The sequence below is a fragment of the Peribacillus sp. NPDC056705 genome (assembly GCF_043656335.1).
In genome coordinates this window covers 1-115,343 of the sequence record NZ_JBHTYI010000008.1, presented here as the reverse complement: position 1 = coordinate 115,343, position 115,343 = coordinate 1, and the positions used below count along the sequence as shown (strand labels likewise).

Genomic DNA, 115,343 nt, shown 5'->3' with positions numbered 1-115,343 from the left:
GCCTGTGCCCCCATATTAATTACACCCATTGCGGAACCGATAACCTTTTTAGACATGATTTTATGCGGCAAAGCAAAAGCAACTGTAAAGGCAAAGCTTTTAAAGACCATACAAAGATTCAAATAAACCATTGCAGCTACTAAGGAGGTCGATGTAAACATCAAATATAGGAATATCCCAGACATAAGCATGCCAAATGCCGCATAATATTTTTCCAAATTATTAAAAAACCTGTCAAGAAGCCATCCACTGAACAACATGGCAACTCCCGTTGAGATACCCGGTAATGCTGCATAAAAACCCATGGACAACAGATCCATTCCTCTAGCTTCCATCAAATAAGATGGAATCCAGGAGGAAAGTCCCCAATTTACTATTCCGGCAGCAAACCACATGACAGTTATTTTCCACAATCCGGAATTCATAAGCAATTCCTTCATTGGAACACTAGTGTCTTTTAATGGAGCAGTGCTTTCTTTTGGTTTAAAATATACCCAGAAAGCTATCGTTAACAATATTCCTAGCAATCCGATTACATAAAACATGTTTCTCCAGCCCATAAATAAAATCATCGGCGCAGCCACCAGCGGGGCAAGTGCCATCCCAAAGTAATTGGATGACATCAAGTAAGCAGAAGCCTTTGGCCTTTCATCCCGGGGAAAATAATCCGCTAGCCCTTTTTGGGAAGCGGAAGGATATCCTCCTTGACCGAGGCCGAAAAGAAAACGTATGACGAGTAACGAAATAAGAGACCAGGCAAAACCGGTAAATACGGTAAAAACAGACCATACAATGATTGACCATATTAAGACTTTTCTCGAACCCAGTTTATCTGTTAGCCATCCTCCTGGTATTTGCATGATGGCATAGGATAAGAAGAAGCTACTCAAGATTGCCCCGACAGCAGCAGCATCCAAATTAAATTCTTCCTTAATAGATACAACAGCCACACTCATGACCATCCGATCCAAGTAATCAACCAGATAGCCAACAAACAGCAAAAATAATATAAAGTGCTTATTTTGGGACCCTCCAATGTAACGCTTCATCTTATTCCTCCCTTTTTCTACTAATCCTTCTTTTTTCTTTCCATATGCAAATTAATCCGTATTATCTATCGATCCTGAAATGTTGCCACTTTATTTATTTTTGAACTTTGGAACCTTCTAATCACCTTCCCATATCGTGCTCCTGTGTATTCCCCATGATAAACGGTTAATTTTCCATTTATATAAACCACATGTATGCCTTCAGGCTCTAATAGCGGCTCTTCAAATGTAGCTCGATCTTTAATTTTTTCGGGATCAAATATAACAATATCTGCCTGATATCCCTCTTTAATTAACCCCCTATCCTTTAATCTCATTAGCTGCGCAGGAGCACCTGTCATTCGACGAATCGCTTGTTCAAGCGTCAAAGCTCCTTCTTCCCTAACATATTTGCCTAATACTCTCGGAAATGTCCCGTGTAATCGTGGATGCGGCTTACCACCAAAAATCCCATCAGATCCCACCATTTGCAGCGGATGACACATACTCTGCAAAACATCTTCCTCAAAGCCCCAATGAATGACCATTGCTACATTCCCTTTTTCCTCAATAAGAATATCAAATGCGGCATTTTCAGGGGATTGCTGCCTGATTTCTGAAATTTCAATCATATCCTTACCTTCTAAGCATTTATTAGAACCCGTTTGAACGGAGGTAATCATGATATTTTTCCAGCCACAATTCAAAACCCAATTTTCATAATCTGTGTTTGTTTTAAATTCATCAGAGATTCTTTTTCTGATTTCTGGAATACTCAATCGTTTCAGCGTTTCTTCCGTTCCGCCTGCATGCATCCAAGGTGGAAGTATGGCATGAAAAACGGTTGAAGCTGCTGAATATGGATATTGATCAAAGGTAATTTCAATACCTTCCTGTCTAGCGGCATTCATCTTGTCCAGTGCTTTCTTAAATTTATCCCTGTTTCCTTGGCCAATTATCTTAAAATGAGAAATATGTAATCTTACACCGGATTGTCTGGAAACATCTATGACTTCATCTAAAGCTGATAAAGAGTGATTGCTTTCATTCCGGATATGGACAACGAAACAGCCATCATATTTCGCGGTACCCTTGCATATTTCAATCAATTCTTCCTTATTGGAGAAAACATTTGGGGGATATACCAATCCTGAGGACAAGCCTACTGCTCCCATACGCATTCCTTCCTCGACCAGCAAACGCATTTTTTCCAATTCTTGTTTAGTGGCCACCCTATCTTCAAACCCCATGACCAAGGAACGAACCGCGCCATGAGGTACCAGGTAAGCTGCGTTGCCCATCATTTTTGACTTTTCTAGAAATGAAAAATATTCATCAATGCTATTCCATGGCCACTCCCCAATATCGCCATTCAGTCCACTTAATTGTTTTTTCCATAACGGCTTTGTTTTTTCTGATACAGGAGCAACAGAAATACCATCCTGGCCAAATAATTCTGTAGTCACACCCTGAAGTGCCTTTATTTTATGAACTTCTGGAACAGTGCAAAGTAAATCGGAATGAACATGAGGGTCAATAAATCCTGGTGAAACTGCCAACCCATTAGCATCTATAGTTTGCCCAGCCTGTTCGCTGCTTAAATTCCCCATTAAAGTAATTCTTCCATCCTCGATTCCAATGTCCGTTTTCGTCCAAGGGTTCCCTGTTCCATCATAAACCCTTCCATTTTTTATAATCACGTCTAGCATTTGACCACATCCTCTATATATTAGTTAGACTAATTGATGATTTAAAATAGAATCAAATGGGTAAATCGGTCTGCTTATATTCTTGTAATCAAAGGTTGATAACTTCGCACTGCTTAACCCAGGCGAGTCGACCGTTATGATTTCTTTAGCAATAGGCATGAAGGCTGCGCGAAAATGGTGAGATGATTTCAAACCAACAATACTTGATTTCTCAACATCTATTCCATGAAGAAGGAAAATTTGTTCATCAAAGGTCTGGGAATTAACAGAGCATACAATGATATCCACATTACCAACCAATAATCTTGCGCTTCTCCCCAGGTTCACCTTGCTTCCATTCCACATCGGTGAGGACTGAATAAACTTGCCATCAGATAGGCTTTTTACATAAGCTGATATTTTTAGAGGGTCACCATGTAAACGATCTGTTTTACCGCCTAATTCGACATGAATTAGGGACCCCACACCTTCTTTATGGGCCACTTTTGCTACTTCTGGATCAAAAATAAACCCAAAGCAGCTATTTGGAATGTTTGCTTCTATCATTTCCTTCAATAAAAAGGTGCCATCACCTGGTGTACCAGCACCAGGGTTATCAGAAGCTTCATTAATGATGATGGGCATTTCATTTCGGGAGAATGCATATGAAATGGCTTTCTTTGGTGACGGCAATATTGGATAAAATTCATCTTTCTTTTCAAAAATTCTAGCAGCTATATCATTTGATATTTTTTGTGCTAAAGAGGGTTCATTATTCGTAATGGTAATTACCGAAACTCCTGCGTGAGGGATATCTGAATATGGAAAGCCATGGAATAAGGTACAATCAAGGACCTCGGGATGCTTTTCCCATTCCTCGCACCATTCATTGATTTCTTTAATTGGAGAAAAGTAGGAGGTTGTAGTAGGAATTAGTAATGGTAATTTAGATAGAGCCATTTCCGGGTTAACTTTCCCTTGAATCATGCGAGCGGTTATATCAATCGCTTCTATCCCCCTTTCATAGGAATCCGTATGAGGGTAATCTATATTGCCGAGCAGTACATCTGCTTTTTCAACCATGGTTTCCGTAATATTACCATGGAGGTCCAAAGCAGCTACTATTGGTATTTTTGAACCCAAAACGCTTCTTAATTCCGATAGGATCTCTCCTTCAATATCGTCAACTCCTTCTGCTACTCCTGCTCCATGAAGAAATAGACAAATCCCATCCAATTTTCCAGAATTCATGATACTTGATATTAGTAGATTTTTTGCTTTTTGAAACGTTTCCTGTGTTATCGTTCCTGAAGGATTGGCCATGGCTGCAAAGGTTGGCACAATTTCAATCCCCAGCTCTTCTCCCCGATCGATCATCCCACCCAAATAATCCAATACACCAGTATGCCTATCGAGAAGTTCCTCTCCCTGGGTCCATTCCCATACTTTAAATAAGTCGACTGTCGTTCTTACTCGAGAAAACGTATTTGTTTCATGTGCCAACTGACCGATTGCTATTCTCATAAAAGTTCTCCTTTCTTCACTATTAATAAATAAAACCTTATCTGACTGACTCCCTGGAAAATTGGAATTCATATAGCTGCCGGGGTCTCCCTCGGTTTATGGGCTGTTCCTCACCCACGATGACAGCTAGATTCGTATTTTCAAGGGTATTCAGGATTCTCCTTGCGCTCCTTATCGTCAAACCCAGTCCGTTAGCAAGATCATTTGCTGTGATGCATCTATTGCCAAAGCACTCACAAAAGGAAAGTAATTTGTTTATGGTTGCAATACTGAGCCCAGCTGTTTTTGCTAAATTCATTAGATGTGGGTCATCACTCCGCAAGGAATATTTCAATCTCCCATCTTTTCCGACAGGCCCAAAAACCGTTCCATCCATGTCGACCACAAAGCAACTCGGTTTATTAAGCCTGGCTTTCATAAGTGCTTTACGGGCACTCACTTCCGCTTCGTTTGCTGTATATCCAAATCCTATTCCGATGGTGGTCTCTACATCGATTTTCATGGCTATCTCATCTAATAGCGGAGCTTTTTTGTATTTGTGGGTAGTCCTTTCAATGGCTCCCCGAGTAGTTATAAATCGGACTTCATCTCGTTCTGACCAGTCAAAAATAGCCTGGGCCTCTTCACAAAAATCGATAAGAAGATTTTGAAGTGCTGCTTTTTTTCGCTGTTCTCCATATTCTGATATGGGCTTTTTTAAAGAAGAAAGCAAGTTATTAAAATGCAGGATTCCAATGGCAATTTGTGTATCGCTTTGAAGTAAGGCCTTCCCCTCCAAGAGAACATTATTCAAACTAGATCGAATGGCGGACATTGTAGGGATGACCCTGAATACTAGCACCCCTAGCCCTTTTAACGATTCGTATACAGATTTAACACATGTAACGGCCACCTGAGTTTGATTATTTTTCCATAATTCATAATGAAAATGAACCAATTCATCCGCTTTGTGATCAGCTTTCAGAAACATCTTTTCTGGATATATTTCTAAATCCTCAAAACACTCTTTTACTTCTCTATTTGGCAATGTGTCTATACTAATCCTTAACGGTTCCTTGATTGGATTAAAAGAAGTTTCAGTAATGATCTTAAAAAGTGTTCGATACAAAGATGTTCCTGTTGAGGGGATAAAAACCATTGGCTTTGTAATATTTTGATTCTTTACCATTTGATAAGGAATGGTGCCTAAAAAGAATAAAACATCCGCCTCGTCGACTCTTCTTCTAATCACATCTATTGTTTCCTGTTCATGTGTATAAGGTGCAGGTAACATGGTAATGTCAGAGTACGATTGGCCGATGGTAAACACTAGTTCTACTAAATCTATAGGACCTATTACTAATACTTTTGTATTCATTTGATCCTCCACTTTTATTTTTCAAATAATACTGAATAGTAAGTTTTTATTATTGTTTATAACTTTAACTATCTAAATAATAAAAGTAAATGTCTGTTAATGGACCGAAATACGTTTTTTTTAAGCGGTCAGTTATTTATTTGATTTTTCTCCACTCCTTTTGCAATAGGGAATACTATATCGTCGTGCCTTGTCCATTATTGATCTATTATCCATATCATACGTTACTGGGCAATATTTGATAAAAAATGTCTATTTGCCGCATATCATTGTTTATCAAGACCTACATTAAAAAAATATAGATAAATTAAAGGACATAACCTATTTGTTATATCAAATAGGTTATGTCCTTTATTCTTTAAAAATCGCGCTCGATTGTGAAGAATGTCTAAAGTAATTTATGAATTTGAATTTGTTGCCATACAATTTTATAATTGTATGAAAAAAGGGATGAGGATTGTGCCTATTAATTCGTTTGAAGAATATCCAATGACATGGAAGCCGACATTAAATCGAGAAGATAGACCGATTTATCAGGCATTAGGTAAGCTATTAGAATCTGACATTAAAGAGGGACGCTTAGTTCCAGGCACAAAACTTCCACCGCAAAGAGAGTTAGCAGACTATTTGGATGTGAATCTAAGTACAATCTCAAAATCATTTAAATTAGCTGAGTTAAAAGGACTGATTAGTGCAACCATTGGCAGTGGAACTTATGTTTCATATGATGCGATTTCGAACGCATACTTGCTTTCAGAAGAAAAGCCAAAACATTTAATTGAAATGGGCGCAATGCTACCAGATCGTGTATCATACGGACCTTTACATAACCTACTGCAATCCATGTTACAAGAATCCGATTGTGCGAGATGGTTTGGGTACAGTCGGCCAGGTGATTCGATTTGGCAAAAAGATGCAGGCGTCAAATTATTAAAACATGCCGGTGTTGAAACGACTAGAGAGCATGTCTTACTGGCTAATGGCGGACAAAATGCCATCACCGCAACACTTGCAGGTCTTTGTCAGCATGGAGACCGGATAGGTGTCGATCACCATACATATCCAGGGTTAAAGACAACTGCCGCGATGCTGGGCATCCAGCTTGTCCCGATTCGGTCAGAAACTGATGAAATGAGTCCGGAAGCACTTCTGTATGCATGCAAAAACGAAAACATTAAAGGCTTATATATTATTCCGGATTACCAGAATCCGATGACGTATACAATGAGCATCGGTACTCGAAAGGCGATTGCGGAGATTGCCATAAAGTATAATTTATTTATCATTGAAGATGGAATGTATCATTTAACCCAAGACAAAGTATTGCCGGCCGTAGCGACATATGCACCTGAGCATTCGATTTATATAGCGAGTTTATCGAAATCGATGGCACCTGGACTCCGCCTTGCTTATGTGGCAGTTCCTTTCAAATTCCTGGATTCTACTCGAAAAGCTCTTTATAACTTAAATATTTCCGTATCGCCACTACTTGCGGAGTTAACAGCACGAGCAATTGTATCGAGTCAGCTTGAAAACATTGTTGCACTTCATAAAGAGGAAACTAAAGCTCGCAATCAATTGGTCAATCATTATTTAGATAAGGAAGATTGTTTAGGCGGAGAAACAGGGATTTTTCGCTGGTTACATCTGCCGAACCATTATACAGGGGACCAATTTGAACAAATAGCTGCAGCACAAGGTGTACAAGTTTATAGTGGAGGGCGATTTGCGGTAGGTAATGTCGCACCGGCAAATGCCGTGCGTTTGGGGATTTGTGCGCCAGAAACGAAAGAGGAACTTGAAAAAGCGCTTATTATACTTAAAAAAATAATTGAAACGTGAAAGGAATATTGTTTGCCATACAATTATAATATTGTATGGTTTTTTATGTACGTGTTATGATAATTCAAATTTAGCGGCAGGATATCATGCCTCGATACAGTAAAGAAAACGAAACAGCTAATGATTGTTAAACAATATGATTAAAAGGAGCATTTAGAAATGCACAACAAATTTGCAAAGAGAGCTAGTTTGGTTAAATTTTCTGAAACTCGTGAAATCTTAAAGGTCACAGAACGGCCAGAAGTGATTTCTTTTGCAGGAGGTCTCCCGGCTCCGGAACTGTTTCCCATGGTGGAACTGAATGTGGCATGTGAAGCCGTTCTTAAAGAAGATGGCCCTGCTTCCCTTCAATACAGTACAACAGAAGGATATATCCCGCTTAGAAACGCGATCATTAAGCGGATGGATGCGATCGGTATTCAAGCCCATTTACAGCAAATCGTGATTACATCAGGGTCCCAGCAAGCTATTGACCTGACAGGAAAGCTCTTTCTTGACGAAGGGGATACCATCATTTGCGAAAGCCCTACATACCTGGCTGCGGTCAATGCCTTTAAAGTATACAATGCCAACTTTGTAGAAGTAGAGATGGATGAAGACGGCATGATGATGGACGCACTGGAGAAACGGCTTCAGGAGAATCCCCAGGCAAAATTCATTTATACCATTCCCGATTTTCAAAACCCGACAGGCCGAACGCTCAAGCTTGAAAGAAGAAAAAGGATGATCGAGCTCGCCAGCCAGTATGATGTTTTGATTTTGGAAGATAATCCGTACGGAGCTATCCGGTTTTCTGGAACTGCCCTTCCGCCAGTAAAATATTTTGATACAGAAGGCCGGGTCATTTATCTGAGCACCTTTTCGAAAATCTTCACACCGGGACTTCGGCTTGGCTGGATTTGTGCGAATGAAGTATTTATTGAAAAATACGTGGCATTTAAGCAGATAGCAGACTTACACTCTGACAGCTTTGCACAGCGGATCACGGCTAAATATATGGAACTTTATGATATAGAGGCTCATATTGAAAATATTAAAGCCGTATACAAAGAAAGATGCATAACGATGATTTCCTGCATCGATCAATTTTTCCCTGAAAACATCTCCTACAGCAAGCCGGAAGGCGGGTTATTTATTTGGGTGGAGCTTCCTGCTTCTGTTGATTCAAGTAAAATCTTTGTGGAGTGCTTGAAAAATAATGTGGCCATTGTTCCTGGTATTCCATTTTTTCCAAATGGTACACAAAAGAACACATTACGGCTAAATTACTCGAATACAACGAAAGAACAAATTAGGGAAGGTATAAAACGTATTGGTGAGGTCTTACATCATGAATTAAAGCAAGAACAACATCTTCTAAAGCAATGACAAGGCAACCTAGCTTCTGTCATTGCAGCTTTATATGAAGGAATGCTTAACTTGTCACTTTCAAAATCTATTAATAGAAAAAATGGGGGGAATTATGATGCCATTATCAAATACAAACTTAAACACTTGGAAGCCATTTTCAACATCACCGCCACCACCGGTTACTCCATTTGTTAAAACCGTACTGAATAAGCTTATATTAAAAACAGATTAAGAATCTGCGAAATATAAGCTGTTTCGCAGATTCGAAGGAGTAGACGATGAAATCTAACATTCAGTTTATATTATCAATGATAATCTTTGGTACGATCGGTTTAGTGCAAAGATACATTGATTTATCTTCGAGTGAAACAGCTTTACTAAGTAGTTCAATCGGATGTCTATTTTTAATGTTCGTATTTTTTATGTTAAAAAAATCCATTTCGTGGAAATCAGTGAAAACTAATGCTTCCACCCTATTTCTTTCTGGTATTGCATTAGGAGGGAATTGGATTTTTCTCTATCAATCATACGATTATACAACAATCACTAACGCAACATTAGGGTATTACTTTGCACCTGTGTTTGTCATGATTTTCTCACCAATTATCCTTAAGGAACAATTACCTATCAAAAAGATTGTTTGTATTGGTCTTGCGATATTAGGTATGTTATTGATTGTTGGAAATGGCATAAGTGCATCTGGAGAAGGTGATCTGCTTGGGATCTTTTTTGGATTAGTTGCAGCTGCATTTTACGCTGCATTAATGTTATTAAATAAATTCATTCAAAACATGGCCAAATTAGAGATTACCATGATCCAACTTGGAACAACTGCTTTGCTGCTATTACCATATGTGCTTATTACTGAGGGATTTAGTATCTTGGAAGTATCCAGATCATCCATTCCCTTTATAATACTATTAGGGATTGTTAACACTGGTATTGGATTTTGGTTATTTTTTTCAGGTATGCAAAAGTTAAAAGGACAAAGTATTGCTATGCTAAGCTATGTAGATCCATTTGTAGCGATACTGATTTCTGCTCTTATCTTGCAAGAGCAAATGACATTTGTTCAAATGCTTGGTGGTATATTGCTTTTAGGTTCAACATTTGTTAGCGAAAATAAATCAATAAAACTTTCAAAATCAACCCGAAAACAACGGTTTTAAGCTTCTTACCTCATTTTTTTTAAGTTGTAAGGTCATTTTTTCCAATTTATTTTAATGGGACTCACTTTTACAGCACTTACAGGTCTTTGGTACTTACTCTATAGCGTACTAATACGACAGCTAAAGAATGGTCTTAAAAAGAGAGAGTGTTAATAGTGCCATAGAAGGTATTTCGGGTACAGTATTAGTATTCGGTATAAGGTTATTCTTAGAAGAATACTTTGATGATTATTAATTTGAGAAATAATCAATCTAATATATGGTTGATTATTTCTCTTTGGCATTATGGTATCAGCATTCTAAACTCTCTAATAAGGATAGGATTTCATTATGAATCTCTTCTTATCTTGACCTACTATCATCAAATGTCTGAATTCGACACCCTTTTACACGTCTAATTTTTCTGGTTCATCTAACTCTCCAAAATATAGGCTTCTCAATCCTTCCATAGTCAAATCAATATATATTCCTTAAATTACATTAGACTACTTAAGAAAGAGGCTTCCAATTATCTAATTCATGAGATATTTGTTGCTTTTCTTTTCCAACTAACTGTTTATAAATTGCTTCATTATATGAAACAGACATTGAAATAACTGCAATCCTCCGGCTGCTTCAATGTTAAAGAGTATAAATGGCTATATATTGCGTAGGATATTTTGCTAATCATATCTATATCCATTGGAAATCAGATACCAATCTAGGAACCTAATACTTCAATTCTTACGGGAGAAATTGATGCTTTCCTTGCAAAAAAAAATGCCCGATTCCATATTCTTAGGATCGGACATTTTATAAAGCCATTAAAGTTAAAGTGAAACTGTGCTGCTCTTTTGACATCTCATACAGCGTAGACATCTTTTTCGTTTCCTTGGTTTTAGGTGAAATACTAGTAGCACGAACACAAAAACTTAATGGAATTTACCAGTTAATCTAAAACCAATTTCTGCAACTAGGGTTGATAGTAAAAATGTTCCTGTATATACAACTAGAGATATAACAACTATACGCCATCCCAATTTCTTAAAGTCTTTCAAATCTTTCCCGAAAGAAAGGCCAGCATAAGCCAAAATAGGTGTTGCCAAGGCCATAAAATTAACTTGTTCTGTTATTTTAATGATTGATGCGTTTCCTGGAAAAATCGGAGTTGTAACCAATAAGGCTAACATAGAAACCCAAACAACGATTGGTAGTTTAATAGGGGAGATTTTTGCGAAAAAGAACCCTAATATCGTTACAGCAACAATGATCATCATACCTGGTAATGCGTCAATTGGTGAAACATTGTATCCAATCCAATTTCCCATAATAGCTATTATGCCGATAATTATAAAAGTCAATATTTTATCTTTCATATAAAATCTCCCCTTTATGCCCTATGCTTCAATATTTTTGATTTGATCTTTTTTTGACTTTCGCCCTAAAATAGGCTCAAATTTTTTGTATAAATAGTTTGTAAAAGGAAGAGAAAAGAATACACATATATACGTTCCTAAAATTGTTGTAATTAAGTTAGCAGCACCAGCAAAAACTGCGATATCCTTTGCGGATTCCGGGAAAATAACAGCTAATGCCCCTGACATGGCAGCCATCATACTACCTGAGCCTACACCCGCACCCATGGCTAGTGAAATTGGATGAAACCAGCCAGTTTGAGCCAAAAAACTTGCTAACACTGACAGATATAAAGCCCCAAACAAAGTACCGCAAACATATACGCCCAGCGCTCCCCGTCCTTCTGGTGAATCCGAGCCATATTTCTCAGCGATAATGGCTAAGTTAGGTTCTCTATCGATTGAAAAAGTAGCACCGACTGCTTCTCTTTTCATTCCAAGTAATAAAGCAATCGGTAACCCTAATAGGATAGTACCTGCGAAATGTCCCACTTCTTGTAATCCTAAAGAAATCCCAGCATCAAATATCTTCGGCAATGAAGGCCCCATTAACATCCCCAATTTGGCTACAAAAAGCATGAATGAAATCCCTAAAATATTGGCCGCTACATTCATTTCCTTCATTTTTAAAATTTTGAAAGAAGGTAAACTAATAATGGCTCCGATAATTAATGCATACAACATTGGAAATAATGCAATGGCTCCAATCCCAATGTTAAACGTTTTGACGCCAATAAATTCTGTAACACAGACTAATATCAAAACAAATAAATGAATTTTCCAATTACGCAGAGAATTTTCTTGCACTATATTACACTCCTTTTCTACAAATTATGCTGATTCTAAAAGGAAAACCAACACTGTTTTTGCTTATCATTTTTTAATTTATTGAATTTTTTCAGTTGTATTCATAGCTAGTCCTACGATAAGGGAAATCCCTTGGATCATCGCTTTTTCATCTGGTAAAAATACGTCACTATGCAGCTTCATCGGATCCTCAGTGTTTTCTCCTACTCCCAAGAAGACAAATGTACCAGGGACTTTTTCTAAATAGAAGGCAAAATCTTCACTTGCCATACTTGGTTTAGACAACCACTGCACTGAGTTTTCTCCAAATAAATCAGTAGCAATGGCAGCAACATGTTCATTAAATTTTGGATCATTCATTGTAACAGGATACCCCACTGTAAAGTTATAGTTTATTTCAACTTCTAATTTAAGTGCGGAAGCCACTCCTTCGATAATTCGTTGAATGCTTGCAGCCACTTCCTTACGAGTGCTCGCATTAAGTGTTCGTACAGTTCCTTTAAAACTAGCTTTTTCAGGAATAATATTATAGCCATCCCCTGCTTCAATTGTTCCGATTGTAATAACAACGGAATCTACTGGATCTGTTTCTCTGCTAACAATTGTTTGTAGAGCTGTTACAACATGAGCAGCACCCACAATAGCATCTACTCCTTGATGCGGTGCTGCCCCGTGACCTTGTTTACCTTTTAATACAACATCAAAAGAATCCATACTTGCCATTATCGCACCATTTCTAAAACCATAAGTTCCAGTAGCTAATTCAGGCCAAACATGAAAAGCAAAAGCATGGTCGACGGGAGGGTTGCTCAATACCCCTTCTTCAACCATCATTATTCCCCCGCCCTTCATCTCTTCAGCAGGTTGAAAAATGAATTTTATTGTACCCGCGATATGATGCTTATTTTGAGATAAAATATTAGCGGCAGATAGTAACATTGCGGTATGCATATCATGTCCGCAAGCATGCATAACCCCAGGATTTTTAGATTTGTAGCTTACATCCGTCTTCTCCTGTATAGGTAAAGCATCAATATCAGCTCGCAAAGCAAGCACAGGTCCCTCTTTATCTCCACGAAGAATACCCACAACACCAGTCTTAGCCACTCCGGATGTCACTTCAATTCCAAGATCGTTTAAATAATTCGCAATTATTTCAGCCGTTTTATGCTCTTCAAATCCAAGTTCAGGATTTTCATGGATCATTCTTCTTAATCTCACAGCTTCTTCATATATTCCAGATGTTTGCTCTACTATTTCAGTTGACTTTATTGCATTTGACATTTTTTTGATCATCATCATTCATCCCCTAAAAAAATAAATACAAAATATTCTAGCTATAATATCAATATTTTAGTTTTAAAAACTTTCATTATAATAAAAAAATGATTTTTTTGAAAAAACCTTATAATTTGATAATTCTTAATAGATATTGTTATACTACCATTTCAAATATTTACTGTAAATATTGAAAATACAAAAAATTCATTATTCTCTTCAAGCGAATGTTCAAAAAGGAGAACAAAAGAGCCAAGATGTTCGGGGAACGATTGTCTCGAGGATCCGGAACGTATCATAAGCGAGGACCAGATTTGCACAAGATAAGGTAAGCTATGAAAGCGACTTATCGACGAAGAAAATAGTTAGCTATTTTTAGGACGGGTACGACTTTAGCGGAAGGTCATAAAAAAGCGACACTTCGTTATTGAAGTATCGCACCATTACATTGAATAATTCAAAAATTCGAAAATTGAAGCAGAGATTATGGCAGTTGTAAACGGTCAGATCAGAATGCAGCATCCTTAAATCAGGAATAGTTTTCATCTCGCTTCTCCTCCATTGGTATTACCTTTCTCCACTTATTTCCATTTAAAACTCTGAACTTAATGTCCAGAAGTCATTTTAATACCTACAGCCCCTGCAATAATACACATAATAAATAGGATTAATCTTAAACTTCTAGGTTCATTAAAGAAGATCATTCCAGCTAAAACACTTCCAACAGAGCCGATACTGGTCCATATTGCATAGGCAGTCCCAACTGGAATGGAAGTTAATGACAAAGAAAGAAAATAAAAGCTTAAACTCCCCAAAAAAAGACAAGCTACAGTGGGAAGCAATTTTTTAAACCCTTTTGCACGTTTCAGGCTTATAACACTGCCAATCTCGGCAAATCCGGCAATAAGAAGAAAAAACCAAGCCATTGAATCATCCCCTAACCTTGAATAAATCATTTCACTTCCTTTAATGTTTAGGTTGTGCTGGATTGATTTTTATTCCAATTATCCCCAATACCATTAAAGCCATAAAAAATACTTTCAGTGGATTAATGGTCTCTCCCAAAAAAATCATCCCAGTTACTACCGTTCCCACCGTTCCCAATCCAGTAAAAATGGAGTAACCAGTTCCTAAGGGAATGGAATGTAAAGCTTTTGAAAGTAAAAAGAAACTAAAGATTATAATAACTACCGTTACTATACTAGGTATAATTTTGGTGAATCCGTGTGAATATTTAAGACCGATCACCCAGACGATTTCCAAAAGTCCTGCCATTATGATATATATCCATGCCATTTTATGGCTCGCTCCTTCGGCATTGACACTTATTTTGGAACCACGAAGTTCTCCATATATCGATAAATCGCATAAGCTACCCCATTCTCATCATTTTTAAGGGTTGTCGTTGTACAAACAGCTTTTATGACATCTTTCGCATTTCCCATCGCTACGCTGTATTCAACTTTCTCGAACATGGATAAATCATTGTTGCTGTCCCCGATTGCCATAGCTTGATCTAAGGAGCCATTCATCAATATAGCCAATTTTTCAAGAGCCATTCCTTTTGAAGCTCTTTTACTAGTCATTTCAATGTTGTGATCAGCAGATGAAACAACCATCAGCTCATCAAACTGTTTGAATTTGCTCCATGCTTCCTCTAATTTTTTTTCATCAAAAGAACATGCCAATATGTTATAGAATTCTTCCTCCTGTTTTAAGATATCATGATAGTTTTCAACTAAAACATATCCAAACTGGTCAAATTGCCTTTCCGCTACTTCAACTAATTCTTTCATATCTGTATTCAAATCTGCGTTTTTCAAACTTTTAATCTCATTATGGAAATCTTCTCTTCCCTTTTTAAGAGTATAAATGGCTTTATCAGTAAACACTTCGTAATAATAATTCCGTTCATCTAACCATTGGAGAATAGATTCGACACGATCTTTAGTTATCGTAATAGAAGAAATGCGCTTTCCGCTTTTTGAATGAATGGTTGCTCCATTTGTTCCTATTACTAATGGGGAAATCCCGGCTTTTTCACAAATTGTTTGAACGTCAAAATAAGCCCGTCCTGTTGAAATGACTACTTCAAATCCTCTATCTTGGGCATATTGAATCGCCTTTATATTTTCTTCACTAATTTCATTCTGGTCGTTTAATAATGTTCCGTCTAAATCTATCGCAATGAAACTCATGCTATATAGCCCCTTTTCTCATTTTATCTATTAAATTCACTTTCTAGCTTTATACCTGCTATCAATAAAAATCCAATCAAAAAAGAGAGTACTCCCTCTTCCATCTCGATATATATTATGGGCTATGCTTGTATCCAATTGACTTCCTCTAATTTTGAATGATTTCTCCATTCCTCTGGAAATGGTTGCTCACAGACAATCACATCGACTTTTTCTAGAGGACAAACTTTACTAAATGTGTCAACACCAATTTTAGAGTAATCCGTTAGCAATATAACTTGCTTTGATACCTCGACCATCTTGCGTGAAACTAATGTTTCATGTAAATGATAATTACTAACCCCACTTTGAATGGAAACACCACCAGCTGAAATGAATGCTTTATCAATATTAAATTGATTTAACATTTGTTCAGTGAGACCGCCGCTTATAGATTGATGCTTTGGATCAATTTGTCCTCCTAGTAATAGAATTTGTCCTGTAAACTTATTATCATTGAGCAATTCGGTTAACACAGACGATACAGGAAGAGAATTGGTTAAAATCGTAATGTCTTTTTTATTTTCAATAAACTGCGCAAATTCAAGCATGGTTGTCCCTACATCAATGGCAATCACATCTCCATTAGAAACAAGTTCTACTGCTTTTTTCCCAACCTTGATTTTCGCTTCTTGATTCACTGTTGTACGTTGTGTAAATGGAGGCTCCTCAAATTCAAAAACTGTTTTAATCGCCCCACCGTAAACCCTCTTTAAAAGTCCTTTTTCCTCTAACATCATCAAATCGCGCCGAATCGTTTCCTCTGAAACATTAAATTGATCAACTAATTCCATTACTTTAACTTTTCCCATTTTGTTAAGTTCTTTTAAAATTTCATTCTTTCTTTCTTCTGGCAAAACAGACATATTTCTTCCCCCCGTGGTCATTAATAATTCATAAAATAACACATTCTTTCTTCGGTACAAGAATTTGAACGCGTGCTCCTTGCTCAAACATTTTCCCTCGGTGGTGAAGATAATCTACAAGGAACGCGGACTCCTCTGTTTCTACTTCATATCTTAATACATTCCCTGTCATAGAAACGTCTTTAATAAACCCTTTAATTCCCCAGTTCTCTTGTAAATCCAAGCTATCCTCACCAACAGAAACTAATTGTAAAACTTCAGGACGAATGGCGATTTCATTTCCTTTTAATTCTGTGCTGCGAACAAGTTTATGGAAAACTTCCATATTACAAACATTATAATTTCCGATAAATTTTGCAACAAATGTATTGACTGGAGAAGTATAAATTTCTGATGGAGAACCGGATTGTACAACTTTTCCTTTATTCATGACAAAAATTCGATCAGACATCGTCATTGCTTCTTCCTGATCATGAGTAACAAAAATTGTTGTAATATCTAATTCTTTCTGTATTCTCTTTAATTCTTTTTGCAAACTTTTTCTAATTTTAGCATCCAATGCGCTTAACGGCTCATCCAAAAGCAGTACTTTTGGCTCCATGACAAGCGCACGGGCAAGAGCAACCCTCTGCTGTTGCCCGCCAGATAACTGATGAGGATAAGACTCTTCTTTTCCTATTAAATCAACCATATCAATCATCTTTTTCACTCTTGATTTAACATTCTTTACCTTTTTCATTTTAAGGCCGTAAGCGATATTGTCAAAAACGGTCATATTCGGGAAAAGCGCATAAGACTGAAATACCATACCGACTTCACGCTGACGCGGTGATAAATTAGTAATATCTTTTCCATCAATTAAGATTCTACCTATATCAACACCCTCAAGCCCCGCAATGGAACGTAATAATGTACTTTTTCCGCATCCGCTTTGCCCAAGAAGTGTAGCAAATTCTCCTTTTTTTAATGTTAAAGAAATGTCATTTAGAACGACTTGATTTTCATACCCCTTAGTCACTTGATCGATGGTTACATAGCCCATTATTTTTCACCTTCAATAGCAGTATTTTTATTAGCGTATTGTTTTTTTAAAAATGAAAGAATTCGCTTCTTATTTGACATGACAGGATTTTTTTCGTTTCTAAACGTAAGTTTTAATACAGTCCCCGTTAAAAGTAAAATCACGGAATAATACGTAATAACAATTGCACTTGTTAAGTGACCACTGCTGTTCAGTTTTTCTGCAAGATAAATTTGCAGCGTTTCAAATCTGCCCCCGACAAGCAAATTGGCAAAAGCAAACTCACTAAATAATAGTGCGACTGATAATAAGGTAGACACTAAAATACCAGATATAATATTTGGAAACACCACTGTCCGAAACGCCTGGAATTTCGTAGCACCGAGCAATTCAGCTGCATCAACAAGCTGCACGGCATTAAGCGTACGAAGACTGTTACGAATACCTTGATACATAAATGGCAGAATCGTAATGAAGTAAGCACCAATTAAAATCCAAGGTGTTCCGGCAATTGGAATCGGTCCAGCAGAATATAACTTGATTAACCCTACAGCTCCTACAATGGGAGGAATTCCATAAGGAAGCATAGCTGCTGCTTGAAGCAATCCTTCCCATTTACTGAAATATACCGTGATGATAAAAATAGTCGGCAGCATAATAACAACACTAAGACCTACAGACATGACAATTAAAAACAGCGTACGTCGAAAAGCATCAAAAAATCGTTCATCTTGAAATAATTCAATATACCATTTCATTGTATAACTCTCAGGTAAAATGGTATGATCCCATTTACCGGCAATCGAGAATACAAATGTTCCTATAAGCGGAATTAATAAATATATAACTAGTAATCCAACAATCACCTTATGAAAAGTCAATGAAGGTTTCATCGTAAATCCCTCCTAATGCGGCGCATCATTCGTTCATTGAACCACATCGCCCCTATCATGGTCGCTGCTAGAAGAACTCCCAACGCACTACCTAGCTGCGGCTTTAATGCAACGTCACTAGCAACTAGAGAAGCAATTTGCAATGACAATAAGTTATAGTTGCTGCCTACTAATGCATAGGCTGTAGCGTAAGCTCCCATCGCATTAGCAAACAAAATACTGAATGTACCTACAATACTAGGTAAAAGAACTGGAACCCCTATACGAAGCCAAAATGATAAAGTTGATCCTCCTAATAATGAAGAGGCTTCTTTCCATTGTTGCTTAATTCCTTGATAAGACGGGTAAATGAGCATAACGGCAAGAGGAATTTGAAAATATATATAAACAAGAATGAGCCCTGTCCATGAATATAAATTAAAATCCGCAAACACATCCAAACCCATTTTAGAAAATAGCAATGTAAATAACCCATTGTTTCCAAGTAAAATAATAAATGAAAATGAAAGGGGAATCCCCTCAAAGTTCGACGTCATATTGGCAATCATCAGTAATCGATTTTGTATTTTTTGTGAGAACTTTGTAAACGAATAGGCTGCAATGACCGCTATAATCACAGAAGTTACAGCAGAAAATAAAGAAATGACTAGGCTATTTTGAATGGCTTGCAAGTAAAATCCACTTTTAAATATGGTGAGATATTGATCGATCGTAACTTGAATTCCATCGTCAGCATAAAAACTATTTTTAATCATTGCTACTAATGGTCCTAATTCAAATCCAATCACAAACAAAATAAATGGCAGTAAAAGAGCTAATAAGTAAATTTTTTGTTTTTTTATTTTTCGCAAGACTTCTCGCTCCTCTTTGTTCTCTAACAATTTGGGAATTGGTTCAACAGTACGTTCGTTAAACCAATTCCCGTCAACCTTCATTCTTCATTTATTTTGAAATATTGTATCTACCTTAAAGGGTATTTTTTCCTTTCAGACCTGGAAATTGATATGATATCATTTTATTGGACGGCTCTATATTTAAAAGTTCACAAACGAGCGGTGCAAAAGCCAATTGCGGAACCACTTCATTGTATACACCAGGCTCAACTTTTGGACTCATGATAAAGAGCGGTACATCACGCTCACCATCTGTTATGCCGCCATGATTGCCAGTTTCACTCATACCATGATCAGATGTAATTAAAATGTGGTAACCTTCTTTGATCCAAATTGGCAAAAGTTGTGCCAACAAGCTGCCCATTTTTAAGATTTGTTCACGATATTCTTTCGATTCGGAACCGAAAATTTCTCCTTTTACATCTACACCGAGCGGATGAATATATAAAAAGTGTGGGTCATACTTTCTGCGCAAAGCTTCAGCATCCATTAACACATGGCTGTCTGGATAGTCATCATCCCAATAAAATTTTCCATATTGAATTGGCTTAGACCCATCCTCTTGCTCACGGTCTTCAATAAAATGGAATGGCGCACGATTATAAAGTTCGCTTACCCAGTAATAAGATACTGTTCCGTTTCTTAAGCCGTTTTCTTTCGTAAGATGAAAGAGACTTTTCTCAGTAGATAAGCGAACGGCTTGATTGGAAGTAATTCCGTTCACTGATGCCGGTGTACCCGTTAGTAACACTTCATATAATGGACGGGAAAGACTTGGGAGTTCCGACTTTACTTTGTAAAGTGCTGCCTGATTTGTTTCAACTAGATGTTGAATAAATCCAAGAGCCTCACATGCTTTATCATATCTCATACCATCAACAATAATTGCTATTACTTTATTTGACATGTACTAACACCTCTTCTTGCCAAAGCTGTGGTAATTTCTTTGCCGTTTCTTCCCAAGCTTTGTAATCTTCAATTGGTTTTGCATTTTTGTACTGTTCTTCTGGAACCATTTTTTCAGCTACTTCTTTCGGTAGTTCTACATCGCGAATTGGACGGGCAAATCCTTTAGCTAAGTTAATTTGCCCTTCATCGCTTAAGATATATTCTCTAGTTGCCATCGCCGCATGCGGATGCTTTGCATTTTTGTTAATAATAGTTGCGTAGCCGCTTACGACTGAACCTTCACTTGGAATGGCGACATCAAATTGATCGCGGTTAATTTGGTCAGCGTAACCAAGAGCATTGAAATCCCAAACAAGGGCAACTTCCACTTCCCCTTTTTCGATGTTAGCCGGCTTGGCATCAGTTAGGCTAAGGCGCCCTTGCTTGGCAAGCTTAGCAAAATAGTCAATTCCTGGTTGGAGATTTGTTTCATCACCACCGTAAGCCTTAGCGGCAGCAAGAACGGCCATTTGGTTCTGCGTACCACGCTGAACATCTCCAACTGTTACTTTATAATCTCCCTTTAATATGTCATCCCATGATTTTGGCGGGTTATCTACTAGTTCTTTATTAGTTAAGAATGCAATCGTTCCTTGGTAGCCAACAACCCAATCTCCATCGTCATCTTTTGCCCAGTCAGGTACCTCGTCCCAATAGGAGGTTTTATATGGCATCGTCAATTCTTTTTTTTCCGCGATGGGCCCAAAGGAAACCCCTACATCGCCGATATCAGCTGTTGCATTCTCTCCTTCCGATTCCATTTTGGCAATCTCTTCGGCACTGGATAAATCTGTATCATTGTGTTCCAATGTGTATTTTTTCATCACTTCATTCCACGTTTCTCCCCAGTTAGCCCATGAATCAGGCATACCCACACTATTAATTGTCCCCTCTTCTTTTGCCTTTGTTTCAATTTCCTTCAGGGTTAACGAACTTGGATCCTTAACTACTGGAGCAGCCTCCTCTTTAGTTGATCCACAAGCAGCTAATCCTAGTACACTCACCCCTAACATCACAGCTTGAATAGACTTGTAACAATTCTTCTTGAATGTGCAATTCATAAAAAGCGCCTCCAATTAATGTGGAATTATTAATGTTCATTACTGTTTGTTACGGTTTAATCATAATCATTTAATATAAATCCCACATTAATCCAATGTTAAGAGTTTGTAAATCGGTTCTTTAGTTGTCCAATTCATCATCAGCTTTTATGTTCATACAATTGAAAAGGATAGCTTTTAATAGATTCGCGGGATTTGATAGGTTGACATTTTGCATCGTATCGACGGCAAGCTTTTTTGCTTGTCCTTTACTCAATGAGGTATGAGTCCTAACCGTTTCAACAAAGTGATTGCCAATCGTATAAAAGTTAAACACTTTATTTAATTAAGCAGCCTTGAGGCATGTACCAGGAAGTCTACCGGGCTCAACCTTTTAATTTCTTCAGTTGCCCAATCCCGCCATTTGCGAAAAAATGGTATATTATAGTTTATGACATCAATGGTTTAGGACAAGGAGTGATGTAGTATCCGTAAACGGTGGATCATTTCAGCAATTGCTGGATTATTGCTTATTTTATTAAGTGTAATTGCCTACAATTATTTCGAGATCGATAAAACGGAAAAAGGAAAAAATGCGGAAGCCAAGGAGTCCAAAATTCCTGAGGTGCAGGAATATGGCGGGATCCATCTAGAACAAGTCGGCGATAAGGTCCGCCAAAAAAATTGGGGAACCTTCACATTGCTTGAAACGAAGTCCATTAATGAGTCATTTGAATTGGCACCCATGGTCATCACAATCAAGGATATCCGCAGGATTCAATTGTCTTCACTCACAGATGAAGCAAAGGAGGAGCTCAAGTCCTATACGGGTTTGAGTTTTGATGAGGCCTATTCGATATATTATAAAGAGGATTTATCCATGGAGGAAATCGATCAAAAAGCTGCGCTGTCTAAAACGGATATTGATGAAGAGGTTTCCTATCTGGAGATAACATATTCCGTGGAAAATAAAGATTCGAAGGAACTTCAGTTCTTCAGCATGGAAAATGTGACTTTCAATGATGATCTTACATATGATGTGCCTTCTAAAACTTTCATCCATTCCGGGGATACTTTTATGGGGACAAAAAAAGTAAGCCGATCAGATTACCAACCAGGAGAAATAAGAAATGGCACAATTGGTCTTTTGGTTGATCCCGAGGAAAACTTCGAACGGCTCGATTCATTTACATTCACTACCGATGATATAGCCGATGGTGAATCTCATGAAATATTGGTGGAGGGGACTTCATTTGATATTCCCCTAAAAGGAAAGTAGTTTTATAGTTTATAAAGATAAGATGGAAAACCCTAAATAAGGGGAACCTCAAAAAAAGGTTTCACTTATTTAGGGTTTCATATGAGCTACCTAACTTTAAATGATTTGCTTATCTCTCCCTGACAGTAGGGCTCTGTGTCACTTCCTCCATTAAAATTCTGCGTAATATTTTCCCTACAGCTGATTTTGGCAGTTGTTCCCTGAAGTCAAAACTTCGCGGCACTTTGTATCTGGCCAATCGTTGCACGCAAAACTCCCTGATTTCCTGCTCCGGAACTGACTTTCCTTTCTTTAAGACAATGGCCGCCTTTACCGTTTCCCCACGGTATGAATCCGGAACCCCATATACACATGTCTCTTTTACGGCTGGATGCTGATAAATAATATCTTCAACTTCGATTGGATAAACATTATAACCGCTTGCAATGATCATATCTTTCTTCCTGCCTACGATATAAAAATATCCGTCTTCATCCATCGTCGCGATATCTCCAGTGTAAAGCCATCCATCCCGCAAAGCCGTTGAGGTTTCCTCTGAATTTTTCCAATATCCCTTCATTACTTGCGGACCTTTAATGATCAGTTCGCCTCTATCACCTGCCGTCAATTCAACAATGCCTGTTTTCAGGTCGACGATTTTAGCGTCGGTATTTGGGTATGGAATACCGATACTTCCTGGTTTTTTCTGCCCTATGACTGGATTTCGGTGGGTAGTGGGTGAAGTTTCCGACATGCCAAACCCTTCCAATATCGTGACCCGTAAATTTTTTTCGAACTGATGAATGATTTCTATCGGGAGCGGGGCTGAACCACAGCTGCAGTACTTAAAGCAGCTTAAATCGTCCGCCGTTAATTCCGGGTGATTCAGTAAAGCAATATACATGGTCGGTACGCCTGGAAAAATGGTTGGCCGATGTGTTCGAATCAAATCCACCACCTTGTTTATTTCAAATTTCTCTAATGTGATAAAAGTCGATCCGGCATATATGGCACTATTCAATCGTCCATTGCCAAACACATGGAATAATGGGGTCAATCCAAGCATCCGTTCCCCAGGCCTTTGGAGTTGAAGGGCATTTGCCGTAAAGGCAAAATCTTGATAAACATTCGAGATTAAATTAAAATGCGTGAGCATGACCCCTTTTGATTTCCCTGTAGTCCCCCCTGTATATTGAAGTACAGCCACAGCTTCCTTCGGATCGAGAGCCAGAGCAGGGAGTTCCTGATCTTTCCTTGATAGATCCGTTCCAGTTTCCATTAATTGTTCGGCAGAAATGAACGTTAACCTATCAGAAAAACTTGTTAGCAATAATTTTCCCCGTTGTTCCTCACGCCCAATGAACCAATTGGCTTCGGAATCCCGTAATATATAATCCAATTCACTCGCCTGATACAGTGGGTTCACTTGAACGACCACACCTCCCAAACGATGAATGGCATAATAGGCAATGATATATTCTAGACAATTTGGCAGCATGATCGCTATACGATCGTCTTTTTGAAATCCACGGTTGCATAAATTAACAGCAAAACGATATGAGGCATCCTTTAATTCCATAAATGTCATTTCCCGATCCCCATCTATTACGGCTTTGCAAGTTGGATAAAGTCGGGCTGAACGTTCAAGTAGTCCATATAATGACAATACAGGAATGTCAATTTCAGCAGGAGTTTCTTTCGGATAAAATCCATGCCAAGTTCTAGTCAATTTTTTTCACACCTCATTCTTATCAATTAAAATGGAGCAAAGTCATTTGTCTGCCAACTTGATCATCCTTGCCTCATTTATCACGAATGATTTTAAAAATCCCTGTGCCCTTTGCAATTGTGTTGCCCTCAGTATCTTTTATTTCTCCTTCAGTAAAGGCAATTTTGTATCCTTTTTGAAGGACTTTTGCTTCCGCAAGTAGTTCCCCGCTCGATATGCTGGCCAAATAATGTACAGTTAAGCTTGTCGTAACTACTTTGGATTTGGTAACGGAACGAGTCACCATTCCTAGAATGGTATCCAGCATGGTAGCATGAATGCCCCCGTGCAGTGTTCCATTAACATTAAGCAAATGTTCTTCTATGTTCAACTTTATCGTAACATTCCCCTCTTCAAACCGAATGATTTCAAAACCTATATGTGCAAAGAATGCACTACTTTCGAATTGATTACGAATATCTTCCACTTCAACAGGCAATCTTCCTCCCCCTCACTTTGGCGCGATTCAACTTATATACGGAAAGAAGCAGAAACGCATGGGGTTTCCACTCCTGAATCGTTGGCCTATACGGTTTCAATCATGATAGCCATTCCCTGTCCGCCGCCAACACAAAGTGTAGCAACACCATATCTTTCTTTCCTGCGAATCAGTTCATATATTAGCGTTGTCACGATCCGGGCGCCCGTCGATCCGACTGGGTGTCCAAGAGCGATCGCTCCCCCATTTACATTAACTTTGTTTTCATCTAGCGATAAATCCCTGATTACTGCCAATGCCTGTGAAGCGAACGCTTCATTTAATTCGAAAAGCCCGATTTCCTCTACCTTTTTCCCGGTGCGCTCCATAAGTTTTCCGACGGCTGGTACTGGACCAATTCCCATCACTTCAGGCGAAACTCCCGCGGTCGCCCAATCGACAATCTTTGCGAGTGGTTTTATTTGTAACCGTTTCGCTTCACTCGCTTTCATTAATACCAATGCAGCAGCCCCATCATTACGGCCACAAGCATTCCCTGCAGTGACGGTTCCGTTTTCCCTGAATGCCGGTTTTAAACTTGCAAGTTTTTCCATTGTAGTTTCCGGACGTGGATATTCATCCGTTTCAATGGTAACCATACTCTTCCTGTCAGAGACCTGAACAGGAACAATCTCATCCTTGAACTTTCCTTCTTCTATCGCTTTTGCCGCTCTTCGTTGACTTTCCACTGAAAAGGCATCTTGTTCTTCCCTGGAAATGCTGTATCGTTCTGCGACATTTTCAGCAGTGATTCCCATCCCTAAATTTTTTCCATAAATTTCTTGTGGCTGCTGTCCAGCTTCAGTATTGGAATCCACTAGCTTGGTCCTATCTCCCCCAAAACGGGCACTTCTTAAATAAAGCGGTGCGCGGCTCATGCTTTCCGTACCGCCGGCAACGACTATATTTGCTTGACCTGAGCTTATCTGCTGTGCTGCTGAGGTGATGGCCTGCATTCCAGATGCACATAACCGGTTTACTGAAAAAGCCGGTGCAGAATCGGGAATCCCGGAACGCAGCGCTGCCACTCTCGCGACATTCGAGGATTCGGTCGTTTGCCTAACCTCCCCGAAAATGACTTCATCCACTTGTTCTGCTACAATATTCGCACGCTTAATCGCTTCTTTAATGGCTATGCTCGCCAAATGACCGGAACTAATCTCTTTAAATGCTCCACCGTACTTTCCAATCGGTGTTCGAACAGCACTAACGATTACGATATCTTCTCCCATTTCGTTCCTCCCCCTTGAAATTCAAGATTCATAGGCAAAAGACTGCCTGCCCGAATAAACAGTAAGAAATTAACACTCTTCCAAGACATTCCTTGATATGATTAAACGTTGGATTTCATTCGTTCCTTCATAGATTTTCGTTATGCGGGCATCCCGATAAAAACGTTCAACTGGATATTCAGCCATATATCCCATTCCGCCATGAATTTGAACCGCTTTATCCGCGACCCGATTAAAAACGTCTGAAGCGAACAGCTTTGCCATCGATGCTTCCTTGATCACCTTTTTTCCTTCATCAATCTTTTGTGCCGCCATCATCGTCAATGCTCTTGCGGCTTCCGTTTCGGTTGCCATATCAGCAAGCATCCATTGAATCGCTTGGTTGTCCGCAATTGGTTTGCCGAATTGAATGCGCTCTTTTGCATATTTGGCTGATAATTCAATCAATTTACCACTTGATCCCACTGATCTTGCAGCCAAACCTACACGCCCTTCACCTAAAATTTTCAGGGCAGAGATATATCCCATTCCAACTTCGCCAATAACATTTTCTTCAGGTATGATACAATCCTCGAAAATGACCTGTGAGGTATATGATCCCCTTAACCCCATTTTTTTGTCCTTTTTGCCGACAATTAAACCGGGAAAATCTCTTTCTACTAAAAATGCTGTAATCCCTCCCTTTGCTCCTTTATCTTTATCCGTTAAAGCAAATACGGTATAAACATCAGCTATCGGCCCATTCGTGATGAAATGTTTCGTCCCATTCATCACCCAGTAATCACCCTTCTTTTCTGCAGTTGTTGCCAAATTGGTTGCATCAGACCCCGCTCCTGGTTCAGATAAAGCAAAGGCGCCAATTTTTGTGCCTGCTGCCATTTCAGGCAAATATTTATTTTTCAAATGTTCGGATGCAAGCTTAACCAGACCTGTACTGCCTATCCCGGTATGGGCGCTTATTAATGAAACGAATCCATTATGGGTCCTTCCTAACTGCTCTAATACGGTAGCCTTTCCAACAGCATTCAAGCCAATTCCACCATATTGTTCCGGAATGCTTATCCCGAATAAGCCAAGGTCTTTTGCTTTTTCCACCAAATGCTCCGGGATGGCATCTTCTTCTTCAATTTGTATGGCGTAGGGCTCGACTTCCCTTTCAACAAAATTACGGATCATTTCCTTCATTTGCTGCATTTCCTTGGTTAAGGTGATTGTCATCGGTTTATTCCTCCTTAGTTCTGTTCATGAGTAGCCATTTTTAAGTTTTCTTCATAGGGCATATAAGGTTGTTATCATCTAATCATTCCGTGGAATTCATTGTATTCTGGTAAATTGGAGTCCTCATTCTTACAAAATCAGGCTTCACGTTCAATTATCGTGGCAATTCCCTGCCCGCCACCAATGCAAGCTGTAATAAGAGCAAACCTTCCAGCAGAACGCTTCAACTCATAAACCGCTTTCGTAATGAGGATGGCACCCGTCGCACCTAGTGGATGTCCATGTGCAATGGCTCCCCCGTTCACATTCACTCTTGCGGGATTCATATCAAGCTCCCTATTACAAGCAATGACTTGAGCGGCGAAGGCTTCATTAATTTCAATGATGTCCATTTCATTTAAAGAAAGACCTGATTTCTTCATTACCTTTCTTATAGCGGGAACAGGTCCTATCCCCATATAATTTGGATCTACCCCTGCAACGGCCTGTGCCCTTATCGTCGCTAAAGGCTTAATCCCCAATTCCACCGCTTTTTCCCTCGACATTATGACTAGGGCCGATGCGGCATCATTCAATCCCGAACTATTGCCTGCAGTCACGGAACCTCCTTCTAAAAAAGCAGGTGATAATTGGGCTAGCCCTTCTTTCGTTATTTGCGGACGTGGATGTTCATCCAATTTAAATTCAATATCGTCGCCTTTTCTGACGGGAATATGAATAGGCGCAATTTGCTCATTGAAACGGCCCTCTTCCACGGCTTTGGCCATCTTTTTTTGGCTTTGTAGTGCGAATTCATCTTGTTCTTCCCTGCTGACCTCATATTTTTCCGCTAAGTTTTCAGCCGTGATTCCCATTGGGGGATCCCCAATCACTTTTGGGGACAACCGGGATTTTCTGAACTGCGGCGGCTTTGCACTATATGCTTTTTCCGGACGATCCATCAAGTATGGCGCCCTGCTCATGCTCTCGACCCCACCGGCGATATAGACATCACCTTCGCCTGCACGGATCGCTTGTGCAGCCAAGTTGACAGCATTTATTCCCGAGCCGCATTGACGGTCGACAGTCAGTCCCGGAAGATGAAGCGAGAGGCCTGTTTCCAGCGCCGTTAACCTGGCAATGTTTCCACCCCCGCTTAACACATTCCCCATGATTACATCATCTATCATATGAGGTTCGACATTCGCTCGTTTTATGGCTTCTTTCATCACTTCTGCTCCAAATGCGTGGGCGGGCACCGATGCAAGTGCACCTCCCTGTTTACCAATGGCTGTTCGAACTGCAGAAACTATGACGGCATCTCTATTCATTTTCCCATCCGCTCCTTTTCCTTTTTTCACACCCATTTGAAGGCATTCCTTCATTTCACTAGTTTCATTGAATGTAAGCAGGTTCTACCTTGCTTATGAGGACTTAAGGTCAAAGTTATCCGAACTTTTATTTTTATGTTTCCCTTTAAATTTGGCTGGTTTAACGAATATCGCAAACAGGATGCCAAAAGCCAGGACAAGGATGGCCATGAACAATATCGATAAGTTATATCCCAATAATTCATTGCCTCCTGCAAAACTTATGATATAGCCAGTTAATAGAGGTGCAATAATGCCTGCTATATTTCCTGATGATGTTAAGATGCTTGTCATCAATCCCCCACGCTCTTGCATTTCATTGATCATGATCGTTGGTCCAATCGGTAAGATTGCATATGTAAGGCCCTTTGCTAAACACATGGCGACTATTACCCAGATTGGATTTCGAAATACCATGATTGAGGAAAAGAACAATGCACCAAGAATCATGGCGCCCGCGACGATAAATACCCTCGATGACCGCCAATTCTGATTCTTCTTGAATAAATGATCAGACACCATCGAAACACCCATATAAATACATACGGAAACGACTCCGATTATCGCAACGCTGGTTCCCATTTGACCTGGAGTCATTTTTACGGCTTCCACTAAATAAATCGGGAGCCAAACAGAAAACCAAACAACTAAAATATACGTGGAAAAATATGCGAGTGTAGTAAACAAAGCAGTAGGTGATGCGAGTAGCAACAAAAAGTCTTTCAATTTAATTTTTTCTAGTTTCGCTTTCTTTTTCTTTTGTACGTTTTCATATACTTCAACTGGATTTTCCTTTGTTAAAAATTGAAAGAGGAAGAACCAAACAAGGCTTGCTCCACCAAGGGCGGCAAAGGCAGCTTTCCATCCGAATATCGTAATTAAAGAAACGAGGATCGGTGCCACGATCATCGCACCAACGGTTCCTCCGCCAACCACTACCGAATTGGCAAAGCCTTTCAATTTCGGCGGAAACCACTTATCTGCATGAGAGTAAGCGATTGGGCTATAAGGCCCTTCGAATGCGCCCAGTAAAATCCTGTATAGAATCAATAATGGAAGAGCGGTAATGGCTAAAACGCCGAATTGCAAAACAGTCCATGTCAGCATGATGAACCCAAGCACTTTTTTAGCCCCTAGCCGATCAGCCCATGCTGCCCCAAAAATCCCTGTTACTGGGTAGAGCCAATAATAACTGCTTCCAACAAGGCCCCACTCCGCATAGGTAAGATTGAATTCCTTCATGATGGGAACAGCTGCGAGACCCACGATCGATTTATCTGCAAAATTGATGACGGCTCCAAAGAATAATAGAATGAGAACAACCCAACGCATTTAATTCCCTCCTCTGCTTCATTTTTGTTCACAATACTGATCTACCAGCCAACTTAAGCTTCATAAATGAAACCACATCCCCCTCTTTCAATCCTTTTCCAATTCTTCTTTAACTAACAATCTTTTTAATAGTTTACCCACTGTATTCCGCGGAAGTTCTTTTCTCAATTCAAATACTTTTGGTACTTTATAAGGAGTCAATTGGGAATAACAATATCCTTCTATTTCTTCAAGGTCCACGGAAGCGCTTTCTTTAGGTACGATGAATGCTTTCACAATTTCTCCTTTTTCTTTATGGGGGATGCCCACCACAGCTGCCTCTTTTATTGCCGGATGTTCATATAGAACACCTTCTACCTCCTGCGGATAAATATTGAATCCGCCGACGATGATCATTTCTTTTTTCCTGCCGACTATATAGAAATATCCTTCATCATCCATCACCGCAAGATCGCCAGTATATAGCCAGTCATTCTGTAAGGCCTTTTTTGTTTCGGCTTCGTTATTCCAATAACCCTTCATGATTTGCGGGCCTTTTATAAGCAACTCCCCGACGCATGTGTTAGGCACTTCATTGTTTTCATCGTCAATGATCATACAGTCCGTGCCTGGAAAAGGGATGCCAATGCTTCCTATTTTCCTTTTTCCGAATGGCGGATTGCGATGAGTGGAAGGAGAAGCTTCCGACAAACCGAAACCCTCTCCGATTTTGGCACCGGTCAGCTCCTCAAATCGCTTGATTACTTCAACCGGCAGTGGTGCGGATCCACAAGAACAACTTTTTAAACAATTCAGTCCACAGTTTTCAATTCCAGGATGATTGACAAAAGCATTATACATCTTTGGAACTCCTGGAAAGAAAGTCGGACGGTACTTTTTTATTTTTGCAAGTACATCTTGAAGTTCGAATTTAGGAAATAAGAGGATGGCAGCCCCAATATAGATCCCTAGATTCATCGCACTTGTCATGGCATAAACATGGTAAAGAGGCGTAGCTGCCAAAACGATTTCTTCACCAGGTTTCAGGGAATTCCCATACATTTCAAAACTCTGCACGACATTGGAGGTTAAATTATGGTGGGTAAGCATGACACCCTTCATCTTCCCAGTCGTGCCGCCAGTATATTGGATGACTGCTGTATCTTCATACGGGCTTATCATTTCGGGCTTCTTAATGGCATCTCCGGTTTGAATCATCGTTCGAAGGGAACAGGAGCCATTTTGATCATTTTCCGTATCGATGCAAACATCAAATTCATATATCCCTTTCGTTTCTTCGATTGTATTTGCGGCCGTTTGGTCAAATACAATATTCTTGGTATCCGAGTCTATTAAAATTTGCAAAAGTTCCCGCGGTTTATACAGGGGATTAATCTGTACAACTATCAGACCCAGTGCCTGTGCGGCGTAATAACTGATTATGAAATTAGGGTGGTTGGCCATCATCAGACCAATGCGTTTCCCTTTGACAAAGCCCATTTCTCTCCATTTCCCCGCAAGTTTGTCTACCTGCATTTTTAGATTCTTATAATCCATTGAATGGTCTTCATAAATGATCGCTGTATGGTGTGGAAACTTCCTTACTGTTATATCAAGCAGTGAATAGACCGATATTTCCGGCAGCTCCATAGATTTCATTCTTTCAACATACCATTGCTCCCATGGTTTATTTATTGTTTTTCGCACCAGTTATCCCTCCGCACATAAACGAATTTCATATCGTGCATGTTAGATTTATACTTATTATTATGCAACTTGCATGCCAAGTCCCAGTTTTGTGTAAAATCGCTTTGTAGTAAGACCCTTCAATTCATAAATGAATTTTATTCAGTTATAATGCCTTTCTAGAGAGGATTCATCGAAAAACCAATAATTCATTTTTGAATTTTTTTAAAAACTCTAATTGGTTTTCTAGCGATTATGAAACTAGTTTTTTACCATATTATAGATTATACCTACTCACAAATCGTCATTTTGATTTTATCCATGGGTTTTATAAATTTGAATAGCCCATCCAGCAACGGATGGGCAAGTGTAATATTTATTGAAACTTGGCTAACGAGTCCATTAAATAAAAGGCTGTTTTCGCATACTTTGTTGCTATTTACCAAGTAAAGCGGTGTGGTTGATTTCCCCTCCAGATGCTCGCTTTCCGCGGGGCGGGCGGTGAGCCTCCTCGGCGTAAACGCCTGTGGGGTCTTCGCTCCAATCAACGTTAAATCGTTTCGTTTTAAAAACAACAATCTTTACGAAAAGAGCAAAAAAAAATCTATAGCTCAACTTCCATTCCTGGATTTTTAGCTTTTGCACATTCGCAGACTGATTTTTTCGCTGTGTCCAAGAATCATCCATAGTTGGTTCAATCGTTCAGACCATCCAGTAAAGATCATATATACAATCAGTCACTTTTTAGTCAGTTAATAAAGTATAAAACAACTCGAGAAATCCAGGACCGATTTGCAATTCCCAGGGATTTTTTGATGACCGCATTAACAAAAATCAGGCTGCCGTTTCCCCAGATCCTGTGGTGATACGGCAGCCCTCGAGCCAAAACTACGCATTCATTTTGTTTAAAAAGTTCGTCATGGATATGGAAGGAAATAAGATTCTATCGGTTTTCACATCGTATAGCCCAAAGGGATTCAAACGCAGCCCAGGAAGAAAGTCGCAAGTTAAGAATAATAAAGTATACAAAATGTCGTGAAAAGGAAAGCCTCTCGCTTGGAGCACCTTTAATAATTTATCATTAAATTCAACTGCCTTTTCAAATGAAGGATCAGAAGTCATCATTCCCGTAAGCTGTAGTGGAATTTCAAGTATTATTTCATTGCCATCAACTATTGCGATTCCTCCTCCCAGTTCATGAACTCTTGAAGCAGCTTTTGCCATCCCCTCTGGATTTCTTCCGATGGTGAGCAAGTCTGTCGTTGTGTTAAAGGTCGAGGCCATCCCATCTAAATTCAACGCAAAGTTTTCTAAAATACCTTTTGTAACCCACTCCCCCTTTCTATCGATAAGAGCCGCATACATAAGTCCCTCTTTGGCCGAAAGATCGACATAACCATTCTTGGCTGGGAGAACCAAATTCTTCAGTTCGGTTATTACATTACTAACAAAATGAATAACAGGGACTGAATCATTTGAAGAGGTGTGTGGATATAGATACAAATCATGATTTTCCAGAATTCCTCTTGAAAAGGAAAATGTATTTTCAGGTAAATACTTTTCCCAATCCAAATCTGGCATTTGGATCGTCAATTCTCCATTTTCTGCAACAATTCTCCCGTTTGAGATAACTAGGTCTGGACGAAACTGCACCAAATCAGGCAACAATAATATATCCGCTTTTTTACCCGGGGCCAATCCGCCAATATAATCGTCCTGTTTAAGGTATGTAGCCGCATTGATGGTGACCATCTGAATAGCTTCCATAACCGGTACTCCATGTTCCACAGCCTGCCTTACAAGTCCATCGACGAATCCTTCTTTTTCAATAAAAGATGGATGCGGACCATCCGTAGTCATCAAAACCCTGCCCGTACTTACCTGTCCATCTGTAATCAGCTTGATTATTTTTGACAAGTCAGGACGAAGCGAACTGTTTCTTAGGACTGTCCATAAACCCAACCGTAAACGATCCAGGGCCTCTTCCGCCGTTATCGCTTCATGACAGGCACTTATACCTGAAGCTGCAATAGAATTTAATTTTTCATAAGAGCACCCCGCATTATGCCCATCAGCTATTTTCCCCATTTTTTTAGCTTCATCTATAATATCGAGTAAAACCGGATCCCCTTTGTATAGTAAAGGCCAACGAGTCACTTCTGCTGTTCCAAGTACTTCTTCAATCGAAAGAAGGTCCATAATATCCTCTTTATTGAACCAGTCCCTTTCACCTGGATATCCAGCCTGTGAAACTAATCTTATTAACCAAAAAACGTTTCCTGGCAGTTTTTTCAACTCACCTAGAAGCCTTTTAAAGCCCGAGTGACCAAAGTGCAAATAAAAAAATAAGTTATCATTCACTGTAGTGGTAGTCCCCAACGGCAATACTTTTGCGGTGATACTTATAGGATTGTATATTACCCAGGGATGCGCATGAGTTTCGATGAATCCAGGAGACACATACATACCATTGGCATCTATTACAGTGGTGTTTTCATTTATCTTCACTTCATTTTCCCCTACATATGCAATGCAATCTTTATACAACGCAATATTTTGCTGAAGAAATTCACCAGAATAAACATTAATAACCGTTCCGCCTTTAATGAACATATCAGCGGGTCTTTTGCCTTGTGCCACTTCGACCAATTCATTCCGGTATGCTCTTGCATTCACTTTTCTCGCCCCCATCATTCAAATGACAATTGAACATTTTTTCATGCTGGATGAATCCCCCTTATTGAAGACATTCATTTTGAGTCCACATTCAAGGAGATTGAATCCTTCTTCTTGTTTACCATTGTGATTTGATCCCTGACTCTCTTAATTTAAATCTTTGTATCTTTCCTGTCGAAGTCTTAGGTAACTCGTTCACGAATTCAATGTCGCGAGGGTATTTATACGGTGCTAACACTTTTTTGACAAATCCCTTTAATTCTGCTTTTACTCCTTCACCTGATTCCGCATTTGCTTTTAATACTATAAAGGCTTTTGGCTTTATTAAACCATTTTCATCCTTTACAGCAACAACAGCCGTTTCCAGTATATCGGGATGTGATAAGAGTGCGTTTTCTATTTCTATTGGCGATACCCAAATTCCATTTACCTTCATCATGTCATCATTGCGGCCCGCGTACCAAAAGAAGCCATCTTCATCCTTAAAGTATTTATCTCCTGTCACCAGCCAATCACCAATAAACTTCTTTTTGTTTTCTTCATTAAGATTCCAATAAGAGGCTGCAATGCTTTCTCCCTTAATTAAAAGGTCTCCCACTTCATTCACCTGAGTTTCATGACCTTGTTCATCCACTATTTTAGCTTCGTAACCGGGAACGATTTTTCCTGTGCTTCCTTGCCGAATATTATCTACTTGATTGGAAAGGTATATATGAAGTGATTCGGTCGATCCAATTCCGTCTATAATATCCAATCCGAAAACTCTCTTCCATTGTTCGATATAAGAAGCCGGCAGTGCCTCTCCTGCTGATACGCAAAGTCTAACTGAAGAAAGATCATAGGTTTCCTTCGTCTTCTCAAGGTAATTGAGCATCGATCCATACAGAGTCGGGACACCAAAAAAAATGGTTGGACGATACTTCTCTATCGTCTCGAACACCTTATCTGCAGTCGGTCGGTCAGGCATTAAAACAGTGGCGGCCCCGGCTCCAAAAGGAAAATACATCGCGTTTCCCAAACCATAAGCAAAGAAAAGCTTCGAGGCCGAAAAAGTAATGTCATTTTCGGTGATTTGCAAAATGTTCCTGGCGTAGTTTTTAAAGGCTTCTTCCATATCGGTTTGTAAGTGAATAACCCCTTTTGGCTCACCTGTACTTCCTGATGTATAGAGCCAGAACGCTTGATCATTTATGTTACTAAAACAAGGGGGCAGATCTTTATTTTGTCTGCGAGTAAGAGTTTGGAAAGAATGTTCGTTTACTTCCTTCAGGTTTAGATCACCCCCATCAACCAAGATGACATGCCTCAAGAAAAGTAATCTATCTTTAACAAGCTTTAACTTCTCCCACTGTTCACAAGTAGTAACCAACACTTTGGAACGGCTATTATTCAAAAGATACTCATAATCCTTTATGGGCAAAAGCGTATTGGATGGAACCGGGATTGCCCCAACCTTTATTGCACCGAAGAAACTAATGATGAATTCTGGAGAATCATGTAATAAAAGCAGGACGCGCTGTTCCATCTCTATGCCCAGTTCTTTTAATGCCGCACCAAATTGATTACCAAGGGTATCGATTTCTTGATAGGTATAAGATTGATTATCATAATAAATAGCCGTTTTGTCCCCTATGCCTGCCTCAATGTTTTTCTGGAAGAAATTATAGGAAGCATTGTACAACGCGCCCAATCCTCTAATTTTACATTCGGTTTTTATCACACATTTACCCTCCTCAATAAGCTACTGGTTTTAGAAGCATCATCCCACCGTCTCCTTTATTCCATAAAGAAGATGGCTGCCATATAAATCCGGATAAATCCCTATCCTTCCATTTTCAAAATCTCCTTTGTGGAAAAAGGCCATTCATTTGGAAACGCTATACGAACTAATTTGAGCAAATCACCTTGCTGACAATTCTTTTTCATTCAGTAACCGCTTTCAAATCAACCAAACCTCCAATAAAGGGTAAAGTAATTCCATCAGACTATGAAACTTATAGTCTCATATCCACCTCAATATTTTACACATTCACAAGTGAAAAATGCACTGGAAAGGCTTTTAACAAGTAGTGACTACCCATTAGGATCAGTTGGCTCATGAGGTCGATCAGCAGAGAAAGAACCTTTCCATCGTATACTTTCAAAAACCGTTTTACAGTTTAGACAATAGTATTGCCTAACGAGCTGTGCAGTACCGAAGGATGAATATAATTCAACATTTTTGCCATCACAAAATGGACATGCCGGATTTTCCTTTTCAACGGGCATTTATTATCTCCTCGTCCCTTAAACGCGGAATTAAAGATTCCTTATAGGAGTTCACTAAATTACTATTTACAGGAAGGATCTCGTTTTCAATTAGCACACTATTGTTTTCCACTTGTTTCAACCAAGTAATTACTTCTTGTTCACAAAGTTTAAATGCTCTCCCGAAACGGGCAGGAATTGAGCCTCCATCATTCAGTAACTTGAGTGCCCAGTTTTTCGAGTACAGAATATGCTCTACCTGTTCTCTTGCCAATTTATTGAATTGCAGTTCGATTTCACTGCCTTTTTGGTGGCTGGTCAAAGCGGTTATCAATGTATTGAATGCCGTATTCATAGAATAGAGCCCTGCAATCAGCTGTATCCACTCCCCGATTTGAACAATGCTGTCAAACGCTTTACCCGTTTGTTCCTTCACTTCCTTTTTGCTGCCTTTTCCTTTCTTCAAATTCGTTCCCCAATTATAGAGAAGGCGGGCATGACCTAGCTCTGATTGGGCCATTGCGATTGCGGCAAGGGTCCCTTCTAAGTCTGGACCACTGACACCGACCTCAACAAGACGATCTCCTAAAATGAATTTATTATCAGCAATCGTTTCTATCAAGGTAATCAATTCAGTGTTGCCATTTGTTGAATTCACCATATTAAATCACCCTTTTCTTAAAAAATGGTTCTGCTTCTCTAATGCAAATCATGTTTTCCCGCTTGACTATAAACATTTCCACCCATTTTTCTTCATCATAAACATAACGGGCATAAACACGTGCCAACTCATCATTATCGGCTTCAACTGTTCCAATATGCATTAAGTCATCACCACGATTGATTCTTGAAAACACATCATATTCAAAGTTTTGGACCTTATTATCACTCATTTTGAACTGACCCCCCAGGACTTTAATATCTGCCTGCCTGCTTCACTCATTTGGTCGACCGTCCAAGCTGGACTCCAAACCACCTCTATTTCCACTGCATGAACACTTTCTTCTTGAAGAAGCCTTTTTTTAATATCACTTTCGATCCACTGCATGCACCCGCATCCCGTTGAAGTATATGTCATCGTTACATACGCTGTACTCCCTTGCTTTTCTACCCCATAAATCAAGCCCATATCCACGATGCTTATAGGAAACTCAGGATCAGAAACTTCTTGTAACGCATGGATTAATACCGGATCCTTATATAACGTCCCACCCATCTAAATCGCCTCTTCTCGATATGCATCAAGTAGCTGATATCCTTTTTGAATCCGGTTAACGAACTCCTGATTTTGTGGACCACGCTGCTTAAACCGGTTGATGACATTATCCCACGTATCGGGTTCATCATATTTCCACCGCTTGTTTTCCACATCGAATTTACATGGGAAAGGAACTTTCAATTCATACCTTCCAGTCTCTTCATTATAATGAGCGGGTAGATTAAGTCCGAGGGATTCACAGAAAGGAACGGCAGTGGACATCCATTTCTGCCTTAATTCATCATTAGTCTTTCCTTTCAATTTATAATCCAGCTGGGCTGACCTGCTTTTCAAGTTATCTGCTACCCCGAAAAATTCTAGGGACATGATGAACATCCAATCAATCGCTTCTTGAACCTGCTTAGCCGTTTCAGGATCTTTCATGGCTGCCTTCATTATGATTTCCCCATTTCTTAAATGGAATAGTTCCTCCTTATCAACTTTGACCAATGCCCGTTTCCAGGGTCCGTATGATGTATGTTGGTGCGCATCTCCCAATAAGGTGTAACCTGCTCGATCAAATAATCCGTTGAATACTCCCAATTCAACCCAGTTATCTAATTTAAAATCAAACGCATATGGATTCTTCCATCTATTTGGCGATCTCTCATATAACATGTATTGAACGTTTTCTCCCAAATCCTTTAATAATCTGTACGCAATATGCGCATGTCCGATTTCATCCTGCATAACTGCAAGTGCCGTGATTTTGTAATTTAGATTAGGGGCATCTTTATAAACAGTCAGAAGTGGCGGAACACTTAATAATTCTGTATCCGCAACTATCATCAATGTCTGTTTCAATGCCTTTTTATAGTTTTCATCCATATCTTCCAGTCTCTCGACCACAAACCCGGCTTGGATCTTACCCATCAAATCATTTGTAAATCCTGACATCTGTCTCTCTCCCATCATATTATGTTTTTTGAACTATCGTCTTATATAAGTAATATAATAATTTACTTTATCTGGTTAGTCAACACTTTATCAGATTTTTCAGAAAACAAATAAAACGAGATGCACAAAAGTGCAACTCGCTTTATTTGTTATAATTCGTAGCGAAACATACCGCCATTTGAAATTTTTTGTATTCTTTTTTCTTCAACTAAATATTCCAGATGTGCTAACGTTTCTGCAATGGCGAATCGCCATTGATGATCAGTGAGCTTCTTTTGTTGAAAAAGTTTTTCCGTAACTTCATACGCCAGTTTATTTGTTTCCAGAATGGTTAAAATGGTCGTTAAACGTTCATGATGATGTTCAATGATTTCCTTAGCCCTCTGGGCAAGATTCATTATTGGTGTTCCATGGGCAGGATATGCAATGCTAACATCCTGATCAACAAGTTGATACAAAGTAGAAAAGTAACTTTTTAGAGGGTTTTGATCGGAATTTGGCCAAAGACTAATATTCGGAGTGATCTTATTCAAGACAACATCGCCTATTAACATGATTTTTTGGGTATTTTGATAAAAACATAGATGTCCCTCCGCATGACCACCATATGTTTTGACACTCCATCTTCCTCCTGGACTATCTATATAGGTTTCTTGAAAACTCTCAATCTCAGGAAGTGGACTCACTTTATTCGAGAAAAACAATACGTTTTCCCTCACTTTAGTCAACAAAGGCTCAGGTACGGAATGTTTACCAAATAATTCGTAAATTGCTTCAGCCTGTTTTGTATTCCCGCCAAAGACAGTTTTAATCATCTGGGCTTCCGCATCACTCATATAAACTCGAGCTCCGGTTTTTTGCTGCATCCAGCTGATTAAACCAGTATGATCAGGATGAAAATGTGTCAGGATAATCTTTGATATATCTGTTGGTTTAATGCACAACTCTTCAAGGACTTCTTCCCAATACTTCTTGGCGATTTCTGTTGGAAACCCAACATCCACCAGTACGATTTCTTCTTTCATTCGAAATAAATAACAATAAACATGCTTCATGGGGAATGGAACAGGTATGCCTATGCGAATTAAATAATCCGTTATTTGTTGATAGTTCCCAGATGGCTCAGTAATGATGATCACTCCCTAAAACTGGTTTCCAATTGTGTTGAAACGCAAGCAACGCTTCCTTACTATCTCCTGTTACGGCTGTTCACTCATACGCTTTTGATTCTAAAGCAATGCCTAAAAGTAAAACGGCTGCGTTCCCCTTATTAATCGCATATTTGTCATAATCAAGGCCATCCAGCTCTTCCAAACCTTTTTCTGTAACATGGATTTTTCACTGCATAAAACCTCTCATATTAATCATGATAGATTTCTGAAAAAGGGTTAATGGCTTTCTCACGATTTACAAATCCTGCTTTATCAGGCGGATATTCCATGATTGATTCAAAATATTTCACTGCTTTGACTGAGGTAAGCTGATGAATATTCCAAAATAGCTCCCTAGCCTTGATTCCATGCCAGTCTTCAGGTAATAAATCCAGCGGGAAACTAGGGTCCAGGAAAAGGAACTTCCTATATTCGTGAACAAGCCGGGTTCGTTCATAAAAACACTCTTCATTTGAAATGCTATCTTCCCATACAGCCTGCTGCATGTCCTGAAGCTTCGTTTCATATTGCTGTATGAAAGTTAAATAGTTTTTGTTTATTTCATTTAAATTCCAACAAGCACGTAAAATCTCCTCATTCGAGTGGGTGATGACTTGACTGGAACTGAAAATAATCAGGTAGTCCTTTAAATCATATGTATCCATCAAGGTCAGAACTTGTTTTTCCAATGGATTGGGACTGACCCAAATACTATTGGACAAAAGCCCGAAACCTGTCCAGCTCAATTCCTTACGCACTTGATTCCTCAGCACTCGCTTCTCCTCAGGGATGGAGTATGTAACAACTCTCCACAAACCATCCCAATGATTATTCCGGATCGTATAAACACGTTTGACACCATCATCCATATTGCGTTTCCCTTTTTGAGTTAATGAATAATAGCTTTTATTGCCTATTTTTCGCCCAGTAATTAAATCCTGTTGAACAAGACGCAGAATAGCTCCACGTACAGAGGATTCAGAAACACCAAAATGCCCCATCATTTTAATAAGTGTCCCAATCCATACTTCCCCACCGTAGAATTGGACGAAATCACCAAAAAGAGTATACAATAATGACCTTGGTTTCATGTTGATTCTCCTGTTCTCATAAAGCCTTTTCTTCTTAATGTAATCTAAATTGGCTCAATTTTCAAACTTGTTGGAGATAAACATCCCTTCATATCCCGCTATATAACTTTTAATATTCTTTTTACATTTTCCGGAATTGGTACAGCCTTAAGCCCATCATCCCCGATGGAAGTCCAAGCGCGTATTTCATAACCATACCCGGTCCTTTTTTCCCCACAATAAACTTCATGATGAAAGCGAATGGTCTTTGTTTTCACCTCATTCACATGAGTGTATACTGTCACTTCATCGTCATAGTACAGCGGTTTTTCAAAAGTGCACTTTGCTTCAAGTAATGGAATGATTATTCTCTTCTCTTCTTCCAAATATTTAGGGCTCATATTTATAGAACGAAAAAAATTATGTCCCGCTAAATCGAACCATTTATAATAATTCGGATAATAGACAATTCCTGCTCGGTCTGTATCACCCCATTGAATTTGAAATTTTGTTTCGTTCACGCGCCTTTTTAAATGAGTTTCTTCCATTATATACACCATCCTCCCAATAGCATTCGTAGTAAAAAAGCAATATCGGCAGGAACCGATATTGCTTTTTTTACTTTTAAAAGGACAAATCAATCATTTACCTTTCCACTGTGGTTCACGCTTTTCAAGGAAGGAAGCCAAACCTTCTTTAGCATCTTCAGAGCGGAATAAAAGATTCTGTATTTCCCCTTCATAACGAATCGCCGCGTTTAAAGGCATTTCTTTACCGTTCATTATCGATAGTTTTATATTAGTTACTGCATAACTAGCTTTACTTGCGACATTTTTGGCATATTCCAATGTTTTTTCACGTATTTCATCTTGTGGGAAAACCCGATCTACTAATCGTATTTCCTTAGCTTCCTGAGGTGAGATAGACTCCCCTGTGATATTCAGGTCGATTGCCTTGGAGTGACCAACTAATCTAGCCATACGTTGTGTCCCCCCAGTACCTGCAAGGACCCCAAGGTTAACTTCCGGTAAACCGATTTTCCCAGCATTATCACCCATAAAGCGAAGATCACAACCCATCGCCATTTCCAGTCCCCCACCTACCGTGTGACCTTCGAGGCATGCAATCCAGATTTGCGGTGAACGAGCAATTTTATCAAGAGTTTCATTACAGAATAAGCAGAATTGTGTTTTAAAAACCGGATCTGCAGCTTTAAGGAAGTTAATGTCCGCTCCGACCGAGAAGAATTTAGGCATATCACTCATTAATACAGCAACTTTCATATCTGGATCAAAACGAATATCATCAATTGCAGCATTTAATTCTTTGTAAAAATCAAGTGTATAGGCATTAGTCTTATTAATATGAAGATGTACCTCCGCTACCCCAGTTTCTTTGTTTTTTTGAATTGTAAGCGTTTGCTTTGTTTCGACTGCTGTATTCATTCTTCAACACTCCTCTGAATTTTGTATTATGTTTTATTTCCTTCCGTTTATATTACATAATATACTACTAAATTTTCTGAATTGCAATTATTTTTGGTAAATTATTTAAAATTTACATTTAATATGTTATTTGTAGCTGTATTAACAATGATATGGAATGCCATTTTGACAGCAGTAAAAACCTGGTTTCGAATATTAAGATATAAGATAGTAATAGGGACGAGCTTAATAGAAAACATCATCGATTATAAAGAAATGACCAACTCATATAGAATTGGTCATCACTTTCATAAACTTCCTGCTAATTGATAATTCCCTTTAATACCCACACACACATTGTTTCTTTTCTTTGATTCCTTTTTAAAGACCTTGGTTGCCATTACATTTTTTGAACCACTTTCCCGGAATCTTTTAACATCATCCATTTCTTTCACCATTCTTCATGCTCCAACATATAATACCTCAAAGGAAAACCGGGGGTATCAACATGCAAGACAATCAACATGGATCGCAAATGAATGAGGTTGACAAGTTTGATGAATGGGTAAAAAGTTTTTTTCTGGATCCGGAAACTTGTGCGTTGGATCATCAACTTTTTTCAATTGATATTTACGAAAGTGACGATGAATATATGGTGGAAGCGGTTTTGGAAAATCATGATGTGAAAGATATAAAAGTTTGCCTATGTGATAATGAGCTATCGATCATCGTTGACGATACTGATAAGCCAATTCTTGAAAAAAAAGAAGATACACTGCCCACACAGAGAAAGATCCCTTTCCCCTTTTCGATTTGCTCTCGAAGAATTACCGCTGAATTCTCGAATCCGATCTTGGTGATTCGCATCCATAAGTTTTCCCCCGGAAAAACGGCTGAAGATATTAACATTGAGTAGTTCTTTCATAAAAATAAAAAGAATGGCCTAGGGAACCACTTCTCCCTTAGCCATTCTTTTTTCTTGATTATCCAGCAAAATAAAAGGACGTCCGACTTCCATTTTGTGTGGATATGACTTGCAGCTGTGCATCGATTCTTTCTTTCAATTCCGGCACATGGGAAATTATCCCTACCAGTCTACCGGTGCTTTGTATATCCATTAATGCTTCAATCGCATGATCAAGAGATTCAGGGTCGAGCGTACCGAAACCTTCATCGATGAACATCGTTTCAAGTGAAATACCGCCTGCATTCTGCTGGACAACATCCGCAAGACCCAAAGCAAGTGCAAGGGATGCCTTGAAGCTCTCGCCTCCCGAAAGGGTTTTGACATGTCTCTCATGTCCTGTATATTGGTCATACACAGATAACTCCAGACCGCTCTGGATGTTCCTGCGTGTAGGATCAAGCTTTCGCAACAGCTGATATCTGCCGCTTGTCATTTTCAGCAACCTTGAATTAGCTTCTTTTAAGATATCATCTAAAAAGGCTGCCAGTACATATCGTTCAAAAGTTATTTTGAAAGAGTTTTGACCTTTGGAAATCTCAGACAGATGACCGACGATACTGTACCTTTCATCTAAACTTTTCTGATCTTCCCTGATTTGCGACAATTTCTTTTTGATTTCTTCGTTAGTCCGAATTTCAGCCTGCATTTCATTCTGTTTTTGCCGTAACGACTCCAATTCTCCATCTATGAAATCGAAAGTCTTTTTCAATCCTTCAAGATCTGGTTTGACCACATCTTTTAATTTCATTTCCAAATCATGAAACAGACTTAAAACACTTTGCCAATTTTGATTATACTGTTGTACTTGCTCCTCCAAATTTCCAAGAGCTGCTTCCGATTTTTTTGCTGCCGTATATTCTTTATAATTGGAAAAGCCTTGATTGGTCATATCCGTAATTAACTTTTCCCGCTCCTCTTTCAATTCTGTATTTAAGGCCTCTATATTTCCACTTAGGGATTCTTTTTTTGCAATGATGGCCGATTCTCTTTCCTTCACCAGTTGGAGGTTTTTTTGTGCATCTTCCAAGGCCGATTGTAAGCGTTTCTGTGTATTTACAGCCATTTGATAAGCTTCATTATATCCTTCCTCAGTCCGTATTCCGTCTGGCAGGGAATCGGTTAATCCTGTTAGTTTTGTAGAGTTTTCAATATACCTCGTTTTCCCTTGGTCCTCTTTTCTCTCTAAAGAGATCATATTATCCTTAAGCTGGGATGCTTTCTCTTTTAAATCCTGCAACCTTTTTTCCAAATCATTGAATAGAGACTTTTTCCGCATCAATTCTTTTAGCTGCTCTTGCAGCACTTTTCCTTTTTGTCCAAACTGTAGCAAATGCGCATCAATATTTTCATACCTAAACTCTGGCATATCATTTTGTAGGTCACTAAGCTTCTCTTGTGAAGACTCCACCAGTGCATCATATTTGTATTTCGCTTGATAATATTCACTTTCCGCTTTGCTTTTTTGTTGCTCTGCAGTGTTCAGCTTGTTTTCTTGCTCTTTCAGTTCCAAATCCGTCGGCATATGCTCATGCAATTGCGCAGGTTTTGGATGACTTAGCGAACCGCACACAGGACAATTTTCTCCAGAGTGCAGCATGGAAGCAAGCATACCCGCTTGACCAGATCTCCAGTTTCGGTTCAGGGTTTCCAGTTTTTCCTTCTCCTGAATTTGTATTCTTTGCAACTCTTGGAACCGATTATCCTTATCATCCAGAACTTGTTTCGTATTCTGGATTTCATTAAGAACTTCTTGAAGTTTTTTAATCTTCGATAACGATTGATTATTTCTTTCTGCTTCAATTTCCTGATCACGATAAAGAACAGCCGCTTTTTCCGCTTCTGTTTTTTCTTGAGCGACTTTCTCCGCTTCCGCTTCAACGGCCAGATGCTCCGAAACAGTTTTTTCCCGTAGTCGTTTACTAGTTTGCCACTCTTTTTCATCTAAAGTAACCTGTGCTTTTAAGCTTGCAAAAGTCATGACAGCCTCTTTTACCTGCTCAAGCTGATGAACAGTCCGTACTGCCTGCTCTCTTTGATTATCCTTCAACTTTTCCTTATCATAGGAATCCTGCTTCTCAATGCGCTCAATCCGTAACTTCTCGGACTGCTCACTTAATTTTTGAAGTTCGGCATTCGCCTCTTGTACTTGTTTGCCAATTCGCAAATAGTATTGTTCCTGCTTTTCAAGCGAAGCCGCTTTGTGTGCCATTTTTATTTGGACTTTCACTAATTCCATTTCTGGCAGCTTTGCTTCAAGGGCTTCCTTTTCATTTCGCAGTTTTTCTTTTTCCGAAAATCGGTTTAATAAATCGACAGCTTTTGAAAGTTCTTGATTTACTTGATCACGAGCTTTCTGCTTTTCCTGTATTTGTTTATTTATATTCTCACTTTTTTCTGACTCTTGCAAAATGACTTCCTGTAACAGCGGTAAGACCTGTTGTTCATTAGGCTCTTCCCCTTGTATTTGTGCCTGTAATTCTACATTATTGCCAGGCTGGATGCCTTTCATTAATTCAATTCGCCGCTGTGCACTTTTTTCACTTTCCTTTTTTAGGATGGAAGCCTCTTCTTTTAATTTTTCTTCTATTCGTTTATAAAGTTCAGTATGAAATAATTTCTGGAGAATCTGTTCTTTATCCTTGCTGTCGGATGTTAACAGTTTTCGAAATTCATTCTGAGGAATCATCAGGATTTGCCGGAATTGATTAGCGTCAAGTCCAATGAGCACTTTGATTTTTTCTTCAACTTCCCGTACATTTGCTCCCAGCAGTTTTTTTCCTTCTGCCAATATCTCATATAATTCAGCCTTTGCTCCAACCGTTGTTGTTCCTTCACCTGATTTTTTCTTGCGTTCCTGCTGCGGGGACCGGGTCACCAAATACGTTTTTCCACGCAGGGTAAATTGTAACGAGACTTCCGTCAATATATCATCTTCGGCAAACTGACTTCGTAAATCTTGCCCGCTTCGATCTTCACCACTGGCTTTTCCATATATCGCAAAACTAATACCATCAAATATCGTTGTTTTCCCTGCGCCTGTCTTTCCAGAAATGACAAACATCGTTCGTTCTCCAAGGGAATTAAAGTCTATGGTTTCCCTTCCTGCATATGGCCCAAATGCCTGCATCGTTAAAATATCGGGTCTCATTTCAAAGCCTCCTCTTTCTTAACTGCCTCAATTACCGAAACCATCAAATCCTGTTTTTGAGAATCAAAGTCCCGATCGGTCATTTCTTGGTAAAATGTTTCAAACAGGTCCAATTCTGATTTCCGTTCATCATTTACAGAGGAGAAAGATTTTTTTCTTCTAAGATCGGTCAAATCCCATTTACGCTCTAAATGTAGTACGTTCGGATAAATCTGGCGCAAGCGGTTAATAGGATCGATGAGTGCCCCCTCATCATTTAGTGTTATTTTCAAATAGTCATCCCTTTTTTGCGATTGATAAAAAACGGGATCGAGTAACTCTTCCATAACTCCGGATATTTCCCTCATATCGAACTTGGGTGCCAAAGATCGATAGCGTATATCAAAGCTTCCATCTTCTTGCATATCGACGATGGAAAGCGACTTATTTTGCTTTGCCTCGGAAAAAGAATATTTTAATAGTGATCCAGAGTAAAACACCTTAGGATGACGTATTGCGTCTGGGCTATGTAAATGCCCAAGTGCCGTATAATCGAACGCATCGAATAAATCGGATGAAACACAGCCGGAGCCACCTACAGACAAGACCCTTTCCGAATCGCTCGTTTTTCCGCCTAATACAAAAGCATGTCCTACGAAGACATTCGGCTCATCTTTATTGAAATTCTCGGCAATCGTTCCGGTTATCCGCTTCATCGCTTCTTGATGAGAATGGATGCTATCATCTTCAAAAAGATGGCGAACCGTCCCAGGTTCTGCATATGGAACACAATAAAAGTTCACGCCCTTGATGCGAACCGGCTCACATTTTTTTGTCAATTTCCCATGAATGTATAACTGGCTATGACGATACCATGATGAACCGAATGAGAGCCTTTCCGCAGAATCATGGTTTCCCGATATCGCAACGATCGGTGTATTCATTTTCACATTAATCGTATAAAGGATTTCATCAAGAAGCTCCACCGCTTCAGTCGGCGGAACGGAACGATCATATAGATCACCAGCAATCACGACCGCATCCGGTTTTTCCTCTTCGACAATTTCTATGAATTGCAAGAGTGCATGCCTTTGATCATCAGTCATATGTACACCGTGAACGATTTTTCCTAAATGCCAATCAGCCGTATGGATAAATTTCATAGTTTCACTCCGTCCTAATTTTTACTTACTATTATTATATCAAAAATTTAACGAATAGCATGGTTTGGGTACAAACGTTCTAATTTTTACCACACAGCCACATTTTTTTGAAAGATTCAGAATAAAAAAAGCAAACTCCATAAGAGTCTGCTTTTTTCATCATTAACTGAATAAGTGTTCATATGGACCCATATTCACCTTTCTTTCAGCCAATTTTTTTTGTAAAAATTTATGGTCACGTTTTGGTGTGGCAATGATATAGCCGCGTATCACTAAATCTTCCGTAATATCGCCCGCTTTTTCCTTTAACGCCAACTCTCCGATTTTCCCCGCGATTTTATGACGTGCAACATCACGAAAAAGTTCTGGCACAGGACTCACTAAATCTTCCAGTAATTCCTTTTGCTGCTTTGACCATAAGTGCTTTGTTTGTTCCAAATAATATTCTTCCCAATCCATATCGGATTTTCCATCTTCTTTCGGAAATCTTTTCAGGAACTTCCGAAACATGAAAAAGCCACCTATGCTCATCAATATAATTAATAGGGCTACCCAAAATAGAATAAACCATAAAAACCATCCACTAAGCAAAGTACCACCTCATATGTATAGAATGATCGTCACTTTTATTATAGACAGTAACCCATATCTTTACAAGACTGGCAATTCAATCATTCCTGACCGTTCACTTCCAGCAAGACAAGTGAAAATTCCCCCACCGCATTTTCTTCATATAGATTCGTGACCGTAGTTGCATAGTTAAAGATTTCTGCTCGAAACTCCTCGTTTGACTGTGGAATCTTTAAATCAAATACCATTTGATAAAGCAGTGTTGTAATATCATGATATTCACTATGTGTAACCTTGAAATTGAAACTGACTTTTCTGATTTCCTTTCCTTCAGAATCCTTTACAGTTTCAGAAAGAAAGTCAGTGACATGCAGTGGAACATCGTTTAAAATGACCTTGTCTACCATTATCAACATCTCCTTAATAAATTGGTTAAAGACATGTTATCACTTGAAACTTTCTGCTTCCAATTATTTAACCTCGAAAAAATAAAAAAACGTGCACAGGAAACCCGAACACGTTTTCTTCAAACCAGTTTATTTTCCCTTTTTCACGATTATACGCCATTTAGCATCATCGATTTGCTCAAACTCCGTGATTTCATGACCTTCGCTAGCAGCCCAACGCGGAATGCTCTCCGTTGCTTGTGTGCAATCGAAATTAATGATCAATTCCTCTCCTATTGCCATGTCCACTATCGCTTCTTTTGCTTCCACTAAAGGGAATGGACATACCATTCCAGTCGTTTCCAATACCTTTGCCATTTATATTCCACTCCTCAACTTATTTTTTTTGATTCGTACCTTATGCCGCTTTGGATGCAGCAGCTGTCTGCTTTTGCTTTCGGATAATCGTGAAATAAGTTGCTACCCATGTACCCAGCAGGAAAAAGACGATCGCGATCCACCCCTGCCAAGCAAATAGCGCCGAGTTCACCAGACCATTACCGATTGTGCATCCCCCGGCAACAAGTGCACCGAACCCCATGATCACACCGCCAATTGCATTGTTACGTAACGTTTTCATATCAGGCAAACGCCAACGGAATTCCCCGCTTCCTTTGGCAGCAATGAAAGCACCAAGGAAAATACCCAATACTAAAAACGTACCCCAATCGATTAACGCATCGTCTCCTGTTATAAGGAATGTTAGAATGTTCGCGGAAGGCGCTGTAATTCCTAGTCCGAACATCCTGCCTGTCATTGCACTTAGCGGCCATGCCATGATTGCAATAAGGCCGACCAATAATGCCGTAACAAAGGGATGCCACCGTTTCTCGAATAAGATGTGGGCCAATCCCGTTTTTTCGGTTTCATTTTAAAGATTGGAAGTTTCGGTTTTCTCATTTCACGAATCACCAATAGGCCAACCAAAAGTGTCACAATAATAACAAGCACCCATGGCGAAACATTTAATGTTTCATGAATATACGTATCACTAGTACGATAAGATAACAGATTATCTCCAGCCACTTTCCATACACCATATTTCGTCATTGCTGCCCCTAGCATATATCCAAAAAGGGCAACCCAACTTCCGATCATACCCTCTCCGGCACGATACCATGTTCCAGTGGCGCAACCTCCTGCCAGAACCATACCAATGCCAAAAATAAAGCCACCCACGATTGTTCCCAACCATGGAAAACCATCATTTCCAAACTGAATGACCCCTGTATCATTCAATGCATAAACACCAATACTTTGTATTGCTATTACAATAAATGTAGCTAAGAACATCCGTCCATCTTTAGCTAAAATCAAATCACGATATGCACCAACAACACAGAAACGGCCTCTTTGAAGCACAAATCCCAGCAGTAAACCACAAATAATCCCGAAGATAATCATTTGTAACATGAACCGTTTCCTCCTTAAGTAAAATATTATAATACCAATAAAATATAATCCTGATAAAATTACTAGGTTTTTAGGTGTTTTTTTACCTTCATGAAAAATTTCCAGGCAAATGAAAAACCTGAGTCATTTATCGACTCAGGTTTTTTGAATGTTCCTTTGATTGAATCCTACAGTACATGTATTACACCATGCTACTTCTGCCGAAACTGGCTGCTTTAACTTTCTTATATTGGTAAAGCATGGCAATTCTCCACGGAACGATCATCGCAAAAGCAAGTAAGAAAAACATTCCACTCAATACACCGATTTCAATCGTGCTTCCCAGCATCAGTTTTGCCACAAGTCGAACCACCATGAGACCGATCAATATGAATATGAAGGCTTTAGATCGCAGAATATAAATTTTTTCATCTCTAACTTCAAATTTAGATGTTTTTATCAATAAGATGGAAAATAACATCCCTGCAACAAGAGCCTCCAACAATTCGTATCGAGTCACCCGAAACATCGGGAAAATAAACATCAAAGCACCCGTACTCATAAAAAGCGGCGGTAAAATGATTTTCTTTTCATTAACTGGTTTTTTCGTTTCCTTCATCCTTAACATGAAAACACCTATAGCCATCACAATTGCTATACCTGTTGATATATATATCATCTCTTAACCATCCCTTTAAACTAAAATAGGTAAGTGCCATTAAAAATTATATATGACTTCAATTTATAAACAAAGTATATATTACCTATTTGAGATAAACAAGGAGAGTGTTATTAATCAAGCACCGTTTTAATGTCATCCAATACTATGCCCTCGTCATAATGCTTGACGTTAAAATCTTGCGCCCCAGCTCTCGACAACCATTTTTTGCTGACCCATGGCAGAGCACATTAGCCTGAAATTCCTTCTTAATTTCTTTAACGGCATCCATCCCCGCTCAAGATTGGCATGGGAATATCCATCATTATAAGGTCAGGATTAGATATAATTCAATGGCTTCTCGTCCATTCCCGCCTCACTGACCACTGCATGTCCTGCTTTAGGTAAAATATTTGAAAGTATCATTCTCATAAACTTTGCATCTTCAACGAATAATATTCGGGCGAAAGCCTCTCTTTCTGATCGTTTAAACAGAAAAAAATTAAAAAATCACATCATAAAACCTAATTAAAGACAAACCATTTTGAATTTTATTGAAAAAATAGCTTATTATGGACTAAAATCCGGTAAAGCCACCGAATAGTCTAGACAGGACTGCGATTATTTTGGTCATCCAATCAAAAAACAAAACCACACCCATTACAATCATTAAATATCCGCCAATCTTCATGATGTATTGGCTGTACTTTTTGATCCATGTCAATTTTCCGACAAAGAAGGATAATATGAAAAACGGTATGGCAAATCCTAAAATATAGGCAGTCATATAGCTCATGGCCGCACTAGGATTAGTTGCACCCAGTGAAATGACAGCACCTAATAGCGGACCTGCACAAGGGGTCCATCCAGCCGCAAAGGCAAGTCCGATAAGAACGGAACCTATATATCCGCTAGGTCGGTTCTTAAATTCAAAACGACTGTCTTTCATCAAAGATTTCGGTTGAAAGATTCCTACAATGAATAAACCAAAAATGATAATCAGGATGGCCCCAATCTGACGAATTAATTCTTTATAATTCGAGAAAAAAGAACCTAGGTATGATGTGCTAAACCCTATTGCAATAAAAACCAGGGAGAACCCCAGGAGGAAGAATAAAGTATGCATCATGCTTCTTTTTTGGAGCATGGCGTTCTCGGATTTGATTTCACCAACACTCATACCAGTGATATAAGATAAAAAGGCCGGATATAGCGGTAAGCAGCATGGCGAAATAAAGCTCAGAAATCCCGCACCAAAAGCTAAAAAAATATTAATATCATCCAAATAAGCTCACTCCTATGTATGGCAACCTATAAACATTGTAACAAATAAGATAAAAAAATACATTTATGGAACTGTGAATATTTCATGACAACCAAATGCTTATAACTGGATGGGGCTCGGGATAAGTTAACTTATTTGAATTCATTAATCCAAGCCGATATAATTGTTATATTCATACATATTTTACAACGAACACATAAATTAAGGGTACCTTAAAAAAATGTTGGGGCCAGAAAGGAAAGATAATGGCTAAAAAGAATGAATTTCTCGAACAAATTGAATTAAAGAGAAATGAACTTATCAAGATTGTCGCTAAAGATGGTTTAAACTCGCATATTGCCGTTGAATATAGCCAGCAACTTGATCAATTATTAAATAAATATAATGAACTTTTTTATAAAACAGGTACAGATTTTTAACTCAGTTCATCTCCATTGATAACCACATATATTATTATATGAATTATTTTGCTGTCAATCTCCCTATTTTACATTCATTCTCAATTTGAATACTTAGGCATGACCTTTGCTATATAAAAAACAGGCAAGTGCTATGTGTGCTGCCTGTTTTCCTGTTTTATCATTTAAAATAATGCATATGTATCATGTTCCAATATCAACATCGGATGTCGGTGAATAGTTTGTCACAACAAGAACAATAGGAGATCCAGGCGTCCGGAACAGTAATCACAAGACTCCCTACCCCAAAGGCACCTGGTGTATGTGGATATGACCTCCATTTGGCTGCATAACATAAACACCTCATATGAGCTATTCTCATTACTTAATACAGGTTCTCACGAGGATTGCAAAAAGAATCGTTGCAAATGATTTGCCAACGAATTTATGAAGAGATGGAATTACTGACATAGATAATCAGGTCATACTGGATCCTAAGGTATCCTATATGAATTAAAATGGAGTTTCAGCCTAATGTAAATTACACTGTTGAAAAGGGAGAGCTTAAATTGAATACCACCAATAAAGGGTACAATCAAATTGTGAATGTTCATTATTTTAAATAACTTTAAGTAATAAGCAGTTTTAAACCTTTTCATATTCCGCCTATAATCAACAATTAAACAATCCGTTATTCTTGGCCGAGCCTTAATAAATATTATCGAACTACATATACTATGTCCTATATACATGTACAGGGGGGGCATCCGTTTGAAGAATTTAATTATGACTTTAGCCGTTTTCATCCTTTTTTTATCATTTGACACTCCAATTATTCATGCCATTACTTCAAGCCGAGAGGTATATGAAAAAACAGGTAATGTTGTTTGGGAGGGCAATACAAAAGAAAAAATCGTAGCCATAACTTTCGACGACGGACCACATCCTTCGTATACACCTCAAATCCTCGATATATTGGCTAAATATAATGCCAAAGCTACCTTTTTTGTTTCTGGTAATAAAGTGAAAAGAAACCCTGGCATTTTAATAAGAGAAATAAAAGAAGGTCATGAAATTGCAAATCACACCTATCATCATTATTATGATAAAAATATGACCGCTGAGTTATTATCTACTGAATTAGATAAAACAGATAAAGTGATTTGGGATATTGCCAAATACAAACCTACGCTATATCGTCCTGTAGGTGGACTTTATAACGATATAATCATCAATACAGCTGTAAAAAAAGGATATAAGGTTGTACTGTGGTCCTGGCATCAAGATCCCCAAGACTGGAAAAGACCTGCTCCAAATAAAATTTCCAATCATATCATTAAGTCGTTACGAGCTGGCGATATCATTCTCCTGCACGATTGGAGCGACCGTCCCCAAACGGTAAAGGCGTTAGAATCGACATTGGATTATTTATATTTAAACGGCTATGAATGCGTTACGGTGTCTGATTTATTGATTCGTTCCAATGTGAGCTCACCCGATTTTTTCAGAACCTTCCCTGTTGAATGAGCCTTAAAAGTTAAATTTATGTTTGACAAATCTCTCAAAAAGTATTATCTTTAATTAAAGATAAATCAATTCGAGATAATATCCCTATTTTTTAATATGAATCTCGAATTAAAGATATCTAAATTAAAAATAAATTTATGGAGGAATCATAGATGATTGGTATAGGTTTATTAGTTATACGTGTGGTAATCGGATTATCGTTTGTTGGACATGGAGCTCAAAAATTATTTGGATGGTTTGGCGGACATGGCTTGAAAGGCACTGGAGGCTGGTTTGATTCGATTGGCATGAAGCCAGGAGTTACCATGGCCCTATTTGCAGGTCTATCAGAGCTTATTGGCGGAGCCTTATTTGCTTTAGGTCTCCTTACACCCTTTGCAGGTATATTAATTGCACTTACAATGCTTGTTGCGATCGTTAAAGTCCATGGAGCAAATGGCTACTGGGCAACTCAAAATGGTTATGAATATAATCTTGCCGTTCTTGCAGTGGCGATTGGCGTTGCGTTAACCGGAGCTGGCCCATACTCACTTGACTCCTTCCTATTTTAAGGAAAGCTTCGGTTTTATACTCTCTACATTATGAAAAACACGGTGTTGGATAAAACCACTCCGTGTTTTTTCTTATTCTTTAGAAAAAACCAGGACATATTTTCTCAAGATCCTAATCTTTGGTACGTCCGAATGTATAAGGGTCAGACTTTCAACAAGTGATTTTCGTCTCTTACAGTTTTTTTGTCTTCTATCCTTTCTTGAAATTTATCCGGATTGGAAAAATGAAGATCTACCGAATATTTTTCAACATTCCCGACATAGTGAAGCCCCTCTTGAAAATGTGCCTGATGGCTATACCAGTTCCTTCATTAAACGAAAAGGCTATCGCAATCGATTATAAACCTAAAAATGGAAGGGAAAACTTTTCATTGTATAAAGTTATTAAATTTACCATTTTGATTAGTATATTTTTTTTCCGGATGGCAGTATACATTATTTTTTTAATATACTTCTACTTTGGTTCCCATTTTGTATTCAATCTTCCCTCTATAATACGAGAGAAAAAGACAAAAAAATAATCTAACATATAAAGACCTCGTCGTATAGATGAACTGGGCCCCAATTTACAGACAAAATAAAAACACTGCTTAAGAAGCAAATAAGTGTCGCGGTATTGTCATTTTCTTAAGCCCCTTTGGCTCTTCTGGGCGTGGAGGCCTTCCTAAGTTAGTCCTCTAAAGCTTTGATTCTGTAGGGGGGGTTGTCCTCCTTCCTTTTCCTAGCGTTCCTTAAAGAAAGCCCCTTTTCCCGCCAAAATTTCCGAATGTATGTGCCGTTGAGACCTAATGGCTGGTCATTGAAAATCCGTAAGCGAAACAACTTGGCTTTTCAAAGGATTGAATTTGAAAAACTACTATAAATGATCATCCATAAACATAAAAACCCCGGACTAAGGAACACTTTTATATGTGCGTCCGTTGTCAGGGGGTTATTTTTCCAAGTATATTCATTCCATGGTTTTGAAAATCCATTATGCATTTTTTATTTCAGTAATATATGTGCGTCTATTTATTCAATCCCTGGAAACCATCCTGGAGAGTGGATAATCGCTTGCCATAATGGGTCTGGAATATCAAGTTGCTGCTGATTATCCTTGTTTATTTTTGTCACGATCTCTGCTTCCCTGCCTTGTTCCACTTTTTGTACCCATTCAGGATCGATAATAATTTCACGGCCTAATGCGATTAACGGAACACCTGATTGCAGTGCTTTGATCGCATCATCCGCTGTATAGATGGAACCAACACCAATGATCGGTACTTGATCTCCTATACGTTCTTTTATAATTTCTATCCGAGGTCTGTCAACCTCGGCTCCCCTTCTTGCTTTCGACCAGAAATCCATTAATGAAACATGAAGATAATCAAGATCTTTTGTTACAAGTCCATCAATTAATGCAAGAGTATCATCCATGGTGATTCCTGGTGTTTCTGGCTCCTCCGGTGAAAAACGATATCCTACGATGAACGGATCCTTGGCATGTTCAGCAACAGCCTTTCTCACTTCATCCACTACCGCTAATGGAAAAGTCAGACGCTTTTCAAGGGTACCGCCCCACTTGTCTTCACGCCGGTTCGAATGAGGCGAAAAGAATTGCTGTAGCAAGTAACCATTTGCACCGTGAATCTCTACACCGTCAAATCCCGCTTCAATGGCACGTCGGGTAGTTTCACCGAAGTCGAGAATGATCGATTCTATTTCCTTTGCAGATAGTGGACGCGGAACTGCTTTCCCTTCGCCTTCCGATGGGATATTGCTTGCACTGACAACATCGCCATTTACTAATTCCGGTGGCACCTCGCGTCCGCCATGAAAAATCTGAAGAATTGCCTTTGCACCTTTCGCTTTAATCGCTGATGCCAAACGACTTAGACTAGGTATCAATTCATCCTGATCTCCGCCAAATTCCCCATGAAAACCTTTGCCATTAGCAGTCACGTAAGTACATGCCGTTATAACCATGCCGACCCCGCTTGACCTACGTTCATAATAGTTTACTTCGGCGTCGGTTACAGTCCCGTCAGGATTAGAAGAGAAATTTGTCATAGGCGCCATCACCAATCGATTTTTCACTTCTAATTTCTTTCCTAAATTGAACGATTCAAATAATGGTGTATATTTAGAATTCATTTAGTCATCCTCCATTTAGTTACCCACCATGTTGGCAGGTATAAGTCCTTAATTCACAATACACATCCGCATATTATGATAATTATTAGGGTCATGCATGTTTTGTGATTAATGCCGAAATGGCTTCTTTTGGCTGGAAGCCAATAGCTTGATCTACCTTTTCTCCATCTTTGAATAGAATTAGAGCTGGAATTCCCATCACTCCATATTCGCTTGTCGTATCTGAATTTTCATCCACATTAAGTTTTACGATTTTAACCCGATCACCCATTTCCACATCAATTTCATTAAGCACTGGGGCAATCATTTTACACGGACCGCACCACGGTGCCCAAAAATCAACCAATACTAAACCTTCCTTGATTTCACTAGCAAAATTATCATCTGTTACATGTTCTATTGTCATGATCATTTCCTCCTTGTATTATCCCAAATATTTATAGTCTTTACTCTTCATCTATTTACATCAAGTTTAGCGATTCTATTTCCCGGGATAAGGAACTCTGAATTCCTGGCATTTATTTTAGGATGGATTTTGATGGATTCCAATTTACCGGATAACTCCATAAACCATGTTTCATCTTTAGAAAGTAGCGCTAAATCAATTAGGGCCAAAAGATGATTTTCGTTACTGATTTCTAGATCCGGCAGTTTTTCAGTCCATTTACATGGAATCCAAATCGATTTCCCAACCGCTTTTTCATTGTCACTTTCCACCACATTCACTTTAACGATTTCTCGATTATCACTTACCGTTTCAATGAAACCATGGATAAGTTCCCCATCTCTTGATTTTCCCTGTACCCAATCCCCATTTTTGAACTGATCGTTTTCAACCATTTCCTTAACACCCCTTTTATGTTCAGTTGATATTTAAACTATAGTTATTAACTGTAATAATAAAATATACATTTATTGCAAAGAAAAAACTAAATCAATATCACGGACATTGTTTAATTTTTTCCAAAAAAGTGCTGAGAGTTATATCTTCTAAATATTTTTCAAAATATAATTCAGCTTCATCGAATATTTGATTCATGACTATCTGGGTATTGGAAGATATGACACATTTTTTCTCCGGATCACCTGTACACCACTTTGGTTTCAAAGTCCCATGTGAAACAGTTATATAAATATCTGCCAAACTTACCTCTTCAGGGTTACAGTCTAGAATATAGCCTCCGCCAACACCTTCTTTAGTTTTTACAAATCCTTTTTTTCTTAAGCAGCTCATCATCTTTCGAATCCTTGCCGGGTTTGTACAAACGTTTTCTGCGATGGACTCGCTGCTAGCCATATGATCTGGTAGATAAGCTAAATAGACCAAACTATGGACAGCTATTGTAAAATCACTATTCACTTTCGCATCCTCCTTAAGAAGATTACTGTAATAATAATATTTACAGTTGATAAAGTCAAGTCAAAAAACTCAACCGCTTCCCCAACTATTTTGATTAATGAAATCCCCCAAAGGATAGAGGTGATTTTTAGCGAGATATCTCATTGTTGAGAAAGATTCAATGCTATATATGCCGATATTAGATTAACCTGGATTGCTCACTTTTATCCCGAGGATATAACCATATAATCACCCATTAACACAAAAGAAATTAAATGCCCCTATACCAAGCCCCTCAGATGATATTATCGTAAATGTTACAATTTCAGCCATTTGCGGTTGGGATTTTACAAAAGATTCCAAATAAACCGATGGAGGCTGTGGAGGAAGTTGGTCCTGGTGTATATATTCCATAATAAAAAATAAGCACTCGACCAATTCAGGTTAATTGCTTTTCTTTTTATAAGGTTCATTCAACTCAAAAACACCCGATTACTTGGATGCTAACCATTAATCTATATATTAACTGACTCTCTATTGGCTAAGTGCCTAAATAAAAAGATTAATAGAAAAAATTTTTATTTTTTACGTTTACATTTAGATTCCTATTTGTTGTCTTTACATTCACTTTTGGATTCAAATGTATGTTCACATAAAAGAATCCATACCTTACAAGTTTCCTCGAAGCGTTTTTTGACAAAATCATTTATCATATTAACAACCTCCTTGATACTGTATATACATCTTTAGATAGAAGGTGTGGACAAGTATTGTTTTTAGTTTAGGTTTTTACCTTCAAAATAAAAAAGCCCTCACATAACGAGGAGGACTTTCCTTTCAATTCCAAAACAAAAACCACCTTTACTGAATCATTCATTCAGAAAAAGTGGCTTAAGAAACATAAATGAAAGATAAAACAAAATCTTAAATAAAATCGGTGGAAAAGTTCAGTCTAAATGGATAACCATTTCGATATTATATAAAATTATGCATCCAATCTTCCAAGAACATTGATATATCAAGGTTTCATGCTATCTTATTTTGTTTGTTGTTTATTCATGGCGCTCATCATTTGATTAATTTTCTTTTGGGATGGTTTCATACCCATTTGCATCATCATCATTTTCAACATCTGTTCGTTAATTGGCGGATTTTTCTTTAAGTAATCCATCATGTATTTACGAGCGATGAAAAATCCCAGCACTACTCCAGCAATCAATGCCAGTACGCCAACTAGAATGTAAACCCACATACTATTTCCTCCTTCATGTTGTCTAACATCAGTGTACTAGACCAAAGGTTATTATACAATACCCGCTACCGAAAAGTCCCCCATTTAGACAAATTTTCTTTCTTTTATCGGTTTTAACCAACCGTATTTTTCATGTTCAAAATCAATTGCCAGAAAACTCGCTTCATATTTTCGAATACTTTCAAAGAAAGCGGTCTCCGCTTCATAATCTCCTTCAGCCTTAAGAGTAATGGACTCATTTTGAATGATTAAAACGGCTTTACTTGTTCCATTTGTTTTTTCTAAATAGTATTTTCCATTTTGAGTCCAATAATTCATCTTTTTTTGCAAACGTTGTTCAATAGCTACCTGCAACTGGTATATCGGGACTGTTTTGGTGACATATTCGATTTGTTTTTGCAAAATACTCTTCAGTCTGCCCCTTGCTTGAATATACTCCAAAAACAAATTGAAAAATAGCTTTTCTCTTCCATAATAATGATGGGCAAATTCATCTTCGATTAAATAAATTTGATAGGTTCTCATCAGCCAATGCCTCCTAGCTCTCCCATTTTGATCACGAAAACAACTAACCACCAGGATCCTCTCCACTATTGATGACTTTCCCCTTTAACTGACACAATTAAACGAAATTTATTTATTCTCATTATATATTGACAAACTAAAAAGATATGTTGTTTACTGGAGAAATTTTCTTCTTTTTTTGTCGAATGGAAGATTTCCTTTCGAATAGGAACACATTCAATATAAAATAGGATTGTTTTTGGTAAAAAAACTGACACCAATCCATTTGGTGTCAGTTCCCATTACTATTATTTAAGCATTTCCTTAACTCGAGCAACTACATTTTCTACAGTAAAACCGAATTCCTCCATGATTTTACCGCCAGGTGCAGAAGCTCCAAAATGATTGATGGCCAATATTTCACCCTCATCACCTGCATAACGATCCCAGCCAAATGGTGAAGCCACTTCGATAGCTAGACGTTTTTTCACTGCCGGATTTATTACGCTTTGTTTATATTCTTTAGATTGAGTTTCAAATCGATCCCATGATGGCATACTGATTACCGAAACATCAATTCCTTCGTTCGCTAAAGCTTTCTGTGCTTCCACAGCCAAGTTCACTTCGGAACCAGTCGCAAGAAGTAATGCATCAGCTACTTCTTTCTTAGAAGCAGAGATGATGTAAGCACCTTTTGAAACACCTTCATACGCAGTTTCGGAAGTGTCTTTTATTGTTGGCAATCCTTGACGAGTCAGTACAAGAGCAGTTGGTTTATTTGTAGACTCCATTGCCACTTTCCAGGCTGCTGCCGTTTCATTGCCATCAGCTGGACGTATTACCCCTAGGTTAGGCATTGCACGCAATGATGCTAATTGTTCGATTGGCTCATGAGTCGGTCCGTCTTCCCCTACAGCAATGCTGTCATGAGTGAACACATAGTTTACCGGCAGTCCCATTAGTGCTGCCATTCTTATGGCTGGACGCAGATAATCAGAGAATACAAAGAATGTTCCTCCGTATACTTTTAAACCACCATGAAGTGCCATTCCATTTAAAGCCGCACCCATAGCGAATTCACGTACACCGAACCATATATTACGCCCACTGTAATTACCAGGTAATAAATCTGTCTCACCTTTAATGGCAGTATTATTCGATCCAGCTAAATCTGCAGAACCCCCAATGAAGCTAGGTACCTTTTTGGCAATTGCATTTAGTACTTCCCCACTTGAAGCACGGGAAGCTAATGTCTTACCTTCTTCATAGACCGGAATTTCCTGATCCCATTCAGCAGGCAGTTCACCTTTGATGGCAAGCTCCAATTGCTCTGCTAACTCAGGGTGAGCTTCTTTGTAATTTTTAAACAATTCATTCCAAGCTTCTTCTTTTTGAGCGCCTGCATCAACAACAGCTTCATTGAAGTGTGAATACACTTCCTCAGGAACGTGGAAGTCCTCTTCGAATGTCCATTTATATGCTTCTTTTGTCAATTTCAGCTCATCTGCACCAAGCGGAGCTCCGTGAACAGCAGATTTACCTGAACGGTTTGGTGAACCGTAACCAATAACCGTTTTCACTTCGATTAATGTTGGGCGTGCATCGTCAGTTTTCGCTTCTTCAATCGCTTTAGCGATTTCCTGAAGATCGTTCCCATCCTCAACGCGGATATATTGCCATCCATAAGATTTGAACCGGGCTGCTACGCTTTCACTAAATGATTGACTTAAGTCTCCGTCAAGTGAAATATCATTAGAATCATATAAAACAACAAGTCTTCCGAGTTGTAGATGTCCAGCTAATGAAGCTGCTTCTGCAGAAACACCTTCCATTAAATCCCCATCTCCACAAATGCTATATGTATAATGATCGACCACATTATAAGAATCGCGGTTATAGCTTTCTGCCAAGTGACGTTCTGCCATTGCCATTCCGACTGCCATTGCGATACCTTGTCCAAGCGGCCCAGTAGTTGCATCTACACCAGCCGTATGTCCGTATTCAGGATGTCCTGGGGTTTTACTGCCCCATTGGCGGAAGCTTTTCAAATCATCGATAGATAAGCCATAGCCCGATAGATGAAGAAGGCTGTATAACAGCATAGACCCATGACCAGCAGAAAGAACAAAGCGGTCTCTATTAAACCATTCTGGATTTTTCGGGTTATGGTTCATATATTCGGTCCATAGTTTATACGCCATCGGCGCTGCACCCATTGGCATACCTGGATGGCCAGAATTAGCCTTTTCAATTGCATCAATCGATAATGTACGAATCGTATTAATAGAAAGTGCATCTAATTTATCTAACATATCGTAAAAACATCCCTTCCTGTAATGTACCTCTTTATATTATATTGACAAGCTTAATATCACAACTAAAATCACTATTTACTGCCCCAATATTACAATTTTCTAGAAATAAGAGAAGCCCCCTATTTAGATTAAACTAAATAGGAGAATACATACATGAATGCACTCTCTTTTTACTCCTAAATGCTAATAGAATCTTCAAATGGAATGTTCCATCAGAAGAATCCAAGCATTATTAATGTAAGTTTCTTTTTTCTTTTATATTTTTTATCTTTTGAGGAGTGACATCATTACCTTCTGGATCGACGACTTTCACATGCTCCAACGTATTGGTCATGGACTTTCTGAATGTTTCCAAATACTCACTTCTCAATTGGGTTTGCTCTTTCGCCTCAACTTCCGTCAAACCTTCAGCCTTTGCCTTTTTAGAAAGTTCATTAATACGGGCTAATTTTTCTTTTGATAACATAATTTCGCTCCTTCATAATCTGCGGATATTGTCATGGTATTAAAAAAATAGCGAAATTACAAGTTCTATGATTGACTTTCCAGTGTATTCAATTGATGTTCGAGAAAACGCCTATTCACTGTAGCCTTAGAAACATTGTATCCAAAGCCCCTCAAAGTTGCTGCGATCTCTGCAAATGTCAATCCATTGGCCCGAAGCTTAATAATTTCTTCTATAGGAATCTCCTTACGGTCCCTTCCGGTGGAATTCCTTTGATTCTGAAGATTTTTTTGAGGACGATACCCTTTTTCAACGGCCCTTATCATCCCGCGCTTTATTTTTAGATTATGTAGTTTCCTTTGATATTCTTCTACAATTCCGACAATCTGGATGACCATCGCATCCGAATCCGATAGCTCAAGTTCGCCATCGTGTGAGAGCGTATAAATTTTCACATCTTCTTTAAGGATGACATGGAAAAGGGCTATTTTGGCATTCCCTCTTCCCAGCCTCGTTTCGTCCTGGATTAATAGTACTTCAGCTTCTTTGGTTTTAAATAGTTCGAGCATGTCAAAAATGCCATCCCTATTTAACTCATAACCACTAGCCTGTTCTTTTATTATGGAAATGACTTCAACATCCATCTTTTCTGCCAATTTGACTAATTCATCTTCCTGCCTTGCCAATGATGTTTCCTGTGACTCTTTTTCTGTGCTGACCCTACAATAGATTACCGCTTTCATAATACCCTACCTTCACTGCTTACTGCTCACTGGCCAAATTCTGGACAAGTTCTTCCCCTTTAACCGGTATGACGATGACTTGACCGGGTTTAATCGAATCTGCCCTTACTCCATTATGCTCTTCTATCCAACCAATGAATTCTTTTTTTGTCAAATTTGCTTCTTCATATTCTTCGGCAATTCCCCATAGGGTGTCACCTTCACTTACTTCTATAGAAAGGAAATCATTTTTTTGATCATTGTTCAATGTACAAGAGAATAAAATTGAAAAGATAAATACTGATCCCGCTAATAGAATCGTATAAATATAATTTTTGTATAATTTTTTCATAAATATCCCTCCAAAGCGAATGTTCGTTCGTATGTTATGACCAAATTATAATACGAACGTTTGTTTCAGTCAACAACAAAATTCGAACTTATGTTTGTATAGAGTTGGGGGCCATGCTATAATATAGCAAAGAACATTGGGGAAGAGGTGCACTAATGACTAAACTATCAAAACGGCAGCAAGATATTCTTGATTTCATTAAAGAAGAGGTTCGCCAAAAAGGGTATCCACCTTCCGTACGGGAGATTGGCGAAGCAGTGGGACTTGCATCAAGTTCAACAGTACACGGACATTTATCCCGCCTGGAGAGTAAAGGCCTGATTAGACGTGACCCAACCAAGCCAAGGGCCATTGAAATAATGAATTCGGAGGAAGCGAACAATATTCCAAAAGCCAATGTCGTGAACGTTCCGTTACTTGGAAAAGTAACAGCGGGCATGCCTATAACGGCCATCGAGAACATAGAAGAATACTTTCCGCTTCCCGAAAGCATGGTTCCGCATGATGACCATGTATTCATGCTGGAAATCATGGGTGAAAGTATGATCGAAGCTGGAATTCATGATGGAGACTATGTCATCGTGAAACAACAAAGCAATGCCAATAATGGAGATATCGTCGTGGCCATGACGGAAGATGATGAAGCCACTGTAAAACGATTCTTTAAGGAACCGGATTACATAAGGCTTCAGCCCGAGAATTCAAATATGGAACCAATTATTTTACGAGATGTTTCGATACTTGGAAAAGTAATAGGCTTATATAGACAAATACACTAAAAGCGCTAACCGCGCTTTTTTTGTTTGTTTAATTTATGTCCCGAATTCTCTCAATATGCATATGGAAGAGTAGGTTTTGATATATTTTTTAATAGAATCTATTTTCATGTGAATATTACATCTTTTATAACGGATGTACGGTTCACTATCCCTCTTGATATAAATACTTTGGAAAGAAGCTCATTCAAAAAAAGGAGAGCGTTGAAATACCGTTCCCAGTTAAAATTTCATGTCATTCTTAATGATTCACTTTAATAAGGTAAAGTTCGACCAAGCCATTCCACTATTGAATCTTCACTTGTGTAGAATCATATGCTTTTCCAAGCGCAGAGACGGAATCCCCTTTACTGACAATATGATAAACTTCCTCGTTACTTGCTTCATATTTAGTTAAATCGCTTGTTTTTATAAGGTTCACCAGTTTTTCTGTATATTTCGGATCCGAGGCATACCCCGCATCGAATATTGCTTTGGATGTTTTTTTCTCCAATGACAGCTGTATATAGACTTCCATTTCATGACGTCCCGTTTACGTATAGATTGGCAAGATCTCGAAGACTTTCTTCCCAAGATGGGTATTTCCTGAATTTGTTCCATCCTTGAACGGGCACACCGATGTGGTATTCGATTGTTTATGTTGGCTCTTTCCGAGTTGTTTTAAACCATTCCCGCGGCCAACTAGAAAAAGCCGTCAATCCATATAATTATATGGATTGACGGCTTTAAAATTGAACTCTGAAAATCTTCAAAACCTGGTTGCATAACCTTTGATATATTAGTTTTAAATATGAATTTTTTTATTATAGTATAAAGCCTTGATAAAAAGTAAAAATTAATTTTGAAAACTTCTATTTAAGGTGGTGAAATTATGGACTTCCCAACCATCCATACAAACTTTTGGGATGCAGTAATAGCCATTCCTATCATCATGATTCTTACTCAACTAATTAAGGTCATATTTCATATTCGCCCAAAATTCATCCCTACCATCGCTTTGGGTCTTGGCTTGTTCATTTCCATTTTCATCAGTCATCGTCATCACTTGGTTGCAGGGATTTTCATGGGCTGGTTTTATGGCTATGCAAGCATTGGCAATTATGCTGCACTTAAAACAGGTATTTTGTCTTATAGAGAATCTTATCAAAAGACAGATTAAACCCGTTGTCTCGCTGCAATTCATCAATCTCTTGTATTGCCACAAGCCCGACTGGCTTCTATCCCCATCGAGCAACAGTTAAATCAATATCTAAATTAACAATTGCGACCTTAATTTTCCTTTGGCTGAATAACCAACTCTCATGTTAACCATACCATTATACATTACCCACAAAATACCTTTTCAATTAAATAAAGGTATTAATCGGTAAAAAAGAGGTTCGAAATGCACTTATCCCGAACCATGATTTTAAAAGAAAAATTGAATGTTCTTTTAGAAAAAAACCGTACTCAAACTGACTTTCCTTCGAATTTGATACCTTCTCAATAAGAAGGCATTTCACTATTTCTCGATATAGACCGAACGAACCAGAGTCCGGGTTCTTTCAGTGCCATCCACATTTTTTTCCTTGACGTCAATGGTTACATTATAAACACCTGACTTAGGCACTTCTGGAAGGGTACCAGTAAAATTTTCGGTCTCCAGTACCTTAATTGAGCTTTTCTCACTAATTTCATTACCGGTTTCATCTACTAAGCGAACCAAAAAAGTTGTGCTGTTTGGCGTTTTTTTATCATTCATTGGATTCTTTATTAAAAATTTTGCATCTTTTTGCTTAACTTTTCCGGCCATACTTAATGTAATGGGATTCTTTTCGTTAAATTGAGCTGTGAACAGGTAGGCGTCTTTTGGCGATTTAGTCTTCATTCGCACCTTCCAGTCACCGATTTCGAGGTTGTTTCTATTGAATGTCCGGATGGTTGCACCATTAAAAAAGGAAGTTTCATTTTGGGCTGAATTAACCTTTAAGGAAGGTGAATATTTTTTATTTGATGGAGAAATCAATTCAACCTCGACATCATCTGAGGCTGTATATATGGTTATATTACCCGGGGCTGATTCATTTACATGGAAACTTTGTTCATTCCAAACATTTTGTTTCAGGGCATCACCCATAACGGTTTGAGCAAGTGCGGTTGTAATGACATCATCTTCAACTCGTTCTTTATAATTGACATTAAATCCAGGGATCCCAGCGGTGGTAGCACTCCTTAAATAGGGTTCAATTCTTGAAAATACAGCTGAACCGACTCGGATATTGTCGTGATCAAAGTTTGGATCCGTAAATAAATGTGTTGCGTAAGGTATTTTTGTACTCCATACATTTACTAGACCATCATTTTCCCCATAAGAAGATAAATATTGTCCACCCATTGATAAAGCTGAAAGAACCGGGCCTCTGTTCATGCCTGCCACAGTGAAATACATGTTTTTACGAGAGTTAACATGGTTATCCGTGACAGAACGAAATTCCGCCATTTTACCAACTTGTAAAGAATAAGTTCCATCATCTTTTTGACCTAATAGGGAACCAAGCCAGCCCGCATACCAGCTATAAGCCAAATCAGCAAGGTAAGAACCATGATGAGGGGAAGCTAAAGTGATCACCCTTCCAACATATTGGTGTGCTCCATAGTGTACTAGAGCCGCTTGGGTGTCTGTCCCCCCTTTGCTGTGAGCTATAATATTTACTTTTTCGCCCCCGAAATGGTTACTGATTTCTGAAAGCATTTGAGCTAAAAGCCTTCCGTTATCATATTGGCTCGCTGATCCATTTCCAGCCGAATCATGAAGCTGAACAAAAACCGTTTGGTAGCCTGCTTCATACGCCTTGGTATACATATCATTGATCCCATGATATTCCGTTTCACCGTACCAGCTGGTTGAACTGCTGTTTCTTCCTTGTACAAACACGATAGGTGGTTTCTCTTTGTCAAGATTGGGAGGAATGCTTCCAAGAAACCACTCCCCTGGACTGAAGGATTCGGAGGGCGGCTTCAATTTCCCTGCTGAGGAAATGCCTGGCTTAGCCATAATTAATATGGTTAGAATGAGGACAAGAAAAACGACATATTTGAATACATTCCTTTTCAATTGTTATCTCCTCCAAAAGGTATTTTTTCGAACTCATCCTATTATCAATGCCCCCCTTCCCGGGACTTACATAGCCTTCATTATTATATAATTGTACTTTTGCATACCATTACCTGCCATCCTTATAAAGATGGGAGAAAAAAACTAGAAGAAGTTCATTAAAAATGGAGATAAAGTATGAAGATTCGCTTTCAATTCATTTAGGTTTGCAGTCTTTTTCATTTTATGAAGACGAACTTACGGAGGAAATTGGAATGCCCCAAGTTCACAAAAATGAAAACAAGCCTTTATCCTGCAAAGGATAAAGGCTTGTTCATCCATATTAACTTTTCCTTCGAATTTGCCATTGTCCAATTGCTCCTATTCATGGTGTTTTGAAATCCGTCCTATACATTAAGTAAATAAAAGTTTTTACAATAATTGGCTGTCATTCAGTGGGATCTCAATTTCAATCGTCTATTTTATATTTCAGCATACAGCCTTTTATTAAGGAACATCAAGAAGTTTGGATTTTTACTCCTTAAAGTACTTCCTCCTCTTCCTCCTACATACGCGTATTTCATCCTGAGAACAGGATCAATAATTTCAATGATAATCCAATTGACAACACTGTTGTGTACGATAATATCCTCAATATCCTCTCCACGAAATTCCTTCCAATCTTATATGTGCTAACGGCAGCAGCTCCTACTGCAACTTCCCTTTCCACTTTGTTCACCTTCTTTCCATCATTCCTTGAATCTTCTACCACGGAAGTTGGGATTGTATTGATTGGACTTTACATTGCGAATGGTCAGTCTGTTGAAGAAACGCTGGTACACTTGAACTATTAACTACATTTGAAGTGTAGTTTAGGGTCAAAAAAAATGATCTCGTCGATTGAGAATCCTACACATTCAGCAAATAAATAAGCCTTATCGATTCGCAAAGGAATCTTATATTGCTCATAGTCAATGTAAGTCCTCTTGGCCATCTTCAGCACTTTAGCCATTTCATCTTGAGTCAATCCTTTATACTTCCTCGCTTGTTTAAGTGTGAATTTAATGTTTGACATATCTTGTCACCACCTGTCTAAAAAAATAATACCACACTTGAAGTATAGATTCCAACAACTTTTCGCAAAATTCAGGCTATTTAAGTTTACTCACTTTCACTCATAGTGTATATTCAAGTAAGAGGTGAAGAATTATGCACATTGGTGAACGGATTAAAATGTTAAGAAAAGAAAGAAAAATGACACAAGAAGATTTGGCAAATATATTAAAAGTGGCCCCGACAGCAGTATCGGCCTGGGAATCCGGAAGGAATAAACCTTTAATGGATAAATTGAGCATGATGTCCACATGCTTTGAAATACCGCTATCCCACCTCATTGAAGGAACACCTGTCGTTAGAAATAATCCTGGAGTGGAATTCCTAAATGAAAAGAATGTAAGATTAATTGGTGTTTACGGAAATATCCCTGCTGGAGATCCTCATTTTACCAATGAATATATTGAAGCCTATATGCCGACATTAAATTCGATGCTAAAATCGAATAAAGAATATTTTTTCCTTAGAGTGAATGGCAATAGCATGAACGAAGAATTCAGTGACGGATCACTGATTCTCGTTGAAAAAACAACCTTCGTTGAAAACGGAAAAATTGGTGTGGTTTTAGTAAATGGTCACGATGCTACAGTCAAAAAAGTGAATATCAATGAAGAAAACATCACACTCACTCCCTGCAGCACGGATCCTTTTTATGAAGACAAAACCTATAACATCAAAAATGATAGAGTCCGTATTTTAGGAAAAGTGGTTCAAGCCATTAAAATATATGATTAATATCCATCTCGAGGGTTGCTTTACATAAAGGAAAATAAAGGATTAATGAGCAACAATACATAGATTCCCTTCAGTTATTTGCTGATACATTTTAGGTACAACCCATTATGGTTTGTGCTTTTTATATGCCATTACAAAGAATCCATTTAAATTTGTGTCAGTCTATATGAAAAAGCATAGTTTACATTTCACTCCCTCCACTATTATCCAAGTGATGGACAAATCAGGACAGTAGAATGTACATGATGATTTCATTACATATATATTCTTGAACCTGGAAAAGCCCCTCTCTTTTTGAGAAGGGCTTCCTGCGTGGAGTGCTTCTGGAAGTGTTATAAATAATTTAACCAGTCAATTATTAATTATTCATTTAACCCGTAACTTCTGGTTTACGGTAATGTTGTACTGACTGTCAAGACCGTTCCAATCTTTAATTTGCTGAACCGTACTGCCATAAGCGATGCTTAAGGAGTATGCGGTATCCCCACTAACGACAGTGTGGTATACAGCTATACTTTTCTTTATAAGATTGAAGCATTTAACTAAACCGTTTACATGTCCGCGAGCGAGTGATTCGATAAAGGAAGCCGTTTTCAATTTGGCTGCGTCATTGACATTATCGATAAATCCATTTTCAGACAGGAGTGCAGGCATGTCCGTTTCACGAAGTACATGTAAATCTCCTGTTTTTTGTCCTCTGTCTTGGATGTTGATAAGCTTCATGACCTCTGAATGAATATGATCTTGATACGTTTTCGTGACCTGGTTAGTGGACGTATAGATGTAATCCTCGTACCCGGTTCCGCCGCCGGAATTTATGTGGATGGAGAGATAAAAGTCAGCTCCCCACGCGTTCGCTGCATTCGTACGATCGTTTAAGGAGGGGTACGTATCTTGGGTCCTGCTCATTTTCACATAAACGTTATTATATTCTATTAATAAGATATCTTTAATTCGAGTTGCAATGGATAAAGTTAAATCCTTTTCTCTTAATCCATTCCCCACCGAGCCTGGATCCGTACCTCCATGGCCGGGATCGATAAATACTTTCACCATTTCTATCACCTCTATTAACCTTATGTTAAGCATGGACAAATGCTTGTACATATAACTATCGGATTAAAGAAGTTTTAAAAGATATAGTATTCTTCATCTCGCCTGCCTTTCCAAAAATATACCCACCAATAACTACGGGGGCTTAAATATTAACAATATTTATCCCGTCTTGGTTTTCCTTCGGTTTATCGCTGCCAGCAACATCAAAACGATAATAGGAAAATACTGATGCAGATTCCGAAATTGCCGGGAGGATTTTCATCCAACCTTCTATCGATCCAGCACCACCGTTAAAAAACTTTATTTGGCTTTCCGATTTCAGTAATATGATATTGTAACGTCCCTTTTGGTGTATCCACTTTATATTTTTCAATTTTCATTTTCAGCACACCTCACTTGTTTAAATTACTGTAACAAGCTATTGGTTTCATTTATTGAATTTGCAGCAATGAGGCCTTTGAATTTTTCGCGAAAGTTATCGGAAAATGTGAACTTAAATTCCTTAACAATGAACGGGATTAGGAGATGACATATGATGAACGAATATGAAAAGTTTGAACGATTGGTTCAAAAGTTTGATCAAGGAAACAAGCTAATTCGCGCATGGGAATTAAATGGCGGTATTTCTGCACAGGTGACAGGACTTGAACTATTACAATCGTCTGGGCGGATCGTAAAAATGATCGTTCGTCAGCATGGTGATAATGACTTGAAACGGAATCCGAATATTGCAGCAGATGAACACCAGCTCTTAGGGATATTGAAAGCTGCCGGTTTGCCTGTACCGACGCCATATTACCTTGAGCAATCCTGCGAGATATTTTCCAAGCCATGCATACTTCTCGAGTTTATTGAGGGTAGGTCAGAATTCGCCCCCTCAAATCTTAATGATCATATCTTACAATTGGCAATCAATCTAGCAAAAATCCATCGTGTTGATTGTGCGGATCTATCTTTATCATTCCTGCCTAAAGTAGAAAATACATATATTGAGATGTTAAATAATAAAGAAAGGGTACTCTTGGAAGAAACATTAAATCTAAGCATGATTAGAGATTTGTTAAAATCTTCCACGCCATTACCCTCCATGAATAAAAAAGTGATCCTTCATGGTGATTATTGGCCAGGAAATATATTATGGAAAGAGGATAAACTAGTTTCCATAATTGATTGGGAAGACTCAGGCTTAGGGGACCCTTTGGCTGACCTTGCCAATAGTCAACTCGAAATTTCATATCATTTTGGAATGCAAGCGATGGATGACTTCACCCATCAATATAAATCCATGATGCCGGAGTTGAATTTTACAAACTTACCCTTCTGGCAATTATTTGCCGCGTTACGGTTATCTAAATTTCCTGAATGGGGCTTGGAAAAAAACAAGGAAAATAGCTGGAGGAAAAGACACAAGTCATTTGTTCGCCAAGCAATTAACCAAATTCGTTTAAATTAATGTTTATTCATTTTTTTATTGATCGAAAATTTTAATATGTATATGAACTTTTGATAAAGGCATCTATACCAGTCCCTTTATCAATTTTTTTCATAAACTAACAATGACTCTCAAAAAAATCCAGGAGGTGTTTAAATGTATAATAAGCCCTGGGGGCATCCGAAAGGCGGTCAATGTCCACCACAATACTTCCCGTCTCACGGAATGCCTACTCAGTATAATCCACCTCAAATCTCCCCGACAAAGCAAAATGTTAAAACTAATGTCATTAACAACGTGATTCCAGTTTTTCATCCAACACATACAACTACCGTGAATAAACATTTCACAACATATATACCGCATACCCGAACTATCGTGAAAGAGTGTTATAGCCAAAGCTTTGTTTGTGGAGTTCCTCAACCCCCCAGTCTTTCGAGGAGAATGTTAAGATATTAATTAAAAACCCCGATTCGGGGTTTATATTCATTCCATCAACTTTTGAAATTGACATTCAAAGGATTTACAACTGTCTAAATGCAAATTCCCTATACATTTTAAAGCTTTGTTTCTTATAAAACTCTTTTGCAGCAATGTTTTCACACCAATAATCCAGTTCAATTAAATCTATATCGTTCTTTTTGGCCATTTCATAGACCTCGTTCATTAGCTTTTTAGTTTTTTACCGTAACCTTTTTGGGTTTGACCTTCAGCGATACTAAGCTGATGCACATATACTGATTTATACTTATTTTTAAAAGCACTTTCTGGATAGTTTTTAATTTCAATCCATGCGTAACCGATTGGTTCTTCATGATCTTTTAAAACTAAAAAAACAAAACTATTATTTTTTACCAACCTCTCGAAAGTTTCTTTCATTGAACAATAATTATTTTCCTTAAAATACCTCGGATAAAGTTTTGCATGCAGATTATGAACCTTTTGATTTAATTTTGCAATTACTTCATGATCCCAGGTTTGACTAACAATCATAATTATCCCCCTTCTATAACCTGTGAATATGCACTAGCAATATTGAAGTGGGATATCTGGAAATACCAGGAAATTGACTTATTCGCCGCAGACTGGGAATCCTAATCCTATTAAAGTTGATGCCAATAGAGCGGAAATACGGATTCTAAGTGTAGCGCTACATCATCAATTTCAGTGACTAAGAAGAATTGACCATCAAATTCTAAGATACAAGGTGATTGCACTCTTTCTTCACCCTTTCTATTAAAAGAAATAGTACTATATGAAAGATATATAATCGTGTAACAGGTTAATAGTTTGTTTCTAAAAGGAAATAGAATGTTTGGATTGTTATTTAGATAAAGAAGAACAATCAGAGCACATGAAAATAATGCATTTTAGCAGTTATTGTATTAGTTTTGCATTTGGAAAAAGGCATACTTCTTAGTCAAATTGCATTCATAAGAAAAGCTTGATGCGATAATTGAACTACCCAGCAGCAGTTTCGACCTTACTGTATGATTGAAGTGGCGGAACAAAAAGGAGAACAAGTCATATGTATGACTTGTTCTCCCCCTTTCTTATTTTATTCCATCTTTTTATTTTTCCATGTTATAAAATGAAGACCCATTGGCTTAAATGCTCAGGTATTGTACTTGGTGGGTCCCTTACTGGATATAGGAGAATAATCACTACTGAAAAACGAATCGTGAGTATTTAGCTATTATAGGGTCATATTTATACCATATATTCTACCGTGGTTTATTTTAAAATAAATTATTTTAAAGAGAATCTTCCAACAGTACTCAAGCAAGGCAATACGACTGATAAATACATAATCTTACATTCGCTTTTTCCTGACGTTCTTATTAAAAGAATTCTGTTACCCAGATGTGCATCATTGATTATAAGCCGCGTTCGATTACAAAAGCAGAGTAGGATATTCTCAAGTCTCTTGTACAAATCGCCATGGATGAAATGGAATTGCGCATGGCCTCATTTCACATCAATAAACTCAGTAAGGATAAATCCGACTTATTGGCGGTCTTAAGTCATTTCATTAATCCGCTGTTACCGGTTGGCGATTCACCCCTGTTATTCGTTTCCTACAGTCTTTGCGCTTGAGTATGTTCTCACTGGTGAAATTAGATGAAGATAGGTTTCATTGGACCACCAAAACTTAGCTTTACCTCTTTTTCTTTTATCGCTTTTAAGGCATCCAATAAAAAACTTCCATCCAGTGATATACTTAACCCCGCATCACCTCTGATTGCCTTGATGCTTTGCGTTTCTTCTATCTTCCCTAATTCCGATGAGTTAGAAGATATCCTTAGCTTACTATTATCCAAGATTTCTAAATGAACATTGTTATTTCTCCATTCACTTGCAAAAAGGCAGGCCCTATCAATACCCTTTAATAGTGCATTGGTATCCATGTTGATGACCGTTTTCAAATCTTGGGGCAGCAACCCTGATACATTCGGATAATTACCTTCAATCAGCCTTGAATACAGTGAGATAGTGTTTGTTTTAAAGACGATCCTGTTAGCCCTACTTATATGTTGCTATCAGGTCCGAAGAAGCGGCTTATTGCATCACCTTCAGCCTAATATTGAGCCTGTACTGCAATGACAGTAAATATGAAACTGACCATAGGCAGTATTAGTTTTATATGAGTCCTTTAGATGATAAGATTCTTGGGGAAGTGATTGAAAAAATAGATCAATATTTAGGAGGAGTCCATCTTGAATCCTTATGCATTTTTGGCAATAGCCATCCTAAGTGAAGTGTTTGGCAGTTCGATGTTAAAATTATCAAACGGGTTTAAAAGGTTATTCCCTTCCATAGGTGTGGTAATTGGAATGGGTTTGGCTTTTTATTGCCTATCGTTATCATTAATAACCATACCGCTTGGAACGGCTTATGCCATTTGGTCGGGAATAGGCACAGCTTTAACTGCTTTAGTCGGAGTTATCGTTTATAAAGAAAGCTTTAACATGAAAAAATTTTTAGGTTTAGTCCTGATCATTGGAGGAGTGGTGGTTTTGAAACTCTCAAGTGGAGGCAATTAACAATTTAGTAATCGGAGGTAATAGTATGAAAGGATACATGGCTTTAGGAATATCCATCTTTAGCGAAGTCTTTGGTACGACCATGCTTAAGTTGTCTGAAGGATTCACGCATTTATTCGCTTCACTTGGGGTTATAATAGGATTTGGAATTGCATTTTATAGCTTATCTATATGTCTTAAAACAATTCCGTTAAGCTTGGCTTATGCCATTTGGTCCGGAATAGGCACAGCTTTAACAGCATTAATTGGCGTACTATTATGGAGTGAGCCATTTAGTATCACTACATTAGGTGGCTTAGTATTAATCATTGGTGGAGTGGCGTTACTAAATGCTTCCCATACTCACAAACAAGCAGAAGGATCGTCAAACTAATGGTTTGATGATCTTCCTCTCCCCCGCTCGTTTAAAAATAAAAGGCTCTTTTCTAAAAGATTGTTGCTATTAGAAAAATGAATTGTATAATATTAGAAATAACTGAAAGGTCTGTTAATATCTAATTAGGAGGTGTTTAGATGAAATTAAAGAGCTTCATAGTTACCTTTGGTTCATTTGTATTGACGACAGGAATGCTTTATCTGGTTGGTCATATGTTTACTATTCCTTGGTTAATGTTCCATCACGAATATACCGAGAACGGAAACGGCTTCTTCATTTCAGCTGGTTCGTTGGTTCCACTAATTATCGGTCTGATTGTATGTTTTTTTGCAGAAAAGATTTATATATACAAGTTCCGATAAAAACTTGAAAACGGTTGTAAAATACACCCATTTGACAGGAAATGAGAAGCAAATCTTTTAGGCGTCCTTGAAAAGGCACTTTTTTATTCAACTCAAGAAATTAGTGCCAGAAAAGGTAATTATCAATGTACTTAGTGGCCACTCCTTGAAAACGGTCCATCTGCTTTTTTTAACGTTTGTGGTAGCCATTTACGTGCTGGATATGATAATATCTTTTCTTACATAGACCTTCTTAATTACGTTAATAGGTTCATGCTGAAGAACCTTCATTATCGCGATTTTCTTAAAGTAAGTGGCTGTATCAGTGCAAAGCAGAGGTGTCGGTATGGCTTCCTCTCACCTTGTCCAACTCGACAGCAGTATCTCGTCCTTTTCCTGCTCAGGGAACAAATCTTCTTTAATAGCATTAAAGAGCTTTAAATGTTGTTTTGGAGTAAGGACTGAAAAATCCTGATAAATATCTAACCACATTGTTGAATGCCCTCCTGTATAATCCATTATTCGAATAAATAGTTTGATTCCAATATCAACAATCTAATACGAAAACAGCCAAATAGAAAGAGTCCAATTCGATGTCTATAAGAATAACACGATACATTAACAGCATTAAAAAAAGGCCGCCACGGCGACCTTCTCCTTTTGACTAGAGCTGACCTTTCATGAATCAGTCCAGTCCTCCCATATAATTCCACAGCGTTTTCCTTGGCAATCTAATTGTTTTTTCATTTCATCCTTAGACTGCCATTCATCAAATACCTTTAGCATTCACCAGGTTCTTCGTGCAAAGTCCGTGAACTTGAATTTATCGGGTCTATGCCTGGATTCACTATACTGAAACAAACTTCCATCGATTAAATGAACCGTACTTTTCACCACTGCCACCATATCGAAGTCTTCAATGTCCAATAATTGTCTATCTTCTTCACTGCATGGCTCCACGGTAATTTCCTTATTGGAAAAACCGATCTGGAGTCCGAGTCCCTTTTCGATATATCCATAAATCGAATCCTCGCAAATTTCCTTCGTCAGGTTGGTTACGAACTCGCTTTTGAAATAGTCTTTATCCAGTATGATTTTCTTGCCGTTGATTTGCCGTACCCGAAACACTTTCCACACTTTACCACCATCCGTTAAGTCCAGAAGCTTGGCCATGTTAGCGTCAGGGCTCTCAAGCTCCAACTTATGGATGATCGTTTTGGAGTGCAAATTCAACTTTTCCACCATTTCTTTATAGGAAATCAACCCTGCTACAGGAAAATTAAATTTGCTGAAATCCAAGACAAATGAACCCTTGCCTTTGATTTTATGGATATATCCATTTTGTTCAAGCAACTGTAATGACTTTCTCACAGTATCCCTGGATAAGCCATACTCTTCCATGAAGCTGCTTTCGGAAGGAAGCTTGGAATTTGTCGGAAAGGTTCCTTCTTCAATTTTTGAAACGATATCACTATATAGCGATAGATACTTGCTGTTCATTTCATCACCACAATATATTTTCTTAGTCTGCTACTTGTCCTTTTTCAACAAATAGACAACCGATTCATAGGGTCGAAGGATAAAATCACCTTCAATTTCTTTCGAATCGATATAGTTTGAGAGCAAGAGCTCCGAGTTGTATCCGAATAGGTCCATATCTTTTGGGATCTCGAAGGACGCTTCCTTTGCATAAAAGTTATTGATGACCAAAAGTTTCTCGTCTTCATAACTGCGAACATAAGCGAACAATTGGTCATGGCCGCCAAGAATTTCCTGGTAGTCCCCATATGCAATGATATCATGTTTCTTGCGTAAGAATATAAGTTTTTGGTAATGATGAAAAATGGAATCCTGATCCTTTAGTGCGTGTTCTGCGTTGATTATCTTAGCATTATCAGGCACTGAAATCCATGGCGTCACTTTTGTAAAGCCTGCGTGCTCCGTATCTTCCCACTGCATGGGAGTTCGAGAATTATCACGGGATTTAGCCTGAAGAATTTCGATTATATCCTGTTCATCCTTGCCTGCCATTTTTAAAATATTATAATAATTAATCGATTCCACATCCCGATATTGACCAATATCATTGAATTTCGGGTTGGTCATTCCTATTTCCTCCCCTTGATAAATATAAGGGGTTCCCCTAAGCATATGAATGGATGTTGCCAGCATCTTGGCAGATTCCTTATGATACTCTTGATCATTCCCAAACCTGGATACGATCCTCGGCTGGTCATGGTTGCACCAGAACAGGGCATTCCATCCATTTCCTTCTTGCATCCCATACTGCCAGCTGCTTAGGATTTCCTTTAACTGCCTGAAGTCAAAATCTGCCACTGACCACTTTTCCCCATCTTTATAATCCACCTTTAGATGATGGAAACTGAATACCATGGACAGCTCCTTTTCAACTGGAGATGAATATTTGATGCAATGGTCAATGGTCGTCGATGACATTTCCCCTACAGTCATCACCTCTACATCCTTCCCAAATGTTTCTTCATGCATCTCTTTAAGGAATTGATGAATTTTGGGACCATCTGTATAAAAGCAGCGTCCATCTCCATCATCGTCATTTTCATAGAAGTCGGGTTTCGAAATAAGATTGATCACATCCAAACGGAAGCCTTTGACACCTTTATCCATCCAGAAGTTAACTACATTGAAGATTTCCTGCCTTACTCTGGGATTTTCCCAGTTAAGATCAGCTTGGGTCCGATCGAACAAGTGAAGGTAGTATTCATCATGTTCCGCTACATATTCCCATGCAGGGCCTCCGAATTTCGAAATCCAATTGGTAGGGGGCTCTCCATCTTTCGATTTCTTGAAAATATAATAGTCCTTATATTCTTTATCTCCAGACAATGCTTTTTGGAACCATTCATGCTCTGTTGATGTATGGTTGAATACCATATCCAACATGATTTGGATATCCCGCGAATTAGCTTCCTTCACCAATCTTTCGAAATCATCCATCGTCCCGAAAACAGGATCAATGGATGTATAATCCGCTACATCATATCCATTATCATTCTGAGGGGAACGATAAAAAGGGGTCAGCCAAATATAATCCACTCCCAGTTCATTCAGATAATCAAGTTTTTCAATAACACCATTTATGTCCCCGATGCCGTCACCGTTCGAATCCTTAAATGACTTCGGATAAATTTGATAGATGGTACTTTTTTTAAAATCCTTCATTATGATTCCTCCTCTGCTATCCCTGATGTCTCTTTTGCCAGTATGTTAAAAAAGAGGGAGAATGCTCCCCCTCCGCGTTATTAAGCATTTAATTTCGTTGTTTTCGTTCTTGTTTTCAAATTCATTTTAGGACGTTTGGAAAATGCAATAGTCAAAATGAATGGCACAACGAAAGCAACCAACATCGCGAGTGCAAACATTCCCATGTGCTGTGGCTGGATGGATAGAATACCCGGAATCCCCCCAACACCGATGGAATTAGCCATTACTCCAGATCCGACTGAAACGATGCCTGCGAAAAGTGAACCGATCATACCGGCTAAGAACGGAAAGCCGTATTTCAGGTTAATCCCGAACATGGCTGGCTCGGTTACACCTAGATAACATGAAATCGTAGCGGGGATGGAAACTTGTCTTTCCTCCTGGTCCTTTCTGTTGATGTAAATCATCGCAAGCACTGCCGTTCCCTGTGCAATATTGGATAATGCGATCATCGGCCATAGGTTCGTACCGCCAAGTTCACTCATGAGCTGAAGATCGATTGCATTTGTCATGTGATGCAGTCCCGTGATGACAAGCGGTGCATAAGCAAAGCCGAAAACTGCAGCAAATAGCCAGCCAACTGATGAATTCAATCCGGAATATACAACCGTAGAAATCACAGAACCGATTTTCCAGCCTAAAGGCCCCAAAATGGTGTGGGCAATGATAACAGTTGGAAGTAAAGCGAAAAATGGAACGACGATCATGGAAATGGAATTATGCACTTTATCTCTCAAGAACCGTTCTAAATATGCCAAGACGAACCCTGCAAGTATCGCTGGGATGACTTGAGCCTGATAGCCGATCATGTCGACCTGGGCAAAACCGAAATCCCAAAAAGGTATGTCACTTGCCTTTGTGTTTGCCACTGCATATGCATTAAGAAGTTGTGGGGAAACCAGGGTCAAACCAAGGACGATGCCGAGAATTTGAGTCGTGCCCATTTTCTTCGAGATCGACCATGTAATCCCAACAGGAAGAAAATGAAAAATAGCTTCACCTATCAGCCAAAGGAAGGCATGGACCCCTGCCCAAAATTGGGAAATATCCACAAGGGTCTTTGTGCTATCATCGAACATTTTAATATCGCCGATGATATTGCGGAATCCAAGAATGAGTCCGCCAACGACAATGGCAGGAATCAGCGGGGTGAAAATATCCGCAAGATGGGCAATCATACGCTGCAGCCAGCTCATATTCTGTTTAGCTGCATTTTTCACATCTTCTTTTGACGCTTCCTGAAGTCCAGCTATGGAAACGAATTCATTATAAAACGATGATACCTCGTTCCCGATTATGACCTGGAACTGGCCAGCTTGTGTAAACGTTCCTTTCACAAGCTTAATCGATTCGATATTCGTTACATCTGCCTTGGAGGGATCTTTCAAAGCAAAACGCATTCTTGTCGCACAATGCGTAACCGTAGCAATATTCTCTTTCCCTCCGACATGTTGAAGCAAATCCGTTGCTGGTTCTGTGTATTTACCCATTTCACTACTTCCTTTCCCTAGAAAGCAAAATATAGTTGTTTTTATAACCTGTACGTATAGGTTCTGTATACGCTTTCATATTATCCTGTACGTACAGGTTGTGTCAAGAGCTTTTTCCCTCACTTTAATAGGATTGATTATCATGTGATTTCATTTACTATACTGTTATTGCTAATATGGATGTTTGATAACATCAACAATCTCTCATGTAAGATGATTGGCTATGGGGTTCTTAACATGAATAACTAGCTGAAAAATCCCGAAATAGGGTATTATGTTGACATAACCTCTAAATCAATATTTTAAAGGTTAGCATTTAACAGAAAAATGAGTGATGAACATATGTCTGAAATTAATAAATTTCCACTTATATCAGGTAATCTTTCTCTGGACTTAGTGAACACGGAACTAGTCAGTCGAGGTCAACGGCAAGACATATTACTTTCAGATCGGGATGTGTTGGACTTGCTTGCTGCAATAATAGGGAAAAACTCATATTGGGATAATCAGCTATTCTTTAAAATTAAAGAGAGAATTCAGCAGTTATTTGTAGGCATTATAGAAATGCGTACTATTTTAAGAAAACAATTTGAGTTAATTGCAGATGGAAATATGATTCCTGATGAGTTTATCGCTTTTTTAGAAAGTAAAATCGAAAAATCACCTTTCACTTATAAATTAATGGATCAAAGACTTGTTCCCATACCTGTTGGAGAAGCGGAAGATATCCTGCTATCTTATATTGCTTTTGACACATTAACATTAATCGAAGAAAATAAGCTGTCATCACTAAAGTGATGCTCGAATGATGATTGCGTCGTGTTATTTATCGATGAAAGCGGAAGACGCAAGTGGTGTTCAATGAAAATATGCGGGAATAGAAAAAAGGTTGCCCGATTTCAACACCGAAAATCTGATGATGAATGAAGTTCCAACTTATTATATAAGTTGGCTTTTTATGGATTTTTAAAATAACCACTAGAAACTATTTTTACAGGTTAGTTTGTTTCGTGTAAAGTCTAATTATATAAGGCAGTTTCCGCATACTTTGTTGCTATTTACCAAGTAATGTGGTGTGGTTGATTTCCCCTCCAGATGCTCGCTTTCCGCGGGGCGGGCGGTGAGCCTCCTCGGCGTAAACGCCTGTGGGGTCTCACCTGTCCCGCTGCTCCCGCAGGAGTCTCGCACTTGCGCTCCAATCAACCTTAAATCGTTTAGTTTTTAAAAACAACAATCTTTACGAAAGGTGCCTTATATAAAAAGGAGTGGGTTCATTGGACCGTATAGCAGTAGCAAGGAAAAAGAAAAACGTTTTTTTCACCTACGTTATTTAACGAAGATGAAGGGAAAAGGAAGAAGCCCTTTACAGATAAATGTTAAGGACGCAATAACGGGACTGATTGGGGATTTTCAACTATATTCGCTTTAATTCTTTTAACAAAAATAACTTCAGCAGTGTGGTTAATGGCTCCATTTGGTGCCAGCTGTGTACTGGCGTTCGGTCTGTGGAACGCGCCGTTATCACAGCCACGAAATATTATTGGCGGCCATTTCGTTTCAACATCCGTAGGTTTAGCCTCCTATCATTTTTTTGGCGATGAGCCTTGGGCGATCGGCTTGGCTGCGGGTTTAGCATTTGCCGTCATGATGCTGACAAAAACGACGCACCCGCCAGCAGGGGCAGACCCACTTGTTGTTATGCTAGGTCATTATAGCTGGAGCTATTTATTTACGCCTGTGTTAATTGGTTCCGTGATAATCGTTTTACCATTGTTCATTAATAATTTGCGCAGCAATCGGAGCTATCCAACTTTTTGGATTTGATTGATTTTTAATGTGTTATTTGCAATGTTTCACTTTCATGAAAGAATTAAAAACGAGGAACTCTGGACTCCTCGTTTTTGTTAGTTATAAGTACTGGTACTCCTGTAACTAATCAAGGACTTCCATACTTTTTAAGTTCCGTTATCCTTCAGCGTTTAGTTTGATATGCGTTTCTGAAACCTCGACTCCGTTCACAAGGAGTGTTATTCGATGGATTCCCATATAATGTCGACGGGTCGTCAAGTCTTTCCAATTGTGAATCCTCACTCTTTCAACTCTTTCACCATTCGAGAAATCCCTATCTGCCAAAAGGAAAATTTTCCGGGACGTTTTCTGATTGGCTTTTACGAAATCGATGGCATACTCAATGCGAAGTTTCGCTGTCTTCTCAGTATGCACTTGAAACCCGAAATGAAGCTCACTGGTTTCCCCAATATAAATCGAGTCAGCTTCATTTCTTATAAATGCGTTTGTAATGATATTCGGATCATTCAATACATCCATGTATCCAAATAATGAAAGGACTTCTGGATCTCCTTGACGAACTAGAGTCCTGCATCCCCGTCGGACAATCCAAATCGTATTGGGCTCTCCGCTTTCATGCCAGCGCTTGGCAGTTTCTATTACTGTTTTAGGATGATCTTTGGCAATATCATTCAAGTTATTGGCCACACTTTTGCGAACATATAGGGACGGGTCGTTTTTCAGGTTCTCTAGTACTTCCAAGACCGGTGCCGGATCGGATTTGAACATCGGTAAAGCTTGCCCCCATGGTAACCTTGGCCGGCATCCTTCACTTGCCAGCCTGCGGACATGCTCATCACCATGATTGGTCCATTCCTTCATCCTCTCTATCATTAAAACGGGATCACGCAAGATAAAAGCACGGATGGCAAATTCGGAGGATGACCTTGCAGTAAAACGCTCCAACGCATCTAGCGATAATGGCCAATCTTTCTTATTCAATCCATGTACCTCGACAAAGTCCGGGAAAAATAAATATCTAAACCCTTCACAATCCTTATCCATTCGATATAAAATATCCAAAGCCTCGTGATAATCACTTGGAAGATGCTTTCCAAGGGTAATCGAAATATGTCTAATTCGTTCTTTTAACTTCCTCTCGTCCCAATCCTCGTCAATCACTTCTTCTACAAACGATTCAGTAGTGAAGGACGGATGGACCCGCTTTACTTTTTCACCGAAATCACGAATGAACGTTTCATTATATAGATCCTTTAAGGGCTCAGCCATTTAATTCACTTCTTTTCTTCAGGTTTGGATACTTGCACTACCTATCAGCTATCATTTCAAATTATGTTAGGGACCTTCATCCATAGAGCGATGCACTGCCAAGCGAACAAAAGCCGCAGCTTACACAAGCCACGGCTCTTTCAATTCTATAAAACGATTGGCTAACTTGGAAAATCTACTATACACTATACATCGACAAATGTACACGAGCATTGACTGGCATCGATTCTCTTATGATATTGTCTCATTAGTTCCTTGTTTACAATTCTTGTTCCAAGTTCTCCTTTTAGTGCCGCGTCGACATCGGTTAGGATCATAAATACACCTGTATCGACTTCCTGTGCGAGCTTAAATCCGCTTCGGTCCTTGTCAATTACGGCTTCAATCCCAACCGTCTGCCCATCATCATGTTTCACCACCGGAATGCCTCCGCCTCCAGAAGCAATGACAATTTTTCCTGCCTCTGTTACCGGTTTAATCACTTCAGTCCCAATGATTGATTTCGGCATTTGCGATGGAACGACCCGTCGCCAGCCTCTTCCGGTCTATTCCTTAACAACCCATATTACCATTCCAAAATCAACAAAAGAACATCGCATTATAGAAAATGAATCAAAACCACCGTGCAGGGCCAGTCCCTGACAATTTTGATTTTTAAATAAGGTGGAAGGAGATAGACGCATTCAATTTGTCTCTCCTATCTGAATAATAACAGGCGATTTATCTAAACTAGTAACAAGATGTGTTTACTTTTTACCTCCTTCTCTTTCTAACCAACAGTTTTGTTTTATATAAATAGGAGGAAATTAGATGAAATTGAGTTTAAAAGGAAAAACAGCCCTTGTCACGGGATCGACAGCTGTATTGGCAAGGCTCTAGCGCGCTTACATTAGTAGCAGAGGGAGCCACTGTTCTTATTAACGGACGACGGGAAGAAAAGGTACATCAAGCAATTAAAGAAATTCAAACACAATATCCTCAAGCCATTCTCCAACCTGCTATTCATGATTTAGGAACGGAACAAGGATGTCAACAGATGATTGAACAATATCCAGAAGTAGATATTCTGATTAATAATCTTGGCATTTTTGAGCCCATTGAATACTTTGATATACCAGATGAAGATTGGTTTCGATTATTTGAAGTGAACATCATGAGTGGAGTTCGATTAACCCGCTCTTACCTCAAAAAAATGATACAAAAAAAAGAGGGAAGAATCATCTTTATTGCAAGTGAAGCAGCTATTATGCCTTCTCAGGAAATGGCTCATTATAGTGCAACAAAAACCATGCAATTGTCAATTTCCCGTAGTTTAGCTGAGTTATGTAAAGGCACAAATGTCACTGTTAATACAGTTATGCCTGGCTCAACTCTAACAGAAGGTGTAGAGACGATGCTAAAAAGTCTTTATCCAAATGAACAATTAAGCATAGAAGAAGCTGAAAAACGATTTATGAAAGAAAATCGCCCAACGTCTATTATTGAAAGATTTATTCGTCCCGAAGAAATTGGACACCTTGTTACTTTCTTAAGCAGTCCACTTTCTTCAGCTATTAATGGATCAGCATTACGAATAGACGGTGGATTAGTACGTAGCGTGTTTTAATCAATAAGCCGACATAACTTTGCAATCGTTATGTAGGCTCTATATTTCTATTTGCCTCCCAGTATTATGTGGACAATTAACTACAAACAAAAAGAGCCACTTTCTGTTAGAGAGTGGCTTTGCATGAGTACGATTACTGCTTGTGGGCTAGTATGTAAGTAATTACTTAATGCAAATTGCCTTATCTACTGGAAGGAGAAAGCCCGTTCGATTATTTTCCAATTAGTCTTGTTAAAGCCATCCCAAGAAATCCAACACCCATTCCTAACATCCATCCGATTTGGGAACTCCCTAACAACGCGCCCAATCCTCCACCAAGAAACATGCAGCCAACGAATACTAATGCTCCAACGCCCCATTTCCGCCGATCCATAATTCAATCACATCCTTTCACTAAAACATATGCTATTAACTAACTAACCTTTCTTGAAAATGGTTTTTTATTTATTTTGCTAGAGGCGGTATAGTTGTTTGGCTTAGGATTAGCAATGGTCTGGGAATTCAAAAGATGAAATTGACGGCTTTGAAGGGATTGTAGGAGGTGAATTTAAACTTTTAAGTGTCATAACTTGAGAGTTGCGGAACAAATCTTCTTCAACTAAAGCCAGCTAATAGAAGATGGTTGCTGTTCCTTTAAAGGGAGCGATTGTTTTTTTACTTTTTTATTGGTTTTTCCGACGAAACTTAGCCATGCTGTTCTCAGTTACATCAAAATAAACCCCTTGGGAGTCAAGGGGTTTATCGTCTTTCACTTTTATGGTTTATGTATGATTTTATTCAGCTAAAAAAGGATATTTCCTATAAGTCCTCTTCCGATATCGGCCCCGCCTACGCCAGATATTATGACAGCCACACATGCCATCCATCCCATTGTCACTACAATGGAAAACGCTTACGTTTTCAAAGATTACTACACCTAGAATAGGTCTATCCGTTTCTGAACCAGGTGTTTGATACCAACATCGATTACTGATTTTTCCAAAGTTTGCATAGACTTTCCCCCTAAAGATACTATCCTTCAGTAATTCCATAAGTATCATAATAAACCCCTTGTGCATTTTTAAAAGTATATGCTTATATTTCGAGAGTTACTGCAAATGATAACAAACGTACCCAACGCTTTTATGAAGGATGGGGACTACATCTGGAGAGTGGTTCATTTATTCACTATTATGAATAAAATGTTTTCTCCGATTCGAAAAAGTGCTACAGACAGCTTATAACGATTTTCAACTATTGCGCCATTTTTACCGCACAGTGGACTACTTGTTTTGGCAACCCTTCGAGGACGGTGGCTTCATAACCGAGCTGAAGTTTTCTAGACCTAATTATAAAAAACCTTAATAAATAAAGGAGAGTACATAATAGCCATTTATACTATGCACTCTCCTTTTTCTTTTAGTGAAGTGGATACCTTCACAAATATTGGGTTTAATTTTTAGTAAGGTATTGTTTTACCTTATTCGCATCTTCAGAAGGGTATTGATATTCGAGAATATTAGCTACTTCAATAGCTACTTGCTCAAACAAGTCAATTGTTTCAAACAACGAATTCCAAACTTGGTCGTAATCTCCATTAGGATATGTTTTCATCAATCTTTCCCAAATGTCGTTATCAAGGTAGCACTTTAAGTACTTACTGTTTTTTCCCACACTCAATGAAAAATTGGTTTCTATACCAACTTTCCACTCAAGTATGGTTATTAACATTTCCCTTACACTATTTAAGTGGTCATAAGCGTAAAGTATTTCTTGTCTCCATAGCCCTTTTGCTACATAAGTTGAAACCCACCAAAATTCATTACAACAATCAGCAAAAAATTCAGCAGAAGGCTTTTTTACCCAGTAATTTTTATCTGTTGGTTCAGAAAGCTTAGGCATATCCCCATCTTTATCTAATAAAATAACTGTTAATCCATCTTCAGAGCAATAAATATCTTTTTCCTCAATCGGAATCAACATTAAATCAATTCTATTACCATCCTCAAATAACATTAGATAGGTGAATCTCCCACCCAATTCAGGTGGAAACATTGCCATATCTTCTGGTGTTTGCATTATCATTCTTTTCCCAAAAACATTTACCCAATCAGGATTGATTAGAAACGATTGAAAGTCAGATACAAGATAAACAATATCATAATCTCTGAAAGTATCTTTAGGTACATTAAAATTCGTTCGAGAACCATTCATTGCAACAGCTCGTACTCTCTCATCTTTCTCGGCGACTCGTAATATCAATTCCATCATTTCTTTTTCTGAACGCATTTTTTCTCCTCCTAAATATTTAATTTCTAATACGTATTTCTATTAGGAGGCCCTCTAATTAGTAATAAACTACGTTATATAAAATGATCTATTATTGACATCCTAAATCCTCCAATTATTTTAAGATTAAAACTCAAATGTATAAAAGTTGTTTTTAATTATATCACTATCCTGCACCTATAGTTGCATAAGAAAAAGCTGCCTTAAAAACAGCTCTGATCTTCAGCTAAACCAGCTAATGGGATGTCAATATCTTTTTCTGAAAATTTCATTTTCCTTATGATAAATAACCCTCCAAAACCCTTTTGGAAGGGTTATGCTTCGTTTCATAAAATTAGTAATTACGCTAAATCCAGGAACTTCTTCAATGCATATTAAATGAATGAATCAAAACGACAAAAAGCCCACTCTGATGAGCAAGAGCCAGCTACTAGCTTTTACCTATGAAAAAAGGTCAGTCCCATTGAGTTAATACTTTAATACAGCGGGGACTGACCCCATTGTCTATTAAACATTTTGATTTTAGCTTTATCTGCCTCAGGTGTTATACCTTTCTACTTATCTATTTAATTGTTTCACTTTTACAGGCTTTTTTTCTTTGCTTACTTTGATGATTTGTCCGATAATACTGATGGCAATTTCTTCTGATGTTTCCGAGCCAATTTCCAATCCGATTGGAGAATGGACCTGCTCCAACTTTTCTTGCGTGACTCCTTCACTTTTTAACTTTTCAAATATGCTTATGACCTTGCGTTTACTGGCGACCATCCCAGCATATGCAATCGGAAATTGCAGTGCCGTTTTTAATACAATATCATCACAATCTTTTGTAACAATTACCACATATGACTTTTCATTTAGATTGGCTGCGAGCAAAGCCTTTCCAATATCCTCGTTAACGAAAAGGTTTGTCGCATTAGGAAAGCGTTCCTTCGTACAATAACCAACGCGATCATCGACAATGCAATAAGGATATTCGAGGAAATCAGCGAGCTTTGCCAACGCATGGCCTAAATGACCGGCCCCAGCCAGAATGAGTTCAGGCCTGCTTGTATAGACTTCAATAAAAACCCGTAACGTGCCGCCACAATTCATCTGAATTCCATCTTTTGCATTTTTATTCAATTTATATTCAACGATTTTAGATTGGCCATTTTGGATTGCCTTTAAACTATCTTCGATCACATAGTGTTCAGCCAAGCCCCCTCCGACAGTCCCTTCAATGGTACCATCCCGGTAGACAATCATTTTTCCAACATGCCTGGGAGTCGAGCCCTTTGATTCAATAATCATGGCTAAAGCAAAGGTTTCGTTTTGACGCGTCAGCATGGACACTTTTTCCATCAGCAGCATGAAAGCTCCCCCCTATTTTAAAACATTAATTCGGTTGATATTGCTTCACGCTAAGAAAATAACGTAAAAGATGTAACGCAACGGTTTTTCTGTAAGCCGCAGTGGAGCGTTGATCGTCGATTGGTCTAATGATCTTATCGAAAGCTGCCACAATCGCAGAGATGTCTGCATCGGCTAATGGTATCGTTTTTCCAACCAGCTTATTCTCAATATCAATGGAACGAACCATCGTAGGTCCGACCGCCCCGAAGGCAAATCGAATGTCATCGATTCGATCTTTGCTTAACCGGACGAAACCCGCAAACGATACTTTGGCAATGGCATCTGCGTTGCGGTTGCCGACTTTCTCGAAAACGACATGTGAATCTTCTAATACGAACGGCAGAATAATCTCCATTACTATTTCATTGTGAAAGCGTTGAACCCGTCGTGGACCTTTAATAAAATCGCTAATCGCAACCATGCGATCACCATTTACGGAGCGCAACAGAATCATTGCATTGTATACATATAATAAAGGAAGCATGTCACCGGCTGGAGAGGCGTTGCAAACATTACCGCCTAATGTTCCCCGGTTTCTAATTGCCGGGGCAGCAATTGTTTTAATTGCATTCTTTAAAGCAAAAGGAATCAGCGGATTTTCAAGTAATTCACTATAGGTACAGCAGGCCCCGATGTGGAGATCCTTGTGATGTTGATACACCTGCTTTAATTCGGAAAGATGATCTATAAAAACAATCGGTTTAGGGATTTTCGGAGGTACTCCCCTTCTACTTTTGTGAAGAACCATAACATCGGTGCCTCCGGCTATGATTGAACAATCTTCTCTATTCAATTGGCTCAACGTTTCGTCTAAACTCTCGAAGCGATTCGCTGTTATTTTCTCTACCATAAGCCATCACCTTTTTTAGCTGCTAGGTTAATTGCCTCAACAATCATATTGTAGCCCGTACATCGGCACAGATTTCCGGAGATGCCTTCACGAATTTCAGCCTCTGAAGGATGAGGATTTTCAGATAACAAAGCTGCACTTGCCATAATCATCCCCGGAATGCAATAGCCGCATTGCACTCCCCCGGCGATGGAATAGCTCTCATCTAAAATTTTAAATTGTTCCGTTTCAGTGATGCCTTCGATCGTTTGAATATCGGCACCAGCAATCGAGCCAATTGGAATAAGGCAGCTGTTTTGCAGAAGGTTATTCACAAAAACACTGCAGGCTCCGCACTCCCCTTCACCACAGCCTTCCTTTGTTCCGATTAACTCAAACTCATCTCTTAATAAATCTAGTAATCTTGCTGTAGCAGGGGCGTCAGTTTCTACCGTTCTTCCATTTAGTGTGAATTTAATCAACCCTCTTCACCTTCTTTCATCCAAAGACTTTCAATAATGACTTCCGGTGTAATCGGAATTTGCTGAAAAGAAGTTTGCAGGGCATCCTCGATCGCAGATTGGACTGCTGGAGCGCCTCCGATTAAAGTCAATTCACCTGCCCCCTTCGCCCCGTATGGACCATCAGCATAGGGGTTATCAAAGACCTTGCTTTCAATTGAAACAACATCCAATGAAGTCGGCGGTCCATAATCCGATATGCTTTTTTGTTGGATTCTACCTTGCTTTGACGTCATCTTTTCTAGATAACCGTATGCTAGCCCTTGAGCCAAACCACCGTCAATTTGGCCTTTCATAATCCGTTCATCGATGACCTTCCCAACTTCATAATTGCCGTATACTTTTTCTAACTTTATATTTCCTGTTAACGTATCAACTTCTACTTCAACGATATTAACGCCCCATGAATAAGCCGGGTAGGCATCTCCAGTGAAGGTTTTCTCGTCCCAAGGAATCATTTCACGGTGAACATAGTGTTCAACTACTTCCTGTTCCACCCCTGTTTGCCACTGATCCTTAAGTTTTTTTGCGGCCCGTTCAAGCAATTTCCCGACAATCATCGTCGTCCTGGAAGCTACGGTCGGACCCGAGTCGGGAACCTCTTTTGTGTCGGGATAAGGGCACAAAATATCTTCGAACGGGAGGTTAAGTTCTTTGGCGACAATTTTACACAACGTCGTCAAAATACCTTGTCCCATATCAGAGTTTGAGATTTTTAGTGATACCTGGTCGTCCTTTGATTTAACCAGCTTCACCGTTGCTTTTATATGATCTCTTTCGCCACTGCCTGTAAATCCACAGCCGTGGAGGAACAACGAAGCTCCTATGCCTTTTTTACAGCGCTGATTTTGTTGATTTAAGCGCTGAAAATCTTCTTTTTTCTTTTTGTATTCTGACACGTTGAGTACGTCCTCAATCATTTCTTCCACTAATATCGGGTCGCGGAATTTACCTTTGGTGATGGTGGGGTCTCCTTGTTTGACGAGGTATTTTCGTTTATATTCAAGCGGGTCGATTTTTGCCAGTTTACTAAGATGTCCAATATGACTTTCGATTCCGGCAAAGCTTTGTGGAGCACCAAAGCCTCTGAAGGCGCCGTTCGGAACGGTATTTGTTTTTAAGACATAGCCTTTTGCATGAAAATGCGGAATTTTATAAACACCGGCACCGTTTATTAATGCGCGCTGGAGCACGACATCGCTCAATCCCACATTTGCCCCTCCATCGAGAAAGATGTCAACACACATGCTCAAAATATTTCCTTCCTTATCAAGGGCCGTTCGATATTTGAGTTTGGCCGGATGTCTTTTCGTCGTAACCAGCATATCCTCAGAACGGTCGAACACGAGCATTACCGATTTTTTGACTGCTCTTGCGGCAACGGCTACGTGACAAGCCATCATCGAAGGATAATCTTCTTTGCCGCCAAAACCTCCGCCGGTAGGACTTTGAACAACTCTAACTTCATCGTCACCACAGGCTAATGCGCTTAGCAATGCATTTTTTATATAATAAAGACATTGCATCGATCCCTGGACGACAATTTCATCATCCTTATAAACGGCGAGCATTCCTTGCGGCTCAAGGTAGACATGCTCCTGATAACCCGTATCATATTCTTCTTCTATGATTTGATGGGCTCCCTGCTCGATAGCTGAAATATTCTCTAAGCTTTCCCCAAATTCATGGCTTGCCAAAACTAAGGATACTGATTTTTGCTTGATCGCTTCGTCCAATGTATAGATAGCCTGATGTTCTTCAAATTCAATCTCCACTTCATTTAACAAACTGTACAGGATATCCAGGTCTTTGCCCGTGAGCATGAGAATCGGCTCACCAATATAATTGACCCACTCATTGGCAAAAATGGGCTGGTCTTTTTTGATAATTTTGACATAATTCGGTCCGGGGATATGCACTGCTCCAACAGCTTCATACCCTTCCGGAAGGTTAGGTAATTGAATGGATATGACTTTTCCATAAGCAATTGGCGATCGATACAAAACACCATAAACCATATTTTCCAATTTCACGTCACTAATATAGGGCAACTGGCCCGATACTTTACCTTTATGGTCCTTTTTGGGCACTGAGGTGCTTATGTCTTTGAGATTCATTGCAACAACACCCTTCGACTCATATTTTTATTGGGACATATTCTGAATAGAAACCTCTTCCTATGATTTTATCAATGAGAATGATCTTTTATGATTCATTTCTATTCAAGATTTTCCTAGTTTTTAATTATATTTTTACTTCGCTTATCATAATCAATGGCTTTTTGGTAATCCTCCGGTGTATCAACATCCATTAATACTCCCGCATCATCTATATTCATGTATTGCTTTTCGTAACCACCAAGGACCAGACGCAAATTACTCTCTGGATTGGTTTCGAGAATTTTCTGTTTCACTTCGCTTGATAATTTAATGGGATGGCCGCCTTTATAGTCAAAGCTGGGAATAACCACGTTTCCTTTGTGTTTTGCTATTAGCTGAACAGTCTCTTTTTTAACAAGCGGACAATCTCCGGGTGTTATAAAGAAGGTTGGGGCATTTACTTCGTTGCAGCCCTTTTGAATGGAATGAAACATTCCCATGTTAAAGTTTTCATTATAAACAAACTTGATCTGAAATGAATAGGCATTTTTACTGATGATTTTGGCAATTTCCTCTTGGATGATTTCCGCTTGAAACCCAGCTACGACGATGACCCTGCTGCATAATCCTTCAAATTTAGAGATCGTTTGCTCCAACACGCTCATTTGCCCCATCGGCAAAGTCATTTTAAATGCATTCGCTCGGCTGGAATATCCAGCAGCTAGGACGATTGCTTCCATGTTTGTCACCTTCTACCTATCATTTTTCTTAACTCTCACAATAAAAGCACAAGCGGTGTAAGCATTTGCGGTATGGACTATTAAGAGATCATTGATTATTTATACTTTGAATTTTAATTAAATAATCAGGATAGCGTTTTTTCTTTATATGCGTAAAAGCCTCATTATATTACTTATGGTACGCTTCAGCGTAACGCATCTAAATGAGGTTTTTTTAACTCTCATTTAATTACATACTTAGTCCTTCGACTCTTCTGTAAGCTAAATTCCCCAACTCAAGATTATAATTCAAGTTGCCCCAGGACATGTCCACACATCTGGGATTTATGTACAACGATTAATTCAAGGAAGCAAAGAAAATCGAATTGAAAGAATAACAACTCAATTAATTGGCTGATTAGATGAGGATACATGTAGATAAAGAGCGTTAGGGAGAAAATTATCAAAAAGAGCGGAACAAGAAATTCAATCAGGGAGCTATGTTAACCTTGGAATTGGTATGCCTACCCTTGTTGGAAACTTTATAGAAGAAAATAAACAAGTGGTCCTTCAATCAGAAAATGGGCTGCTTGGAATTGGACCCTAAAACACCTTTGATACCGAAGAAAAAATAATGACGGTCAAATCGATGATAGTGGTGCGGAGCACATCATTAATCCATATTATTTAAATAATAGATTTAGGTGACCTTGAATTAGAGAAGAAGAGGTACACGGAAAAACCAATACAGTAGAAATTTTCATGCCCCCTCAAAAACAAGCAGGAAAAGATTTAAAATGTAAATGAAACCAATATCCTTATTTTGGCGGGTGATCTCGACGGAAATGGAATCGGCATAAATCTTCTCCACCTCTTTTTTCATATACATATCCAAGGTGTGACAGGTACCGACTCAATACCACAATTAATAAAATTTTAGATGTAACAAAAATTTAATGAGACTCTGTATCCTCCAAATTTCTAGAGCCCCTACAATCTATTTAAAACAACAAATAGGAGAGTTAATCACTATGGATAACTCTCCTATTATGGTACATCCTTTAAAAATCAACCGCTTCACAACAACCGCTAAAATTAATGTTTATTCCCAGGGCTTACTCCTAGGGCAGTGCTTGGGATGGCATCATAAACAGCAGGATCGGCGTTTTCAAGGGAACCGTCTGCTAATCCGTTAAGAACCGCTATGACTGGAACCTTTGCTGTTTTTTTAAGCATTCCGTTTTGCTTCTGACCGAGCGTTTGGGTTTGTCCCTTTATTTCAATTAACATCGTGGCTGTGCCATTTAACTGGATGGACCCAAGTCCAGAGCCTGGGTAGTTCACGGTCGGATATTTTTGAATCGCGCCGAAAGAGGAGTTTCCGAGCTGCAACGACTCATAAGCGACGGCATTGACTTTTTTGCTCAAGGTAAGGACATCCTCGTCTAACACATAGTTCTTCCCGCTGAACGGGTCTATATAAGGCTTGGTTGTAAATTGGGCAAGCAGCTGGATGGAAACTGAACGGCTGTCCTCTTCTGACAAGCGGTTAAAGCCTCGGTGATGAATGTCAATGGCAACATCCGGATTTAGTTCTTGGGTCAATTCTGTAAGTGCACGTGTTTCCGGTGAAAAGACAAGTGATGCGTTTGCTCCATTATTTGTGGCACTATTGTTTAACACTTCTGCCACTTTCTGTGGATCCTTTTTAATCTCTTCCATTATGTCAAAATCATAATTCGGATGGAAATCACGATTTAAGTCGAAACCAGGGATCCCGTAAACCACGCTTCCATCATTGTTTTGGGCTCTCTCGCTACCTTCTGCATTGTAATACCAAGGTGCTTTTGTATCAGCTGGAAGGCCTAATTCTTTTGGATTCCATGTTTGATGAGAATACCTGGTTGGAAATTGTTTCCCCTCGTATTGGTTCGCTGTTCCATCAGGATTTAAACGTGGCACAAACCAAACACTCACCTCATCCAACATATCATTTACTTCTTTACTGCCCGATGATAGCTGCTGCATTAACTCAACAATTGCTTCTGTGCCGAGCGGCTCATTTCCGTGAATTTGAGTATAAACAAGGACCCTCTTCTTCTCTGGATCATTGTCACCAAATTTCGCTACATATAGTGGGTACCCATCGTTGGATGTTCCAAATTGCTCAAGCCCCATCTTCCCTTTCGCTGTCTTTTCGATCTGCTTTAATTTGCTTTCCAATTGCTCATTTGACATCAGACCTGATAAGGAAAGGTTCTGTCCATCCTGTACCCAAGGACCATTTGGAGTAGTGACAGGCTCAGCAAAAGCTGTGGTTCCTACAAGAGTGGAAGCCAAAATCCCACTAGTGAGAATGTACTTTAATGCTTTTTTCTTCAATCTTTTCTCCCCCTTATATCTATATAACAAGACAAATATTAGCATATTCTGACTATTTACGAAATAACATATTTGAAAATTATGAAAATTCAATCTTGAATTGGAGATAAAAGGGTATTTTGTCCTGGTGAAGAGAGTTGTCAAAGCTCCGTTTTTCTTCTTTCTCCTCTGGTAGTCTCTAAATCTTGGACACACTGATATTAGTACTCTTAAAATGGACGTGGTCAGTATGGAAAAGGAAAATGTATTTAAGCGGAAACATTGTCAACCTGATATGATTTTGTTAACCGTGAGATGGTACCTGCGGGACAACCTCAGTTTTCGTGATTTGGCTGAAATGATGGAAGAACGCGGCTTATCGATGGCTCACACAACGGTTATCAACAATATGGACCGGAATTAGATGAAAGGGTAAGGGTACGACGTCATCTTAAGCCAACAAAAGACTCCTGGAGAGTGATGAAACGTATATCAAAGTAAAAGGTCAATGGAGGTATCTGTATCGTGCAGTGGATTCCATAGGAAACATGATAGAGCTGACCTGCGGGACAAATAGCGGGATGAGAATTCAGATGACATCCGCGCTGTACCTGCGCCACCTTCACCGGACATGCCTGATTCAGATTGGTTCTCACCGCCTAAACTGATTGATATGAACAAGGCAATCTGAAAAGTGATATAAGTAGGATAAGGATGCCTGCAATTTCTTCAATACTCATATTCACTTCCATGTTCCCCACCTTCTCATTCTTGGTTATATATTTTCCCAATTTTTGCACATACAACTTTAAAACCCAGTTACCTTCACATGAGAAGATTAGCTGGGTTTCTTAATTATTTACATCTACTTATTTATAAAACTATTCGGATTCGACTATAAAAGCCTCTTCATTGTTCAGCAGCCGTGCGATTGCCAATAATATATTTTGGAAACTATATATCAATTTTAAACTCATTTTAGTATACTTTTAATTATTTTTGTATCAGAGCCGTCTTCATAGATACGTATTTGCTTGTAATAATGTATATATATTGATTTAATAGTGGAATTACCTTAGAATAAAAACAAAGATTACCTTTTTAGGATATCGAACCCACCCACCTTTAGCAAAGAATGGAAGGGTTCAATGAAAGGCATTGTCGTTAGGAGTCTCCTTTACTGGACTTCTAACGACAATGCCTTTTTATTTAACTAAATCTAAATATAAGAAAGATAAAACATTTCGAATAAAATGAATGAGTGTTTCCGCTATTTATTTGAATAGTTTGAAACAAGGTAATTTCAATGAACTAGGAGGTCCTATAAAATGGAGTTTGTTACAAGTGTAAACTCATCAGTCAATATTAAAGTAATTGGTATTGGCGGCGGAGGAAATAACGCCGTTAACCGTATGATCGAGCATGGAGTTAAAGGTGTAGAATTCATAGCTGTTAATACTGATGCACAAGCACTTAATTTATCAAAAGCAGAGGTCAAGATACAAATCGGTGCAACATTGACAAAAGGTTTAGGATCAGGGGCAAATCCAGAGGTAGGTAAACAAGCAGTTAAAGAAAGCAAAGAGCATATCCAAGAAGCATTAAAAGGTACAGACATGGTACTCGTTACAGCCGGAATGGGCGGCGGTATAGGAACGGGCGCTGCCCCTGCTATTGCTCAAATTGCCCGTGAGCTTGACATACTAACCATTGGCGTTGTAACACTTCCGTTTGCGTTTGAGGGCCATAAGCGTGCAAAACAAGCAGCAGGCGGAATCGCCTCAATGAAGAAAGCAGTGGACACATTAATTGTTATTCCTAACGATCGCTTATTGGAGATTTTACATAAAAATACACCCATGCTTGAAGCATTTCTTGAAGCGGATAATGTTATTCGCCAAAGTATCCAAGGTATATCGGATTTAATTGCTGTACCAGGTTTAATCAACATTGATTTTGCAGACGTGAAAACAATCATGTCCAATAAAGGATCTGCCTTAATAGGCATTGGCAGGGCAACAGGTAAACATCGCGCTGCGGAAGCTGCAAAGAAAGCCATTTCCAGTCCGTTACTTAACACTTCCATCGACGGAGCCCAAGGTGTGTTAATGAAACTCACAGGCGCCAATATAAGTCTATATGAAGTACAAGAGGCAGCAAATATTGTTACTTCTGCGGCAGACTCAGAGTTAAATATGATTTTCGGTTCTGTTATTGATGAAAACTTAAAAGATGAAATTATTGTAATTGTCATTGCTACTGGCTTGAATGATCAGGAGGTTCCATCATTGAAAATGTCTGCCCGCCCTTCAATAATAGAAATGGAAAAACGACTGTCACAAGAGTTTTGATGCAAAATACGATTATTATAATTCACCAAGACCACTGTTAGTGAAAGTCAAATAGAAGGTATGGAGCAAGAATTATCTGAAAGTCCAGAAAATGGGACACAAACAACTTCCACAAAATCCCTTTTAACCTTTTCGTATCCATAATAAAAGGGTATGGAATCTGAAAACAGTACAAGATCGATTTGTTTTCCCGCATTTTCTATTAATTTACTGCTTTCTTCCGGCATATCATATTGAAAGGAAATGAATTGTACCTCAGGAAACATGGGAAAGTGGGTTGATATGGATTCCAAAAAAATCCTTTGAGCCTATTACCCCGATTTTCATGTTGTTTCACCTCAAATATGAAATAGTATTTTTATTATACGGCAGAATTTTAATAGTACTAGAAAACATTCACCAAAAATCATGGTTTGAAAAGTGAAAGCCCATCTCGTCATTGTTTGCCATTTAAGAATGGGGACCTCTTCACGGAGGTCCCCATTAATGAAGGCATGGTTTCTTGTTTAACGGTACAGTTCATTACGGGATATCATGTCCCATCGAGCTGGTTAAAATATTGAACCATTGCTCTTTTTTCATGCTTAGGTTTAGTGAATCGATGGCGCTGTCCAGTCGTTCTTTCTTACCGGATCCAACGATGGGAATGATTTTTGCAGGATGCCTCAATAGCCATGCATACATCACTTCATCTATTCCATTAGCACCGATTTCTTCTTTTACGATTTCTAACGTTTTTCTTAATCGGGCAGCCTTTTCATTCGATTCCTCAAAGATGCTTCCTCCTGCAAGAGGGGACCAAGCCATAGGAGCCACGCCCGCTTGTTGACATAGATTGACGGTTCCGTCCTCGAAGTTTTCAAGATTATATGCGGAAAGTTCCAGTTGATTCGTCACAAGGGGATATTCAAGGTAAGATTGAAGCATATCCCATTGCGGTTTTTTGAAGTTCGATACGCCAAAGTTACGGACCTTTCCTGATTCTTTTAATTGATTAAACGCCTCAGCTGTTTCCGCCGGGTCCATCAGGGGATCCGGACGATGGATAAGCAATAAATCAATATAATCCGTTTTAAGATTCATAAGAGATTGTTCAACAGACTTTATTATATGGGTTTTACTAGTGTCATAATGGTGACTTTTATGAGAAGGACGGTTTTCGGATTTAAGAACTATGCCACATTTCGTAACGATCTCCATTTTATCGCGTAAAGATGGCTTTAATGAAAGTGCTTTCCCAAAAATCTCTTCACACGTATAGCTGCCATATATATCGGCGTGATCATATGTAGTGATGCCCCGATCCGTTCCATGTTCAATAAGAGATAGGATTTCATCTGTAGAAAATCTCCAATCTGCCAACCTCCACATACCGTGAACAATGCGTGAAAGACTAAAATCTTCAGTTAGATTGACTCTTTGCATGTTTTTCTCCCCTTTTATACCGTGATTAGTCTTGTTAATCAGTTGTTTGTTCTCCATTCCATCATGATTATCCATCGTTAATTCATGTCAGTATTATTTGCTACTGCCATGAACATTAGTATAATTTAAAATTTCGGAGAATCCTAATCTTGAGTGGCCCATAAATGCCATAGCTTAGGTTCATGAATCTATGCTAAAGAAATGCATCGCCGCCTTATTCGAGCATTTTCACCCGTTTGTTCCATAAGAAAAAGACTGCCGCAGCAACCTCTTAAAAGGAATTCATTAGTTCCTTTGTATTTTCTCGTGTAATTCCACGATTTCCATCGCTAAATCTTTTGTTGTCATGGAAGTCATCAGATGATCTTGAGCATGGATCGGGAGCAATTGAAAATATGGTTTGTGTTACAAACTTTGAAATCATAGAAGTGTAAAATCCTTGCTTCACCTCGAACAGCAAAAAAGAAAGCTCCCTGCCTCTTCAATTCTGTACAAGCCTATTTACATTTCCCTACACATATTTGTTTAACTTCAATTAAAGGTATATGATAGATAAAAAGACTGTAGGTGGAACGACTTATTAATTCTGAAACCAGAAAACCAATAAACATTACCCTCAATCCGTACTTGAATAATAGACTCACTAAACTGGCTGAAGAAAAAAATATCCCCATCGAAAGATTGATGGATAAAGCTGTAGATTTGTTGCTTGAATACATGGAAGATAATGAGAGTGTTAATCAGGTAAAATACAGTAATAACGAAGCGATTGAAAAGAATAAAGAAAGTATTGCAAAAAGTAGAGAATTCATTAATAAAAAAACAAGCACTTAACCCCAAGGTAAAGTGCTTTTTCATACTGTAGACAAACTCGATGAAAATCGATTTTGTCTACAGTTTTTTATGGCTTGTACAATTTGGACGTTGCTTGCCACTCCAGGCACTCGCTTTCCGCGGGGCGGTCCGGGAGCCTCCTCGGCTTTCGCCTGTGGGGTCTCCCGTAGACACGCTGTTCCCGCAGGAGTCTCGAACACCCGAACCAATCAACCTTGTTTTAACCTTTAGATAGAATCCTTTTGCCTAGAGTCTTTTTAGAAATATTAAAACTTGAGGTGCTGAGGATGTTTTCTAAAACATGATTCTATTCAGCGAGAACGATTTGAAATGGATCACATTCAAGATTCCGTGATGTCCCACTGCGGATTCCAAACGACTTCCCAAAGGTGTCCATCAGGGTCTTGAAAGTGTGCAGAGTATCCTCCCCAAAAAGTGTCATGTGCCGGATCGGTTACGATTGCGCCAGCTTTTTTTGCTTTTTCCAACACAATATTCACTTCCTCTTTACTACCTACATTGTGACCAAGGGTAAATTCAGTAGGACTTGCCGGAGATAGAGGAACCTTGGCCTCATGAGCTATATCCATGCGATTCCATATGGCAAGCTTTAAGCCTTCTTGCAGGTCGAAAAAAGCAACGGATCCATGCTCAAATTCTTTGCCTGCTATTCCTTCTGTTTGAAATCCCAGGCCATCCCGATAGAATTTCAACGATTTTTCCAAATCATCAACACCTAATGTTATGACAGTAATACGCGGTTTCATGATTGACCTCCTTCTTTTACTTTTACCTTCTATTGGTTATGGTTACCAACACTTTTAGTTCATACCAGATTAAAATCAATACGTTTTTTTGTCAATCTAAAAGGAATTCCTGTATAGTAGAATGATTAACCGATCAAGCTCGATATCAGGATATACTAATTCACTTTACTTAAAATGGAATGAAACCGAAAGGAAAAGGAATTACCAATGATTTCATTTATCCTCACCTTGAAACGTTTCCTAAAGGCTCTATGGTCTGCTTTTAAATTGAAGAACTTCCAGGTTCTTTTCGTATTGGTCCTGATTATGTTACTTTCCGGCACAATTTTCTATGTTAAGCAGGAAAGTCTGACTGTGATTGAATCCCTTTACTTCTGTGTTGTTACTCTTAGTACGGTTGGGCATCCAAGTTTTGAACCGCAGACAACATTTGGAAAAGTGTTTACAATGATTTATATTGTAGGCGGCACCGGATTATTTATGGGCTTAATAGGATACCTTGCATACGCAATCATAAAGAAACCGGAAAACGAGAGCAACAGCAGAAAAATCTGAATGCATAGGAATGCTTAAAATAATTGGCATTCCTTTTTGATTGGTTTTAATAATCACCGTTCAAAGGACCAAGTGAAGGTTCTCCCTCAAATTACTGAAGTTTGAGCAAGGACCTTTATTCCTCTATGTATTGGTTTTATTCAGTTGCCGTGGCAGGATACGGATTACTGATTTTTTCGTAATTTCCCCCTTTCCCTATATAGCGTCATCCAAAGTGACTATTGAGTCACTTCGGAAAAACTGCCATTTGATAAAATCTCCATATATTTCTTATACCAATCAAGATTAATTAGGACTCATCCATTTTATTGCTATTTTATATTCACCTACTTTAACCGGGCAATTAATAATGGATGGCACTTAATCTTCAAGCTCCTTTTTCTTGTTCAAGAGATGGAGGTATTCCCTATCCAATTCCTCCTTTTCCTCTTCCTTCATTACACTGGACAGCTTCCCAAGGGTCTCGGCGATTTGCACTTCAATCATAAGAAGTTCAGCCTGTTTATCTAGATGACCATCTTTAAGCGTAGCCGATTTAGTTGATTTCTGATTGATAGCACATACTCTCGGAGGTTCATCTTCAAATGAAAGTGCATGTGTTGCAAGCGATTGAATCAATGAACGATCATGAGTCACAAAAACGATCGTTCCTGGATATGCTTTTAACACCTCGGTTAGAGCCTCTTTAGTTTGAATATCCAGGTAATTTGTAGGTTCATCCAAAACCAGTACATTATAGTTTCCCAAAAAAACTTTTGCCAGGGAAGCTCTGACTCTTTCCCCACCGCTTAAAAGGGATACTTGTTTGTGAACATCATTTCCTTTAAAAGCTAATCGGGATAATAGCGTACGAATAAAGGATTGATTGTAGGGACTTTCCTCCAATATATTTTCAAGAACCGTTTTACTTTCATTCAAGTTTTCTTGTTGTTGGGCAAAAAATCCAATTTTTGCTGGCTTAGCGACATATAAATCTGGGTGCTGCTCCACTATCTTTTTCAATAATGTCGTTTTTCCTGAACCATTTTGACCATTGATGGCGAGTCGGCAAGCTAGGGGGACATCTCCAAAAATATGTTGTTTCAGTATCCTTGACCCGACTTTCAGGGAACAGCCATTAAATCGAATGACCCTTTTGCTATGCAAAGATGGAAATGCCGAAATATCAAAGATTATAGGGGGATCTTCCTTCGGCTTTTCTTTTTTTGCTAATTTTTCGATTCTAGTTTCAATCGCTTCAGCGGAACGATTCAATTTCGCCTTCTGTTTCCCGGAGCTCCGTTTATGGAGCCTTGCTTCTGAATTGCCCATTCGTTTAGGGGCTTTCCTAATTGAATCAGATTTGGCTTGGAGGTTTTGGGCAGCCTGTTTCAACCGATTCTTTTCACGGGTATACTCTTCATATTGCTTATTTTCCTTTTCTGTTTTTGCTTGCTTTTGTTTGATATACGCTTCGTAATTCCCTTCATATACAGTTAACTTGCCTTGCTCGACTTCCCATATTGTTGTACACAGGTGATTTAAGAAAGCTTTATCATGTGAAGTAAGCAAAATAGCGCCATTAAAAGACTTTAAATCCTTTTCCAATTGTTCAATTCCGGATATATCCAAATGGCTGGTAGGTTCATCCGCAATCAATACATCCGTATTGGAGGACAGGGCTGCGGCGATTTTCCTTCGAGTACGCTCGCCGCCGCTTATGATTTCTTGATTCTCATTGGGCAGTTTCCATATGCTCGTTAACTCCCCGCTTATTTCTTGTTCATTTTCTTCAATTTGCGGGATATAGCCGACTGTTCGATAGCTTTCTATATGACCTGTATCGGGTTCCCTCACGCCCGCTAGGATAGAAAGCAAGGTCGTTTTACCTTCTCCATTCCTACCAACCAATCCAACACGGTCATGGCTGTAAAGATGAAGTGAGTCAACGGAAAGAACTTCACGGTTCCCGTAACTTTTCTTTAAATCATTCGCTTTTAAAAATAACATGAAAAATCCCCCTCTATTTTTCTAGAGAGAGATCGCCTGTTACTAAATTAATATACATAAACCAAATATACCTCATCTGATTTGATAACAGATAAAGCAGTTGTATATGAATTAGTCCCTATAAACGAACAGACGAATCCCATCTCTAAACATGATCATTAAAAATCTCACAAGGGTATCTCAATAGATTCTTGTTCAAATGAAATGGTGATTCACGTTACTCACCAATAAACCCGGTAAGCAAACAAAGTGACACGTATTTTTTTGAACATATCTAACCGATTACACCCATTGATATAGATTTAGATTTACTGTTTATTTGATAAGATTACTGCTTCATTGTATAAGGTACCTTTTCCTTCCAATGTAATGAATGATTGCATATTATTCATATGTTTGTAAAGCCATTTTATTCCCTTTTTATTAATGCTCAAGGGAGAGAATTAATTGGGCTCCACATGGACATGAACATCATACACTCCATGATCCTTCATCATCACTTTCTCGACATGGGTCGCTATATCATGTGCTTCTTTAATATCCAAGGTAGAATTGACAAGGATGACAACATCAATCACTTCATTATTCCCGTAATTTCTCCCTTTAATTTCTTTTATCCCCTTGACTCCATCCACATTTGTAATTACATCCTTATATAGATGAATTTTATTTTCATCAAACCCGTCAGAAAGTTCATGCGAGGCTTGAATGAAAATCTCCCAGGCTGTTTTGCATATCAATAATCCAACTATGATGGCAGTAAGGGAATCAAGCCAAGGCATATTTAATTGGGAACCGAAAATCCCAATAGCTGTTCCGATACTTACCCAAGCATCGGAAATATTATCTTTTGAAGCTGCCATAACGGCTTTACTATTAATTTTTATAGCAAGCTTTTTATTATATCGGTATACAAAATACATGGCTATTGCTGATAAAATACCTACATACCCTGCAATAATGTCAGGTGATTCCTTTCCACCTTTAAGCATGGAAGCAACGGCATCTATTAAAACTTGTATACCAACAGCAAACATGATGAATGAAGCTACCATCGAAGCAATCGTTTCACTTTTCCAATGACCATAACCATGATCTTTATCGGGGGGTCTTTGAGCTAGCCTTAAACCGATCAGCACGGCAATGGACGCGATAATATCGGTCGTGTTGTTCAAACCATCCGCTTTCAAGGCCGCTGAGTCGCTTATGTATCCTATAACAAGTTTCATGATTGATAGACAAATATAAGCAATGATACTAATGATTGCACCACGTTCGCCTAATTTGAGGTCATTATATTTTTGTTCTTCCATTCAACTTCCCCCCACAATTAAGTACCTGAATATCATATCAACTTAAAAATGGGTGGGTCTATAGCAACCTTTTTGTATTACTTTATATAAGTAAGTGATATATAACTATGTTGCATAGGGCAAACTATCTGAAAAGAATGATATTGATGAATCCTTGACAAAATCCCCGGATATTAATGCCGTAAAAATAACGAATCAATTGAGACTTATATCGTTTTTTCGGCTGTAAAACAAAATGAAGTTCCGCTTTCGTTTGATTGCAAATTATATTTTATATGTAGTGTTTTGGCTATATCCTCAATTATTTTTAAACCAAGCCCCTTACTTTTACTATCGATATCAAAACCAATTCCATTATCCTTTATACTGATCCCATTATTTTCAATGGTTATCACAAGTTTATCAGCCCTCGAGTGATTCAAGACATTTTGGAAAACATTATCGAATAACCTTTGAAGCCACAAGTCATTACTTATCCATTCCAACTTTCCATGTAATGGATGATAAATTAATTCAATACCATGCATGTTATACAAATAGCCCCATTTTTTAACCATCATTTCTATTAAATCGTGCATATTCACTTCATCATTTAAGATATAAGAATTATCTAAAGCATCTGTGGATTGTATTTTATATTCATTTGTTAATTCGGAAATATAATCAATTTGTTGATATAGTGATTGCAATAGTGGAACTTGATCCGTATATTGCCCTTCTAAATAAAACAATTGTAATCTTATTGCTGTTAAAGGGGTATTGATGTCATGCCTTAATTTATTCAAGAGTTCCTTTTTCATTTCCTCCTGTTGTTTTAGTTCCAATTCCCGAAAGGTCGTTCTTTCTATCAATAAGTTCACAGATTTAGTTAATTTCCCGATTTCATCATTGCTTTTAATCTCTAAGATATTCGGAATCTCCTTATCACTAGCTAAATTCCTGATGGTTTCATTCAATATATTTATTTTATTTAATAGCGAGTTAATAGATTTGGAAAATAAGAAGGCTAACAATAATAATGTTAAAATGAATACCCCAAGCATTGTTGGATATGCAAAAGATTGATGAAAAGGAATGTCATCATTTTTGGTTTTAAAGGCAAAATCATAAATGATTGACATAAGGATACTGATTAACAGTAATATAAATGGCACGCTAATAACGGCGATAAATAATAATAGCTGATATTTTTTCTTTAATTTCATTTCTTTATATAGGTATTCAATCTATACCCTTCCCCATATATATTTTGGATGATCTCACCGTTGTTATCATTGATTTTGGTTCTAACTTTTTTTATATGTACATTAATGATATTTTGATTCCTATCTTCGAGCTGCCATAAATATTCAAAGAAATGTTCTTTCGTTAAGATCCGATCCCTATTTTCATATAAATAGAAAAATATTTTACGCTCTATCGCAGTAAAAACCACTTCATTGCCATTATTGAATACCTTCTTATGTTCGGCATCTATATATATATGCTTAATTTGCGTGAAAGTACCATATTGATTATCCAGCAATTTCTGCATTCTTATCAATAGCTCCCTGGGATCAAAAGGCTTAGTCATATAATCCTCACCCATTGTCAAACCTTGGAGTTTGCTTTCGATATCATTTCGGGCAGATAGAAAAATAACTGGAATATTTAATCCTAGACTTTTTACTTTCTTGGTAATTTGATAGCCATCATCTCCTGGCAGCATAACATCCATAATGACTAAATCCATTTCATGGATTATATCTATAATATCTTTTCCATCTTTCATCCAACGTACATTGTATTCTTCGCGTTGCAAAATTTTTTTCAATAAATCACCAATCATCAAGTCATCTTCAACTATTAAAATATTATATCTTTTCATCACAAAACCTTTCTTTATTCATTTGATAAATTCCATGGCAAGATCATATATCTCATCTGGCGCATATAAATATATGCTGTGGGTCCCTTTCAGTTTTATTACATCGGCTTTTAATAGTTTCTCTGCAAACTTCTCATAATCTTCATTTTTTTGTTTTGTATATTTAGAATCCTTATTTTCATCGGCAATCGCATCTAAAAATAAAATGGGTGTACCTTTTGGAATCGGCAAGCTCACTGATTTTTTCCCATTACTGTAACTCTGTAAAAGCTCTTGCTCCATATCATCATTAAAAAACTGTTTATATGATAGTGCTTTATATATTTCCTTTTCATGGTCACTTAAGAATGATTGCCGAATCACTTCGGGATTATAAACAGCAGAAGGAAAAAGGCGGTGCAAACCCATTTTCGTTAAAATATTCACTCCTCTTACAGTCAATGAATCTACCATGCCCATTTTATGAGTTACATATTGGTGCGGTAAACCAATATCCAAAGCAATGATTCCCTTTACTTCACTTGGGTATTTTTGTGCCCAGTAAATTGCTTCGATACCTGATATTGAGTGTGGAACCAAAAAATAAGGAGGTTTATTTCCACTTTCCATCAATGATTTCCTGCTTTGTTCCAATATTGTATCAATATCCCTATCATCGTGAAAAACATCACTGTATCCATATCCAGCTCTTTCAATGACTGCAATTTTATTTTCTTTTGCAAACTTACTATATAATCCTTTCAATTCATAAACTGGAGCCGCAATCCCGGAACCGGACATAAAAACGTATGTATCCTCACCGCTGCCTTCCGTATATACATTAATTCCTTTGTTATTAAAATCAACCGATGTTCCTTCTCTAATTAATGATGATTCCTTTCCCTTTTGATAATTATGGTAAATAAAAACAGCTATTGCTACAAATATGATAATAGCAATGAAGGTAAAAAATATATTCTTTGATACTTTCAACATTTTCCTCATAGAAAAACTCCTTTCAAGTGATACTGAAAGGATATATGTTAAAAATAAATTTCTAATTAATTTTCTTTGAATATTTTAACTTCTCACTTTTGAAAAGTTTTAATAACCAATGAATTTCATCAAAAAAAAGCTGCTCCAAAGCAGCCCTAACTATTGAAGGAAAGTCTTTAAGAATGAAGTATTGGCAGCCCTCCACCATATTCCTAAGTATAAATAATATTATATGTAGGTTTAATCACTCCGTTTGGATATTGTTTCATGTCAACTAAATCCAATTTTAGACTTGGCTTAACGCTGCCGAAAAGAGGAGTGCCGTCACCGATTATGACTGGATTCACTTTCAGCACCAATTGATCAATGAGTTTATGTTTTAATAACGTTCCAGCCAATTCTCCGCCCCCGCAAAGCCATAGCTTTCCGTCACCTTGCAGCTTGAGGTTTTCGATAAACGCTACGGCATTTCCTTCGATAAGTTCTACCTCCTCATTCGATTCAAACTGAAGGGAGCTCGAGAATATATAATGTTTCAATCCCTTATAACCTGGTTCACCCGGTTTAGCTCCGAATTGAAATCCAAATTCATATGTTTTCCTTCCCATCAACACCGCTTCATATTGCTGGATATCGGATAAAAAGTCTGGGACATGATCTCCTTCAAATAAGAAAAATGATTGATTGATATTCCCATCCAACATTGCTTGATCGGCAATGAAATTGTCCAGTGAAACAGCTACATGATATACCAATTCTGCCACTTAGTCATCCCTCCAAAAGTGATTACACATTTTACACGAACAACGAGTGTCCTATAACCTTCAGATAACCATATCCATTATACTCTTGATATGGTCTTCATTTATTTCAACACCCACTTGCGTACATAGGCATTTATTTAGTCTAGGAATTCTGGGATCATACGTCTCAACGTTTTTATCATTTCATTTGAATCACGGCCACAATCCCAACTTTCCAACAGGGATAATTGCTTTTTAGCTAATATACTTCTATTTCCTTCGATTTTTGTCCATACTCCATAGGGCACATCAACATGTACTTCCATTTCCATATACCACCCAGACACAATCAGCCATCGTATCTTATCAAGATTGGATAGTGCATATAACATTTCTCTCCTCATGACGGCTCTGTAGGTTTCATGGACAAAGGCAAGCAGCTTTCCTCTCCAATGTTCAACTTCATCCGGTGAAGGTTTATACACTTGTTTTGCGGATTCATTAATAACATGACTCAGAATATTAATAGGATCATAAAGAACTTCAGCCTCTTTTTAACCAAATGGAGGGTACAATTTCCTCAGGTGCGTGATACCAGCTATCCACTTTCACAAATGCATCATAATGAGTGACCACATACGGTGAGGAAGGATTGTAGTCTTCTTGAAAGGAAACATCGCCCCAATTATTGGCTCTACCCCTTTTTCCCTTTAAAAATTCCGCTTTCCGTTTTGGAATAACAATGGTGTGTAAATCTATATCAGAGTAGTTATCATGGTTTCCTTTTGCTAATGAACCGGCTATGTAAATAGCCAAAACATCAGGATCTGCTGATAAATCTTTTAATGCATTTACCAAAAGAATATCTCGTTGTTTCGGTAAAAATGCATCCCTTTCTATATGTTTGCTAACGAATCCCGCACACAAAACCATCTCCTTTTTTTGTAAAACCATCAAGGTAATATATATTCGTGCATCAAGAATAAAATCCCTTCCGAAGAATTGCGGTGTCAGTGATATATACCGTTTCTTAGCTCCTTGTTTTCTTGGCGGATATCAAGGAACCGCTTTACCTGGCATCTATCCATGTCCTCACCTATGTGGTATTATTTTGAATATTTAGTTAAAAGGGGGCATCTTTTCATGTTTGCAAATACTCCCGAACCACCCTATTACGCTTGTATTTTCACTTCACAAAGAAGCGATAAGGATGCCGCAAGCTACCATTCAACCGGGGAATTGATGGATGAACTTGCCGCTCAACAAGATGGCTATTTAGGAGTTGAAAGCGTAAGAGATCAAAACGGGTTAGGAATTACCGTATCCTATTGGAAGTCCCTGGATGCCATAAAGCTTTGGAAAGAAAATGCCGCTCACAAAAAAGTACAAGAAAAAGGGATGAAAGATTGGTGCTCGTCATACTCAACACGAATTTGCAAGGTTGAAAGAGATTATACAGGCAAGTGAGGAAACTAAGATTTCATATACATAGATGGTTTTTCATGAAATTTCCAACTATAGAAAAAGACCGCTTTTTTAGCGGTCTCTTATGTAGACAAACTCGAATAAAAGCAGATTAGCCTTCAGTTTTAAAAATATTCAGTTGATTTCAGAAATCCGCTCCATTTCCGCCGACTGTCTGCCAAGCCTCCTCGCGGTTAACAGCTGTCGAGTCTCGGCAAGCCAGTTACTCGGCAGGAGTGTCGCAAATTTCTTCATCCAATGAGGGTTTCATCCATAAAAAATATACTACGTTTGGTTTATAATCACGGTTAGGAGTGAGACCATTTAGAATCTCCAAGTTCCAGTTGATTTTAAATCAAAGTTGATTGGATCGGGTGTTCGAGACTCCTGCGTGGACAGCGTGTCTAGGGGAGACCCCACATGCGCAAAGACCGCCGAGGAGGTTCCCCGATCGCCCACAGAAAGCGAGTTCCCTACGTACAAATTTTATAAACAAAAGTTAAAAACATTACCAAATTTTCTTTTAAAATCATGATAAAGAATTAAAGGACATATCATTAAAATCTTCTTTTATGAGTGAGTACATATATAAATCATCGAATTTACCACAAGTATATTCATAATGCCTTAGCAATCCTTCTCTTCTAAATCCTTGTTTTTCCACGAGTTTTTGGGATGGGTGATTATCAGGTTCAATTAACGCTTCAATCCTCTCCAGGTGAAAGTGGCGATAACCATACTTAACAACAGCTTCAAATGCTTCACTAGCAATGCCCTTTCCCCAATGATCCTTAATTAACTCATATCCAATTTCAGCTCGATGATGCTTGGTGACCATATTCAGAAAACCGCAACTTCCTAAAACCTTACAGGAATCTTTCAATGTAATTCCCCATCTGATTCCCGTACCTTCCTGGAATATAGATTCGTACCATTTAATTTCATCCCATACGTCATTTACTGTTTGGCACGGATCTAACCCCATTGGCTTCACTACATCTATATCAGATAAATATTTAAACATATCACCCGCGTCTTCTATTGTTACTTCCCTTAAGATCAATCGTCGTGTTTCAATAATCGGAAATACCTTCTCCAACCAATATCCCTCCCCAAAGTCCCTTTTCCATACGTTACTGATTTAATCATTACCTAATTAAAGCCGATAATCAACGCTTTATTGTATAAAGAAATAATGATAATAGCAAAAAGGCGTCCCTACTTTCGTAGAGACGCCTTTTTGCCGTTTACTTGATTCCTTCATTAATAGAATTCGGTTCCTTTACTGCTGAAATCATTAAAAACATGGGCCTTCGATTTTCATCTTTCATTTCAGGAACACTTTTTAACAGATTATCAGAAGGCATCGGTTCCTTTACAGCTCTTACGCTAAAACCAGCACCAATCAAGTCATTTATATATGTTGAAATCGTACGATGGTACTTGACTACGTTTTCGGTTAAGAAGGTTGTTTCTCTCACACCTTCGAATTGATAATTGTCAACTGGCCAATGCAGATGATTGCCGTGATCATCTACATACCAAGCTTGTTCTTTGCGGGAAGTAAAGATTGGATGTTCAACCGAGAATACAAATGCGCCTCCAGGCTTTAAACAATCATGGACCTTTTTACAGATTGACTCATAGGACTCAATGTAATGAAAAGCCAACGAACTGATAACCACATCAAATTCAAAGCCGGAAAAATCGATGTCTTCAATGGGCATTTTCATATATGAAATGGAAGGATCATCCGTTTTTTCACGTGCTCTTTGTAGCATGTTGCCTGAAATATCCACACCAACGACGGAACTGGCCTGTTGCTCTCGGGCAAATCGGCAATGCCAGCCGAAACCGCATCCCAAATCAAGTACACTCTTATTATGCAGATTTGGCATTAGCTCTTTTAATACATGCCATTCTCCAGCAGCTTCAAGTCCTTTGACCGACCGTGGCATTTGCTCATACGCAGAAAAGAAATTTGCATCATCATATTTGTTTTGTTTCACAGTCATACATCTCCTATAATTCAAGATTGCCTCCTAAGATTAATACCACTTCTATTACAGGAGGCTACCTATCTCCTTCCCACCATTATATTCACCTCATTTTCTTGATAAAAATCCCTGTCTTTATACTAACACGTTGCTTATTTCCTACCTCGCCATCTGAAATTCAAATTACTGCAAATCTCTTTTGACAATTAGTTGTAATCCTTGATTTCAACAAGATAATTTGTACACATCAGGACTTATCTCCTAATTCCCTTTAAAAGAAGAAGTCTTTTTTACTCAACCTTAATAAGTTATCGAGAAGATAAGCAAACTATACCATATTGCAGCTATACGGAATTCTACCTAGGCTTAGTTCGCTACAAATTAATCCAGGTAGACTAAAAGGGTAAATGTATATCGCTTAATCAAAATGTATTGGGGTGAATGTTTTATGAGAATGAAAAAAGCATTAATAGGTCTCTCACTCTTATGTATGATTGTTCCTGGCATTGCCAAATCGGCTGATTCCGTTGCTGAAAATAATCGAAGCAATATCGTAGCAAATTGGAAATTCACAAAACAACATGTTAAAAGCGGTTCAATCGATAAAGGTAATTTAATTATAGAAGATACAAGCAAGCATGGAAATGATTTAGAGTTGGTGACGATTGGTGATCCTGCCTCGCCTGAATTAAATAAAATGATTCAATGGTCTGAAGAAGATTATCATGATGAAGAAAAAGTGAATAGCTTGGAGTTCGCTAATTACGAAAATGCCCCTACAGGTAGGTATTTCAAAACCAAAAAGGATGCACCTATCAATTCGGATAAATTCGATAAGGGCTTTACCATTGAAGCGATTTTTAAGTTGCCAAGTGATTCCAAGAGTCTCATGGGGCTTTTCTCTAGACAAGGACAGGCTGCAGATCTTAATAAAATGGAAGGCGAGAAGAAAATCCTTTCTTCTTTAACTGTATCCAGTGATCAAAAAATCCACTGGACAAGTCATCCATCTAATTTAAATTATAATGTAAGCAATTGGTCTCGATCATTAAATGCTGATGAATGGTACCATTTGGCCGTTGTTAATGATGGTGACACGACGACTTTAACATTGAACGGCATAAGTGATTACGGAAAATCAGAAAAAGTAATAGGTATTGCAGCAGTTAAAGGTAAAGGCTGGAACATCGGGGCATCTGAGTGGGGAAATAAGTTTAATGCACTATTCAAAGGGAATATCCAGGAAATCCGAGTTGCTAGAAAGGCTTTAACCGAGAAAGAATGGCTTGTGCAAGATGCCCGTGACGATGAACCATTCGAAGGATCAAACAAAGCTTTACCCTTTCTAATGAATAAGAAGAATTATAATTTTCTTTTTGTTCCAGATACCCAGAAATATTCAAGTCAAAATCCAGAGATATTCAATAGCCAAATGAACTGGATTTCCAATAACACTAAGAAGAACAATATTATCATGAATACATTTGTTGGGGACATAATCGATAGTGATTTAGAAAAACAATGGCAGAATTCCCTCGGTGCCATTTCCCTTTTGGATAAAAAGGATGTTCCATATATGATGGCGGCCGGGAATCATGACTATGCGGACGGAGACCCTTTCTTAACACATTATGGGCCGCAGCGTTTTTTGAATAAAACATACTATAAGGGGTCGTCTCCCTCTGGGTATAGCTCATATGCAATCGCTAAGGCAGGGAGTTATGAATACTTAGTCTTGATAGTCGATATGAAAAATCTGCATAAGGACCTGGAATGGTCAAAAAAGGTTCTAGATCTGCATAAAGATAAACCGACAATCCTCGTCTCCCATGATATTATCTTTCCAAAGCTTAAGGATGATAAAACTCTCGCCGTCGAGTCGTCTAATGGCCGGCTGATTTGGAATGAACTTGTAAAGTACCATAATCAAGTGTTCATGACGGTTAATGGGCATTATTTTGGGATAGCACATCGGGTAAAACAAAATGCAGCAGGAAATGATGTCATTCAAATGTTGGTCAATTACCAAACGAATTATCGAGGGGGGAATGGCTGGCTAAGACTTGTAGAGTTTGATGAAAAGAAAAATGTATTGGTATTCCGGACCTATTCGCCATTTGTCGACGAAATGTCTAAAAAAGAAAAATCCTATATCGATTATAAATTTTTAACAGGTGAATATAATTCATTTAAATTGGATTGGGACTTTAAGAATAGATTTAATTTTAAGTAATTAAAAGAGGAGGAGAAAATCCAATTCCCCAGGTGCAAGGTGTAACTGATCGGATCTCAGCAACCTGGGTGAATTCCTTTATTGGGTGCCCTCCTATGTGTTTAGTCTTTCAAGAAGGATATACGTTCATTCTTCATGATGGATTTATAATGATGCGATTTTTCCAGTTGGTTTAAATAACTATCATGCTGCTTTTTTCATTACCGATTTATACTTTCCGAACCCATTAACGACGAGAACCCCTAATATCGCAATCCCGCCGCCAATGACTGAAAGAGTACTAGGCACTTCCCGCAGCCAAACCCAAGCGACGAAAATGGCAATCACAGGTTCAAGGTATAACAAGCTGGAAACGGAACTGGCTTTTCCTAATGAAAGTGCGACTGCCCAAGTTACATAACCGATGGCCGCAGGAAAAATACCAACAAAAACCGCTGATAAATGACCTTCCATTGTAGCATGTTGAATTTCTTGAAATAGCCCAGGAAAAAATATGAAAAAGGGTATTGTTCCGATCCATGTGAAATAAGCTGTCAATTCAATCGGATTATAGCGGCTTAACAGCGGCTTTTGGAAAACAAAAAACACTGCAGAAGCAATAGCAGACATCAGCACTAAAAATGCACCTTCAGAAATATTCAAGGAAGGGCCTGCAGTACCTAATGTTATTAAAGTGATCCCTGCGAATCCTATACCTAAACCAATCCATCCGAATAGGCCGAGGCGTTCTTTTAATACGAACGAAGCAATGATCGCGATGAAAACAGGTGCTGAACCAATCAGCATTCCAGCCGTTCCCGCCGAAACGGTTTGTTCCCCGAATGTCACCCCGATATGATAAATACTAATACCAATAAATGCAAGGATCGATATCCTAAGCAAATCCTCTTTTTTCGGGAATCGAAATTTCACCCCAGGCCATAGAGCATAAAGGGCAAAAATCCCTGAAGCTATAAGATAACGCACAAGTACCAAATGGCCGGCTGAATACCCGCCATGCAAGCTTGCGCGAATAGCAGCGAAAGTAGATCCCCAAATAATAACTGAAATTGATGCCAATAAAAACGCCTTAGTGTTCAAAACCTATTCCTCCCAACCATTCACTATAAACTGAAGGTATCATGGATATGTGAGAACTTCAATATAATTTCTATCTCGCTGTGAAGTGAAACAGTAAAAATAACGAATCAGAGTACATTCTGAGATGTAATCATCGCTGACGAAATTTTATTAAATATGAGATTGGATTGGAAATCTTTATAGATGGATCAGGGTAGAAAAATGTTTATCCACAAAGTTCTAGAAAAAAGTAATACAAAGTTGATTGGAGAGGGTGTGCGAGACTCCAGCGGGAAAAGAGTGTCCAGGGGGAGACTGCACAGGCACAAACGCGCCGAGGGCGAACCTCATGTGGAAAGTGAGTGCCTGGAGGCAATGCTCAAATTGTAAACCCTAAAAATTGGGTTATACCTGCATTATCCTTCATGTTTTTTTACTGTAAGCCTTATTGGATTGAAGAAATTTGCGACACTCCTGCAGAATTACTGGCTAGCCGAGACACCGCAGCCGCTTGCGGCCAGGAGGCTTGGCAGACAGTCGGCGGAAAGGGAACGGATTTCTGAAATCAACTGGAACGATTTTTAATAAAAAAACTGTAGCCAAACTCGATTTTCATTGAGTTGAACTGCCCCGTAAATGTTAGACACCAACTAACATTTATGGGGTGTTTTTTATGGCCAATTTTTCTGCCGAACAGAAAATATTCATTACA

Annotated in this window: 109 protein-coding genes and 12 pseudogenes (1 of these 121 running past the window's edge); 30 read left to right on the top strand and 91 right to left on the bottom strand. The window is 38.5% G+C overall.

Annotated elements, in window-relative coordinates; translation table 11 throughout:
- From ACFRAK_RS13060 to ACFRAK_RS13045, 4 genes are all read right to left on the bottom strand, one after another.
- Positions 1-1,049, bottom strand: the 5' portion of a protein-coding gene (locus ACFRAK_RS13060) for an MFS transporter (RefSeq protein ID WP_260287467.1). Its footprint begins 172 nt before the window's first position; the window shows 1,049 of its 1,221 coding nt (coding positions 1-1,049); the start codon lies at positions 1,047-1,049; its stop codon lies off the left edge, out of view.
- 65 nt (positions 1,050-1,114) lie between these two features.
- Positions 1,115-2,737, bottom strand: a complete 1,623-nt coding sequence (locus ACFRAK_RS13055) for an N-acyl-D-amino-acid deacylase family protein (protein ID WP_394571835.1) — start codon at positions 2,735-2,737, stop codon at positions 1,115-1,117.
- A gap of 24 nt (positions 2,738-2,761) precedes the next feature.
- Positions 2,762-4,240 (bottom strand): M81 family metallopeptidase, encoded by a 1,479-nt coding sequence (locus ACFRAK_RS13050; protein ID WP_394571834.1) that lies wholly within the window; start codon positions 4,238-4,240, stop codon positions 2,762-2,764.
- 37 nt (positions 4,241-4,277) lie between these two features.
- Positions 4,278-5,597: a helix-turn-helix domain-containing protein gene (locus ACFRAK_RS13045; RefSeq protein WP_387595444.1), complete on the bottom strand. Its 1,320-nt coding sequence runs from the start codon at positions 5,595-5,597 to the stop codon at positions 4,278-4,280.
- Between the two features lie 459 nt (positions 5,598-6,056).
- Between ACFRAK_RS13045 and ACFRAK_RS13040 the strand changes: the two genes are divergently transcribed.
- The 4 genes and pseudogenes from ACFRAK_RS13040 to ACFRAK_RS13025 all read left to right on the top strand — a co-directional run.
- Positions 6,057-7,439, top strand: a complete 1,383-nt coding sequence (locus tag ACFRAK_RS13040; RefSeq protein WP_394571833.1) for an aminotransferase-like domain-containing protein — start codon at positions 6,057-6,059, stop codon at positions 7,437-7,439.
- 159 nt (positions 7,440-7,598) lie between these two features.
- Positions 7,599-8,807 carry an aminotransferase-like domain-containing protein gene (locus ACFRAK_RS13035; protein ID WP_394571832.1) on the top strand — a complete coding sequence of 403 codons (1,209 nt, stop codon included), beginning with the start codon at positions 7,599-7,601 and terminating at the stop codon, positions 8,805-8,807.
- 260 nt (positions 8,808-9,067) lie between these two features.
- A complete protein-coding gene (locus tag ACFRAK_RS13030) occupies positions 9,068-9,958 on the top strand; it encodes a DMT family transporter (protein ID WP_394571831.1) in 891 nt (296 codons plus the stop codon).
- Positions 9,934-10,193: pseudogene (locus ACFRAK_RS13025) on the top strand (LysE family translocator); the annotation flags it as partial. The gene ACFRAK_RS13030 and the pseudogene ACFRAK_RS13025, both read left to right, overlap by 25 nt.
- A gap of 676 nt (positions 10,194-10,869) precedes the next feature.
- Here the strand turns inward: ACFRAK_RS13025 and ACFRAK_RS13020 are convergent.
- The 13 genes from ACFRAK_RS13020 to ACFRAK_RS12960 form a co-directional block, all read right to left on the bottom strand.
- Positions 10,870-11,313 carry a hypothetical protein gene (locus tag ACFRAK_RS13020; protein ID WP_387595434.1) on the bottom strand — a complete coding sequence of 148 codons (444 nt, stop codon included), beginning with the start codon at positions 11,311-11,313 and terminating at the stop codon, positions 10,870-10,872.
- A 21-nt stretch (positions 11,314-11,334) separates the two neighbouring features.
- Positions 11,335-12,159, bottom strand: coding sequence for a DUF3100 domain-containing protein (locus ACFRAK_RS13015; protein WP_192204383.1), 825 nt, complete (start codon positions 12,157-12,159; stop codon positions 11,335-11,337).
- 78 nt (positions 12,160-12,237) lie between these two features.
- Positions 12,238-13,458: a M20 metallopeptidase family protein gene (locus tag ACFRAK_RS13010; RefSeq protein ID WP_387595431.1), complete on the bottom strand. Its 1,221-nt coding sequence runs from the start codon at positions 13,456-13,458 to the stop codon at positions 12,238-12,240.
- 584 nt (positions 13,459-14,042) lie between these two features.
- Positions 14,043-14,363 (bottom strand): DMT family transporter, encoded by a 321-nt coding sequence (locus ACFRAK_RS13005; RefSeq protein ID WP_387708885.1) that lies wholly within the window; start codon positions 14,361-14,363, stop codon positions 14,043-14,045.
- Between the two features lie 40 nt (positions 14,364-14,403).
- Complete coding sequence (locus ACFRAK_RS13000) at positions 14,404-14,733, bottom strand: DMT family transporter (protein ID WP_387595428.1); 330 nt, start codon at positions 14,731-14,733, stop codon at positions 14,404-14,406.
- 29 nt (positions 14,734-14,762) lie between these two features.
- Positions 14,763-15,635, bottom strand: a complete 873-nt coding sequence (locus ACFRAK_RS12995; RefSeq protein ID WP_387595425.1) for a Cof-type HAD-IIB family hydrolase — start codon at positions 15,633-15,635, stop codon at positions 14,763-14,765.
- 122 nt (positions 15,636-15,757) lie between these two features.
- Positions 15,758-16,540 carry a DeoR/GlpR family DNA-binding transcription regulator gene (locus tag ACFRAK_RS12990; RefSeq protein WP_387707785.1) on the bottom strand — a complete coding sequence of 261 codons (783 nt, stop codon included), beginning with the start codon at positions 16,538-16,540 and terminating at the stop codon, positions 15,758-15,760.
- 28 nt (positions 16,541-16,568) lie between these two features.
- Entirely contained in the window at positions 16,569-17,582 is a 1,014-nt protein-coding gene (locus tag ACFRAK_RS12985) for an ABC transporter ATP-binding protein (RefSeq protein WP_387595420.1), read from the bottom strand.
- Positions 17,582-18,454: an ABC transporter permease gene (locus ACFRAK_RS12980; RefSeq protein WP_387595417.1), complete on the bottom strand. Its 873-nt coding sequence runs from the start codon at positions 18,452-18,454 to the stop codon at positions 17,582-17,584. Before ACFRAK_RS12980 ends, ACFRAK_RS12985 begins: the two co-directional genes overlap by 1 nt.
- On the bottom strand, positions 18,451-19,305 hold the full coding sequence (locus ACFRAK_RS12975; RefSeq protein ID WP_387595414.1) for an ABC transporter permease: 855 nt from the start codon (positions 19,303-19,305) through the stop codon (positions 18,451-18,453). Before ACFRAK_RS12975 ends, ACFRAK_RS12980 begins: the two co-directional genes overlap by 4 nt.
- A 115-nt stretch (positions 19,306-19,420) precedes the next feature.
- Positions 19,421-20,254: an alkaline phosphatase family protein gene (locus ACFRAK_RS12970; RefSeq protein ID WP_387595411.1), complete on the bottom strand. Its 834-nt coding sequence runs from the start codon at positions 20,252-20,254 to the stop codon at positions 19,421-19,423.
- Positions 20,244-21,356 (bottom strand): ABC transporter substrate-binding protein, encoded by a 1,113-nt coding sequence (locus ACFRAK_RS12965; protein ID WP_387595408.1) that lies wholly within the window; start codon positions 21,354-21,356, stop codon positions 20,244-20,246. The genes ACFRAK_RS12970 and ACFRAK_RS12965 overlap by 11 nt, the downstream gene beginning before the upstream one ends.
- Positions 21,357-21,477: 121 nt before the next feature.
- Positions 21,478-21,612, bottom strand: coding sequence for a hypothetical protein (locus ACFRAK_RS12960; protein ID WP_394571830.1), 135 nt, complete (start codon positions 21,610-21,612; stop codon positions 21,478-21,480).
- Between the two features lie 249 nt (positions 21,613-21,861).
- Between ACFRAK_RS12960 and ACFRAK_RS12955 the strand changes: the two genes are divergently transcribed.
- Positions 21,862-22,614, top strand: a complete 753-nt coding sequence (locus tag ACFRAK_RS12955) for a hypothetical protein (protein ID WP_394571829.1) — start codon at positions 21,862-21,864, stop codon at positions 22,612-22,614.
- A gap of 109 nt (positions 22,615-22,723) precedes the next feature.
- Here ACFRAK_RS12955 and ACFRAK_RS12950 read toward each other — a convergent pair whose 3' ends face one another.
- The 19 genes from ACFRAK_RS12950 to ACFRAK_RS12865 form a co-directional block, all read right to left on the bottom strand.
- Positions 22,724-24,322 carry a long-chain-fatty-acid--CoA ligase gene (locus tag ACFRAK_RS12950; protein WP_394571828.1) on the bottom strand — a complete coding sequence of 533 codons (1,599 nt, stop codon included), beginning with the start codon at positions 24,320-24,322 and terminating at the stop codon, positions 22,724-22,726.
- A gap of 73 nt (positions 24,323-24,395) precedes the next feature.
- Positions 24,396-24,800, bottom strand: coding sequence for a PaaI family thioesterase (locus ACFRAK_RS12945; protein WP_387595399.1), 405 nt, complete (start codon positions 24,798-24,800; stop codon positions 24,396-24,398).
- Positions 24,801-24,886: 86 nt separating this feature from the next.
- Positions 24,887-26,071 (bottom strand): thiolase family protein, encoded by a 1,185-nt coding sequence (locus ACFRAK_RS12940; RefSeq protein ID WP_387595396.1) that lies wholly within the window; start codon positions 26,069-26,071, stop codon positions 24,887-24,889.
- 69 nt (positions 26,072-26,140) lie between these two features.
- Complete coding sequence (locus ACFRAK_RS12935; protein ID WP_387595393.1) at positions 26,141-27,289, bottom strand: acyl-CoA dehydrogenase family protein; 1,149 nt, start codon at positions 27,287-27,289, stop codon at positions 26,141-26,143.
- A 137-nt stretch (positions 27,290-27,426) separates the two neighbouring features.
- Complete coding sequence (locus ACFRAK_RS12930) at positions 27,427-28,599, bottom strand: thiolase family protein (RefSeq protein ID WP_394571862.1); 1,173 nt, start codon at positions 28,597-28,599, stop codon at positions 27,427-27,429.
- A 93-nt stretch (positions 28,600-28,692) separates the two neighbouring features.
- Complete coding sequence (locus tag ACFRAK_RS12925; protein ID WP_387595391.1) at positions 28,693-29,970, bottom strand: MFS transporter; 1,278 nt, start codon at positions 29,968-29,970, stop codon at positions 28,693-28,695.
- Positions 29,971-30,057: 87 nt separating this feature from the next.
- The gene (locus tag ACFRAK_RS12920; RefSeq protein WP_387706465.1) at positions 30,058-31,656 is read right to left on the bottom strand and encodes a long-chain-fatty-acid--CoA ligase; all 1,599 of its coding nucleotides are present in this window, start codon (positions 31,654-31,656) and stop codon (positions 30,058-30,060) included.
- 867 nt (positions 31,657-32,523) lie between these two features.
- Positions 32,524-34,311 (bottom strand): adenine deaminase C-terminal domain-containing protein, encoded by a 1,788-nt coding sequence (locus tag ACFRAK_RS12915; RefSeq protein ID WP_387706463.1) that lies wholly within the window; start codon positions 34,309-34,311, stop codon positions 32,524-32,526.
- A 118-nt stretch (positions 34,312-34,429) separates the two neighbouring features.
- The gene (locus tag ACFRAK_RS12910; RefSeq protein ID WP_387595380.1) at positions 34,430-36,031 is read right to left on the bottom strand and encodes a benzoate-CoA ligase family protein; all 1,602 of its coding nucleotides are present in this window, start codon (positions 36,029-36,031) and stop codon (positions 34,430-34,432) included.
- Positions 36,032-36,384: 353 nt separating this feature from the next.
- Positions 36,385-36,579, bottom strand: a complete 195-nt coding sequence (locus ACFRAK_RS29815; RefSeq protein ID WP_463357606.1) for a PaaD-like zinc ribbon domain-containing protein — start codon at positions 36,577-36,579, stop codon at positions 36,385-36,387.
- Positions 36,569-37,219: a Phenylacetic acid catabolic protein gene (locus ACFRAK_RS12905; RefSeq protein WP_394571826.1), complete on the bottom strand. Its 651-nt coding sequence runs from the start codon at positions 37,217-37,219 to the stop codon at positions 36,569-36,571. The genes ACFRAK_RS29815 and ACFRAK_RS12905 overlap by 11 nt, the downstream gene beginning before the upstream one ends.
- A 1-nt stretch (position 37,220) precedes the next feature.
- Positions 37,221-37,451 (bottom strand): hypothetical protein, encoded by a 231-nt coding sequence (locus ACFRAK_RS12900; protein WP_076368864.1) that lies wholly within the window; start codon positions 37,449-37,451, stop codon positions 37,221-37,223.
- Positions 37,448-37,774 carry a metal-sulfur cluster assembly factor gene (locus ACFRAK_RS12895; protein ID WP_387706459.1) on the bottom strand — a complete coding sequence of 109 codons (327 nt, stop codon included), beginning with the start codon at positions 37,772-37,774 and terminating at the stop codon, positions 37,448-37,450. The genes ACFRAK_RS12900 and ACFRAK_RS12895 overlap by 4 nt, the downstream gene beginning before the upstream one ends.
- Positions 37,775-38,713, bottom strand: a complete 939-nt coding sequence (locus tag ACFRAK_RS12890; protein WP_394571825.1) for a Phenylacetic acid catabolic protein — start codon at positions 38,711-38,713, stop codon at positions 37,775-37,777.
- A 149-nt stretch (positions 38,714-38,862) separates the two neighbouring features.
- Complete coding sequence (locus tag ACFRAK_RS12885; protein WP_394571861.1) at positions 38,863-39,768, bottom strand: MBL fold metallo-hydrolase; 906 nt, start codon at positions 39,766-39,768, stop codon at positions 38,863-38,865.
- 305 nt (positions 39,769-40,073) lie between these two features.
- Positions 40,074-40,955, bottom strand: coding sequence for a PaaX family transcriptional regulator (locus ACFRAK_RS12880; RefSeq protein WP_207437903.1), 882 nt, complete (start codon positions 40,953-40,955; stop codon positions 40,074-40,076).
- Positions 40,956-41,053: 98 nt separating this feature from the next.
- On the bottom strand, positions 41,054-41,482 hold the full coding sequence (locus ACFRAK_RS12875) for an acyl-CoA thioesterase (protein ID WP_387595368.1): 429 nt from the start codon (positions 41,480-41,482) through the stop codon (positions 41,054-41,056).
- Between the two features lie 93 nt (positions 41,483-41,575).
- Positions 41,576-42,379, bottom strand: a complete 804-nt coding sequence (locus tag ACFRAK_RS12870) for an enoyl-CoA hydratase/isomerase family protein (protein WP_387595365.1) — start codon at positions 42,377-42,379, stop codon at positions 41,576-41,578.
- A 287-nt stretch (positions 42,380-42,666) separates the two neighbouring features.
- Positions 42,667-42,816 (bottom strand): hypothetical protein, encoded by a 150-nt coding sequence (locus tag ACFRAK_RS12865; RefSeq protein WP_394571824.1) that lies wholly within the window; start codon positions 42,814-42,816, stop codon positions 42,667-42,669.
- 50 nt (positions 42,817-42,866) lie between these two features.
- On the opposite strand from ACFRAK_RS12865, the gene ACFRAK_RS12860 reads away from it, so the two are divergent.
- Positions 42,867-43,274, top strand: coding sequence for an Hsp20/alpha crystallin family protein (locus ACFRAK_RS12860; protein ID WP_260287482.1), 408 nt, complete (start codon positions 42,867-42,869; stop codon positions 43,272-43,274).
- A 67-nt stretch (positions 43,275-43,341) separates the two neighbouring features.
- Here the strand turns inward: ACFRAK_RS12860 and ACFRAK_RS12855 are convergent, their stop codons facing one another.
- The 8 genes and pseudogenes from ACFRAK_RS12855 to ACFRAK_RS12820 all read right to left on the bottom strand — a co-directional run bounded on the left by ACFRAK_RS12855 (position 43,342) and on the right by ACFRAK_RS12820 (position 51,966).
- Entirely contained in the window at positions 43,342-46,473 is a 3,132-nt protein-coding gene (locus ACFRAK_RS12855) for an AAA family ATPase (RefSeq protein WP_394571823.1), read from the bottom strand.
- Positions 46,470-47,615: an exonuclease SbcCD subunit D gene (locus tag ACFRAK_RS12850; protein ID WP_387595354.1), complete on the bottom strand. Its 1,146-nt coding sequence runs from the start codon at positions 47,613-47,615 to the stop codon at positions 46,470-46,472. The genes ACFRAK_RS12855 and ACFRAK_RS12850 overlap by 4 nt, the downstream gene beginning before the upstream one ends.
- Positions 47,616-47,777: 162 nt before the next feature.
- A complete protein-coding gene (locus ACFRAK_RS12845) occupies positions 47,778-48,206 on the bottom strand; it encodes a DUF2621 domain-containing protein (RefSeq protein ID WP_137018029.1) in 429 nt (142 codons plus the stop codon).
- 80 nt (positions 48,207-48,286) lie between these two features.
- Positions 48,287-48,592, bottom strand: a complete 306-nt coding sequence (locus ACFRAK_RS12840) for a DUF3219 family protein (protein ID WP_260287484.1) — start codon at positions 48,590-48,592, stop codon at positions 48,287-48,289.
- 129 nt (positions 48,593-48,721) lie between these two features.
- The gene (locus ACFRAK_RS12835) at positions 48,722-48,949 is read right to left on the bottom strand and encodes a sulfurtransferase TusA family protein (RefSeq protein WP_387706451.1); all 228 of its coding nucleotides are present in this window, start codon (positions 48,947-48,949) and stop codon (positions 48,722-48,724) included.
- Between the two features lie 40 nt (positions 48,950-48,989).
- Positions 48,990-50,044, bottom strand: a pseudogene (locus tag ACFRAK_RS12830) (YeeE/YedE thiosulfate transporter family protein).
- 181 nt (positions 50,045-50,225) lie between these two features.
- Positions 50,226-50,702 carry a CcdC family protein gene (locus ACFRAK_RS12825; protein ID WP_192204355.1) on the bottom strand — a complete coding sequence of 159 codons (477 nt, stop codon included), beginning with the start codon at positions 50,700-50,702 and terminating at the stop codon, positions 50,226-50,228.
- A 556-nt stretch (positions 50,703-51,258) separates the two neighbouring features.
- Positions 51,259-51,966 carry a cytochrome c biogenesis protein CcdA gene (locus tag ACFRAK_RS12820; RefSeq protein ID WP_387595348.1) on the bottom strand — a complete coding sequence of 236 codons (708 nt, stop codon included), beginning with the start codon at positions 51,964-51,966 and terminating at the stop codon, positions 51,259-51,261.
- 245 nt (positions 51,967-52,211) lie between these two features.
- Here ACFRAK_RS12820 and ACFRAK_RS12815 point away from each other — a divergent pair, with 245 nt between their 5' ends.
- The 3 genes from ACFRAK_RS12815 to ACFRAK_RS12805 all read left to right on the top strand — a co-directional run bounded on the left by ACFRAK_RS12815 (position 52,212) and on the right by ACFRAK_RS12805 (position 54,442).
- Positions 52,212-52,385, top strand: coding sequence for a Spo0E family sporulation regulatory protein-aspartic acid phosphatase (locus ACFRAK_RS12815; RefSeq protein WP_387595346.1), 174 nt, complete (start codon positions 52,212-52,214; stop codon positions 52,383-52,385).
- Positions 52,386-53,150: 765 nt separating this feature from the next.
- On the top strand, positions 53,151-53,891 hold the full coding sequence (locus ACFRAK_RS12810; protein WP_387596045.1) for a polysaccharide deacetylase family protein: 741 nt from the start codon (positions 53,151-53,153) through the stop codon (positions 53,889-53,891).
- Positions 53,892-54,043: 152 nt separating this feature from the next.
- Positions 54,044-54,442, top strand: a complete 399-nt coding sequence (locus ACFRAK_RS12805; RefSeq protein WP_260287488.1) for a DoxX family protein — start codon at positions 54,044-54,046, stop codon at positions 54,440-54,442.
- 1,011 nt (positions 54,443-55,453) lie between these two features.
- On the opposite strand, the gene ACFRAK_RS12800 is transcribed toward ACFRAK_RS12805, so the two are convergent.
- The 10 genes from ACFRAK_RS12800 to yneA form a co-directional block, all read right to left on the bottom strand.
- Positions 55,454-56,575: an NADH-dependent flavin oxidoreductase gene (locus tag ACFRAK_RS12800; RefSeq protein WP_394571822.1), complete on the bottom strand. Its 1,122-nt coding sequence runs from the start codon at positions 56,573-56,575 to the stop codon at positions 55,454-55,456.
- A gap of 91 nt (positions 56,576-56,666) precedes the next feature.
- Positions 56,667-56,981 carry a thioredoxin gene (gene trxA, locus ACFRAK_RS12795; protein WP_098372925.1) on the bottom strand — a complete coding sequence of 105 codons (315 nt, stop codon included), beginning with the start codon at positions 56,979-56,981 and terminating at the stop codon, positions 56,667-56,669.
- 47 nt (positions 56,982-57,028) lie between these two features.
- Complete coding sequence (locus tag ACFRAK_RS12790) at positions 57,029-57,415, bottom strand: IDEAL domain-containing protein (RefSeq protein ID WP_387707777.1); 387 nt, start codon at positions 57,413-57,415, stop codon at positions 57,029-57,031.
- Between the two features lie 100 nt (positions 57,416-57,515).
- On the bottom strand, positions 57,516-57,935 hold the full coding sequence (locus tag ACFRAK_RS12785) for an RrF2 family transcriptional regulator (protein WP_098372923.1): 420 nt from the start codon (positions 57,933-57,935) through the stop codon (positions 57,516-57,518).
- A gap of 1,015 nt (positions 57,936-58,950) precedes the next feature.
- Positions 58,951-59,166, bottom strand: a complete 216-nt coding sequence (locus tag ACFRAK_RS12780) for a YneF family protein (protein ID WP_034312934.1) — start codon at positions 59,164-59,166, stop codon at positions 58,951-58,953.
- 84 nt (positions 59,167-59,250) lie between these two features.
- On the bottom strand, positions 59,251-59,691 hold the full coding sequence (gene sirA / locus ACFRAK_RS12775) for a sporulation inhibitor of replication protein SirA (RefSeq protein ID WP_192204348.1): 441 nt from the start codon (positions 59,689-59,691) through the stop codon (positions 59,251-59,253).
- A gap of 287 nt (positions 59,692-59,978) precedes the next feature.
- Positions 59,979-61,982 (bottom strand): transketolase, encoded by a 2,004-nt coding sequence (tkt, locus tag ACFRAK_RS12770; RefSeq protein ID WP_394571821.1) that lies wholly within the window; start codon positions 61,980-61,982, stop codon positions 59,979-59,981.
- 235 nt (positions 61,983-62,217) lie between these two features.
- A complete protein-coding gene (locus ACFRAK_RS12765) occupies positions 62,218-62,451 on the bottom strand; it encodes a DUF896 domain-containing protein (RefSeq protein ID WP_076368840.1) in 234 nt (77 codons plus the stop codon).
- 65 nt (positions 62,452-62,516) lie between these two features.
- Positions 62,517-63,173 carry a YneB family resolvase-like protein gene (locus tag ACFRAK_RS12760; protein WP_141995055.1) on the bottom strand — a complete coding sequence of 219 codons (657 nt, stop codon included), beginning with the start codon at positions 63,171-63,173 and terminating at the stop codon, positions 62,517-62,519.
- Between the two features lie 19 nt (positions 63,174-63,192).
- Positions 63,193-63,504, bottom strand: coding sequence for a cell division suppressor protein YneA (gene yneA, locus ACFRAK_RS12755; RefSeq protein WP_076368838.1), 312 nt, complete (start codon positions 63,502-63,504; stop codon positions 63,193-63,195).
- Between the two features lie 155 nt (positions 63,505-63,659).
- On the opposite strand from yneA, the gene lexA reads away from it, so the two are divergent.
- Entirely contained in the window at positions 63,660-64,283 is a 624-nt protein-coding gene (gene lexA, locus ACFRAK_RS12750; RefSeq protein ID WP_098372919.1) for a transcriptional repressor LexA, read from the top strand.
- A gap of 283 nt (positions 64,284-64,566) precedes the next feature.
- Here the strand turns inward: lexA and ACFRAK_RS12745 are convergent, their stop codons facing one another.
- Entirely contained in the window at positions 64,567-64,797 is a 231-nt protein-coding gene (locus tag ACFRAK_RS12745) for a hypothetical protein (RefSeq protein ID WP_387707829.1), read from the bottom strand.
- 354 nt (positions 64,798-65,151) lie between these two features.
- Here ACFRAK_RS12745 and ACFRAK_RS12740 point away from each other — a divergent pair, with 354 nt between their 5' ends.
- On the top strand, positions 65,152-65,439 hold the full coding sequence (locus ACFRAK_RS12740) for a hypothetical protein (RefSeq protein ID WP_394571820.1): 288 nt from the start codon (positions 65,152-65,154) through the stop codon (positions 65,437-65,439).
- Positions 65,440-65,781: 342 nt separating this feature from the next.
- On the opposite strand, the gene ACFRAK_RS12735 is transcribed toward ACFRAK_RS12740, so the two are convergent.
- Positions 65,782-67,314, bottom strand: coding sequence for an esterase/lipase family protein (locus tag ACFRAK_RS12735; protein WP_394571860.1), 1,533 nt, complete (start codon positions 67,312-67,314; stop codon positions 65,782-65,784).
- A gap of 674 nt (positions 67,315-67,988) precedes the next feature.
- On the opposite strand from ACFRAK_RS12735, the gene ACFRAK_RS12730 reads away from it, so the two are divergent.
- Complete coding sequence (locus ACFRAK_RS12730; RefSeq protein ID WP_387707441.1) at positions 67,989-68,207, top strand: hypothetical protein; 219 nt, start codon at positions 67,989-67,991, stop codon at positions 68,205-68,207.
- Here the strand turns inward: ACFRAK_RS12730 and ACFRAK_RS12725 are convergent.
- Positions 68,204-68,428 (bottom strand): helix-turn-helix transcriptional regulator, encoded by a 225-nt coding sequence (locus ACFRAK_RS12725; RefSeq protein ID WP_387595325.1) that lies wholly within the window; start codon positions 68,426-68,428, stop codon positions 68,204-68,206. The two genes, ACFRAK_RS12730 and ACFRAK_RS12725, sit on opposite strands and share 4 nt — an antisense overlap.
- A 134-nt stretch (positions 68,429-68,562) precedes the next feature.
- On the opposite strand from ACFRAK_RS12725, the gene ACFRAK_RS12720 reads away from it, so the two are divergent.
- Entirely contained in the window at positions 68,563-69,201 is a 639-nt protein-coding gene (locus ACFRAK_RS12720; RefSeq protein WP_387595322.1) for a LexA family protein, read from the top strand.
- 366 nt (positions 69,202-69,567) lie between these two features.
- Here ACFRAK_RS12720 and ACFRAK_RS12715 read toward each other — a convergent pair whose 3' ends face one another.
- On the bottom strand, positions 69,568-70,257 hold the full coding sequence (locus ACFRAK_RS12715; protein WP_394571819.1) for an N-acetylmuramoyl-L-alanine amidase family protein: 690 nt from the start codon (positions 70,255-70,257) through the stop codon (positions 69,568-69,570).
- 532 nt (positions 70,258-70,789) lie between these two features.
- Between ACFRAK_RS12715 and ACFRAK_RS12710 the strand changes: the two genes are divergently transcribed.
- The gene (locus ACFRAK_RS12710; RefSeq protein WP_394571818.1) at positions 70,790-71,710 is read left to right on the top strand and encodes an aminoglycoside phosphotransferase family protein; all 921 of its coding nucleotides are present in this window, start codon (positions 70,790-70,792) and stop codon (positions 71,708-71,710) included.
- A 135-nt stretch (positions 71,711-71,845) separates the two neighbouring features.
- Positions 71,846-72,148, top strand: a complete 303-nt coding sequence (locus ACFRAK_RS12705) for a CotD family spore coat protein (protein WP_387595312.1) — start codon at positions 71,846-71,848, stop codon at positions 72,146-72,148.
- Between the two features lie 64 nt (positions 72,149-72,212).
- Here the strand turns inward: ACFRAK_RS12705 and ACFRAK_RS12700 are convergent, their stop codons facing one another.
- The 3 genes and pseudogenes from ACFRAK_RS12700 to ACFRAK_RS12690 all read right to left on the bottom strand — a co-directional run.
- Entirely contained in the window at positions 72,213-72,338 is a 126-nt protein-coding gene (locus tag ACFRAK_RS12700; RefSeq protein WP_387595309.1) for a hypothetical protein, read from the bottom strand.
- A 17-nt stretch (positions 72,339-72,355) separates the two neighbouring features.
- Entirely contained in the window at positions 72,356-72,682 is a 327-nt protein-coding gene (locus tag ACFRAK_RS12695; RefSeq protein ID WP_394571817.1) for a GNAT family N-acetyltransferase, read from the bottom strand.
- Positions 72,683-73,806: 1,124 nt separating this feature from the next.
- Positions 73,807-74,184, bottom strand: a pseudogene (locus ACFRAK_RS12690) (DNA polymerase III subunit beta); the annotation flags it as partial.
- A 222-nt stretch (positions 74,185-74,406) separates the two neighbouring features.
- On the opposite strand from ACFRAK_RS12690, the gene ACFRAK_RS12685 reads away from it, so the two are divergent.
- The 3 genes from ACFRAK_RS12685 to ACFRAK_RS12675 all read left to right on the top strand — a co-directional run bounded on the left by ACFRAK_RS12685 (position 74,407) and on the right by ACFRAK_RS12675 (position 75,471).
- The gene (locus ACFRAK_RS12685) at positions 74,407-74,733 is read left to right on the top strand and encodes a DMT family transporter (RefSeq protein WP_394571816.1); all 327 of its coding nucleotides are present in this window, start codon (positions 74,407-74,409) and stop codon (positions 74,731-74,733) included.
- Between the two features lie 25 nt (positions 74,734-74,758).
- Positions 74,759-75,106, top strand: coding sequence for a DMT family transporter (locus ACFRAK_RS12680; protein ID WP_387595301.1), 348 nt, complete (start codon positions 74,759-74,761; stop codon positions 75,104-75,106).
- A 140-nt stretch (positions 75,107-75,246) separates the two neighbouring features.
- Positions 75,247-75,471 (top strand): hypothetical protein, encoded by a 225-nt coding sequence (locus ACFRAK_RS12675; protein ID WP_387595298.1) that lies wholly within the window; start codon positions 75,247-75,249, stop codon positions 75,469-75,471.
- Here the strand turns inward: ACFRAK_RS12675 and ACFRAK_RS12670 are convergent.
- From ACFRAK_RS12670 to treP, 5 genes and pseudogenes are all read right to left on the bottom strand, one after another.
- Positions 75,413-75,850 (bottom strand): annotated as a pseudogene (locus ACFRAK_RS12670) (hypothetical protein); the annotation flags it as partial. The gene ACFRAK_RS12675 and the pseudogene ACFRAK_RS12670 sit on opposite strands and share 59 nt — an antisense overlap.
- The gene (locus ACFRAK_RS12665; protein WP_387595296.1) at positions 75,808-75,942 is read right to left on the bottom strand and encodes a hypothetical protein; all 135 of its coding nucleotides are present in this window, start codon (positions 75,940-75,942) and stop codon (positions 75,808-75,810) included. The gene ACFRAK_RS12665 and the pseudogene ACFRAK_RS12670, both read right to left, overlap by 43 nt.
- Before the next feature lie 294 nt (positions 75,943-76,236).
- Positions 76,237-76,950, bottom strand: a complete 714-nt coding sequence (gene treR / locus ACFRAK_RS12660) for a trehalose operon repressor (protein WP_387595293.1) — start codon at positions 76,948-76,950, stop codon at positions 76,237-76,239.
- Positions 76,951-76,980: 30 nt separating this feature from the next.
- Positions 76,981-78,651, bottom strand: coding sequence for an alpha,alpha-phosphotrehalase (gene treC / locus ACFRAK_RS12655; RefSeq protein ID WP_394571815.1), 1,671 nt, complete (start codon positions 78,649-78,651; stop codon positions 76,981-76,983).
- A gap of 80 nt (positions 78,652-78,731) precedes the next feature.
- Complete coding sequence (gene treP / locus ACFRAK_RS12650) at positions 78,732-80,183, bottom strand: PTS system trehalose-specific EIIBC component (RefSeq protein ID WP_260287509.1); 1,452 nt, start codon at positions 80,181-80,183, stop codon at positions 78,732-78,734.
- 342 nt (positions 80,184-80,525) lie between these two features.
- Here treP and ACFRAK_RS12645 point away from each other — a divergent pair.
- Positions 80,526-81,110, top strand: a pseudogene (locus tag ACFRAK_RS12645) (CGNR zinc finger domain-containing protein).
- Between the two features lie 346 nt (positions 81,111-81,456).
- Positions 81,457-82,007, top strand: a pseudogene (locus ACFRAK_RS12640) (HPP family protein).
- A 141-nt stretch (positions 82,008-82,148) separates the two neighbouring features.
- Here the strand turns inward: ACFRAK_RS12640 and ACFRAK_RS12635 are convergent.
- Both ACFRAK_RS12635 and ACFRAK_RS12630 read right to left on the bottom strand, forming a co-directional pair.
- The gene (locus ACFRAK_RS12635) at positions 82,149-83,261 is read right to left on the bottom strand and encodes a DNA alkylation repair protein (RefSeq protein ID WP_394571814.1); all 1,113 of its coding nucleotides are present in this window, start codon (positions 83,259-83,261) and stop codon (positions 82,149-82,151) included.
- Between the two features lie 299 nt (positions 83,262-83,560).
- A pseudogene (locus tag ACFRAK_RS12630) lies at positions 83,561-83,803 on the bottom strand (carbamate kinase); the annotation flags it as partial.
- 22 nt (positions 83,804-83,825) lie between these two features.
- On the opposite strand from ACFRAK_RS12630, the pseudogene ACFRAK_RS12625 reads away from it, so the two are divergent.
- Together ACFRAK_RS12625 and ACFRAK_RS12620 are read left to right on the top strand one after the other, a co-directional pair.
- Positions 83,826-83,919, top strand: a pseudogene (locus ACFRAK_RS12625) (aldo/keto reductase); the annotation flags it as partial.
- Positions 83,920-84,071: 152 nt separating this feature from the next.
- Positions 84,072-84,867 (top strand): annotated as a pseudogene (locus ACFRAK_RS12620) (SDR family NAD(P)-dependent oxidoreductase).
- 211 nt (positions 84,868-85,078) lie between these two features.
- On the opposite strand, the gene ACFRAK_RS12615 reads toward ACFRAK_RS12620, so the two are convergent.
- From ACFRAK_RS12615 to ACFRAK_RS12585, 7 genes are all read right to left on the bottom strand, one after another.
- Positions 85,079-85,240 (bottom strand): hypothetical protein, encoded by a 162-nt coding sequence (locus tag ACFRAK_RS12615; protein WP_387595284.1) that lies wholly within the window; start codon positions 85,238-85,240, stop codon positions 85,079-85,081.
- A gap of 1,058 nt (positions 85,241-86,298) precedes the next feature.
- On the bottom strand, positions 86,299-87,135 hold the full coding sequence (locus tag ACFRAK_RS12610; protein ID WP_387707688.1) for an aminoglycoside 6-adenylyltransferase: 837 nt from the start codon (positions 87,133-87,135) through the stop codon (positions 86,299-86,301).
- Between the two features lie 558 nt (positions 87,136-87,693).
- Positions 87,694-88,488, bottom strand: coding sequence for an XdhC family protein (locus ACFRAK_RS12605; RefSeq protein WP_394571813.1), 795 nt, complete (start codon positions 88,486-88,488; stop codon positions 87,694-87,696).
- 25 nt (positions 88,489-88,513) lie between these two features.
- Entirely contained in the window at positions 88,514-89,380 is an 867-nt protein-coding gene (locus ACFRAK_RS12600) for an FAD binding domain-containing protein (RefSeq protein WP_394571812.1), read from the bottom strand.
- On the bottom strand, positions 89,374-89,841 hold the full coding sequence (locus ACFRAK_RS12595) for a (2Fe-2S)-binding protein (protein WP_387595273.1): 468 nt from the start codon (positions 89,839-89,841) through the stop codon (positions 89,374-89,376). The genes ACFRAK_RS12600 and ACFRAK_RS12595 overlap by 7 nt, the downstream gene beginning before the upstream one ends.
- Complete coding sequence (locus tag ACFRAK_RS12590; protein ID WP_394571811.1) at positions 89,838-91,997, bottom strand: xanthine dehydrogenase family protein molybdopterin-binding subunit; 2,160 nt, start codon at positions 91,995-91,997, stop codon at positions 89,838-89,840. The genes ACFRAK_RS12595 and ACFRAK_RS12590 overlap by 4 nt, the downstream gene beginning before the upstream one ends.
- A 116-nt stretch (positions 91,998-92,113) precedes the next feature.
- A complete protein-coding gene (locus tag ACFRAK_RS12585; protein WP_387708830.1) occupies positions 92,114-92,719 on the bottom strand; it encodes a nucleotidyltransferase family protein in 606 nt (201 codons plus the stop codon).
- 436 nt (positions 92,720-93,155) lie between these two features.
- On the opposite strand from ACFRAK_RS12585, the pseudogene ACFRAK_RS12580 reads away from it, so the two are divergent.
- Positions 93,156-93,302, top strand: a pseudogene (locus ACFRAK_RS12580) (CoA-transferase); the annotation flags it as partial.
- Positions 93,303-93,458: 156 nt separating this feature from the next.
- On the opposite strand, the gene ACFRAK_RS12575 reads toward ACFRAK_RS12580, so the two are convergent.
- Positions 93,459-93,581, bottom strand: a complete 123-nt coding sequence (locus ACFRAK_RS12575) for a hypothetical protein (protein ID WP_387708351.1) — start codon at positions 93,579-93,581, stop codon at positions 93,459-93,461.
- Between the two features lie 212 nt (positions 93,582-93,793).
- Positions 93,794-95,080 (bottom strand): M14 family zinc carboxypeptidase, encoded by a 1,287-nt coding sequence (locus tag ACFRAK_RS12570; RefSeq protein WP_387595264.1) that lies wholly within the window; start codon positions 95,078-95,080, stop codon positions 93,794-93,796.
- 229 nt (positions 95,081-95,309) lie between these two features.
- Here ACFRAK_RS12570 and ACFRAK_RS12565 point away from each other — a divergent pair.
- Together ACFRAK_RS12565 and ftsZ are read left to right on the top strand one after the other, a co-directional pair.
- Positions 95,310-95,616: pseudogene (locus ACFRAK_RS12565) on the top strand (DDE-type integrase/transposase/recombinase); the annotation flags it as partial.
- A gap of 771 nt (positions 95,617-96,387) precedes the next feature.
- Positions 96,388-97,410: a cell division protein FtsZ gene (gene ftsZ, locus ACFRAK_RS12560; RefSeq protein ID WP_387595262.1), complete on the top strand. Its 1,023-nt coding sequence runs from the start codon at positions 96,388-96,390 to the stop codon at positions 97,408-97,410.
- Between the two features lie 522 nt (positions 97,411-97,932).
- Here ftsZ and ACFRAK_RS12555 read toward each other — a convergent pair.
- Both ACFRAK_RS12555 and ACFRAK_RS12550 read right to left on the bottom strand, forming a co-directional pair.
- Complete coding sequence (locus tag ACFRAK_RS12555) at positions 97,933-98,835, bottom strand: aldo/keto reductase (RefSeq protein WP_387595259.1); 903 nt, start codon at positions 98,833-98,835, stop codon at positions 97,933-97,935.
- 285 nt (positions 98,836-99,120) lie between these two features.
- Positions 99,121-99,222 (bottom strand): annotated as a pseudogene (locus ACFRAK_RS12550) (PTS lactose/cellobiose transporter subunit IIA); the annotation flags it as partial.
- Between the two features lie 180 nt (positions 99,223-99,402).
- Between ACFRAK_RS12550 and ACFRAK_RS12545 the strand changes: the two are divergent.
- Positions 99,403-99,669, top strand: a complete 267-nt coding sequence (locus tag ACFRAK_RS12545) for a ribbon-helix-helix domain-containing protein (protein ID WP_394571810.1) — start codon at positions 99,403-99,405, stop codon at positions 99,667-99,669.
- Between the two features lie 341 nt (positions 99,670-100,010).
- Here ACFRAK_RS12545 and ACFRAK_RS12540 read toward each other — a convergent pair whose 3' ends face one another.
- A complete protein-coding gene (locus ACFRAK_RS12540; RefSeq protein ID WP_394571809.1) occupies positions 100,011-100,436 on the bottom strand; it encodes a VOC family protein in 426 nt (141 codons plus the stop codon).
- A 207-nt stretch (positions 100,437-100,643) separates the two neighbouring features.
- On the opposite strand from ACFRAK_RS12540, the gene ACFRAK_RS12535 reads away from it, so the two are divergent.
- On the top strand, positions 100,644-100,991 hold the full coding sequence (locus ACFRAK_RS12535; RefSeq protein ID WP_387595252.1) for a potassium channel family protein: 348 nt from the start codon (positions 100,644-100,646) through the stop codon (positions 100,989-100,991).
- A gap of 360 nt (positions 100,992-101,351) precedes the next feature.
- On the opposite strand, the gene abc-f is transcribed toward ACFRAK_RS12535, so the two are convergent.
- From abc-f to ACFRAK_RS12495, 8 genes are all read right to left on the bottom strand, one after another.
- The gene (gene abc-f / locus ACFRAK_RS12530; RefSeq protein ID WP_394571808.1) at positions 101,352-102,980 is read right to left on the bottom strand and encodes a ribosomal protection-like ABC-F family protein; all 1,629 of its coding nucleotides are present in this window, start codon (positions 102,978-102,980) and stop codon (positions 101,352-101,354) included.
- 443 nt (positions 102,981-103,423) lie between these two features.
- The gene (locus ACFRAK_RS12525; RefSeq protein ID WP_394571806.1) at positions 103,424-104,293 is read right to left on the bottom strand and encodes a cation diffusion facilitator family transporter; all 870 of its coding nucleotides are present in this window, start codon (positions 104,291-104,293) and stop codon (positions 103,424-103,426) included.
- A 206-nt stretch (positions 104,294-104,499) separates the two neighbouring features.
- Entirely contained in the window at positions 104,500-105,498 is a 999-nt protein-coding gene (locus ACFRAK_RS12520; RefSeq protein WP_394571804.1) for a sensor histidine kinase, read from the bottom strand.
- Positions 105,495-106,160, bottom strand: coding sequence for a response regulator transcription factor (locus ACFRAK_RS12515; protein ID WP_394571803.1), 666 nt, complete (start codon positions 106,158-106,160; stop codon positions 105,495-105,497). The genes ACFRAK_RS12520 and ACFRAK_RS12515 overlap by 4 nt, the downstream gene beginning before the upstream one ends.
- An 18-nt stretch (positions 106,161-106,178) precedes the next feature.
- Positions 106,179-107,144 (bottom strand): alpha/beta fold hydrolase, encoded by a 966-nt coding sequence (locus ACFRAK_RS12510; protein WP_394571802.1) that lies wholly within the window; start codon positions 107,142-107,144, stop codon positions 106,179-106,181.
- A gap of 203 nt (positions 107,145-107,347) precedes the next feature.
- Positions 107,348-107,899, bottom strand: coding sequence for a dihydrofolate reductase family protein (locus ACFRAK_RS12505; protein ID WP_387595234.1), 552 nt, complete (start codon positions 107,897-107,899; stop codon positions 107,348-107,350).
- A 137-nt stretch (positions 107,900-108,036) separates the two neighbouring features.
- Positions 108,037-108,204: a hypothetical protein gene (locus ACFRAK_RS12500; RefSeq protein ID WP_394571801.1), complete on the bottom strand. Its 168-nt coding sequence runs from the start codon at positions 108,202-108,204 to the stop codon at positions 108,037-108,039.
- Positions 108,205-108,421: 217 nt separating this feature from the next.
- Positions 108,422-108,832 (bottom strand): nucleotidyltransferase domain-containing protein, encoded by a 411-nt coding sequence (locus ACFRAK_RS12495; protein WP_394571859.1) that lies wholly within the window; start codon positions 108,830-108,832, stop codon positions 108,422-108,424.
- A gap of 189 nt (positions 108,833-109,021) precedes the next feature.
- Between ACFRAK_RS12495 and ACFRAK_RS12490 the strand changes: the two genes are divergently transcribed.
- Complete coding sequence (locus tag ACFRAK_RS12490; protein WP_394571800.1) at positions 109,022-109,345, top strand: antibiotic biosynthesis monooxygenase family protein; 324 nt, start codon at positions 109,022-109,024, stop codon at positions 109,343-109,345.
- 526 nt (positions 109,346-109,871) lie between these two features.
- On the opposite strand, the gene ACFRAK_RS12485 is transcribed toward ACFRAK_RS12490, so the two are convergent.
- Both ACFRAK_RS12485 and ACFRAK_RS12480 read right to left on the bottom strand, forming a co-directional pair.
- Positions 109,872-110,441 (bottom strand): GNAT family N-acetyltransferase, encoded by a 570-nt coding sequence (locus ACFRAK_RS12485; protein WP_394571799.1) that lies wholly within the window; start codon positions 110,439-110,441, stop codon positions 109,872-109,874.
- A gap of 148 nt (positions 110,442-110,589) precedes the next feature.
- Positions 110,590-111,351: a methyltransferase domain-containing protein gene (locus tag ACFRAK_RS12480; RefSeq protein WP_394571798.1), complete on the bottom strand. Its 762-nt coding sequence runs from the start codon at positions 111,349-111,351 to the stop codon at positions 110,590-110,592.
- Positions 111,352-111,787: 436 nt separating this feature from the next.
- Here ACFRAK_RS12480 and ACFRAK_RS12475 point away from each other — a divergent pair, with 436 nt between their 5' ends.
- A complete protein-coding gene (locus ACFRAK_RS12475) occupies positions 111,788-113,572 on the top strand; it encodes a laminin G domain-containing metallophosphoesterase family protein (protein WP_394571797.1) in 1,785 nt (594 codons plus the stop codon).
- Positions 113,573-113,755: 183 nt separating this feature from the next.
- On the opposite strand, the gene ACFRAK_RS12470 is transcribed toward ACFRAK_RS12475, so the two are convergent.
- Positions 113,756-114,652, bottom strand: a complete 897-nt coding sequence (locus ACFRAK_RS12470) for a DMT family transporter (protein ID WP_387708451.1) — start codon at positions 114,650-114,652, stop codon at positions 113,756-113,758.
- Positions 114,653-114,993: 341 nt separating this feature from the next.
- Here ACFRAK_RS12470 and ACFRAK_RS12465 point away from each other — a divergent pair, with 341 nt between their 5' ends.
- Positions 114,994-115,194: a hypothetical protein gene (locus tag ACFRAK_RS12465; RefSeq protein WP_387708449.1), complete on the top strand. Its 201-nt coding sequence runs from the start codon at positions 114,994-114,996 to the stop codon at positions 115,192-115,194.
- The last annotated feature ends 149 nt before the right edge of the window (positions 115,195-115,343 follow it).

Excerpts from the sequence above, each read along its gene's own strand:
- ACFRAK_RS13055 (WP_394571835.1), bottom strand. The coding sequence starts at position 2,737 with ATGCTAGACGTGATTATAAAAAATGGAAGGGTTTATGATGGAACAGGG.
- ACFRAK_RS13050 (WP_394571834.1), bottom strand. The coding sequence starts at position 4,240 with ATGAGAATAGCAATCGGTCAGTTGGCACATGAAACAAATACGTTTTCT.
- ACFRAK_RS13045 (WP_387595444.1), bottom strand. The coding sequence starts at position 5,597 with ATGAATACAAAAGTATTAGTAATAGGTCCTATAGATTTAGTAGAACTA.
- ACFRAK_RS13035 (WP_394571832.1), top strand. The coding sequence starts at position 7,599 with ATGCACAACAAATTTGCAAAGAGAGCTAGTTTGGTTAAATTTTCTGAA.
- ACFRAK_RS13030 (WP_394571831.1), top strand. The coding sequence starts at position 9,068 with ATGAAATCTAACATTCAGTTTATATTATCAATGATAATCTTTGGTACG.
- ACFRAK_RS13020 (WP_387595434.1), bottom strand. The coding sequence starts at position 11,313 with ATGAAAGATAAAATATTGACTTTTATAATTATCGGCATAATAGCTATT.
- ACFRAK_RS13010 (WP_387595431.1), bottom strand. The coding sequence starts at position 13,458 with ATGATGATCAAAAAAATGTCAAATGCAATAAAGTCAACTGAAATAGTA.
- ACFRAK_RS13005 (WP_387708885.1), bottom strand. The coding sequence starts at position 14,363 with ATGGCTTGGTTTTTTCTTCTTATTGCCGGATTTGCCGAGATTGGCAGT.
- ACFRAK_RS13000 (WP_387595428.1), bottom strand. The coding sequence starts at position 14,733 with ATGGCATGGATATATATCATAATGGCAGGACTTTTGGAAATCGTCTGG.
- ACFRAK_RS12995 (WP_387595425.1), bottom strand. The coding sequence starts at position 15,635 with ATGAGTTTCATTGCGATAGATTTAGACGGAACATTATTAAACGACCAG.
- ACFRAK_RS12990 (WP_387707785.1), bottom strand. The coding sequence starts at position 16,540 with ATGTCTGTTTTGCCAGAAGAAAGAAAGAATGAAATTTTAAAAGAACTT.
- ACFRAK_RS12985 (WP_387595420.1), bottom strand. The coding sequence starts at position 17,582 with ATGGGCTATGTAACCATCGATCAAGTGACTAAGGGGTATGAAAATCAA.
- ACFRAK_RS12980 (WP_387595417.1), bottom strand. The coding sequence starts at position 18,454 with ATGAAACCTTCATTGACTTTTCATAAGGTGATTGTTGGATTACTAGTT.
- ACFRAK_RS12970 (WP_387595411.1), bottom strand. The coding sequence starts at position 20,254 with ATGTCAAATAAAGTAATAGCAATTATTGTTGATGGTATGAGATATGAT.
- ACFRAK_RS12965 (WP_387595408.1), bottom strand. The coding sequence starts at position 21,356 with ATGAATTGCACATTCAAGAAGAATTGTTACAAGTCTATTCAAGCTGTG.
- ACFRAK_RS12940 (WP_387595396.1), bottom strand. The coding sequence starts at position 26,071 with ATGGGAGAAGATATCGTAATCGTTAGTGCTGTTCGAACACCGATTGGA.
- ACFRAK_RS12935 (WP_387595393.1), bottom strand. The coding sequence starts at position 27,289 with ATGACAATCACCTTAACCAAGGAAATGCAGCAAATGAAGGAAATGATC.
- ACFRAK_RS12930 (WP_394571862.1), bottom strand. The coding sequence starts at position 28,599 with ATGAATAGAGATGCCGTCATAGTTTCTGCAGTTCGAACAGCCATTGGT.
- ACFRAK_RS12925 (WP_387595391.1), bottom strand. The coding sequence starts at position 29,970 with ATGCGTTGGGTTGTTCTCATTCTATTATTCTTTGGAGCCGTCATCAAT.
- ACFRAK_RS29815 (WP_463357606.1), bottom strand. The coding sequence starts at position 36,579 with ATGCCCGTTGAAAAGGAAAATCCGGCATGTCCATTTTGTGATGGCAAA.
- ACFRAK_RS12905 (WP_394571826.1), bottom strand. The coding sequence starts at position 37,219 with ATGGTGAATTCAACAAATGGCAACACTGAATTGATTACCTTGATAGAA.
- ACFRAK_RS12900 (WP_076368864.1), bottom strand. The coding sequence starts at position 37,451 with ATGAGTGATAATAAGGTCCAAAACTTTGAATATGATGTGTTTTCAAGA.
- ACFRAK_RS12895 (WP_387706459.1), bottom strand. The coding sequence starts at position 37,774 with ATGGGTGGGACGTTATATAAGGATCCGGTATTAATCCATGCGTTACAA.
- ACFRAK_RS12890 (WP_394571825.1), bottom strand. The coding sequence starts at position 38,713 with ATGTCAGGATTTACAAATGATTTGATGGGTAAGATCCAAGCCGGGTTT.
- ACFRAK_RS12885 (WP_394571861.1), bottom strand. The coding sequence starts at position 39,768 with ATGAAGCATGTTTATTGTTATTTATTTCGAATGAAAGAAGAAATCGTA.
- ACFRAK_RS12880 (WP_207437903.1), bottom strand. The coding sequence starts at position 40,955 with ATGAAACCAAGGTCATTATTGTATACTCTTTTTGGTGATTTCGTCCAA.
- ACFRAK_RS12875 (WP_387595368.1), bottom strand. The coding sequence starts at position 41,482 with ATGGAAGAAACTCATTTAAAAAGGCGCGTGAACGAAACAAAATTTCAA.
- ACFRAK_RS12870 (WP_387595365.1), bottom strand. The coding sequence starts at position 42,379 with ATGAATACAGCAGTCGAAACAAAGCAAACGCTTACAATTCAAAAAAAC.
- ACFRAK_RS12865 (WP_394571824.1), bottom strand. The coding sequence starts at position 42,816 with ATGGTGAAAGAAATGGATGATGTTAAAAGATTCCGGGAAAGTGGTTCA.
- ACFRAK_RS12860 (WP_260287482.1), top strand. The coding sequence starts at position 42,867 with ATGCAAGACAATCAACATGGATCGCAAATGAATGAGGTTGACAAGTTT.
- ACFRAK_RS12855 (WP_394571823.1), bottom strand. The coding sequence starts at position 46,473 with ATGAGACCCGATATTTTAACGATGCAGGCATTTGGGCCATATGCAGGA.
- ACFRAK_RS12850 (WP_387595354.1), bottom strand. The coding sequence starts at position 47,615 with ATGAAATTTATCCATACGGCTGATTGGCATTTAGGAAAAATCGTTCAC.
- ACFRAK_RS12840 (WP_260287484.1), bottom strand. The coding sequence starts at position 48,592 with ATGGTAGACAAGGTCATTTTAAACGATGTTCCACTGCATGTCACTGAC.
- ACFRAK_RS12835 (WP_387706451.1), bottom strand. The coding sequence starts at position 48,949 with ATGGCAAAGGTATTGGAAACGACTGGAATGGTATGTCCATTCCCTTTA.
- ACFRAK_RS12825 (WP_192204355.1), bottom strand. The coding sequence starts at position 50,702 with ATGATATATATATCAACAGGTATAGCAATTGTGATGGCTATAGGTGTT.
- ACFRAK_RS12815 (WP_387595346.1), top strand. The coding sequence starts at position 52,212 with ATGGCTAAAAAGAATGAATTTCTCGAACAAATTGAATTAAAGAGAAAT.
- ACFRAK_RS12810 (WP_387596045.1), top strand. The coding sequence starts at position 53,151 with ATGACTTTAGCCGTTTTCATCCTTTTTTTATCATTTGACACTCCAATT.
- ACFRAK_RS12805 (WP_260287488.1), top strand. The coding sequence starts at position 54,044 with ATGATTGGTATAGGTTTATTAGTTATACGTGTGGTAATCGGATTATCG.
- ACFRAK_RS12800 (WP_394571822.1), bottom strand. The coding sequence starts at position 56,575 with ATGAATTCTAAATATACACCATTATTTGAATCGTTCAATTTAGGAAAG.
- trxA (WP_098372925.1), bottom strand. The coding sequence starts at position 56,981 with ATGACAATAGAACATGTAACAGATGATAATTTTGCTAGTGAAATCAAG.
- ACFRAK_RS12790 (WP_387707777.1), bottom strand. The coding sequence starts at position 57,415 with ATGGTTGAAAACGATCAGTTCAAAAATGGGGATTGGGTACAGGGAAAA.
- ACFRAK_RS12780 (WP_034312934.1), bottom strand. The coding sequence starts at position 59,166 with ATGTGGGTTTACATTCTAGTTGGCGTACTGGCATTGATTGCTGGAGTA.
- sirA (WP_192204348.1), bottom strand. The coding sequence starts at position 59,691 with ATGAGAACCTATCAAATTTATTTAATCGAAGATGAATTTGCCCATCAT.
- tkt (WP_394571821.1), bottom strand. The coding sequence starts at position 61,982 with ATGTTAGATAAATTAGATGCACTTTCTATTAATACGATTCGTACATTA.
- ACFRAK_RS12765 (WP_076368840.1), bottom strand. The coding sequence starts at position 62,451 with ATGTTATCAAAAGAAAAATTAGCCCGTATTAATGAACTTTCTAAAAAG.
- ACFRAK_RS12760 (WP_141995055.1), bottom strand. The coding sequence starts at position 63,173 with ATGAAAGCGGTAATCTATTGTAGGGTCAGCACAGAAAAAGAGTCACAG.
- yneA (WP_076368838.1), bottom strand. The coding sequence starts at position 63,504 with ATGAAAAAATTATACAAAAATTATATTTATACGATTCTATTAGCGGGA.
- lexA (WP_098372919.1), top strand. The coding sequence starts at position 63,660 with ATGACTAAACTATCAAAACGGCAGCAAGATATTCTTGATTTCATTAAA.
- ACFRAK_RS12745 (WP_387707829.1), bottom strand. The coding sequence starts at position 64,797 with ATGGAAGTCTATATACAGCTGTCATTGGAGAAAAAAACATCCAAAGCA.
- ACFRAK_RS12740 (WP_394571820.1), top strand. The coding sequence starts at position 65,152 with ATGGACTTCCCAACCATCCATACAAACTTTTGGGATGCAGTAATAGCC.
- ACFRAK_RS12735 (WP_394571860.1), bottom strand. The coding sequence starts at position 67,314 with ATGGCTAAGCCAGGCATTTCCTCAGCAGGGAAATTGAAGCCGCCCTCC.
- ACFRAK_RS12725 (WP_387595325.1), bottom strand. The coding sequence starts at position 68,428 with ATGTCAAACATTAAATTCACACTTAAACAAGCGAGGAAGTATAAAGGA.
- ACFRAK_RS12720 (WP_387595322.1), top strand. The coding sequence starts at position 68,563 with ATGCACATTGGTGAACGGATTAAAATGTTAAGAAAAGAAAGAAAAATG.
- ACFRAK_RS12715 (WP_394571819.1), bottom strand. The coding sequence starts at position 70,257 with ATGGTGAAAGTATTTATCGATCCCGGCCATGGAGGTACGGATCCAGGC.
- ACFRAK_RS12710 (WP_394571818.1), top strand. The coding sequence starts at position 70,790 with ATGATGAACGAATATGAAAAGTTTGAACGATTGGTTCAAAAGTTTGAT.
- ACFRAK_RS12705 (WP_387595312.1), top strand. The coding sequence starts at position 71,846 with ATGTATAATAAGCCCTGGGGGCATCCGAAAGGCGGTCAATGTCCACCA.
- ACFRAK_RS12700 (WP_387595309.1), bottom strand. The coding sequence starts at position 72,338 with ATGGCCAAAAAGAACGATATAGATTTAATTGAACTGGATTATTGGTGT.
- ACFRAK_RS12695 (WP_394571817.1), bottom strand. The coding sequence starts at position 72,682 with ATGATTGTTAGTCAAACCTGGGATCATGAAGTAATTGCAAAATTAAAT.
- ACFRAK_RS12680 (WP_387595301.1), top strand. The coding sequence starts at position 74,759 with ATGAAAGGATACATGGCTTTAGGAATATCCATCTTTAGCGAAGTCTTT.
- ACFRAK_RS12675 (WP_387595298.1), top strand. The coding sequence starts at position 75,247 with ATGAAATTAAAGAGCTTCATAGTTACCTTTGGTTCATTTGTATTGACG.
- ACFRAK_RS12665 (WP_387595296.1), bottom strand. The coding sequence starts at position 75,942 with ATGTGGTTAGATATTTATCAGGATTTTTCAGTCCTTACTCCAAAACAA.
- treR (WP_387595293.1), bottom strand. The coding sequence starts at position 76,950 with ATGAACAGCAAGTATCTATCGCTATATAGTGATATCGTTTCAAAAATT.
- treC (WP_394571815.1), bottom strand. The coding sequence starts at position 78,651 with ATGAAGGATTTTAAAAAAAGTACCATCTATCAAATTTATCCGAAGTCA.
- treP (WP_260287509.1), bottom strand. The coding sequence starts at position 80,183 with ATGGGTAAATACACAGAACCAGCAACGGATTTGCTTCAACATGTCGGA.
- ACFRAK_RS12635 (WP_394571814.1), bottom strand. The coding sequence starts at position 83,261 with ATGGCTGAGCCCTTAAAGGATCTATATAATGAAACGTTCATTCGTGAT.
- ACFRAK_RS12615 (WP_387595284.1), bottom strand. The coding sequence starts at position 85,240 with ATGGATCGGCGGAAATGGGGCGTTGGAGCATTAGTATTCGTTGGCTGC.
- ACFRAK_RS12610 (WP_387707688.1), bottom strand. The coding sequence starts at position 87,135 with ATGCGTTCAGAAAAAGAAATGATGGAATTGATATTACGAGTCGCCGAG.
- ACFRAK_RS12605 (WP_394571813.1), bottom strand. The coding sequence starts at position 88,488 with ATGCTGCTGATGGAAAAAGTGTCCATGCTGACGCGTCAAAACGAAACC.
- ACFRAK_RS12600 (WP_394571812.1), bottom strand. The coding sequence starts at position 89,380 with ATGGTAGAGAAAATAACAGCGAATCGCTTCGAGAGTTTAGACGAAACG.
- ACFRAK_RS12590 (WP_394571811.1), bottom strand. The coding sequence starts at position 91,997 with ATGAATCTCAAAGACATAAGCACCTCAGTGCCCAAAAAGGACCATAAA.
- ACFRAK_RS12585 (WP_387708830.1), bottom strand. The coding sequence starts at position 92,719 with ATGGAAGCAATCGTCCTAGCTGCTGGATATTCCAGCCGAGCGAATGCA.
- ACFRAK_RS12575 (WP_387708351.1), bottom strand. The coding sequence starts at position 93,581 with ATGAAAAAAGAGGTGGAGAAGATTTATGCCGATTCCATTTCCGTCGAG.
- ftsZ (WP_387595262.1), top strand. The coding sequence starts at position 96,388 with ATGGAGTTTGTTACAAGTGTAAACTCATCAGTCAATATTAAAGTAATT.
- ACFRAK_RS12555 (WP_387595259.1), bottom strand. The coding sequence starts at position 98,835 with ATGCAAAGAGTCAATCTAACTGAAGATTTTAGTCTTTCACGCATTGTT.
- ACFRAK_RS12540 (WP_394571809.1), bottom strand. The coding sequence starts at position 100,436 with ATGAAACCGCGTATTACTGTCATAACATTAGGTGTTGATGATTTGGAA.
- ACFRAK_RS12535 (WP_387595252.1), top strand. The coding sequence starts at position 100,644 with ATGATTTCATTTATCCTCACCTTGAAACGTTTCCTAAAGGCTCTATGG.
- abc-f (WP_394571808.1), bottom strand. The coding sequence starts at position 102,980 with ATGTTATTTTTAAAAGCGAATGATTTAAAGAAAAGTTACGGGAACCGT.
- ACFRAK_RS12525 (WP_394571806.1), bottom strand. The coding sequence starts at position 104,293 with ATGGAAGAACAAAAATATAATGACCTCAAATTAGGCGAACGTGGTGCA.
- ACFRAK_RS12520 (WP_394571804.1), bottom strand. The coding sequence starts at position 105,498 with ATGAAATTAAAGAAAAAATATCAGCTATTATTATTTATCGCCGTTATT.
- ACFRAK_RS12515 (WP_394571803.1), bottom strand. The coding sequence starts at position 106,160 with ATGAAAAGATATAATATTTTAATAGTTGAAGATGACTTGATGATTGGT.
- ACFRAK_RS12510 (WP_394571802.1), bottom strand. The coding sequence starts at position 107,144 with ATGAGGAAAATGTTGAAAGTATCAAAGAATATATTTTTTACCTTCATT.
- ACFRAK_RS12500 (WP_394571801.1), bottom strand. The coding sequence starts at position 108,204 with ATGGAAGTACATGTTGATGTGCCCTATGGAGTATGGACAAAAATCGAA.
- ACFRAK_RS12495 (WP_394571859.1), bottom strand. The coding sequence starts at position 108,832 with ATGGTTTTACAAAAAAAGGAGATGGTTTTGTGTGCGGGATTCGTTAGC.
- ACFRAK_RS12490 (WP_394571800.1), top strand. The coding sequence starts at position 109,022 with ATGTTTGCAAATACTCCCGAACCACCCTATTACGCTTGTATTTTCACT.
- ACFRAK_RS12475 (WP_394571797.1), top strand. The coding sequence starts at position 111,788 with ATGAGAATGAAAAAAGCATTAATAGGTCTCTCACTCTTATGTATGATT.